Here is a 115,343-nt window from a genome sequence, read left to right as displayed (position 1 = left end):
TTGAATAAAGTCATCCCCGCCTACCTCTAAACAACGCTCAAAGCTGTTTTGATCCTCAAGCGAAGTAATAAAAATTATAGGTAGGTAAACGTCGTTATAGCGCTGCTTTATTCGCTTTGCGGCTTCAAAGCCATCCATTACCGGCATAAGCACATCGAGTAAAACAATATCAATGGCTTCTTTTTCTAGCACTTCTAGCGCTTCGAGACCGTTAAACGCTATTGATATTTTATAGTTTTCCTCAAGCAGCATTTTTTCCAGTAGGATGCGATTAAGTGCTTGATCGTCAACAATAAGTACGTGGGTCATTAGTTAATATCAAACTTTTTGTCAAAACGTGATATTTGCAGTATTTTTTTAAGCTGAGGCTGACAGTTACTAATCTCTATAGTTTGTACTTGGCTTTCAATGGTTTTTTTCATGTTAAGCAACATACCTAGTGCAGAACTATCCATGTAGTCGGTCTCTCTTAAATCGATAATCACTTTATTTGTTTTAGGCTCAATTTGCGCATAAGCTTGGCGAAATGATTGCACTAAATTAAAGTCAAATTTGCCTTTAATTTGTATCGTTAAAGTACTTTCATCAACCGATAAACTCTTTGTTAAACTCATTCTAAACTCCAATTATATTTCCTTTGATCTAAATATAACCTGTTAAAAGTATTTAGCAAAAATAAAAACACTCGCCAGTAAATTTGTTATTATTTAGTACATCAATAAAAACGTTTATTTAGGTAAATTATGAGTGATGACCGCTTAGTATATTCCACCGACATGGGCCGAATTAGCCAACCAAAGGTTGAGCAAGAACCCACTGCAAAACTATTTAAAGATGGCTTTATCCGCATAGAGCGCCAAACGAAGGGCCGTAAAGGAAAAGGTGTCATGTTGGTGGTAGGTATAGACCCAAAAGCACACGATCTAAAAAAGCTAGCTAAAACAATAAAAAGTAAAATGGGCCAAGGTGGCGCCGTAAAAGAAGGCATTATTGAAGTTCAAGGCGATGATCGCGAAAAATTAAAAGGGATTTTAGAAACCCTTAAATTTAAAGTAAAAATTGCGGGTGGTTAAACCCGCAACCTTTTATTTGCTACTAACACTATTAGGTTCATCATTTAATTTTTTGTACAACGCTGAGAGCTCTTTCTCAGCAACCGGTTTGCTGTAATAAAATCCCTGCACAATATAACAATTATTATTTTGCAAAAACTCTATTTGCTCTTTGGTTTCGACCCCTTCTGCAACTACGTCTAATTTAAGTTTTTGCGCCATGGCTATAATAGCGGCGGTTATTTCCATATCATTAGGGTCGGTTGGAATATCTTTTACAAACGAGCGGTCAATTTTTAATATGTCGACCGGGAATCGTTTTAAGTAACTTAGTGACGAATAACCTGTACCAAAATCATCAATAGAAATTGAAATACCTAACGCTTTAAGTTCGTGTAACTGCGTTATGGCCGCTTCAACATTACCCATTAACATACTTTCGGTCAGCTCTAAGTGAAGTCGTTTAGGGCTTACACCTGTTTGCTTAATAATATTGCTTAACATAGGGACTAAATTAGCGTCTTTAAACTGCCGTGCCGATAAATTAATCGATACGTTGTTATCACGACCCTCTTTAGCTAAACGCACGGCAAACTCGCAAGATTGTTGTAATACCCACTCACCAAGCTCAACAATAAGCCCTGTTGCCTCAGCAATAGGAATGAACTTAGTCGGTGAAATAAGTCCTTCTATTGGGTGGAACCAACGCAGTAGCGCTTCATAACCAACTACATGTTGAGTTAATGAATTAATTTGCGGCTGATAATAAACCTCAAAGTGTTTTTCTTTAATTGCATGGCGTAATTCATTTTCAATGAACAGCCTTTCATTGGCAGCTGCGTTAAGCTCTTGACTATAAAAATGGTAAGTATTACGCCCTTTTGCTTTTGCCTCGTACATTGCTAAATCAGCATGCTTTAAAAGCTGATCCTCTTCTAGGCTATCGTATGGGGCCATTGTAATACCAATACTGGCGCTGACTATCACTTCGTTATTGCCAAGCTTTATAGGCACGTTAAGTGTTTTTTGAATGGTGTTTGCCACATCGCTAGCATGCTCTTGGCTTTCAATACCGCTGAGTAAAACAGCAAATTCGTCGCCACCCAAACGGGCAATAGTATCTTCAGCGCGTAACCGTGCTTTAAGACGATTAGCCACTTCAATTAACAGCTGATCCCCCGCATCATGCCCTAACGTATCGTTAATGCGCTTAAATTCATCTAAATCAAAGTAAAAAAGGGCAAATGCATAATGGCCGCGCTCAGCCAAAGCCATTGATTTACGCAACTGCATTCTAAAAAAGGTTCGGTTTGCTAAGCCCGTTAACGTGTCAAAGTACGCAAGCTGCTCCATTTTTCGCTGGCTTTCTTTAACAAACGAAATATCTTGCGCGGAGGCTACGTAACTGGTGATCTCACCGCCGTCTTCGCGAATAGGAGAAACACTTAAAGACACCCAAATAGGCTGCTTATCATTACCTTGAATCAAGGTATCCCCCCGCCAGTAATTTCTACTGCGAAGGTCGATATTGATGTCTTCGACTAAAATAGCCATCTCTGATGCAATAATATTCAAAAGTGGGGCGCGATTAAAATGGCTTTCGGGGTAGCCTGTCATTTCAAGCATTTTGGGATTTACATATTCAATCACAAAATTTTCATCCGTTATCACTACCCCAGTCCCTGAGAAAGCAACAGCCTTTGAGAGTTTGTTAGCGGCTTTTTCAGCGATTTCTTTTTCTGTAATTCGCTGATTTAACCCATCTATAAGCTTACGAATTTCTACGGTCATATCTCTGAACGAGCCGTTCAGTGTACCTATCTCATCTTTATTCTCAGGCGGGAACTCAGTTAATAATTGCCCTTTACCAAACCCAGTAACCGCATGCACTAATGTGTGTATTCTGCGAAGCACTAGCTGATACAGCGCTTGATGTAACAATAAGGCAACCAGTACCGCATAAAGCACAAACAAGCCAAAAAATTTCAGTTTTAAATCTTGCAGAGCTGAGAGCGTTGATGAGCGTTTTTTGTACACCCCAATATACCAGTCTAACTTGTCAATTTTACGAATATTAATAATGTGTGCTTCATCGTTTTGTACAAACGAATTAGCATACTCTGGTAATTTCATGGTAATTGCTTCATTTATAATGGCTTGCAATTGCGGATTAACAAATTCGTTTGTGGTTATGGTTTTATCTTTACTGCCATAGCTTGCTTGTAGCGCAGGATTAAGACTCGGATGTGCAAGTAGCTGACCTTTTTTATCAAATACCAGTAAATGCTTTTCTTTATCTCCAACGGGTAAAAAAGAAATCAACGTATTTAAATCAATATCGCTGCCCGTCACACCTAAGAATTCATTGTCTACATACAAAGGAACGAGCAAACTAATGACCCATTTATGCCACACTTTATCGTAATAAACCTTAGACCAAACGGGCTCTCTGCTCGGATTTAAATCACTTTGAACATATTTAAATGTTGCACCATTAGAACCCCTTAGTTCAGGCGGTGCGTTTAACGCCCAATTTGGAGGCGAAACACGGATGAAATCATCTTTGGTGATCATATAAAAATTAAAAAAGTCGTGAATTAGGGTTGGTGAAATAATTTTCCATAACGACTCTGAGTTATTGAATAAGCGCTTGTAAAAAGGAGAGTAATGCTGCTGAGGAAGAAATGCAGCTGAGAGGCCATCACTTGATGCACTGCGAATAGTGCCGTCACTATTAAATTGTAATTGGGTTTTGTTAGATAAATTAATTGCTGAGCTTTCGCTAAATAGCTGCTCTTTGACAACATTATTGGCTTGCTTGGCAACAGCCGACTTTGTTTTAATTAATGCGTCAAATTGCCTGATGAGTAATTCAGTAGAGCTTTTGAGTACTTCATGCTCTTCAAAAACTAATTGTTTCTCTTCAGATTTAAGCATCAGCGCGGCAGCGCACACACCGGCAATTAAACAAATTGCAGATATAAGCAATGACAGCTTTACACTCAAAGAATTTAGTCCAAAACGCGATGGAGGGCGTCTATACACCACAGGCCAACCTTATTATTTTAGTTGTTGTTATTTTTAGCTAATACCTGAAATATACCAGATCCCTATTCATATTTATAAACTATTTGTGAATTTTATCTAAAAGTTAGCCTGGAGCTGATAATTCTTCATCATGTTTATTTAAACGGGCTTGCTGGTTGACTTTGCCAGTAACACCTCATACATTAACAGGATGAAAATTATCTTATCTTGCACGTTTTTTTCTTTTTTTAGCTTCTTTTTATAAAAGAGGCTGACCTGTTTGTGAGATAAAATCAATCGAATAGCAAAGCCTCCCACTAGGGAGGCTTTTTTGTTTTAGTTGCGCAGATGCAACTTATTTTTGGAATGAGGAAACCAAAATGACCAACGACGTTTTAAACGCGCTCAGACACGACATTAATGAAATAGATTCAGATTTATTAGTGTTATTAGCCAAACGCCGCCGCATAAGCCACGGTGTAGTAGAGTATAAAATTGCTAATAATAAACCCATTCGTGATGAAGCGCGTGAACTAGCCCTATTAGAAAAGTTAATAGGTTATGGTAAATCGCTTGGTCTTGACGCGTATTATGTAAATAACGTTTTTCAGACTATTTTAGAAGACTCTGTTTTACATCAGCAAGCAATGCTGCAAAAAAACCTTAACCCAGATGCGCTAAGTGAAACACATCGTGTTACTTATTTAGGTGGGCAAGGTACTTACAGTCAACTAGCATGTCATAAGTACTTTAGCCGTCGCCTTGGCAAGTTGATTGAAATTGGCTGTAGCTCATTTGACGAAATAACAGGCAAAGTAGAAAATGGCCAAGCAGATTTTGGATTACTGCCAATAGAAAACACCAGTTCGGGCAGTATTAACGAAGTATTTGATTTATTACAACACGCTCAAGTATCAATTGTTGGTGAAGTGACCCACAGTGTAGAGCACTGCCTACTTGCAACCCCAGATACTGAATTAAGCCAATTAACCAAAATTTATGCTCACCCTCAGCCATTTGCTCAGTGCAGTCGCTTTTTACAAGGGCTGGGGGACTTACAACATGAAACCTGTGATTCCACCTCAAGTGCCTTGCAGTCAGCATTAAACACGCCAAATAGTGCGGCTATTGGCTCAGCGCAGGCGGGTAAAAATGTGGGCCTTGAAGTGATAAAGTCAAACCTAGCTAATCAAAGCGAAAACCACAGCCGCTTTATAGTCGTTGCACGCAAGCCACTGCAGGTGTCTAAACAAATACCCACTAAAACCAGCCTCATTATGGCCACTAAACAGCAAGCAGGTTCATTGGCTGATGCGCTAATGGTGTTTAAACAACATCAAATAAACTTAGTTAAACTCGAGTCTCGTCCTGTACCGGGTAACCCGTGGGAAGAAGTGTTTTATGTGGACTTAGAGGCAAACCTTGCCGATAACCAAGTAAAACATGCCTTAGAAGAGCTTAAAGAACATACTCAATATGTACGTGTATTAGGTTGTTACCAAAGTGAATCTTTACAAGCAGTAAGTGTAAATACCTAACCTAATACGTTAATACCAAAAGGGCCTAAATAGGCCCTTTTTTAATCGCTCATTTAAAATGTTTTAAACGTATAGCCTAAGTAACTACACATTTTTAACCCTTTTATACCAATCCGCATAATTAAGTGATCTATTTTGAGGATGGATAAACGTGTTGATAGCAAGGCAAAAAATTCGCTATTTAGGTGTGCCCGGCAATTGCTCCTGCATTGCTCTACCTTCTGCATCCATGCAGTCGTAAATGAGAATTTTTTAACGTAGATAGCGACACGTTTAGCCCCTGAAAATGATTAAGTATTAATGCGAATTGGTATTAATCTAATACCTTGGCGTCATTTGCTTTATTTAGCAGACTACGGCTTTGTGTTAAAAAGTGCGCAGTAGAGTCTGAAAAATACGCTTTAGCATCAGCAAATGCATCGATGAGTGCCCCTTTATCTCCCGCTTTTAACTTTTCAAGAGTTTGTGCAAAGGTCTCTTGATACTGCGCTAATAAACTCTCAACATTATCAAACTGGGCCAACATTATATCTGAGTATAGCTCAGGAGATTGCGCAAATAAGCGCCCTACCATCATCAGCTCTAACTGGTAAATAGGAGATGAGCAACTTCTTAGCTCCTCAAGCGTATGGCTTTGCTTTGCTAAAAATTGCCCATAAACAAACGTCGTTAAGTGGCGCATTACTTGTATTATTTGCATTGCTTCATCATGCTTTTTAGCATCTAGCTCAACTAGTTGGCAACCCCATACTTGCAACTGCTGTAGTAAGCCTTTTGCCGCATCATGCGCGCGGCCTTCACACACAACAACGGTTTGTTTAACCCAGTGAGAAATATCAGGGCCAAACATAGGGTGTAAGCCAACAACGGGCCCAGAGTGTGCTGCCTTTAGTGCCTTAATGGGTGATTGCTTAACAGAGGTAATATCAACAAGCAAACAATCATCATCAAGTTTAGGTAGCTTAGCCACCACGGTCTCAAGTGCGTTAATAGGCACACTGATCATCACTAACTTTGCGCCAGCTATAATGGCTTTAGCCTCGCTTTGCTGATCTTTATCTAAAATTTTAACTTCATAACCTGAACGAATAAACTGCTGAGCAAATAACTGGCCCATAGCCCCTTGCCCACCGACAATCACAATAGGTGATAAATTAGGAGCTGCGCAAGCAAGTTTAGCTTGTTGGTTTTGATAGGCTTCGCGCATCATGCGCCTTAATATGTCTTCAACTAGTTCAGGGCTGACTCCTTGCTTAATCGCTTCATCACGACGAGCAGCTAACAAAGCAGCTTCTCTTTCAGGGGCATGCAGAGGAGCACCACTTTGCTGCTTAATAGCCCCAATTTTTTGGGTAATTGCATTTCGCTTTGCAAGTAAAGCAACTAATTGCGCATCGCATTCATCTATGCCATCTCGTAATTGTGATAAATCACTTAATTCAGCCACGTTTCTCATTCCACCTATAAATAACTCATTTCGTAAATTAAAGTTTACATTTAAGTAAACTAATCAATACGTTAAATACTAACAGGATCAAGTATGAGTGAAAAGGCTAATATAGTAATGCGGGTGAAATTTCCCCAAACCAATTCGTTTAATTAAGTGATTAATTTTGAGGCTGGAAAAACGTGTTCATAACTAGATAAAAAATCGCTATTTAGTTGTTCTAAGTCAGAATTTTTTTACGTAGGAAGCGATACGTTGAGCCCCACAAAATGATTAAGTATCGATGCGAATTTGTATTAATACAGAGGGATGCTTTTGTGAAGAAATAGTATGTTATTTAATACTTGAAACCAAAACGGGTTGCAATCCTAAGATTGCAACCCGTTTTCTTTGCGTTGATAAACAGCGCGTATTAGTTAAGTTTTTCTCTAATACGTGCAGATTTACCAGAACGCTCACGTAGGTAGTAAAGCTTAGCACGACGAACCGCACCGCGACGCTTAACTGTTACGCTATCAATAAGAGGGCTGTGCGTTTGGAATACACGCTCAACACCTTCACCGCTCGAAATTTTACGAACTGTGAATGCTGAGTGAAGACCACGATTACGCTTAGCGATTACAACACCTTCAAAGGCCTGTAGACGCTCTTTGTTACCTTCTTTTACACGTACCTGTACAACTACTGTATCACCAGCGCCGAATGCTGGTACGTCTGTTTTAAGCTGCTCTTCTTCAAGCGCTTTAATAATATTTTGGTTTACTTTTGCCATTATGTTTCTCACTTTCCTAGGTGTAACTGTCTTCTAGCCACAAGCTTTTTGGTACTCTTGCTGAAATTGTGCGAGTAATACCGCTTGCTCCTCAGTCAGAGCTAGGTTATGCAACAAGTCAGGACGTCGTAGCCAAGTTCTACCTAATGACTGCTTAAGCCGCCACTTTGCTATCTCTTGGTGGTTTCCACTGAGTAATACAGCGGGCACCTGTTTGTCGTCCAATGTTTCTGGCCGTGTATAGTGAGGGCAATCTAACAAGCCATCCGAAAATGAGTCTTGCTCTGCTGATTGGTTATGCCCTAGCACACCAGGCACTAATCGCGCTACTGCGTCAATTAATGTCATGGCAGGTAGTTCACCACCACTCAAAATAAAATCACCAATTGACCATTCTTCGTCAACGTATGACTCTATTATTCTCTCGTCTATACCTTCATAGCGACCGGCAATTAAAATCAGCTTTTCAGAGTTTGCGAGCTCGCTTGCCCCTTGCTGATCCAATTTGCGCCCTTGTGGGGACATATAAATTACTTTTGCGCCATCACCTGCCGCTTTTTTAGCGTCAAGAATGGCTTGTTTTAGTGGTTCAACCATCATTAACATACCTGGGCCGCCCCCGTAAGGACGATCATCTACGGTTCTATGCTTATCTAAAGCATAATCACGTGGATTCCAGCAGTTAAAGTCAATTAAGCCATTTTTCACTGCGCGACCGGTTACACCTTGGTGTGTAATTGCATCAAACATGTCAGGGAAAAGGCTTATCACCCCAACCCACAATGAACTAGTTTGAGTCATTAAAACCCAGGGTCCCAGTCTACGGTAATTTCTCTCGCTTCGTGTTTAATGTCTTTAATCACTGAATCAGTTAAAAAAGGAATCAAACGCTCAGCTTGACCAAATGCATCTTTCTTGTTTGCTTTCACAACCAAGACGTCATTTGATCCTGTCTCCATCAGGTCATCAACAATGCCCAAGTTATAACCTTTATCAGTTACAACCGTCATTCCGATGAGATCTCGCCAATAAAACTCACCTTGCGGGAGTTCTGGTAATTGCGCTGAATCAACAGATATTTCTGCATGGGTATAAGCCATTGCTTCGTCTCTGTCGTTTACTTGCGCAATCTTAGCGATAAAGCCTTTGTTGTGGCGACGCCAGTCGACCACTTCTAAGGTCTGCCATTTACCTTGTTGCCCTATCAACCACGGGCTGAAATCGAAGATCCCTTGGGGATCATCAGTAAATGAATGTACCTTAAGCCAGCCCTTTATACCATATGGGGCACCGAGCTTTCCTACGACAATAATTGATGAGGTGTTCTCTTGACTCATGGTTACACTTACGCCTATTAAGCCGCTTTACGAGCGTCTTTAACTAACTTAGCTACACGATCAGAAAGACCTGCGCCCTGACCTACCCAGTGATCAACACGAGGTAAATCTAAACGAAGTTTTTCTTCTTGACCTGAAGCAATTGGGTTAAAGAAACCAACTTTCTCGATGAAGCGACCGTCACGCGAGAAACGGCTATCCGCAACCACAATTTGATAGAAAGGGCGTTTTTTAGCGCCACCACGTTGCAAACGAATAGTTACCATACCGTCCTCTAAATAGATTGACTGTTTTCATTAATAAGATTTACTCCCCAGTATGGGGAGCTGGGGAATTGTACGAGTTTTTAGCAACAATGCAAGTAAGAAGTGAAGCAAAAAGCCACTTTAGTAGGTTAAACTATGATCTGAGCCACAATTAATAGATTAGCATGCACTACGCGCATAATTTATTCAACAAAAAAGGGCCGATTGGCCCTTTTGTTATACATTATATAGCGAGTATTAATAGCGCTTCATTAAAATTTAGGGCCACCGCCACCCATCATTCCAGGTGGTAACATGCCTTTCATGCCGCGCATCATTTTTTGCATGCCGCCTTTACCTTTCATTTTTTTCATCATTTTTTGCATTTGCGTAAACTGTTTTAGCAGTTTATTTATCTCTTGTACCTGTGTACCAGAGCCTGCTGCAATACGCTTTTTACGAGAGCCTTTAATAATCTCAGGGCGGGCACGCTCTTGTTTGGTCATAGAGCTGATGATGGCTTCCATTTGAATGAAGGTTTTGTCACCCATTTGGCCTTTTACAGCATCGGGTAAGTTTTGCATACCAGGCAGCTTATCTAGCATCGACATCATGCCACCCATATTTTTCATTTGCTTTAATTGCTCTGCAAAATCATCAAGGGTAAAGCCGTTGCCTTTAAATACTTTTTCAGCGACCTTAGCCGCTTTTTCTTTATCGACTTTCATTTCGACTTCTTCGATTAATGAAAGTACATCACCCATGCCTAAAATACGCGATGCGATACGATCTGGATGGAACGGCTCTAATGCATCTGTACGCTCGCCCACACCCATAAATTTAATGGGCTTGCCGGTAATATGACGAATAGATAAAGCAGCACCACCACGTGCATCACCATCTGTTTTAGTTAAAATAACACCGGTTAGAGGGAGCGCTTCGTCGAATGCTTTAGCGGTATTCGCCGCATCTTGACCCGTCATTGCGTCCACCACAAATAATGTTTCTATTGGGTTGATTGCTTTATGAAGGTCTTTAATTTCGCCCATCATTTCGTTATCTACGTGCAAACGGCCGGCGGTATCAACTAAAACAACGTCTATAAATTTCTTTTTAGCATATGAAATAGCTGCGCTGGCTATATCGACTGGCTTTTGCGAAATATCACTTGGGAAAAAATCTACATCAACTTCGCTGGCAAGTGTTTCAAGCTGCTTAATAGCCGCTGGGCGGTAAACATCAGCACTCACAACTAGTACTGACTTTTTCTTACGCTCTTTTAAAAATTTAGCAAGTTTACCGACACTGGTTGTTTTACCCGCACCTTGAAGACCCGCCATCATAACAACAGCTGGCGGCTGCGCATTTAGGCTAAGCTCTTCGTTAGCCTCACCCATCGCTTTTTCAAGCTCTTCGCGTACTATTTTTATAAATACTTGGCCAGGGCTTAAGCTTTTAGTTACTTCAACACCTACGGCACGTTCTTTGACTTGCTTTACAAACTCGCGAACAACAGGCAACGCAACGTCAGCTTCTAAAAACGCCATACGTACTTCACGCAGCGTATCTTTTATGTTGTCTTCTGTTAAACGGCCGCGGCCACTAATATTTTTTAAGGTTTTACCTAATCGTTCTTGGAGGTTCTCAAACATGTAACGGTTCCGATAAGACGTTTATATTGACCCAATAAGCTCATACTTATTCGCATTTTACTTATTAGATGGGCACAATAGTATTAAATTTCAATTAAAAACAGTATACCGTAAATGAGGGCGCACAATACAGTATTGAAGCATAGCTTATTGAGTTTCTTTTTTTAGGTCTATGCAATTGCATTGCTATAAAATACAATGTGTATATAACAACAAGAATTATTTGACTCTAATTATAAGTGGCCCAAGCATAATGCTAATTATTAGTTTAACTATTATTGCCAGTTTATTTTATGTGTTAGCAACGTCTCATGTGTTAACACGCCTGTTTCATCAACAAGGCCCTAGCCAAAAGGTAACGGTTATTTTAAGTACCGTTGCAATACTCGCGCACATGCTGTTGTTGGTTAATTCGGTGTTTCGCTCCGATGGGCAAGATTTGAGTATTGTGAATGTAGCGCTGCTAACCTGTTGGGTTATTGTGGTGTCGGTTACTGCGGTCTCGCTAAAGTTCCCTGCTACGTTGTTATTGCCGGTCGTTTATGGGTTTGCAGCCTTACTCACCATTGCGAGTTTGTTTATTCCGCATCACATTTTATTACAAAGCTTAAGTATTGAAATAGGGCTTATTGCACACATATCGCTGTCATTATTAGCGTACTGCGTTTTGATTATTGCCACTTTATATGGCGTGCAGTTTTACTTTATTGATAAACGTTTAAAGCGCAAAGATTTAGCAATTGTGCACAGCCATTTGCCGCCCTTAATGGTGGTGGAACGTCAGCTCTATCAACTATTAAATTTAGGCACGGTTATCCTTACCTTCGCACTGCTGACAGGATTTGTATTTTTAGATGGCATGTTCGCCAAAGAATTTATCCATAAAACAGTCTTATCACTTGTTGCATGGGTTATTTTTATCACTGTTGCGCTTGGTCACATTAAAAAAGGCTGGCGAGGTAAACCTGTGGTTATTACCATCATGGTCGCCGCATTTATCCTCACACTTGCTTATTTTGGCAGCCGTTTTGTACAAGAAGTAGTGTTAAATAAGTTTTAACTTGACTCTGTCAGCTCACTCTAGCTTAATACGCATTGGTTTATAAAAAAAGGATCCTTCTTTGGACAGCATATCTACGAGTGTCTTATTTATAATACTCGGTATTTTAATTTTATGTTCTGCATACTTTTCTGGTTCTGAAACGGGCATAATGTCAATTAACAGAATTCGTCTGCGCCACCTTGCTAAAGAAAACCATCGCGCTGCCAAACGCGTCAACAAACTTCTGAGTCGCCCTGATAGACTCATTGGCTTGATCCTCATAGGTAATAATCTTGTAAATATTGCTGCAGCTCAAGTTGCCACTATTATAGGTATTCGTTTATACGGTGATTTAGGTATCGCTATTGCCACAGGTGTACTTACACTCGTTGTGCTTATTTTTGCCGAAGTGACCCCTAAAACCCTTGCTGCCCTCTACCCTGAAAGAGTCGCTTTTCCAAGCTCAGTGGTATTAAAAGGGTTACTTAAAATTCTATTCCCTTTTGTGGTTGTTGTTAACTGGATGACCAATGGAATGTTACGTTTATTTGGCATTAGCGCTGAACAAATTGACGAACATAGCATGAGCAAAGAAGAGCTAAAATCGGTGTTGAATGAATCGGGGGCATTGATTCCAGCTCGCCACCAAAGCATGCTGACGTCTATTTTAGACTTAGAACAAGTGACCGTTGAAGATATTATGATCCCGCGTAACGAAATAGTAGCGATTGATATTAACGACGATTGGAAGATCATTAGCCGTCAATTGACTCATGCGCAGCACACCCGTGTATTACTTTATCGCGATAATATCGATGACGCCGTCGGTTTTATTCATTCGCGCGATGCTCTTCGTCTTTTGACCAAAGAGCAGTTTGATAAACCGTCATTATTACGTGCGGTCCGTGAGATTTACTTTATCCCCGAGGGAACATCTCTAAATACCCAGCTATTAAAGTTCCAACAATCGAAAGAGCGCATTGGTATAGTGGTTGATGAATATGGCGACATACAAGGTCTCGTAACCCTTGAAGATATTCTTGAAGAAGTGGTTGGCGATTTCACGACCACACAAACACGTACGCCCAGTGAAGAGGTAACCACACAAAGTGATGGCTCTTACCTTGTTGATGGCGGGGCTAACGTGCGCGACCTTAACAAAGAAATGGGCTGGGAATTTCCTCTTGATGGCCCTAAAACACTCAGCGGTTTAATTGTAGAATACTTAGAAGACATTCCAGATGCTAATTTAAGCCTTAAAATAGCCGGCTACCCTGTGGAAGTGTTAGAGGTAAAAGAGAATATGATTAAACAGGTAAAAATTAAGCCTAATCAACGTAAGTTATAAGTTTAAATAGCGCGTTAAAAAAGGAGCCTTGGCTCCTTTTTTGCTTTTAAGGTAAGTAGTTAGCCAAAAAGCAGTCGCTCAAACCAACCTTTATCTAGCTCGTCTTCACACCGTTTAAGCTGCGCACCATAACGACTTGCCCGATGCTTAACTTTATTGGCAACACTCATCAGCCACTTTTTCTTTTTATAAGTACCGCGTTTATAACCGCCCCACCCTTCGTGATAATTTAAGTATTGGGCATAAGCATCCCATTTAGAGATTTTATTTACTTTATGTGTTTTATAAACAAACCACGCCATAAAGTCGATTGCATCATCAAAGTCATCCCTATCAGCACCGCTATTACCCGTTTCACGAATATAATCAGACCATGTTGGGGTTTTTGCTTGTGAGTACCCGTAAGCATCACTGGCACGCCCTGTAGGGATAATCCACAAAAAATATTCCATGGGAGGGGCAGCATCATGACGAAACGAGCTTTCTTGGTACATCATACTCATAAGGACATGTTTAGGCGAACCCCACTTTTCTTGTGCGTCTTTTGCATCAAAGTACCAGTCCGGCTTTTCTTCAAAAATTTTACAAAGATCATTAGGTTGCTTTGGTGGCGCAGTGGCACACCCTGCTAAAGAGAGGGCAAAAGATAAAATAATTGCATTTTTTTTCATTTTTATACGATCTCACTGAACTTTTTAAAAAAGTGTGGGTCTGAGTATATGAATGCAGCAGTATAGCATTGTTTCATCCCTGAAGAATATTTACGCAGCCCACTTGGGCTGCGTTTTTTTTGCTTAAAAAAGCTTAAACAACAGCTTTAGCATTAAAATATTCATCTAAAAAGTCAGTAAAGCTTAGCGTATCGGCGCGCTCTATTTCTTCACGCGCTTTATTTGAAGAAACAACTTGTTGCTCAAGCCATTGCTTAGAAAATACGTTGTAGTTAGATTTTGCATGACTTTGCTTATATTTATTAGCTAATTGAATAGCAAACACACCATTATCTATACCTGCATTTTCCAGTTCAGATACATAACGTCCCGAAAAAGTCAGCATTGGGTTATCAACCCAGGTAGCCATTTTTGCTATGGTTTCTCTGTAATAGGTCACCCCATACGCCTTATCCATATACTTAGCTACTTCACTTAATTGATCAAAAATCTCTTTCCCCCAACTTTGCAAAGTACGCTGTTGGTTATTGTCATTAAGCATAACACCTAACTGACGTCCTTGATTAACCACTGTATCTAAGTTCTCTGTGCTGCGGGCTTGCTCTTTCCACAGCATTTCTGGCGAATCTTTTAATAAACAGTACGTCAAAAAGACATCTAAAAAGTGTATTTGATCTATATCAATACCGGTTTCACTAAACGGATTTACATCAAGTGCTCTAATTTCAACATATTCAATGCCGGCTCTTAATAAAGCATCCGTTGGTTTTTCACCACTTTTAGCATTACGTTTGGGGCGAATTGGCGAGTAAAATTCGTTTTCGATTTGAAGAATGTTTTTGTTAAGTTGCTTAGGCGTAGCCGTGGTGTAATCATCAATATCACCGTATAAATCAGAAGGCGTATTGATTGCCTCTTTAAGCCCAGCAACGTACTCATCTAGCGAATTATACATGACGCGTAATGAAGATTGTGCGCTATTGGTATAGCCTAAATCTCCCAAGCGAAGTGCCGTGCCTACCTCTAAATAAAGTGTACCTTTACCTAGTTTTTTAAATGGTAAGTCAGTTTTTCGCCCTTGTAAAAAAGAGTTACATAAGGCTGGTGAGGCACCAAACAGGTAGCTAATTAACCAAAGCTCACGCTTAAAATTACGGATAAGCGCCAGATAACCATCCGAAATAAATGCATCTAGGCTTTGCTCACTTTGCTTTAGGGTATGTAAAGACTGCCAAAAAGACTCTGGGAAAGAAATATTAAAATGCACACCTGCAATTGCTTGCATCATACTGCCGTAACGGTTTTTTAAGCCTTCACGGTATAACGTTTTCATGCGTGCGGTATTTGAGCTACCAAATTGAGCCAGTACTATATCATCTTGATCTTCAATAAAGCATGGCATACTGATAGGCCATAAAAGCTCATCGCCCATGTGTTCAAGTGTAAATTTTTGAAGGTCTTTTAATTGTGCTAAAGTTTCTGTCGCAGATTCACTAACAGGGGTAATAAACTCAAGTAATGACTCTGAAAAGTCAGTAGTAATGTGCCCGTTTGTTAATGCACTACCTACACCTTTAGGATGCCCTAAAGTGGAAATGGCACCATTACCTTTAATACGTAGCGACTCTCGCTCAATGCCACGTTTGATCCCTTTAATTGCCTGCTGATGCGGTGTGGTAGATAACGCGTTAAGCGCGCTAGATAAATCATGTATAGTCAAAAAATGCTTCCTCGGCCACGTGGCTTAATCTTACGGTTATGGGGGCTAATTGCCCATACTCAAGACTAAATTGTTAAGAACAATATAATTTTTCAAAATTGTTAACTATTTACCCTATTGAGCATGCGCTCGATACAATTAGCATCAACCAGCTAGCTAATCTTGCCACTGCTAACACTATTATACAATCGCTTTACTAAAGCCTAAAGACCGTTAATTACTAGATTAGACTTCACAAGCCTTAATATTTTAAGCGCAAAATTTGATATAGATCATAAAAAGTCGCAATTTTAGTAACATTATTATTCAGTGCGTTGCCTTTACTTCACCTCATTAAGTTTACCCAATACAATAACAAGTTAATTAAAAAGGATGATTAAAACTAACATGCGTCATAATCAAAGCTTAATAAATGAAGAAGTCCACTTTAGTGATTCTCAACAATTAGTCTCTACTACCGACTTACGGGGAGTTATTACCTATTCAAATAAAGCATTTTGCGATGTAGCAGGCTTTAGTGAGCAGGAACTCATTGGTAAAAATCATAATATTGTGCGCCACCCTGATATGCCCAAAGCAGCATTTAAAGAAATGTGGAGTACGTTAAAAAGTGGCCATTCATGGCGAGGGATAGTCAAAAATCGTTGTAAGGATGGCCGGTATTACTGGGTTGATGCTTTTGTAACACCTATTTTTGAAGGTAGTCAATTAGTTGGATATCAATCTGTACGTACAAAGCCAGATAAAAAACATGTTTTAACAGCCCATAAACTATACGAGAAATTAAATAACGGTAAAGCCACTTTTAATTTTAAAGAGCACACAAGCTTGCGCCAGATGCTTACATTAGCTGTTGTATTTAGTTGGGTAATTATGAGTGGATTTGCTTTTTCGATTTTGGCAGCAGTTATCAACGTATTAATTTGCGTGCTTATTTTAGCCTTAAATTATCAAGAGCTTGTGGCAACCCCTGCTAAATTAAACGCCTATAAACAGCATTCTGACTCTATCTCGCGCTATGTTTTTTGCGATAACTCGCCGCTAAGTGTGAGTGACTATAAAGAGCAAATGTTACTTGCTAAGCTCAGAACCGTATTGGGGCGCGTAAAAGATGCCACCTATGCCTTTAATAACATTGCTGAAAACCTCGATGATAAATCGACGCTCACCGAAAAGGGGATTGAGGCACAAAGTACACAACTTGAACAAATCGCTACCGCTATGGCGCAAATGACCGCTACGATTGGTGATATTTCAACTAGTACAACAAATACAGCCGATAAAGTTAACTCTACTCAACATAGTTGCGCAGATATAAAACAACATATTGTTGATAACAAAAAAATGGTCTCTGAGCTGGCTACTCATGTAGATCACGCCGCTAATACCGCAAATAACCTCGCGCAAGAAGCGGATAAAATAGGCCAAGTAATGAATGAGATTGAAGGCATTGCTGAGCAAACCAATTTATTAGCACTTAATGCAGCAATAGAAGCCGCAAGAGCTGCAGAGCATGGCCGTGGTTTCGCCGTGGTAGCCGATGAAGTACGTGCACTGTCGTCTCGTACGCAAACTGCTACAGGGCAAATTCACAGCTCGATTAAGGATATCCAAGATACGTTAGTTAATTGGTCTAAGGTAATGCAAAATACAAGACTTCAAGCAGAGAGCTGCGTTCAAACAACCGAGCAAACACACCATGAGCTCGATAGTATATTCAATCAAATTAGTGAAATAGCATTACTTACAAACAGTATATCAACGGCTGCAGAGGAGCAGCAGATGGTGAGCCATGATATTGCTAATAATGTAGATAATATAAAAGAGGTAAGTAACGACAACTTAGCGTTGAGCTTTGACGTTGCTAAAGATGCCGCAGAATTAGTTGCCGGCTCACAAAAAGTAAACAACTTGCTTTATACATTTAAAGTATAAAGCAATAAGCCGCCTGCTTGGCGGCTTATTGTGCGCCTATATTAGCGTTTTGAAAAAATCAGGCCTTGCTCGTTTGCATCTATCACAACAATATCGCCAGGGTTATAATCGCCCCCTAATAGTTGCTGCGCCAGTGGGTTTTCGATTGTTTGCTGAATAGCTCGTTTTAATGGCCGAGCACCGTAAACAGGGTCGAACCCGCTGGAGGCAATTTTTTCAAGCGCCGCATCACTGATCTCTAATAAGTAGCCCATTTCTGTTAAACGCTCACGCAATTTAACAAGCTGAATATCGGCAATTTCTTTAATATGCTCATTGGCAAGTGGATGAAATACGACGGTTTCATCAATACGGTTTATAAATTCTGGCCTAAATTCGTTAACGAGCACATTCATAACCTTGCTCTTAAGCGTTGCGTAGTCGTTTGTGCCCGCTTGCTCTTGAATAATGTCTGAGCCTAAATTTGAGGTCATAATAATAACCGTATTTTTAAAATCAACCGTGCGTCCTTGCCCATCAGTAAGGCGGCCATCATCGAGTACTTGCAATAAAATATTAAATACATCGGGATGCGCTTTTTCTATTTCGTCAAGCAAAATGACAGAGTAAGGCTTACGGCGAACGGCTTCGGTTAAATAGCCGCCTTCTTCGTAACCAACATAACCGGGAGGTGCGCCCACTAAACGTGCTACAGCGTGTTTTTCCATAAACTCAGACATATCGATACGCACCATGGCATCTTCTGTATCAAACATAAAACCTGCAAGCGCTTTAGTAAGCTCTGTTTTACCCACCCCAGTTGGCCCTAAGAATAAAAACGAACCTATGGGCCGATTAGGATCGGCCAGCCCTGCACGAGAGCGGCGTATCGCATTTGCTACTGCAACAACTGCCTCATCCTGCCCTATCACTTTGCTGTGTAGTTGCTCTTCCATTTTTAACAGCTTTTCTCGCTCACCTTGCAACATGCGCGATACTGGGATCCCAGTCCAACGAGAGAGTATTTCTGCAATTTCGTCTTCGCCTACTTGGTTTTTTAGTAAGCTCATTTCTTGCATTTCAGCTTGCGAGGCTAAATCAAGTTTTCGCTCAAGCTCTGGTATTCTTCCGTATTGCAGCTCCGACATGCGCTGTAAATCGCTTGCTCGGCGGGCAACCTCTAAATCAAGGCGCGCTTGTTCAAGCTCAGCTTTAATTACTTGCGTGCCTTGTAACGAAGCTTTTTCTGCATTCCATACTTCATCAAGCTCTCGATATTGCGCTTCTAAATCGGTAATAAGCTGCTGCATTTCGCTGCGCCGCTTTTGGCTTGCATCGTCTTTTTCTTTGGCTAAAGCGTTATCTTCAAGTTTTAATTGAATAATACGGCGCTCAAGCTTATCTAAAGACTCAGGCTTTGAATCTATTTGCAGACGAATTGACGAGCCAGCCTCATCAATTAAATCAATGGCTTTGTCGGGTAACTGTCGGTCGCTAATATAGCGATGCGATAAATGCGCAGCAGCAACAATGGCCGGGTCGGTAATATCCACCGAATGATGTAACTCATAGCGCTCTTTTAAGCCGCGTAAAATGGCAATCGTATCTTCAACTGAGGGCTCTTCAACCAATACTTTTTGAAAACGACGCTCAAGTGCAGCATCTTTTTCTATGTATTGACGGTACTCATCAAGCGTAGTGGCGCCCACACAGTGTAGCTCGCCTCGAGCCAGCGCTGGCTTTAACATGTTGCCAGCGTCCATAGCGCCGTCGGTTTTACCGGCGCCCACCATGGTATGAATTTCATCAATAAACAAAATCACTTGGCCTTCTTCTTTGGCCAGTTCGTTGAGCACCGATTTTAAACGCTCTTCAAATTCACCGCGGTATTTAGCACCCGCCACCAGCGCGCCTAAATCTAACGATAAAACACGCTTACTTTTTAGGCCCTCTGGCACTTCCCCATTTATAATGCGCTGGGCTAACCCCTCTGCAATGGCGGTTTTACCTACTCCAGGCTCACCAATAAGCACGGGGTTATTTTTGGTACGGCGCTGCAAAACTTGAATAGTGCGGCGAATTTCGTCATCGCGCCCAATAACGGGGTCGAGCTTACCTTGCTCTGCGCGCTCGGTTAAATCAATGGTGTATTTTTCAAGTGCTTGTCGGGTTTCTTCGGCGTTAGGGTCATCGACCTTTTGGCCACCGCGAATTGCTTTTATGGCGCTTTCTATTTTAGTTGCGGTAATATTAAGCGCTCTAAAAATATCACCTAAAGGGCCTTTGTCGTCACAGGCCGCTAATACAAATAATTCGCTCGAAATATACTTATCTTTGCGCTTTTGCGCGTACTTATCACATAAGTTAATAAGCGAAGCCATGTTATTAGAAAGCTGTACGTCGCCCCCTACTCCTTCAACTTTAAACAGCTTTTCTATTTCTTGAGAAAGCTTGGTGTTGAGCTCATCCGCACTCACGCCTGCTTGAGCAAGCAAAGCACGCACACTAGAGCCATTTTGCTGTAAAAGCGCATACATTAAATGTACAGGTTCAATAAATTGATGATCGCGCCCTAATGCTAGCGACTGAGCATCTGAAAGCGCAGATTGAAATTTACTTGTGAATCTATCTAGACGCATGAGGGTTTACCTATTTAATAAACTAATTGCTTAATAAATGGGTATGTTAATAGAATTGTTCAAGGTGTTAAGATGAATATTGTGGGGAAATAGTGTTTATTTGCGCCAGATCAAACTTGCCATGCGCCCTGTTTTGCCCTCTCGCCGATAAGAGAAAAACAGTGACCGCTGAGAAACAGTACAATAATCGCCTCCACTAATATTTATAACGCCTAATTGCTCAAGTTCAATGCGAGCGATTAAGTAAATGTCGCACAAATATTTTTTATTGCTTTGCAATTTAAACGCCTCTTTAAACAGCGGGGATTTTGCAATAAACCGCGAAGCGACCTCGTCGCCAACTTCAAATCGCTCAGCACCAATAGCAGGCCCAAGCCACGCATATATTTGCATACTAGGCGCGCTAAAACAGGCAAGCGTATTTTTTATGATCCCTTTTTCGAGACCACGCCAACCACCATGCACTGCTGCAACTTCGCGGCCATCATGGCTTGCAAGCAAAATAGGTAGGCAATCTGCACTCATAATAGCAAGAGGCTGATTTTTAACTTGGGTATACAACGCATCAGCAGTGTGTAATGTTTGAAAGTCAAAATCTGCATCAACACAGAGCACATCAGCACTGTGCACTTGATTAAGCCAAAGTGCCGGTTTTGGAAGGGATTGCTCTACCAAAGCACGGTTTTTTAGCACGTGCTCTGGAGTATCATCAACATGTAAGCCTAGATTTAAGCTGTTAAAAGGCGGCTTTGACACGCCGCCTTCTCGGGTGGTACTGCACGTACCTACCGAGGTTAAATTAGGCCATGGTGCTGACAAAAAAGTCATTAATACTCTATGTCAGGGTTAGCTTTTGTATCTTCTCTAAGCGCCTGAGTCATTGCCACCATGTCATCTGGAATAGGCGCTTGCCAGGTCATCATTTCTCCCGTAATAGGGTGCGCAATACTTAATTTTACTGCATGTAAAGCTTGGCGATTAAATGTACGTAACATTTCAAATAGCTCTGGCGTAGCACCTTTAGGTGGACGAGGACGGCCGCCGTAGGCTCTATCACCAATTAACGGGTGGTTTATATACGCCATATGAACACGAATTTGGTGTGTACGCCCGGTTTCTAGGCGGAGGCGTAAACGTGTATGAGCACGGAATTTTTCAGCAACACGGTAATGTGTAATGGCAGGCTTACCCATTTCGTGAACTGCCATGTGTGTACGCTGCGTAGGATGGCGGCCAATCGGCTTTTCAACCATGCCACCTGCTGTCATAGTGCCATTACATAGAGCTTCGTATTCACGCGTAAAGTTTTCACGTTTTTGCAGTGCTTTAACTAGATGTGTTTGCGCCTGAATAGTTTTAGCCACCACCATTAAGCCTGTGGTGTCTTTATCTAGACGGTGCACAATACCAGCACGCGGTACGTTAATAATATCCGGAAAATGATGTAACAATGCATTTAACACTGTGCCATCTGGGTTACCTGCACCAGGGTGAACGACTAGGCCCATGGGTTTGTTGATAACCAAAATATCGTCATCTTCATAAACAATGTTTAATTTGATATCTTGTGCTTCGTATTCGCGTGGTGCTTCAATGCTGGTTTCAACATTTACAACTTCACCTCCGAGTAGTTTTTCTCGCGGCGTGTTATAGATTTCACCGTCAACGGTGATTTTATCATCCAATATCCATGTTTTTATACGTGAACGTGAATAATCAGGGAACAATTGCGCTAATACTTGGTCTAGACGTTTACCACCTAACTCGGTAGGAACCTCGGCTTGAAGTGAAATTTGTTCTGACATTAGTAACTTTACCCAATTTACCAGTGCAAGCTGTGCCTGACTGGGTTAGAATCGCTTTTAATAAAAGCATAATATAATACGCATAGTTTACTCGGTTTTACCGCCGTGGCCTAGCCGAAGACATCGAAGGTAACAAATAAAATGATAAATAAAATAGGGAAACGTGCATTCGCCATTGTTTTTTCAGCTTCTGTACTTACTTTAGGGGCCTGTTCTTCTGCGCCTGACCAAGAAGATATCCAACGCGTTCCTAACAAATCTGCACACGCTTTGTATGAAGATGCAAAACAAACACTTGACTCTGGTTTATACGCCCGAGCAATTGAGTTATTAACCGCTATTGATTCACGCTACCCATTTGGGCCTTTCTCAAAGCAAGTACAAATGGATTTAGTGTATGCCCATTACCAATCAGGTAATACAGAACAAGCATTAGCGACTATCGACCGCTTTATTCGTTTAAACCCAAATCACAAAGATTTAGATTACATGTACTACATGCGTGGTTTGGTTAATATTAAAGCTGATAAAAATGCCTTCCAAGAGTATTTTGGCATAGACAGAGCTGACCGCGATGCCAACCGTACCCGTGTAGCATTTACCGATTTATCAACGCTTGTAAAACGCTTTCCAAAAAGTGATTACGCACCAGAGGCTAAACGTCGCTTAGTGTGGCTATTAAACCGCATGGCGCGCTACGAGCTAAAAGTAGCAAACTACTATTACGAACGTGAAGCTTACCTAGCGGCCGCTAATCGTGGTAAGTACGTTGTTGAGCATTACTCGCAAAGCAGCTATTTAGATCCAGCCCTTGAGATGATGGAAAAAAGCTACGAAAAGCTTGGCTTGAAAGACTTAAGTGAGCACGCAAGACTAACGCGTGAATACAATAAGTCGAATAAATAAGTTTGATAGCGGTTTTTAATCAAACCTAAATTGTTTAAAGCCCTCACTGAGGGCTTTTTTATTACCTAAAAACAAGGTTACCTGATGCTAATAGTGCTTTATATTACTTAGTGGTTACTTCGCACCACACAGGGTATATCAATAGCACAGCACTACACGCTTGTTACAAAGAGGTTCAGCATGTGGCCCCAAGCTTGACTTTTTACTGGCGCAAAAGAAAAAAAAGGTAAGCCTAAGCTTACCTTTTGTTTAACTCATTGTAGGTTATTAAAGTTCAAAGTCTTTTTTGAATTTTAAACCAAACTCGCTACGGTCATTACTGCGCATTACACCAACAAAACCTGACTGCTGCAAACGACCTACATCGTAAACCTCATTTAATACGTTTTCACCGTATAAGGTTACTTCCATATCGCCATACGGGTTAGTGTAAGAAATATTAAAACCAACTAACTCACGTGAATCGATAGTTTCACTTTCATTGTAAACTGACTGGCCTTGCATTTCGCTTCTGTAAGAATAGTTAGCATTAAATGCAACGGTTGCACCGCTATCTAAATCCATAAAGTAAGAAGGGGCTACCATTACAGTCCAACGTGGCGTTAATGCTGGCGAATCACCTTTACCAATACCTTGTACGCCTGCATCTACTTCTGTAATTTCAGAATCTAAGTAACCGACAGAGCTGCGAATTGTAAAATCGTCTGTAATGGCAACAGTGGTTTCAAGCTCAATACCTTGCGCTTTAGACTCACCGGCATTTTCAACAATCGTTACAAAACCACCGCCTGCAGTAGGGTCTGAAAATGGTAAAGCAAGGTCAGTATAATCTGTTACAAATACAGCCAACATCATAGACACATTTTCGTGTACTTGGCCTTTTAAGCCCATTTCGTAGTTAATCGCTTTGGTTTCATCAAACGATACAAACTGATCTGGGCCACCAAAAGGACGCGGAGGGAAGCCACCGGTTTGGTATCCTTTTTGAATTTGACCATATACATTCATGTTATTGCTGATTTGATACGATGCGTTTACATCCCACGTTACAGCGTCAAACTCTGCACTTACGTATTTACGTTCAGCAAATGTAGGGAAAATCGCATCGGCATCTTTCTCATCTTTTGAATAACGAAGTCCACCGCCAATACTTAAATCATCTGTTAAATCATAACTTGTATTAAAGTATACAGCGTATGAGTTTGTTTCTTGGTTAATTTCAAATTCGCCATAACCACCAAATGACGGTGTAACACCATCGTTTAATAAACTATTTGGTGTATTAAATGGGCTAAATACAAATGGACCTGAACGTGTAAAGCCATCCTCATTAAAGAAATAAAGGCCTGATACAAAGTCCATATTGTCATAGGTAGCATTTAGTTGAATTTCAAACGAGTATTGGTCTGCACCACCCTCTTCTGGGAACTCAGATAAATTAAGTGGTGACGCATCATCATCAAGTCCACCTTCGTATTCAGAAGTACGGTAACTTGAAATAAATTTAGCCGTGTACGTATCATCAATTGCCCAATCAGCGGTAAATGACGTCCCCCACCCTGAGTAAGAGGTAGACTCAATACCCGCAACAGTAGTGCCTAAATCATCTGGGTCAGAAGGAATTAGGTCCTGTGTTAATAGTGGGAAGTCACCATTAAATACATCGTTTGCATCAAGCGGCTCAGTTAACTCAATAGTGTAAGGTGATTGACCTGATTCGTTATCAACACCGTCAAGTGAAAAAGTTAACGCTAAATCACTAGTAGCCTGCCATTTAAGGGCTACGCGACCACTAAACTCTTCTTCTTCACCAATTTCTTTTTCTGGGTTAGCTAAATTAACTGCTTCACCCACACCGTCGCGTGTTTTGTAAGATGCACTTGCAGACATGCTCACGTCATCAGTCAACGAGTTATTAAAGTAAACATCGCCCGCAATACGTCCGCGGCTACCAATTTTAGCCGAGGTTGTAACAATCCCTTCGTCACCGGGCTGCTTAGTAATTACATTTACTGCGCCACCTAATGTATTACGACCATATAATGTACCTTGTGGACCACGAAGAACTTCAACACGCTCTACATTTGGTAACGATAAGTTTGACCCCATTTGACGGCCTAAGTAAACACCATCTAAATAAACACCGACACCCGGATCGGTTGTAATTATGTGATCTTGCAGACCAATACCTCGAATAAACACAGAGGCATGCGCCGCATTACCTACACCGTAGCGAGTAATATTTAAGTTTGGAACGTATTTACCAATATCTTCTAGGTTACTCATATTGGCTTTATCAATTAAGTTTGCACCAATAGATGTGATAGCGGTTGGAGATTCAAACAAGCTCTCTGTACGTTTACGAGCTGTAACTTCGATTTTTTCAAACGCGTCTTGTTTTGCTGTTGTTTTAACTTCTTCAGCATTTACAGAGGTAGTGAGTGCAGCAACAATTGCTAGGCTTAACTGTGAGAGTTTGCGTAGTTTCAAAATATTCTCCAAAGGATACCGTATAATTTAATTATGCGAACTTATTGGCTAAGGCAATAAGTTTTGGGCATAAAAAAAGACGCTTAATAGCATCTTTCCTCTGGAAGGGCATTATATTACATATTTGTGAAGAAATGTATAAAACTTTTCATTTAGTAAACATAAAAGTACTAATTAATTATAACTTTTGATTTTTATTGGATAACTTACGTGAAAAAACTCCCTCTATAAAATGTAGGCGCTGCTATTTTTTATATTAACTATGCTACCTCTGCTGTTCACATACAAAGCCTTCATTATTCCATAAAATACACCAATCTACGCTAGCTATAGCTTATCGGACTATGCACTATGATTGATATTAACCAAAAATAGCAATATAGTATTACTATTGCATCTATGGACAGAAATTATGGATATTAAAAATACTCCAATACACTATATAAAGTGCTTTAATAGTCCAGACTATACTTCACTTTTCTGTGTAGCAGCTAACTACAATATTTTATTAGTTAATTACCAAGCACTTAACGTAATAACGACCTATGAACTTATCAACAAGTTTATGCAGGACAACGGATATAAAAGTTTAGTTATATTTGATGTACCTAAAAATAGTGACGTATTAGCTTTAAAAGAATGGCCTAATTTAAAGGGCCTTTTCTATGAAAGTTCAGATGATTCACTTTTTCAACAAGGTCTTGAAGCCATTGAACAAGGTAAACTTTGGTTTCCACGTGATGTCACTGACAGCTGGATGAGGCAAATGTTAGCCTCTGAACAACAAACCACCTTGCAATCTAGTAATCTCACTTGTAAGGAAATTAAAGTATTAAATTTGCTTTTCTCCGGTTTACACTCTAGCGCCATTGCAGATAGTCTATTCATTAGTGAAGCCACTGTAAGAGTGCATTTACATAAAATTTATCAAAAAATATCTGTAAAAAATAAGCAACAAGCATTACTTTGGTGTCAAAAAAACCTAAGCAAAGTCAATAGTTAAGCGGGCTTATTTGAAAGCGTATTACATCTGAATACTCACCAGCAGCTTGACGTGTAAAGTCCTCCAACTGAATACTAAGCGGTATAAAAAACTCCGTCTGCCCAGAGTAAGAGAAGTTTAAACTTGCAGGCTTTGCTAAGTTAATTTCTTCTGCGCCTAACTGCAATGTATAGTTAATACCGTATTTAGTACTATAAATAGCATGTATTAAACGACTTTTATTTTCTGAAGCTACATTAAGTTGGACATCAGTGTTGGTTACTATTTGTAGACTGGGTAACATTGAATAGGTTTGTGCAGGCTTTAACTCCCCCAAATAAACTGTGTTAGAAAAAGTGTTATAGCCTAATAAAGATAAACTAGTGCGTGGTTGGATGTTCGTTTCAATTTCAATCTCTTTCTCATCCATAATTTGTTTACTTTCGTCATAGAGAATCAACTGAAGCCTATCATTGTAGTTCCCCGCTTTCACGGGGGTCCCTGCAGGTATTACCAAGCTAATATCAACTACGTTATTGCTTAATTTCACATGACTAATTGTCCTGCTTAATAACTGGTTTTCTAATAGAATTTGATAATCGATAACTTGAGAGTTACTTTTGAAGTAGCCTTGATTTTGAGAAGAAATACCAAAATACAAGGTGCAACCCGCTGTATTTACTGTACTTATACGAATTACTTTCTCAGCATCGACTCGTGATCTTATGTTGTAAAAAGACAAGTCATCAAACAAATATTCAACTTCACCAATACTTGCATCACACTGAGCATTAACTCTACAAGCTAAAGATAGTGTAAATATACTTATTGCTAAATACACAATTTTAATGAACATAAATAACCCCTTTTCTTTGAAGTTGTTCTGCATCACGAACGTCTATAAAAAATTTAGTATTGTCTTTATTTTGCAAGGTTACTTCATAGCGGCAAGGAGCAAGACCTGTTATAGCAAAGCGGCCTCGCTTATTTGTGAAAAAGGTATACTCTTTACCAGATGCATCACTTGAACAAGTGGCCTTTCCAACCATTAAAGCTAAGGGAGCCTCGTCCTTGCTTCGAAGAGTTGCAATAACAGAAATATTTGCTGCAGTGCCAATTATTGCTTTGTGCCCAGTTTTATACTGCGGGTAAAAACTGAGCATGCCAGAGCCTATGTCATAGCCAGGAGCTAAATCATCAATATCAACAGGAATGTTTATGCTGTCATATGAGCTCAAGTCATTAAGCAATATAGTTTTAAAGTCGCTGTTATCGGCTCTATACTCGTCCTCAACTCGGCCTAATGTAATTACTTTATTTTCTAAGCTTTTATGGGCGTTAACGAGTGCAAAACTATCGTATATAGGTTTTCCGAATGCCCACGTATCGTCTGCAAAAGCGACGCTCGATGCTACACTTAAACGACTTTGATGATAAGCAGAACGGGCATTTAAATCTTTGTAAAAACTTGCATGCTCTAGGTTAGCAGCAAAACGATTTGCGTTATATTGCATGTTTAGATCAAAGATAGTTTTATTTAAATCATTATTTTCGAGCCCTGCTCGTAAGTTCAACGCACCAACAAACCGTTGGTTACTATCTTGAGTAAACTCTAGTCTTGTTTTGTCACGTTTGGAGCGATGAGATAATTTAATCCTGTGCTGATTATTGAATTTATAGGTCAATGACAAGCTGAGCCCCCACTGCTTTTCACCTCTTAAGTCATCCCATTGCGCGCCAGCTGTATACCTCCACTGACTGTTAGCTAAGTCTCCTGAAATATTTAAACCCATAGATTGATCAAATTGTTCACCCTCATGATCACGAGAGATGTTTGCAAAGAAAGATGCTAATGTCCTACTGTTAACATAGTAGCTATAACTTGCTTGCGCATAATGCTCTGTGTAACGGTTATTGAACGCTTCCTGGGTCCTAAACCCCAAAGCTGTAAAGTATCTTGAAGTGTATTCATAACCAAACGTAAACTCACTTCCTAGGTTGCTCATATTATAGCTACTATAAATTGTACGATAGGCATAACCTTGGTGTTTAGCGAAGCTAAGTGCCCCCTCAAAAGCCAGCTGACCCACCTTAGCAGCATAAATTTGTTTAGTGCCTATTTGCTGAGCGTATTTATCTCCTTGGACTGTAAAGCCTGCAGTCCAACTTGGAGTGAGACCATAATCTAGGTAAGCACTAAGGAAGGGGGCATTTTCCTCATATTTGAGCCTATCGCCAGCTTGCGCAGGTACACCTAAGTGAATTTCATATTCAAGCTGTCCTTTAGCAAATAAATCTAAACCAGTTGCAACATCAAAGTTTACATAGCGAACAACGCCTGCTATATCAGTAATTTTTAGAAAAATATTATTACTACCTTCGCTTATAGGTATATCATCTAAAGAATAAATGCCCGCAACTAAATTAAGACGCTGAATAATACGGCCATCTACATATACCTCCACACTTGAAGGACTTTGCAGGGTAAAGCTTTGTGAAGCAGTCGGTCTTATAGGCCTATCTGATAATAGAGAAAAGTCATGTGCGAGTGAAAAGCCCAATAAACGAGAGGAATTTTGAAAATAGCCACCTGAACTAAAGTTATCTCCAATAGAAAGGCGCATACCTAAGTTTGGTAAATCATGAATTAACCGAGTGCCCCGGCGTTTAAAAATTGAAGAGGAAGGCTGAGATATTTTGTTATATTCAAGCTCATTTTCTACCACCCAGCCTTGCCAACTAGCCACGATTTCGGAGCGTAACGCGTATTGCTCTTGAATTTGCTGCTGTTCTTGATCATCTTGATGAACATAGCTTGCATAAGCGTTGACAAACCCACTGGCTTTTGCTGGTTCAATAGCCTTTAATTTTTTTCTACGTTTTTGCGCACTTAATTTTTGAGGACGAGTTAACTCTACTGGAACAATAATATCCAAGCTAAAATCACTCATATCAAATACAACACTAAAACCCAATTCTTTTAGTGAAGTTACCGCTAATGAACTACCTTTTAACACCTTGAACAGTTCCTCCTCTTTTTCTTCAAGTAATACTTGGCGAAAATGAGGCTCTAACTCATTCCACTTTAAAAAAAGTGCATCATCTTTATCGACTTTAAGTAAAACCTGACCGATTGGACTTTTATTCAGTTGAGCAGACACATTAAGCTCAATTGTCCTGTTAGAAGGATTAATTTTTGAAAACACAGTAAGTGGAAAAAAGAACATAGCGAATAAAAACGCAGCTGTAATTTTCATTGCACTAAATCTAAACTTAAATGCTCCACCTTGCCTCTTTCAATATTTTCTGGGAGCTTAATTTTTATGGTTTGTGTAGCATACGGCGCAAAAAAAACATCGTATCCATTTTCTAATAAAGCTTGCTTTTCAAACGTAGTCACAACTGATTTATTAGTAGTCACTTTAACTTCGTAATCCCTGAGACGAGTTGCGCCTCTTCCTTCATTTTTTACTTGAGTTAAAAGCTCCCCACTTTCAATTGTTGATGTGAGTATTTTTAATTTTGGTAAATACTCATCCATGTGCACGTGAACAACTAAATTTACATTCATTAATATTTTAAGTTGCGAGGTATCACTATCGATATTAGAAGCCAAAGGCTGCTCAACTAAACTTACTTGATAGCTTTTATCATATTTCGGAAAACTCTCGGCAATCCACCTAAATTGAATTTTCTGGCCTTGCCCCTCTTGTAAAAATAAAGAGGGAGGAAAGACCCATAACGGGGAGTCTTCCAGCTTTTTTAAAGATGGGTTGGTTGTGGAAAAATCAATTTCGTGTACTTCAATATCAAATGCAATTTCTCTGGGTAATTGATTATAAACCAGACTAGATGGTATTTTTGAAGGCTCCTGCGGGGATAGTGTAACCACCATAGGTGTTACTTCAAGTGCATCAACCGAAATAGTAATACTCCAAATTAATATTACTAAACATCGACTGAGCCACTGAATACTAGACATTAGAATACAACCTCTAGCTGACTATCATCAGCTTGAAATTCTTTAGGTATCGATATTGCAATATTACTTTTTGAATTGGGTAGTAGAATTTTCCCTGAAAGAGCTTTGCTTAGCTCCATACCTTCTAAAGTTAATACTTTACCTTTAGATTTAATATTCCATTGACCTTTAGAAAGACGTAAGTATTTATTCCCTCGATTCTCTAACGACACACTCCATTTATTTTCTGCTAATTGTTTTTTTTCTTTAACTATAAGGTTAGCTTTAGCATTTTCAGGCACAACATTAAATAGGGTTCTAAAACTAAGTGACATACCAACCCCAGACTGCGCATTATCATTTAGATCTACCGACACTTGTTCTACGGTAATTCTGTACGACTTGGAATGTTTAATAATAGGCTCCCCGATATATCTAACGATAATCGATTGACTATTTCCAGGTGGGATGATTGTTGTCATAGGAATAATTAAAAAATCGTCTTCATTTTCCTCTAAAGACTCGACTCCTGTATCACTTATACTCATATTATATGCAGAAACATCGATAGTTAACGGTTTATCTGACGGGTTAATAATGCGAAGCGTCTGCTGTGATTGACTACCCTGAGAGCTAAGATCAGCTACCATTGGCCTCACTTGAAAGGCGTTAGCCGAAAAAGAAAACAAACAGAATATTAATATAAGTAAAGCATGCATAGAATTCCCTCCTAAATAAAGGCAGTGGTTATTCACTGCCTTTTTAATTTAACTTTAGTTTGCTGTCACTGTTAGCATTAATGTATCTGCATACGTACCAGCATATACAGGTGCTTGAGTAACTTCTAAATCAATCATCCCTGCTACGCCTGTAGTTGCTAAAGTATTACTTCCGCCACTGCTTTGAAATGCACTTTGATCATTCGTTCCATTCTCGGCTGACAAAGTAAAGTCATATGGGCCTGCTGTTAAATGAGCAGTGTATCCTACACCTCTGTCTTCATGATCAGCGTTTTGAAGGTGCCCTTCAGAAGTAGTTAACGTAAGTGTTGCACCATCTACATCATTACATTTCAAATCAAAGTTAACTGTTTTTGTATTGCCTAGAGCAAGTGCTGGAAAGTAATGAGTTGTTGCGATATTGCTTACTTCACATATAGACTCAACTGCACCACCTACGTTTAAGTTTTCTGCTAATGCTGAACCTGAAGATAGTGCCGCGATTGCTGATATTGCGATTAGTTTATTCATTGTTATATTCCTTATCCATGTGACATATAGTTTGTTATGTTTAATAAATGTGCGCTTAAAGCACCCCACCTGATACTACTGATGGTGTCATTTCTATGCGGATCACATCCTGGTAACTTCCTGCATAGATTAAGGGGTCATCTAGAGTTAACTGAATCTGAGCAACACTATCAAAAATAATTTCATTAATATCAAAACTGTAGGTCGATTTGATTGCCTGTGCCGATACAGACACAACATTTTTGGCACCTTCCAGTGACCAGTTAATATTATATGAACTTATTTTATTGCTTTGCTCATGACTTAATCCGCCATTGAGAGATTGCATTGATATTCGCATTGGCGAATTACAGTTAATTACTAATGTTGTATTAGCAATGCCATTAGAAGAAAACGCTAGGTTATTACTTTGTGGAGTAAATTCACACACTGGAGCGATATAGCCCAGCAATGTAATACTTACCTCATCGTTACTATATGCATTGGATGCAAAGCAACATAATACTAACCATGTTAGCCTCTTCATCATTGCCACTTCCTTTGAACTACCTTGCTGATACAGGGGTAATGTTAAGCTAAAATTCAGGTTTAGGAAGTTGTTATTTGATTACAAAACAAGAAGGTGAACTAAATAAATAATGTGAATATATAGCGCCTATTATAAACATTTGAGTGGCTATGAACCTTTAGAGGTAATCATATTGTGACTATCTTTCTCTTTAAGTCCGCTGTAGCGCTATGTTTAGTGTTTATAAACTATTAAAATATAAAACAAATCAAGCATAAACAGCAAAATAAACAGTAATTACTATTTCCTAAATCATTAGCTAAACAAACTCAATAAATTTAAAAGTTTTTTAACTTTAATAAAATCAATAACTTCGTTCTAGTAAAAACCCATGAGTTAACAATTGTAAACTCGAAATAAACTAAATTCTCAGTTCTTTTTTAACTAACTAGCTAAAATTATTAGATAAATACTAAATTCACTTCTATAATCCCCCTGAAATCAACATCTAAATAACAAATAGGAAATACATATGAAAAAGCTATCTGTAGCAGTAGCAATATGTGCCGCACTTGCAACAAGCGCTGCAAGCGCTGAAGTTCGTATAAATGGTTTTGCATCTATAGTAGGTGGTAAAACCCTAGACAGTGATCAGACTTTATACGGATATGATGATGACATCTCTTTTAAAAACGAGAGCAAGTTCGCCTTACAACTCTCTGCTGATCTTCAAGAAAAACTGACTGCGACAGCGCAAATTATTGCGCGTGGAGAAGATGACTTTGACGCAACATTTGAATGGGCATATGTTACCTATGAATACAGCGATGAACTGCAATTAAGCGCGGGTAAAATGCGTGTTCCTTTTTACAAATACTCAGACTTTTTAGACGTTGGCTATGCTTATCGTTGGGTTCGTCCACCGCGTTCTGTATACGGTATTCCATTTTCTACGTATGAAGGACTTAGCGTAGTATATAACAGCCAATTAGGTGACTGGGATTCTACATTACAAGGGTTTTATGGCGCTTTTGATGGCGATATAGATGTATTTGGAAATGAGCTACCTGCAGAATTGAATAACTTAGGTGGTATTAACTGGAGCGTTTCTTACGACTGGTTTAGCGCAAGAGCTGCATACATTGTGGCCGACACTAGCATTTCTATAGATAACAGTGATTCAAGTAACTTAAGTGCCCTAAATGGTATTATTGATGTACTTAATGCAAGCGGTTTAAGCAGCACAGCGAACGACCTTATCACTGACGAAGATGAAACAACTTTTTTCGGGATTGGTTTCTCTGTTGACTATGATAACTTTTTATTTGATGCCGAATATACTCAGTTTGAAGTCGAGGGAAGTATTTTGGCTGAGCAATCACAATACTATGCCTCAGCTGGCTACCGTATAGATAATGTTATTGTTCATGTAACTTATGAAAAAAATGATGATGAACATGATTCATCACGCTTTAATACACTCGAATCAATTCCATTATTAAATACAAACGTAAACCTCGCCCTTGATAGCATGCGAGCAGAGAGTAACGTATACACCATTGGCGCGCGCTATGACTTCCACCCTTCAGCTGCATTTAAAATTGATTTTAGTCGATTTGACGATGACGTAACGAACCTTGAAACTGATGTAGTAGCTGTTGGCGTTGACTTAGTATTCTAATTGGAGCGAAATATGAAAAAATTAATCCTAGCAAGTGTACTGTCGCTATGTACGTTTAGCGCCTCAGCTGAAGTAGCGGTGATAGTAAACCCAGGCAATGCAAGTGCACTTGATGCCGATACAATTAAAAAGATTTACCTAGGAAAAGCAAAATCATTTGCTAACGGTAATAAAGTTAGCCCTGTTACTCAAAATGGTACCGCTGTGGCTGATGAATTCAATTCTAAAGTAGTTGGTAAATCAAGCAGCCAATTAAATGCCTATTGGTCAAAACTTGTTTTTACAGGTAAAGGTACACCACCAGAAAAATTTGATTCTGACCAGGCTGTTATTGATTTTGTTGCTAGTAATGGCGACTCAATTGGTTACATAGATAGCAGCAAGGCAACAGATAAAGTTAAGGTAGTTGCTACGTTTTAAGTGCGGTCGCTAGATATAAAAAACCACCGATTAGGTGGTTTTTTTATATCTAAATATTATGGCTATATACTAATATGCTTAAACAAATGAGCAGTTATGTGGCGGACAAGTGTGTAGATAGCGAGGCAAAAAAACGTTATTTAGTTGCTCTAAATAACGTTTTTTGAATGCAACTAGCGCTTGGCTTAGCCTCTAAAATGATTAAGTATTATTACAGATTAATATTACTCAATTTTAAACTTCGCAGTCGCATCTAATAGGTTATCTGAAAGGTAGTGCAGGTTTTTCGCTACATCCCTTACCGCCGCGAGTGAGTCCATTGTATCTTCAAACGATTCATGCATATTCGTCACATTTTCTACAACCATCGCAGCAACGGATGTTTGCTCCTCTGTAGCAGCGGCAATTTGTGAATTCATACCATTTATTTCTAGCATTTGCTCTGCAATTTTTTCTATCGACACACCAGTTTTCTCTGCGGCTGTTGCATTATCTGTGGCCATATCTCGCGCAGATGTCATCGCCGTTACCGACTCATTTGCAGCCTCAGTCAATGTGCTCAGTAACTCACGAATTTCATTTGTAGAGTGGGCAGTACGTGATGCAAGCTCTCTTACTTCATCTGCAACCACAGCAAAACCGCGACCATGCTCACCCGCACGGGCCGCTTCTATAGCAGCATTTAGAGCTAATAAATTAGTTTGCTCAGCAATAGATGTAATTACATTAAGGATTTGAGACACATTTTTTGTATCATCCGCTAGCTTATTAATTGTCGAAGCTGCTTGATTTATTTCATCACTCAACGTTCGTGAGGCGCTGACTGACATTTGAACTTGAGTTCTGCTTTGCTCTACCTCTTTTTCTGCGGTTTGCGCTGCATTTGATGCACTTGCCGCTGATTGAGAAATATCACCCACACTTTGCTTCATTTCTTCCATAGACTGTTTAACCACCTCAGCCTCAGTTGTTTGCTTTGTGGTTGCGCGCTCAGCCTGCTCCATACCTTGCACTAAGCGAGTTGAGTTTTCCATTAGTGGCTCACATACCGCAATTACCTCAAGGACTGTTTTTTTCAGCAGAGCGATAAATGAGTTAAAGTTAATCGATACTTGACCAATTTCATCCTCTGAATTTACGCTCAGATTAGTGCTCAGTGACCCTTTACCATTCGCCAGTAAACTCAGGTTATTAGCCGCATCACTCGCAGAAGCAGCAATACGTTTAGCAATCCAAATAGCCATAAATAGCAGTAAAATTAACGAAACAATAGATACCACTAACATAAGTGTAAGGGCGTGATCAGAACGTTCTTTTGTACTTGCAACTAGCTCAAAGAAACGAGCGTCTGCTTTAGCTTGCGCGGTTTTAAACTTTTCAAGTACATCATTATAAAGGGCTGTTTTTTTCTGCGCTTGTTGTTGGATTTTACTAAAATCGGCTGTCCCATTAACCATACCATTCGCAATGCTGGATGATATTTTTTCGTAATTGGCTAATTGTACTTTTGTATCGCTATGAATATACGACGCGTTTATTTGCTCAACCGCATGTATGTTGTTACTTAGTGCATTGTATGTATCTGCTGCTTTTTCTACTAACTCCTGCTCACCAAAAGTAACAGCTTGCGTATAAAGCTCATCGAGCTTTTCTAAAAGGCTTACATTTGCCGATGTTAATTTAACAACCTGATACGAAGACTTTTCCATTTCATCAAGTGCGATTCTATTATCATTCATTGCAAAGTAATTAATCAAAACGATCGCTAAAAATGCTAGAACCGCAATGCTGGTAATAGCATGAATTTTTTTACTTATGCTGAGGTTTTGAAAAGAGAAGCCTGAAGCCATTGTGTATACCTTATTTTGTTGTCTATATCTATTATCGGCTTATTACCTATAAGTGTTAACTAAATTTGTAATATTTCTAGTTTTTTTTACAAATACAGCGAGTATTCAACAACTGGTAAGCTCAAAAAGGACAAGGTGGTTAATAAGCAAGCAAAGTGAAATTTTTCCATAAAAAAACCAGTAGCATTACTGCTACTGGTTTTATAATTTGGTGCGGATGGGGGGACTTGAACCCCCACGCCCGAAAGCACTACCCCCTCAAGGTAGCGTGTCTACCAATTCCACCACATCCGCATTTTCAAGCTTTCGCTTAGGTGTTAAACTTATTGACTTATTTGAGGAGTATAAGTCGCTTAACGTTAGCTTTACGCTAAATTAGTTTGGTACGTCAGAGCTCTGCTGTTGAGTAACAGGTACATCTTCTTCTGCTGGCGCTACAGTTTCTACTGCAGGTGCCGCTTCAAGGTTTTCCCACTCATCGGTCTTTTTGATTTGACCGGCAGTTAAGTTACCTAACACAATACTTAAAACAAAAAACACTGTTGCTAAGCTTGTTGTTGTTTTGGTCATAAAGTTACCTGCACCTGATGAGCCAAAAACTGTGCCCGAAGCACCGGCGCCAAATGAAGAACCCATGTCCGCGCCTTTACCTTGCTGGATTAAAACCATACCAACTAAAGCTAAAGCAACAACTAAATAAACTACTAATAAAATTTCGTACATCTTATACGGTCCCTTTTGCACTGTTACAGATTGCAGTGAACGAATCTGCTTTTAGACTAGCACCGCCAATAAGGCCGCCGTCTATATCTGGTTGTGCAAATAATAATTCGCTATTTTTTTCGTTAACGCTACCACCATATAAGATGGTAAGCCCTTGTGCTAAATCGCTGTCTAAAGAAGCAATTTTACCACGGATAAATTTATGAACAGCTTGTGCCTGTTCTGGCGATGCAGTCTTACCTGTGCCTATGGCCCAAACGGGCTCGTATGCTATCACAGAATCTTTCAGTGCTGCTACACCTAATTTCTCAATTACCGCATCAATTTGTGCAGCAACTACGTGTTCGGTTTGACCGTTTTCTTGCTCGCTCTCGCTTTCCCCAATACACAAGATTGGTGTTAGTCCTACTTGCTGTGCACGGGCAAATTTTGCGGCTACGGTTGCGTTACTCTCTTTGTAGATACTGCGTCGCTCTGAGTGGCCTACGAGTACGTACTTAGCTCCTAAATCTTTAATAAGCTGAGCATCCACTTCACCGGTAAAGGCGCCTGGGGTATTTTCGCTTAGCGTTTGAGTCCCCGTGGTTACACCGCTTTCAACCAGTGCTGGTACTAATGGGAATGGAGGAAATAAAACAATGTCTATCTCATTTGATTTAACACTGTTAATGGCATCAGACAGTTGAGTAACAAGTTCTAAAGAGCCATTCATTTTCCAGTTGCCTGCGACCATTGCCTTACGTATTGCCATTTTCCACTCCAGATTAGAAAGCGGGCGAGATATTAACTTTTCTCGCCCTAAGTTACAAGAGGTTATTGTTATCAACCAGTTTATTTGCTCATAGATTCGACAACTGCTGCAATTTTTTGCGCACTGTCTATGACTATTTTTTCTTGTTCGGCTTCAACCATAACACGTACTACCGGTTCAGTGCCTGATTTACGAAGTAAAACACGGCCTTTGTCGCCTAAAGCTTGCTCTACTTGCGCAACCGTATCTTGTACTTCTGGTGCTTGTGTGGGATCTGTGCCAGGTGTGTAGCGTACATTAATCATTTTCATTGGGTACTTTGTGAAACCTGCCCCTAAATCTTGTAATGTACGATTTTGAGCCACCATTGCAGCCAATACCTGAAGGCTCGAAATGATACCATCGCCTGTGGTGATTAAATCAAGATTTAATACATGCCCTGAGCTTTCACCACCAATTTTCCAGCCTTTTTGCTGCAGCATTTCCATAACATAACGGTCGCCAACTTTACTGCGTGCAAATTCAATGCCTTTTGCTTTTAATGCATTTTCAAGCCCCATGTTCGACATAACCGTGCCAACAACACCACCACCTAGCATGTGATCTTCAGCCGCTTGGCAGGCAATAATGTAAACTAAATCATCACCGTCAAATACACGACCGTTATGATCAACCATCATTACGCGGTCGCCGTCACCATCGTAAGCAATACCTACATCGGCTTTGTGCTCTAGCACTTTGCGCTTTAACGTATCAACGTGTGTAGCACCACATTCATGGTTTATATTCACCCCATTAGGCTCGCAAGCATGAGTAATCACTTCAGCGCCTAGCTCACGCATCACCGACGGTGCAATATGGTAGGTTGCGCCATTGGCACAATCTAGTACAACTTTTATACCTTCAAGTGATAAACCTTGAGGGAATTGGCTTTTACAAAACTCAATATAGCGCCCATCAGCACTTACTAAGCGCGAGGCTTTACCAAGCTTATCGGAGGCAACACATGTCATTGGTTCATCAAGCATCGCTTCAATTTGTAGCTCAACGTCGTCGTCCAGTTTTAAGCCTTGGCCATTAAAAAACTTAATTCCGTTGTCGTAATAAGGGTTATGCGATGCACTAATTACGATACCCGCTTCGGCCCTAAACGTCTGCGCTAGATAGGCAACTGCAGGCGTCGGCATTGGCCCAAGCAATACAACATCTATTCCTGCGGCGATTAAACCAGCTTCAAGCGCGGTTTCTAACATGTAACCTGAAATACGGGTATCTTTACCTATAATTACTTTTTTTGTTCCACTAAGTGACAAAACTCGGCCAGCGGCCCAGCCTAATTTCATTGCAAACTCAGGGTTAATTGGCGCTGTGCCCACTAAACCACGTACCCCATCGGTACCAAAATATTTTCTTTCGCTCATTATAAAGCTCCTTTTTCGCATGCCTGGAGGACACCAAGCACATCTGCCGTTTCTTTTACATCGTGTACACGAATAATTTTTGCGCCATTTTGCGCGGCAATTAGCGCACCGGCTAAGCTGCCCGCTAATCGCTCATCTGTTTTTCTGTTTAGCAAATTACCTATCATCGACTTGCGTGAAAGACCCGCTAAAAGTGGTAGTTCAAACTTATTAAATGCATTAAATTTAGCCAGTATTTCAAAATTATGCTCAAGGGTTTTACCAAAGCCAAAACCCGGGTCGAGGATAAGTTGCTCTACCTTAATACCCGCTGTTTCGCATGCCTTTATACGCTGCTCAAAAAAATGGTTAATTTGCGCTAATAAGTCAGTATAAGTGGGCGAATTTTGCATTGTGCGGGGCTGCCCTTGCATGTGCATCAAGCACACTGCAACATCAGGGTATTTAGCGAGTGTACTTAGTGCACCTGGTTCTTGCAATGCACGCACATCATTAACTATATCTGCACCTGCTAAAATGCCCTGCTCCATAACCTGCGCTTTACTGGTATCTACCGATATAACACAGTCACTTTTAGCTCTAATGGCTTTTATTGCAGGTATCACACGTTTAAGTTCATCGTCTAAACTAACATCTGGTGCGCCTGGGCGTGTAGATTCACCGCCAATATCAATAATAGTTGCACCCTCATCTAACAACTGCATTGCCTGCCTTACCGCGTGCGCTGTATCTAAAAACTTTCCGCCATCAGAAAATGAATCCGGAGTCACATTTAAAATACCCATCACACATGGTTTTTCTAAATTTAATTTACGCCCGCGGGGAAGGTTTATTGTGTTAGTCATCGCCAACCTTTGAGTTATTTGATACAAAAAAGCCCCGAAGTACGGGGCTTTTAAAACATTATTTTAACGATTATTCAGCTTTATCATCAAGGTTTGTTTCATCTTTTTTCGATGAATCATCCGGTTTTTGGCTTTCATCAACCGGCTTTTCTTGAGGTGCAACTGTTTTAGTTGGCTTATCGTCTAAACGATCATGTGCATCTCGTGGTTCACGCACAGGCTGACGCGCCATTAAATCATCAATTTGTTTAGCATCAATTGTTTCGTATTTCATTAATGCATCTTTCATCGCATGAAGAATATCAATATTTTCTTTTAATATATCTTCTGCTCTTTGATAATTGCGGTCAGAGAATAAGCGTACTTCAGCATCAATGGCTTTAGCTGTTTCATCAGACATGCTCATTGCGCGACCACCGCCGCCGCCCATGTACATCTCGTTTTGATCTTCAGCGTACAGTAACGGACCTAGTTTTTCACTCAAGCCCCACTGCGTTACCATTTTACGTGCAATATCTGTTGCACGCTCAATGTCATTACTCGCACCCGTGGTTACTTTGTCTTCGCCATAAATAAGTGCTTCAGCAATTCGGCCACCGTAAAGGCTAGAAATCATTGACTCTAAAAGCTCTTTAGAATGGCTAACACGGTCCTGTTCAGGTAAGTACATGGTTACACCAAGGGCACGGCCACGTGGAATAATCGACACTTTATAAACTGGGTCGTGCTCTGGCACCATACGGCCAACAATAGCATGCCCTGCTTCATGGTAAGCCGTCATTTCTTTCTCTTGCTCACTCATCACCATGGTCTTGCGCTCTGCACCCATCATGATTTTGTCTTTAGCAGCATCGAATTCAGCCATACTTACAACACGCTTATTACCACGTGCGGCATAAAGTGCAGCTTCGTTTACAAGGTTTGCTAAATCAGCACCAGAGAAACCAGGTGTACCACGTGCAATAACTGCCGCTTCTACGTTATCGCCTAATGGCACTTTACGCATATGTACTTTAAGGATTTGCTCACGGCCACGAATATCAGGTAAGCCAACCACTACTTGACGGTCAAAACGACCAGGACGAAGTAATGCAGGGTCTAGTACGTCAGGGCGGTTAGTTGCCGCTATAACGATAATACCTTCGTTACCTTCAAAACCATCCATTTCGACTAGCATTTGGTTTAGTGTTTGTTCACGTTCGTCGTGTCCACCGCCCATGCCAGCGCCACGCTTACGCCCTACAGCATCAATCTCATCTATAAAGATAATACAAGGTGCAGCCTTTTTAGCTTGTTCAAACATGTCACGTACACGCGATGCACCAACACCAACAAACATTTCAACAAAGTCAGAACCTGAAATCGTGAAAAACGGTACTTTTGCTTCACCGGCTACGGCTTTAGCAAGTAATGTTTTACCCGTACCAGGAGGACCTACCATTAGTACACCCTTAGGAATACTACCACCAAGTTTTTGGAACTTAGAAGGGTCACGTAAAAAGTCTACTAACTCTGTTACGTCGTCTTTTGCTTCATCGCACCCTGCTACATCAGCAAAAGTTGTTTTAACTTGGTCTTCGCTCATCAGGCGAGCTTTGCTTTTACCAAACGACATTGCGCCTTTACCGCCACCGCCTTGCATTTGACGCATGAAGAATATCCACACCCCTATAAGCAGCAACATTGGGAACCAAGAAATAAAAATACTTGCTAAAAACGATTGTTCTTCAGGCTGAACGCCTTTCACGTTTACATCATTTTTAAGTAAATCATTAATTAAGTCTTCATCGTACATTGGCATTGTGGTTTGAAAACGCTCACCACTGCTTTTAGTACCGGTTATATTACCCGTTCCACGGTCAATAATAACTTCTTGTAAAGAGCCGCTACGCACGTCTTTTACAAATTGAGTGTAACTTGTTTGACGATCAACTTGATCGCCACCATTAAAGCTCTGAAATACTGACATTAGCACAACTGCAATAACCAGCCAGAGTATTAGATTTTTCGCCATATCGCTCAAGGGGTTAACCTCTTGTATCCAATTAATTTAAATTCAACTAAACGCCAAGCAACTGTACTACAGTTTGTAGCCGGTCGCTACTATATATACTTCCCGAGAACGGGCACGTGAGGCATCAGGTTTGCGTATTTTCACTGCTTTAAAACTATTACGAACGTCTTGCAAGTATTGATCAAAGCCTTCACCTTGAAACACTTTAACAACAAATGCACCGTTTTTCTTTAATACTTGATGACACATATCAAGTGCTAATTCTACCAAATACATGCTACCCGCTTGATCTACCGAGTTATTCCCACTCATATTTGGTGCCATGTCAGAGAGTACCACATCAACATTTTTACCATCAATGCGTTTTAACAATGCATCAAGTACGGCTTCTTCACGAAAATCGCCTTGTAAAAAGTCGACCCCCGCAAGTGAGTCCATGGGTAATATGTCACACGCAACAACCTGACCTTTATCAGATACTTTCTCGGCTAAGTATTGTGACCAGCTGCCAGGTGCAGCACCTAAATCAACAACGGTCATACCAGGGCGAAGCAGTTTATCTTTATTTTGGATCTCATCTAATTTGAAAACAGCTCGAGAACGCCAGCCTTTTTTTTGCGCTTGCTGAACATATTGATCATCAAAATGTTCTTTCAGCCATCGCTTTGAACTGGCTGAATGTTTTTTATTTGTCATAAATTAACACGCAACTAATTAGTAATATTCTTTAGATGGCGTTAGAATACCCTTAATTCAAGCCATATTCAGCAAAATTTGTATAAACATGACATTATCAAACAAACAAAAGCAGTTTTTAAAAGGCCAGGCGCATAGCCTTAAGCCTGTAGTTTTACTAGGTTCTAACGGTTTAACCGAGGGCGTAGTCGTTGAAATTCAAAGTGCATTAGAGATTCACGAATTGATTAAAGTAAAAGTACCTACTGACGATCGTGAAACAAAAGCACTTATTTTTGATGCAATTGTTCGTGAAACCGGCGCTACTAAGCTACAAACAATAGGTCACACTGTTGTATTGTATCGTCAAAGTGCAGAAAAAAAGATTCAATTACCACGTGCATAAGTTAATTGTGCAGTGAGCTTTTTATAAAAAAACCAGCATTAAGCTGGTTTTTTTATTATAGGTGCTTAATTATACTTTTTACTTTTAAAAAATAAATTTAAAAGTACGGCTCTGTTTAAGCAATTTTAGGCCTGTGTTATTTAGTGCGTTTGTATTTTAATAAACGGTCTAAAAATTCAGTGGTTAATTCATTTATAACGCCGGTTTCCGCGTTTACAATCAAGCTAAACCCCACATTTAAATGCGGTATAACAACCAAATCACTACGATAACCTTGCACCCAACCACTATGATAGTACAGCGTTTCATCATTATAGTTATAAATACGCCAGCCTAAACCATAATAAGCTTGTTCTAATTTCCTTTTCCATACGCGTCTATAACGTTCTTTTTTTGTAAGTGTAAAAGGGCGTGCTTGTGTAGCAAGTGCTTCTAAAGAAAGTACATCTAGGTTTTGCCCTAATTGCGCTTTCAACCATTTTGCCATATCGGTTGCGCTTGCATTTACGCCCGCAGCAGGGCCAACTTTATAATAGTTTTTTTTCAACTTGGCTGTGTACCAACGTTTTTTTCCTCTAACGTGCGGCAATGCATAATTTTTATCCTGCACCATTGCATCATAGCCTAAGCTGGTGTCGTTCATTTTTAATGGTGTAAAAATCCCCTCTTCCAGCCACTGATCATATTTTTTATTGGTACTGCGATAAATTACATCATCAATTAAACTAAACATCACATTCTGATACCCATAGCATTGGCCGGGTTCGCAAATGGGCTTTACTGTTAATAGCTTTTCGACAATATCGGGGTAACTCATTCTTGATTCGATTAAATTGTCATATGCATTAGGGACCAAACCGCTGGAGTGGCTTAATAAGTGAAACACTTTTAAATTGTCTTTATAAACAGTGTCTTTAAAGGCAGGTATATACTCGCTTACCGGTTTAAATAAATCGATTACCCCTTCACTTGCAAGCTTTGCAGTTAAGGACCCAGCAAAGGTTTTTGACACCGAAGCCAACCTAAAGCGGGTGTGGCGATTAACCTGAGTACCACTTCCTGCCTTAGTGCGGCCCATGGTGTGAATATAATCAGCGTTACCAATACTCACTATAGAGAGCGCAGCGCCAGGTATACCTTTACTGTTAAGTTTTTTTTCTGCGTAGCGTCCATACTGTTTTACGAATCCATCCCAGTTTGAGTCTGCTTTAGCTATTGCCTTAAGCGGAAGAGATAGACAAATAGCGACCCAAACATACATAAAATTAGTGAGATACTTCATTCGTTACAAATTTATTCTTTTTTAACTACATCTATGAGCATAATATCATGAAGTTTTAGTGGGACTAACGTACAATGTTGCGATTATTGGCTTTTTAAGTGGATGTTAAGTAGTTATGCGTTTTATAGTTGTATCACTTTTTATATTATTATCAGCAGGTTGTGCAATTACCAAACAGCCGGCCGAGCCTTTGGCTTTACCGTTAAAGCCAACATTAAAGAGCGAAACTTACCAGCTTGAGTATAAAACAGAGCACGCATCGCCAAAAGTTAAGTCTGTACAGTTACCGGCGCACAAAGTAACACGCGGCCAAACAGTGCGTATTACAACAGATAAAGCAAGCGTAACAGACACACTATTAAAACAAATAACACAAGCCTTAAACGATAAAGGCTTAGAGGTGACTAATAATAAAAGCAGTGATTACACGCTCGCTATTCATCAGTTAGACCTAGCATTTACTGACGATACCAAATATGCGTTAACCCAGCCTGAAAACCCTTACCCTTTATTTGCAAAAGTAGCGCAGCAATACCCTACTCAGCAATGCGCCACCATACTCGCGCAAGTAAGTATGCGCATTACGCACCGTGCTTCAGGCGATGTGGTATGGTTTGCAAAATCATCAATAGACAGCGCAAGCTTCCACCGTGAGCCTTTATTGTTTAGCTTTGCCCAAGAGCAAAAAATTACTAATGAGTTAGAAGTCGCAACATTTGTACATCAGCAAAATACCGAGCAAGCCCGTATAGCGCGCGCAGGTAAAGAAGTAACTGTACCGCCTTTTAAAACCATTACTAAATTAAGCAGCTTAACTAAATTACAAGGTCCATGTACGCGTACCGAAGTGAGCGCCTTAACACCTATGATGCAATATTACTTAAGCAGTATTTTAATTGACAAAATAAAAGTGCAATAACGTAAAAAACTACATTTTTTTACAGATTCAAGGATTCACTTACTAATATACTACGTTTAATAACACATAATAATTAGGTCCCCAGGGATGAAAATCGCTTTCTTACAGCATACTTTAATTAATAGCGTATTGCTTTGCGCCAGTTTTTTGAGCTTTCAAAGCCAGGCAAGCAATCGATACTATGCTGATAACACGCTAGAGCCTACCCAAGGTTTTGCGTGGGATTGGAGCGCTGGGGCTGGTTATTATGTAGAAGACTCTTACCTAATTGGCCTTGACTCATACGACGATGGTATTGAACTCGATTTAAGCCTGGCTATTTCCTACGAAAACTTTTACCTCGACTTTGATCATAACCAGTTAAGCGGCGGTTTAGTCGTCGGTTACAGCCTTATAGATAAATTTGATTGGGGCCTAGATATATTGGGCACTAATACACAAGCCGGATTTGACGAAAAAGGCTTAGGTTTTTACAACCACGGTGTCATAGAAGAGCTTGCGGGTATAAAATCGCGTAATTACGATTTTGATGCCGGACTTAGATTAACGCGCCGCTTTGAAAACTCGCAAATTTCGTTTGAGTTTTTACATGACATTACAGGTACACATAACGGTTGGGTATTAAACACCTTTTTTAGCCACATTTTGCCATGGCGTAATTGGGAGTTTAGATCAGGGGTGGGTATAAGCGCTTACTCGGGCAGTTTTACAAACTATTATTTTGGTATAGACGCCGACGAAACCACCGCTAATCGCCCTATTTACACCCCGAATGGCAGCACCAGCATTATGTTTGAATTTCATGCTGAGTACCCTATATCTCAAGATTGGGTATTTTTGTCTGGCTGGTTAACAACGTGGTTTTCAAAAGAAATAGACGATAGCCCTATTATTTCACAAGGGTATCAGCATAAAGCCAAGGTAGGCCTGCGTTATGTATTTTAAATGGATCTGTTTATTATTGATCTTCCCTGCTATTTCATCTGCAAAAACGACAGATAAAACAGCCCCTTTAACCGCGCTTCCAGACACCTGTGTAGCACTGCGTGAGGGCCGCAATTGCTATGCTGATATTACACTTAGTTGGCAACAGCCGACTATTGGAAACTACTGCTTACGAGACGCAACATCAAAATATATTATGCAATGTTGGTTAAAACAACAACAAGGCGTATTTGAATATACATTTGACTCCCAGCAAAGTATTTCTTTTGAACTGTTTGATAGTAATACAGCCCAAATTATTGCCACCACTGAAGTTAAACTTCAGTGGGTTTATCAAAATAGACAAAAAAAACGCCGTTGGCGCCTATTCTAATCTACTAAGGAAGCTTTATGGATAATTACGGCACTATTTTATTAGTCGAAGATGACACCTCTCTAGCTCAGTGGGTGGCAGAGTACTTAACCGAACAAGGCTATACGACCCATGTTTGCCACCGCGGTGATGAAGTTATAAGCCAGGTAAAAAACTTAAACCCTAACATTGTGCTACTCGACATTATGCTGCCAGGCCAAGACGGTATAAGTGTGTGCAGAGAGCTACGTAGTTTTTACACTGCCCCCATTATTATGTTGACCGCCCGCGATGATGAAATGGATGAAGTTATTGGCTTAGAAGTAGGGGCAAGTGATTACATCATGAAACCGGTGCGCCCTCGCGCATTATTAGCCCGTATTAAAGCAGCGCTGCGCCTGAGCAGTGAACCAACTAAAGTGCCCAATGACAGTGTGATAAAAGTCGGCGAACTCAGTATCGATACTCAATCTCGCAGTGTAACATTTAACAAGCAAGATATTACTATTTCCAGTGCTGAGTACCTGTTACTACACTATTTAGCAAATAATGCAGGCCAAGTGGTTTCAAGGGATGCAGTGTTTAAAGCAACGAAAGGCCGTGAGTATGATGGACTTGATAGAAGTGTGGATGTATTAATCTCCGCGCTTCGCAAAAAGTTTCATGATGACCCTCAAAACCCAGAAAAAATAAAAACAATTTGGGGGCGTGGTTATTTACTTGTTGCCACTGCGTGGGAAGAGTGACCGTGGCGCTTTAAATGAAAAAATTTTACATTTCACTACTCGGTAGTGCGCTACTATCTATTGTTGTATTGGGCTGGCTAATTGATGCATTTAGCCAACAAACACAAACACCCCATGATGAATTTAGCGTACAAAGCCAAATGATCAACGGCTTTAGTAAGCATTTAGCTAATGTAGCTACCTCTGAACGCGCAGCTTATGTAAAGCAACTGGCAAGCGACTTTAATGTAAAACTCGATTATAAAAGTAATGAATCTCTTGCATTAACCCCGCCCTTAATACTACAGATGCATGCCCAAAGCGGGCTTATTTTAGAAGACCAACAAGGTTTTTATATGCTCTACAGCAGTGAAGTGTTGTCGCCTTATCATCTTTCTATGCGTCTAGATAAAGGGGTTGAGGCAGATCAACGCAACGATATAATACTTACTTTGCTGTTTTATGCAGGGCTATGCGTTTTTATGGGCTTTATTATTGCCCCACTTGCCAAACGCTTAACAGTGTTAAACGAAGCGGCTAAAAAATTTGCCGCAGGTGATGTGCAAGCGAGAATAAAGGTCTCACACTTTACCTATATAAGAGACGTTGAACTTACATTTAACCGCATGGCGAGCCAAATAGAAAAGCTCGTGGCGGAGAATAAGTTAATGGCATCGAGCTTATCGCACGATATCAGAACCCCTATCGCTTGTTTACGCTTTGGCTTAGATGCCGCTTTAGAGACGGAAGACTTGCCTAAAATTCAGCAGTACCTTGGGCGTATGGAAAACGACCTTGACCATATGGAGTCGATGCTTAAAAGCTATTTAGCCTTTGCAACACTTGAGCAAAATGCCAATCAACTTACCTACTCGCAAACTCATTTATCGCACTATCTTGAGGACTTACTCACCCAGCTTTCGCCAAAAATTGAAACCAGCCACCTCAAAGTACAATTAAATAGCAGTGACGATATAGTTTTTGCTGACTTACATTGGCTTGCTCGGGCTATTAGTAATTTAATTGGCAATGCCTGCGACTTTGCAAAAGACACTATTTATGTCAGTGCAAAACGTGATGAGCATTATTTATATATTACGGTTGAAGATGATGGACCAGGCATTGCACCAGAGAACTTTAATAACGTTTTTAGCCCATTTTTTAGAGAAGAGAGCCACCGTAACCGTGCTGATAAAAGTTATGGTTTAGGCTTAGCAATCGTTGCTAAAGTGGCAGATTGGCATCACGGCAGTGTAAGTGTTAGTAAAAGTACGCGACTTAACGGGGCCTGTTTTACCCTTAAAATTGGTCAGCACCACGATACGTAAAAAAATATTTACACAACTGTATTTAGGGCTAGTTGGCCTTTTAGGGTTATAATTTGTTCTATCTAGGGGCTGTTTAATCGCGGCGCGAGGTTTGTAACCTAGTGGGCTACGTAAAAACCGAGTAACAAAGAGTAAATAGCCCCTAGGCAGAACCCTTAGGGCAGCGCCTGTTTGGCATTTATACGTCGTTATCGCCTATTTATGGGGAACAACCACACTACATAGGCTCTGCCTTGCCTAAACACCAAACAGACTGCTGCAAATTTAACCTCGAAAGGTAAACAGGCCCTAAAATTTATTACACAAAATCAACTCCTTATTCTAAACCTGTTGATAACATTAATTAAATGCATCGCGCGACAGACACATCAGACGATAATTATTGTCACAATTGGGTAAATAAGTGCTTTTTATTTATTTGCAATTCCAGTAGATTGTCAGCGCCGTCAAAAAATAGAGAAGTATAACAATATGAGCGCAGTTAGAGGTGAGTTTAGCTCTCGCTTTGGATTTATAATGGCCGCCGCAGGCTCTGCAGTAGGTTTAGGTAATATTTGGGGGTTTCCGACCCAAACAGCAAGCAATGGTGGTGCAGCTTTTTTAGTCGCTTATTTGATACTAGCGTTTTTTTTAGCATACCCCGCACTTATGGCTGAGCTTATAATTGGCCGACACGGACAAGCTAATGCGGTATCCTCTTTAACAAAAATAACATCACACACGTGGCAAAAGCGCTTTGCTTTTATTGTTGGTTTTGGCGGAATTTTATGTGCGGGCTTTATTTTAAGTTTTTATGCTATTGTGGCAGGCTGGATGCTCAGCGCTACAGTCGAGCCTATCACTACGTTGGCTGGCGCAAACGGTGCTTCAACGTGGTTAAGTGAGCAGTCACTCTCACGAAATATCTTATTTACAGTTACATTTATTATACTCACCGTGGCGATTATTAGCCGTGGCGTAGAAAACGGCATAGAAAAATGGTCTAAGCGCCTAATGCCCGCTCTTTTAGGTATTTTATTTGCCCTAATTGCCTACGTTATGACTCAAGAAGGTGCTATGCAAGGGCTAAAAGCCTATTTAGTACCTGATTTCTCATCGATATTTGATGCAAACTTACTCGTAAGTGCACTCGGTCAAGCGTTTTTCTCATTGTCGCTAGGCACCAGCGTGATGATTATTTATGGCTCGTACATTAGTCAAAAAGAAAACCTTGTTACACTGGGCGCTTATGTAACGTTAATAGATGTGTTTATCGCGTTTGTAGCGGGCCTTTTAATTATACCCGCCATGTATGTAGCACAAGCACAAGGCGTAGAAATTTTTTCATCTACTGGCACACTTCTTTCTGAAGACACATTAGTATTTCAGGTATTGCCAGCTTTATTTGATGGTATGGGCTCAGTAGGTTTATTTATTGGTTTTGCATTTTTTGCCCTAATGAGCATAGCCGCACTTACCTCTTCTATTTCAATGTTAGAGGCGCCGGTGTCGTATACTGTGGAGCGCTTTGCAATGAGCCGCCTGCAGGCAACATGGTTAATTGGTGCGCTAATAAGTGCAGTGAGCATTACCATAGTATGTAACTTAGGCAGCTTATTTGGTTTAGTGATCACCTTAACAACTAAAGTCGCTCAGCCTTTACTTGGCTTAATGTGTTGTATTTTTGTTGGCTGGATTTGGTACCGTGGCTCACTACTAAAAGCAATACAACAAGGTAACCCTGAGGTTCATAACACGCTCTTTTGGAAAATATGGCCTGTATACACAAAGTTTGTGTGCCCTATAGCTATTGGTGCTGTGTTTTTACATTCGGTGTTAAGTTAAAACGTTATTTTTAACTAACCCGAGTTCAGGTTAAGTTCTAAATTAAGTAAAGCCCACGCGTTAAGTGGGCTTTTTAATAGCTTAAATTTACTCGTAATAAATTAGCTTAGTGTATTTAACACCATATCTTGATGAGGGATGCCATCTTCTAGGTATTGCTCCCCAACTTCTGCAAACCCAAAAGAGCGATAAAATGCTAATAAATAGGTTTGTGCACCTATATAAATAGGACGCTGTGGCCACTGCTTTTTACAACATGCTATGGCCGCATTTACAAGCTCAGTAGCCCGCCCTTTACCTCGCTCACTTTTACTTACCAGTACACGGCCTATTGCACTGTACTGCTCGTTTTTTTCATAGCACCGGGCATAAGCTAATAAACTATTATCTGCAATTGCATATAAATGCTGAGTACTAAGGTTAATGTCTACGTCATCAAGCTCAGGGTAAGGACATGTTTGCTCTACTACAAATACATCAACGCGACCGCGCATTATCGTAAATAAAGTACGCGAATCAAGCGCATCAAAATGCGCACATTTAAACGACATATAAAATCCTAAAATAAAAAACCCAGCCTGAGCTGGGTTTAATTAAACTACGGCATCACTTAGGCAAACAAACGCTCTAATTGGTCACACAACTGCGATAAATTAACATGGTCGTGCTCTATGGTTAAATCAACATAACCATCGCCTCTAAATGCTCTATCCAGCTCAATTAAAACATGTGTTTTGTGTGCTTCTGGTACAAACGATAATTCAATTTCTTGAATACCAAATAAGCTGCGGCTATTGGGCTTATACTCTAACTCTTGATAACACCCCGATACCGACTGAAAAGTAGGCGCGCGTAAATGGCCTTTTTCAACATCAGCTTTTAATAAACTAAACCCTAATTTATCCATTGCTTGCATACAGGTTTTAACGGCTTCGTTAGGGTAAATATGCAAATGGTCTTTATCTGTTGGATCTAGTGCTAAATCAATATCAAGGCCCGTTTCAATCCATACATGTGATTGGTTGTAGCCGGCATTAATTTCGGTAATTGGCGTTTCTGGATGAAGGCGCGCTTCAAATGGAATACTTTTAACTTCGCCTGGCTCAACAGTGCCTATGTCGGTTATACGCCACTGATCAATCACGTGGTTAGTAAAGTATTCACCATCTTCGCCATCAACTTTAACGCGTGTCATTAAAAACAAATCAAGACCCGCGATTTCTTGAGCCACATCGCCTGCAGTTATAACGATATTAGCGTTAAAAAGTTGCCCCGGCTGAAGATGCTCAGTTTCTAAAATTGTATCTACTTTTGCAGCGCCAATACCAACCGACGCTAAAATCTTTTTAAACATATCTATCTCCTTAAGCTGAGCGGCTCAGTTTGTTGCTCAAGCTTAAACTCCTTCGTTAAGGCATCTTAACCATATTTAAAAGCCAATGTCAGTGAAAAAATGTTATTTACATGCTATTTACTATTAAATACACGCTTAATGTGCATTTTTTATACATGGCTAGACAAGTAATTGATTAAAGGCGCTCAATTTTAGGGCTATTTTTATTTTCAATGGTATAAAATTTTCGCTACACTGCAATCCCAAATGAAGTGATATTAAGAATTATGGAACTAATCTATTTTGCCGCCGCATTTGTGTGTGGATTTGGTGTTTATCAATTAAAACTTCCCCCTCTTATTGGCTTTTTACTTGCTGGTTTTGCATTAAATTTATCTGGCTATAAAAGCACCGAGCTACTCGATACCATTGCCGCCTTGGGCGTAACACTTCTTTTATTTAGTATTGGTTTAAAACTTAAAGTAAACAGCTTAATAAAGCCCCAAGTTTGGGCACCTGCAACCCTGCACATTATTTTTAGCAGTGCTTTATTTAGTGGTTTTATGTTACTCCTCGGTATTTTTGCTGTGCCTATGTTTGTTGATTTAAGCTGGCAAAGTGCGTTATTAGTTGGTTTTGCACTAAGTTTCTCGAGCACTGTATTTGCCGTAAAAGTACTTGAAGAGCGAGGCGAAATGGCAAGCCTGCACGGAAAAATAGCCATTGGCATCTTAGTTATGCAGGATATTTTTGCGGTTATATTTTTAGCCATTAGCACCGGCAAAGTACCTAATATGTGGGCACTTGTTATAATTATCTCACTTCCTTTAATACGCCCGCTTATGTATGCCGTGCTTAACCGCTCTAAACATGGAGAGCTATTACCCTTATTTGGCTTTTTCTTTGCATTGGTAGCCGGTTATAACGCATTTGATTTTGCAGGTTTAAAAGGTGATTTAGGCGCACTTATTATGGGGATGATGTTTGCACCACATAAAAAGGCGGGAGAGCTTTCTAAATCACTACTTAATTTAAAAGATATTTTGCTCGTCGGTTTTTTCTTAAGTATTGGTTTGAACGCAGAGCTTACAGCTAATTCATTAATTGTCGCGTTAATCCTTATACTTGTGCTGCCAGTTAAAACCTTACTTTATTATGTGTTTACGAATACCTTTAAGCTCAGAGCGCGCACCTCGTTACTCACTGCGTTTAGCCTTGCCAATTTTAGTGAGTTTGGCCTTATTGTGTGTGCTGTGGCAGCTTCTACGGGTATGATCACCTCAGAGTGGCTGGCCGTAATGGCTATTGCGGTGTCTATTACGTTTGTTATTGCATCGCCACTTAATAAACGCTCAAACGAGTTATACGTTAAAATTGAGCGCTGGCTATTAAAGTTTGAAAGCAAAACTCGCTTAGCTGAAGAGCTACCCGTTAATTTAAACGACACTAAAATCGTTATATTCGGTATGGGGCGTATAGGTACAGGTGCATACGAAACAATAAATGCGACTCACCCTAATGTAGTGGCGGGCATTGATATAAAACCAGAGGTGGTCGAAAAACATATTAAACGCAATCGAAAGGTACTCCTTGCTGATGCCACCGACCCTGACTTTTGGCAGCGCGTTAACCACTCCCATGTAGAAATGGTGATGTTAGCTATGCCAAAACATATGCAAAATATTTTTGCATTAGAACAATTACAAGCCTCAGGCTATAACGGTCAAGTAACAGCTATCGCCAATTACCCAGATCAGCAAAAAGAGCTCGAACAAATGGGCGTTAACTCCACCTATAACTTTTACCTAGAAGCAGGCAGTGGTTTTGCTGAGCATGTTAAGCAAGAGCTATTTGAAAAATAATACTTTAAAACTAAAAAATAGAGTAAGCAAAATAAAAAAGCCTTATTATTAATAAGGCTTTTTTATTAGTTTTTGTTTAAAAAACCATTTTATTTACATTCCTTTACATTACTTCTCTCTATCAACAAGAAAAACAGATAAACTACCGGTGTTGCTTAAATAAACGCCTTCGCACCTCTGTCAGTTAATTAGACTCCAGCTAGTTAATGTAAGGTAAGCATTTATTTATCAACATAAATTTATTCAATTAGAGGGCCTACTCCCTCATTCAATAGGCTGTTTCTTGCCCGTCACAGCCTATTTTATTTATTTTTTCTCGCCCATTTTAAAACCCAGTATTTAATGCGTTTTTAGCCAAAAAGCAGTAGTATTCCCTCCTACTTTTTATCAATGACTGACTCATTATGGATACAGCAGAACTCAAGCTCGCCATTAATACAATCATGCCCTTCGGGAAGTATGCTGGCAGGCCACTGCTTCTTTTGCCGGAGCCTTACCTAGTGTGGTTTAAACAACAAGGGTTTCCAGAAAGTAAACTCGGGGCGCAGCTGGCGATGATGTACGAGGTTAAATTAAATGGGCTTGAGCAAATGCTGATGCCTTTACTTAAAAAAATGAAAAATAATTGAGAACTTTTTTCGCGTAGCCGGGTCTATTATTTTGCTACTTGTTGATTTTGGTTTTTAACCACAAAAAGCGCCTTAGGCGCTTTTTTTATGTCTGGTATTTTTAGGTGAGTTGCTTTTATACCAATCCGTATAACTAAGTCATCTATCTTGTGGATAGACAAACGTGTTGATAGCTAGGCAAAAAATTTGCTATTTAGTTGTTCTCGGCAATTGCTTCTGCATTGCTCTACCTTCTGCATCCATGCAGTCGTAAATGAGGATTTTTTAACGTAGGTAGCGACACATCTGCCCCCACAAAATGATTAAGTATTATTGTGGGTAGGTATTAGGTAAGGTAACTATAAACTTAGCGCCACCAAGCGATGAGTCAGTGATTGAATAGTGCCCTTTATGCCACGATACAATTTTTGCCACTATTGCTAAGCCTAAACCAAAGCCCCCTGTGCTTTTATCACGGCTTTTATCTAAACGAGTAAAAGGTTTAAATACGCTTTCTCTGTCGCTTTTTAAAATTCCTTCACCGTCATCTTCCACAATAAAGTAAATTGCATCAGCCTGCGCTTTGAGTGTCACATCAACACGACTAACAGCGTACTTTAACGCATTGCCCACCAGATTTTGCATTACACGCGCAATAAAGTGTGCGTCACACTTGTACACTAGAGCCGGTGGTAACACCGCATTAAATTCTATGCCGCTTGCAAAATTTAGCTTATCAATGACCGATTTTGTTAAGGTAGCCAAGTCAACGTCGCTTGTCGCTAAACTTGGTTGCTGCGAATCAAGCCGAGCATATTCAAGCATTTCACACACAAGCGCCTCAAGTTCGCTTATATCTGCCTGCATATTAGTTAGGTAATGCTGCCCTTTTTCTGATTGCAGTGTTTCTTCTAGCATAGCTATGCCAAATTTTAATCGTGCAAGTGGCGTTCTAAACTCATGAGATACAGAGGAAGTCAGTTCTTGCTGTGCACTAAGAAGATGCTCTATGCGCTGCTGCATTACTTTTAAAGTATCAGTAACAGGTAAGAAAAACGACTTAGAAGGAGTACTTACAGTAAAGTCTTGCGAGCCATCTACCGCTTCGCACGCATGGCGTAACTTAGAAAAATCACGCCATAGTAAAAAGCTCCAAAGCCCCACAGGTAACCCTACAATAGCCAGTAACATTAAATACGGGATAACAGAGCTTTCAGGTGCTTTTAAAACGCCTACAGGGCCAATTTGAAGTAGCTTGTTATCACCAAGCTCAACATACCACACTATGCGCTGCTTTTTATCATACAGGTACAGGTAATGATTTTTATCTAATGAGGCTTGCTGCTTAAGGGGTAAAATAAGATCTTTACGGGCAATAACATGGCTTTCAAAACTGTGTTTGAGCTTATCTAATCCATCATCAGTTTGCGATAATAACCAAAGAGCTTGGCCAAACTCATCATCTAGCAGCACTTGCTGCTGCGTCTCTTCGTAAGGCCAAATTTGTTCTATAACACCACTAACAATAAATAAAGAAACAATGATATAAACATATAAACTTATAAATAGTTTGCCCATTATTCCTTGTTTACCTTCATATATTATTTTTCCCAAGCATCAGATACAAACAAGTAACCTTGTCCCCACACGGTTTTTATACGGTAAGGTTTATCACTATTATCACCTAACTTTTTGCGAATGCGTGATACACGTACATCAACAGTGCGGTCAAGCCCATCGTATTGGCGACCAATCATATGCTGATGAACCTGTTCACGGCTTAGCACTTCGCCTGCATTTGAGGCAAGTAACCATAATAGCTCAAACTCATGGGATGTAAGTACTATTTCGTTTTCATTTAACTTAACAATTCGGCTAGTTTTATCAATGACTAAATCACCAAATTGAATCTCTTCGGCCGCTTTAACTTCTGGTTGCCCGCGACGCAGTAAAGCATTTACACGCGCCAGTAAAACACGCGGCTCAGCAGGCTTTACAACATAATCATCTGCACCTAGTTCTAATCCAATCACTTGGTCAAAATCTTCACCTTTTGCAGTAAGCATTAAAATTGGCAACGAAAATTTATCACGGACTTGACGACATACGCTAAAACCGTCTTTACCTGGCAACATAATATCTAAAATCATTAAATCAGCAGCGTTATTCTCAAGATAACTAAATACTTCATCACCACGGCTCAATACATCTACTTCTAAGCCATTATGTTCAAGATAATCTTTTGTTAATTGTTGTAATCCTAGGTCATCTTCAACAAGTAAAATTTTTGGCATGAGTTGCTCCTAAATTAAAAATAGCTCCATGGAGAGCGAAGTCTGCGCCTACTTTTTTTAGCATCAGCACTTTGCACTTCAACGTGTGTTTTAGCAATTAACACACCGGTATGAGGATTGATTAAGGAGTATATGGTCTCTACCTGAACACGCGCTTTATACTTAAACTCACCAATAGCCTGCTGTTGCCAGCATTTAATAAGTTTACTTTGTTGGTACAGACATACATCGCTTGGCGATGGCTGCTGCCAATCAAACGTTAAATCGAGATCGCAAAATGCTTGCTGCTTAGACACAACGCACACTTTAGGGGAAACCTTTAAAAACGCATTTTGCGCTACAACGGGAGGGCTAAACAGAAAAACTGTAAGCACAATCAACATTAAATACTTCATATCAAAAAGTATGATCGAATCCTATAAAAGCAGTCATTGAATAGTTACGTTCAAAAAGCGGACTGCTATCCATAGCTGAATAGTCATAATATGCTACATGAAAACGAAGACTGTTAGCCTCACTTAATGGCCAACTGGCGTCGATTTTAGCATAAGGTTGCCAGCTACTACCAACGTCAATTTTACCTAATGAAGTTTCGTGTGCTTTTAAACCATAAAAGTGGCTATTTAATTCAGCCGATTTGTAGTTAACACCCAGTGTTGGTTTTAACTTTAAACGCCCTATTCTACTGTGGTACTGCCATTGTACGGCGCCACGAATACCATTATAAACATTACTTACATCGTGCAATAACTGTATCGATAGCACATGGTTTTGCTGCACATAATGATAGCTACCCCCAGCATCTAAGGCTAAATGGCGTTTATCAATATTATCGACATGTATTTTTTTAGGCTGGGGCTTGTTTTGCGCTTGCGCGAAGGCTGCCCCTCCCGTGGAAGTCGGTAAAACAAAAAGGTTATTAGGATGCCAATTAATAAAAAACCGAGACTCTGCGTTGAGTTCTGAAACAATATTAAAATGATGTTGTTGATTTTCTTTAAGTGTATAGCCTAGGCGGCCATTATCAAAAAACCAACGTTCACCATAAAAAGCAATTCGCGGTATCAAAGGAAGTGGGACATTTTTGCCGCCATGCAGTGGGTTGGTAATAACACCCACGCCAGCGCTAAGACTTACATGCCATTGCTTAACAGTAATATGTTGCTGCGCATATTTTTGCTCACTATTAGCCTGTGACGCTTGGCTGGGCAAACAAACGAAGCAAACAACAAAGTAAAAAATATAAACTAAAGGTTTTAGCCGCATTAAACTAATCTGAGTGAGTAAAAATAAGTAAGTGACTCATACTAGCAAGGTAAGCACAAATGTGCGCCACCTGATTACAATCATTCACAAATTTTACACACCTAAATAACATTTAAATATCAGGCGCTATTTCAATACGGTTACGTCCATGGGTTTTAGCAATATACAAAGCACGGTCGGCACGCTCAATAAGCACCGAACCTTTGGTAAAGGGCCGTAAAATTGCAAGCCCAAAACTTGCAGAAATTGCACGTTTAGAATTTATATCGTCTTTTTTACGGATAGTTAATGAGGCAATATCTAGGCGAATTTTATCAGCAAACACCATAATGTCGTTGATGCTGTCAAAATACCCGGTAATACAAAATTCCTCTCCGCCATAGCGGTAAACATTTAGGCTATCACTGATATTTTGCGACACTTTTTTGGCAACCAATTTAAGTACTTCATCGCCCTTTTGATGACCAAAATCGTCGTTAAAACGCTTAAAGTGATCAATATCAAACATGATGAGTACCGCCAAAACGCTGTCATCAGCTTGCTCTGAATAGTTTTGACAGAACTTCTGAATATCATCATCAAACTTTCTTCGATTAAAAAAGCCTGTAAGAGGGTCTGTATCTGCCGCTTCTTGAGAAAGGTTTAAAGCTTCTTTTAAATCTTTAATTTCATTATAAGCTAGAGCAAGCTTAGTCTGGAACTCACGCGCATACTCTTGCATAGCCACTGACTCATCTGTCAAGCGCTCAACACAACCAAGTATCTCATTAAATGAATTTACATTAACTAAACTTGCCAGCTCATTTTGAGAATCTACCAACGAGGTGGTAAAGCTTTTAGAATGATCGAGGGTTACGCTTATATCATGTTGTACTTGCTGCATAGTGCCATGGAAGCGATCAGCCATCTCTTGAAAAAACACTAAGTCATCTTCGCTTAAATGCTTATCAAAAATTTCTTTCGCCCTATTTTGAGTACATGTTTGTTGCTCAGCAATGACGTGATCGAGCTCAGCATTTAATGCCGGCTTACTCCCTTGCACATAGCAATACCAAATTGCGTAGTTGATAGGCGTTACCGGCATCCGGTACTTTACCATCAAAGGAATTGCTTTTTTTAAACATTGAGCAGAATGAGCGAGCGATACAGCATGATCCATAATTATTATAAACTCTCGTGCGTCATTATTTTTTATTATTAAGCTTTCATGTTAAGTAATAGTAAACTCATACGCAACTGTTAATCATACTATTTACTGAATTATATTAACCGTTAAAATATTAAATAACATTTGCGCCTAAAGTTTGCGCAATATTCCATAATGCACTGATTGCAGGGTCGTTGAGCTCTTTTTTAAGTACCGCTAAACCAATATCAAACCCTTCTGGTTGGTAATTTTTGCTCGGCAGTACGTGTACCTTATCTTGCAGTGGACTATTATCTAGCACTATTTTAGGAACCATGGCGACACCCAATCCCAAACTCACCATAGACACCATTGCTTCGTGCCCAGCCACCTGCGCATAAATTTTTCCATGTACATTGTTTTTTCGCCACCATTGCTCTAATCGCTGCCTAGAAAACCCTTGCTCTGGAACAATGAACTCCAATTCTGACCAATCAATATCAGGGGCATTTTTAGCTATGTTTTCACTGATTGGACAATGAATTTTAGGGCCTATAAGAACTAATGGAGAGTGGCCTATATTCACAAATGCAATTTGGGCAGGGAGTTTACTAGGCCGTGCAGCAATCGCCATTGACTCATGAGCATCCAGCACTCGGTTTATTGCCAGCGCTGGATCGCCTGTATTTAGCGTTATTTCAATATGCTGATGCTGCGCGCGGAGTTGCTCTAATATTTGGTGTAAAAAACTATACGAGGCAGTGACAGAGCAATAAATACTCACATTGCCGTAAATATGCTGAGTGGGATCTTTAACATTCGCTTTAAAGCGCTGCCAATTGGCTAACGTAGAGGTGGCGTAATCAATAAATGACTCCCCTTCTTTAGTTAACTTTACACTTCTGTTATCGCGTATGAATAATGCAACACCCACTTCATCTTCAAGCTGCTTAATATTTCGACTTAATGTAGGGGCGCTTATATGACAGAGCTCGCTCGCGCGGGCAAAATGGAGCGTTTTAGCTAACGCTAAAAAGTAATTTAAATGCTTATGATCCATAACCGCTTCCATGTTTCATTTTTTGAAATACTTTAGTGCAAATATATCATTTTACGCAAGCAAAGTTTTTTTTTATGGTGTGTTTAAGCAAAGCAAATAGGCTTTGCATCTAACAAACACGAATTATAGGACACTAACATGGCGAATTATTTTAACACTTTACCTTTACGCGAGCAGTTAGCGCAGTTAGCTCAATGTGAGTTTATGGACCCAAGTGAATTTACCGACGGTGTAGATGCACTAAAAGGTAAAAAGCTAGTTATTGTTGGGTGTGGCGCACAAGGTCTTAACCAAGGTTTAAACTTACGCGATTCAGGTCTAGATGTATCATACACGTTGCGCCAATCAGCAATTGATGAACGTCGTCAGTCATACTTAAATGCATCTGAAAACGGCTTTACTGTTGGTACATACGAAGAGCTAATTCCTAGTGCTGACGTAGTATTAAACCTAACTCCTGATAAGCAACATACGGCCGTTGTTACTGCCATTATGCCTTTAATGAAACAAGGCTCTACACTTGCTTACTCGCACGGTTTTAATATTGTTGAAGAAGGCATGCAAATTCGTGAAGACATTACTGTTATCATGGTTGCACCAAAGTGCCCAGGCTCTGAAGTACGCGAAGAATACAAACGTGGCTTTGGTGTACCTACGCTTATTGCAGTACATCCTGAAAACGACCCACAAGGTCATGGTTTAGCGCAGGCTAAAGCCTATGCCGCGGGTACTGGTGGTCACCGTGCAGGCGTACTTAAATCATCATTCATTGCTGAAGTTAAATCAGACTTAATGGGTGAGCAAACAATTCTTTGTGGCATGTTACAAACGGGTTCTATTTTATGTTTTGATAAGATGGTTGAAAAAGGCATTGATGCAGGTTATGCATCAAAACTAATTCAATACGGGTGGGAAGTAATTACCGAAGCCCTTAAATACGGTGGCGTAACGAACATGCTTGACCGTTTATCAAACCCAGCAAAAGTAAAAGCATTTGAACTAAGTGAAGAACTTAAAGTTATTATGCGCCGGCTTTATAACAAGCACCAAGATGACATTATCGACGGTACTTTCTCGCGCGTAATGATGGAAGATTGGGCAAACGATGATGCAAACCTACTAAAGTGGCGCGCTGAAACAGCCGAAACTAACTTTGAGAAAACCCCTGCTGGTGATGTAGAAATCTCTGAGCAAGAGTTTTTCGATAACGGTATTTTAATGGTTGCTATGGTTAAAGCGGGCGTTGAGCTTGCATTTGAAACCATGACTGCAGCGGGCATTATTGACGAGTCGGCTTATTATGAGTCGTTACACGAAACACCGTTAATTGCCAACACAATAGCACGTAAAAAGTTATTCGAAATGAACCGTACTATTTCTGATACTGCAGAATACGGCTGTTACTTATACAACCATGCGTGTTTACCATTATTGGCCGATTTTATGAAAAACATCGACACCGATGTTATTGGTAAAGGCTTAAATGAGCAAAGTAACCAAGTAGATAACCAAACATTGATTCAAATTAACACGGCACTACGTGAGCACCCTGTTGAAATTGTTGGCGCAAGACTGCGCGGCTACATGTCAGCAATGAAGAAAATTGTATAACTAGTTTCGCTTGTTAGAAACCAAGCCCACATGCATATGCTGTGGGCTTTTTCGTGCTAGTAATAATAAAAAGCGAGTATACCCTTTTAGATATATTGCAATAATTAGCGCTTAATTAATAATGTGCTAACATGGCTATCTACCTAGTTGTAAAGTTAAATAATATGACGATAAAAAACCTAACTATCACTCAAAAAATCACCATTTTAGGCAGTACCATTGCAATATGTGTCGCTGCATTAATTGGTTTGACGTCTTTATATAGCTCTGAAGATATTATAGAGCAACGTATGATTGAATCGGAGCTACCCAGCAAATTACATAGCATTAGTAATCAAATTGGTGGCGAAATAAACGAACTACTAGGCGCTGCACAGCAACTATCATCAAATGAATTTATCTTAGCGTGGGCACGCTCAAATAACCAAGACGACACACTACTGCTCCAAGAATTAAACCGCGTAGCAAAGCAGTTTGATTTAGCAACGGCGTCGTGGGCCAACCGTGATACAGCACAATATTGGAACCAAGACGGTTTTTTACGCGTACTTAAAAACGATGCGGCAGATGGTTGGTTTTTTGGCTTTACCAATTCAAATAATCCGTACTCAATCAGTATTTATCAAGAATCCCCGACTGATGTAAAAATGTTTGTAAATCATCAACAAACAAATGGCCTTGGATTAGCGGGGCTTGCAAAAAGCATCACCGACATGCAAAAGCTATTACAACAATTTAAAATTGAGCAAACAGGTTTTGTATTTATCGCAGATAAAAGCGGCCTAATTCAGTTACATAAAGATGCAAATAAAGTGGCTAAAGTAAACATAGACACACTTTATGGCCGTAATGTACATAGCAATTTGTTCAACCCCTCTGGCTTTGCAATTACAGAATTGACACTAAATAACGAAGCCACATTCTTAGCTGCAATGCCAATAGCCAATACCGACTTATACGTATTAGCTCAAGTACCAAAAAGTGAAGTTTTTGCAACTGTAAGTACATTGGAGTGGCAAATTTTTACCTTTACGCTCGTTATTGCACTTGTGGCTAGTATTCTAAGCTACTTGTTAGCTCGCTCTTTAGCGTCGCCGCTTTCTGATATGGCTGAACTGTTCTCACGTTTAGGATCAGGCGATGCTAATTTAGCCTACCGTTTGCCAGAGTCTAATCAGCCCGAACTAAATAATTTAAGCCATGGCTTTAATCAATTTATTGATAAAATTGAAACTGCCATCAAGCAAGTGGCTAACGAAAGTACCGAAATACGCCAAAGCTCTAACCATGTATTTGAACAAGCAAAAAACAACTCGCAGTCTATTGATAATCAAAAAGAGCAAACCATTTCGGTGGCTGCAGCCATCAACGAAATGGGCGCCACCGTACAAGAAATAGCACAAAGCGCAGCTAATGCAGCCAAGCTCACTCAAAGCAGTCAAGAAAACACCAGTCAAAGCCATCAGCAAGTACTGCAAAGTCAAGCCACTATTTCAGCGCTTGCCACTGACATTGATGGTATTACCGAGCAAGTTACACTGCTTTCTAAAAAAACAATTGATATAGCAAGTATTGTTGATTCTATTCGCGGTATTTCAGAGCAAACTAATTTACTGGCCTTAAACGCAGCCATTGAATCGGCTCGTGCTGGTGAGCACGGTAGAGGTTTTGCCGTAGTGGCCGATGAAGTACGCGCACTTGCTAATCGTACCTCGCAATCAACCACCGAAATTCAGTCTATGATTGAAGAGTTAACCACTATTTCTGAAGATGTGGTTAGCGATATTAGTCAATCAAAACAAAAGGCCCAACAAAGTGTAGGCGCAATGCAGAGCTCTGTTGAGCTGCTTGATGCGATAAGCGAAACAGCAAATCAAATAAACGATATGGCTACTTTAATTGCCACCGCTACTGAGCAACAAAGTAACGTGGTTGCCGATGTAGGACGTAATATTGAGCAAATAAGTGAAATTAGCGACCGTGCTATGAATGAGCAAATAAACACAGAGCAAGCAATTCGCGATTTAGCAAATAGCGCTCAAGCGCTCGATGCACTCGTGGCCACCTTTGAAAAGCACCACTAAACACGTTTTGTAACACTTTAATAAACTACCTTCGCATATTGCATCTACACTTATAGATGTAATATGTTGGAGGTGGTTTATGAGCATATCTTGTTTTAACGCATTATTACTCAGTAGTTGCTTATACTTAAGCGCATGTAACAGCACAGTGCGTGAACCGCCTCCGCTGACCCTTGCAAACCATCCAAGCTTTAACCGTATTAACGTTGAAACCGAGCAAGACATATTTAAGCTCGATAAAACAATCACCTCCCAACTTGATGCCCACCTAACCAGTAAGCGAAGCGCGCATTACTTAGCAAACAGTATTTTAAGTTTTTTATTAAAAAACGGTGATAGCTCGTTAACTTATCAAAGTGGCGCCACGCTGAGTGCATCGCAAACCTACGCTAATTTAAACGCTAATTGCCTGTCGTTATCGATATTAGCGTATAGCTTAGCCGATTATTTAGGCATAAAAGCGCGCTTTCAAAAAGTTCATATTCCTGAATATTGGGCAATGAATAAAGGGGTTAATTTACTAACAGGACATATTAACTTATCAATTGACAATGCGCTTATGCAAACAATACCAGCCACAATGGTTTATCAACGTGATAAACAGTTAACCATAGATTTTGACCCGAATATAAGAAAACAACGATTTAAAACCAGCCCATTAAGCAAAGAGTTTGTTACGGCTATGTTTTATAACAATAAAGGCGCTCTAGCTTTAGTAAATAAAAATTATAATTTAGCTTATAGCTACTTTAGTGCCGCAGTTGAAGCCGCCCCATTATACAGCGGTGGCTGGGGGAATTTAGGCATTGTATTTAGGCAGCTTAATTATTTAAAAGAAGCCGAACAGGCTTATAACTATGCTTTATTGCTTGATAAAAATAACCACACTGCCATAGGTAATCTCGCAGTGCTGTACACCTTAAGTAACCGCGCTAAACAGGGCCAACAAATGCTAAAACAGCTCAATAAAAAGCGCCAAGCTAACCCGTATTACCATATATCACTGGGTAATAGTGAGCTGGCACTTAAAAACTACTCTCAAGCGATTAAGCATTTTAAAAGCGCTTATAAAATTGACGCTAAACTACACGAAAGCCACTTTGGCCTTGCGCGAGCGTATTATTTTACCGGCAATATAAAGCAGGCAACACATTATATGCGCTTGGCGGGTATAAATGCCGAATTTAATTATGACAAAGCCCGCTATCGTAATAAATTAAATGCATTAAAAAATGCCACAGCCCTACTTAATCATTAGATGCTGGACGTAATGCTCTTTTTGAGTCCTACTTAATTTTTTAATTTGCCACTCTAACTTACTGGCTTCACTCTTTGTGCCTACCTTTTGTTGATGAATTAGAACCAAAGGGCCTTTGCCTTTTAGGTTTTTTGCACCTTTACCTGCTTGATGTGCAGCTATGCGCTTATCAACATTTGTTGTTATACCTGTATACCAGTGGCCTAAACGCGTTTGCACTATATACAAATACCACGTTGAGGGTACTTTGTGTTCTTTGCTTATATTTATACTTAAACTTTTGTGTGTGTTTGTGGTCAAAACCTTGCCCTAACCCTCGTAACTAAAAACAATTTCTTAAAAGGGTTTTACCTTCAGTGACTAATCGGTATTATGCAGATTATAAAAAATAAGGATCACAACTAACAATGCAGTCGTTAAAAACTTTTTCTCTTTGGCTTATCGTTGCTCTCACATTCAGCTCTTTAGCAGGTTGTTCTAGCTGGGTATATAGAATCAATATCCCACAGGGTAACTTTTTAGAGCAATCAGATGTAGATAAGCTTCGTGTAAATATGACGCGAGAGCAAGTTATTTATGTACTAGGTCGCCCCATTGCAGAGGATGCCTTTGATAATAGCACCTGGCGTTATGTGTATAGCTTTAACAAAGGCCGCGATAATGAGCAGCATAAAGAATTGGTGATTAAATTTGAAAATGAAAAACTGGTTGCTGTTTCGGGTGATTATGATCAACCCGAAAACTTTGATACTCCTCTAGAGCAGTAAACGCTTTAGGTATTAAAAAGGTGAGCATGGCTCACCTTTTTAATACCTATACTGGTTACTTTTATAAAGGACGACCACCGGTAATTTTATTTGCTCGACCTTCCTCTTTTGCTTTTTCTGCACGCTTTCTTCGAGCATCTTTAGGGTCTGCGATAAGTGGGCGATAGATTTCAACTCTGTCACCATCTTTTAATTCGTAATGCGCTTTTACTGTTCTATTCCATACCCCTAGTGTAAGCGCAGTTGGATCTATTTCAGGGCACTTATCAATGATCCCCGATTGAATAACAGCTTGTTCGGCTGTGGTTCCTTGCGCTACTTCCACCGTTAATGTGGTTGCTTTAGTCGGTAATGCAAAAACTATCTCAACGCTAATCATTATCTTGCTCCGTATACATCTTTTGCACGTTGCGTGAATGCACTAACCATATTTTTGGCTACATCATTAAATATTTTACCAAACGCCAATTCGATAAGCTTGCTAGAGAATTCAAATTCAAGCTTAAGCTCAACTTTACATGCCTTATTATCTAACGCTTGAAAATGCCAACGCCCCTTTAATGTTTTAAACGGGCCATCAACAAGCCTTAATTGAACAGTTTGTTCATCTATAAAGGTGTTTTCAGTGGTAAACCACTTTTTTATACCGGCCTTAGATATTTCTAAACTCGCGGTCATGTTATTATTGTGCTGCGAAACGATTTTAGAGTCTGAGCAATTAGGTAAAAACTGCGGATAAGCTTCTACATCATTAACTAGGTCAAACATCTCTTTAGTGCTGTACATAACCAGCGCACTTTTTTCTATTTGTGGCATACTCACTCCCAACTGTGTGGGCGAATTTTAGCAAGCTTTGCGCGTTTCCCCAAATTTTCATGGTCTTAAGTTCACTTGATTATTTTAAAGGCGCATGTAAAAAATCGATGTAAAACATCTCTTAATACGTATATTATAGGGCACTATGGCTAAGAAAAAATCATCAAAATCGAACAGTAATACCATCGCGCTTAACAAAAAAGCGCGTCATGAGTATTTTTTACACGATAAGTTTGAAGCAGGTGTTGAACTACAGGGCTGGGAAGTAAAAAGTATCCGAGCTGGTAAGGTAAATATCTCAGAAACTTATATTCATCTTAAAAATGGCGAAGCTTTTTTGTTAGGCAGTCAAATCCAGCCTTTAAATAGCGCTTCAACCCACGTTATCTGCGATCCTATGCGTTATCGTAAGCTACTATTAAGCCGCAAAGAGCTTGATAGATTAGTCGGTGCCACTGAGCGAGAGGGCTACTCACTTGTTGCCACCGCCATGTATTGGAAAAAATGTTGGGTGAAACTTGAGTTTCACTTAGCTAAAGGTAAAAAAATGCATGACAAACGTGAAGATGGCAAAAATAAAGATTGGTCGCGTGAGAAAGAACGCCTCATGAAACACAAAGTATAAGCACAACGCCTAATTTATTTAGGCGTTTTTTTAAGTTCTCATCGGTTGAATTTAAAACAACCTGATCAAATTACCCTCAGCTTTATTTAATTCATCCCCGTGCGTAGTATAAATAAATTATTACATTTTATTTATATTTTTAACTTCTTTAGATACACGCCCATTTTAGTGTGCAAAATTTATAGTGCAAAGCGAGTAATTTAGCCTTGTCTACCCTTTTTCTTTGTTTCTATTATTGAATATTTTTCCCTCAATACTCTTCAAAAACTCATACTAAAATCGCAAAGGGTGAAGATTGATAACACTTAAGTTACATGATATTAATATCAGCGCTTGTAATACCAATTCGCTTAATTAATTGTTCTATTTTGAGGTTGGAAAAACGTGTTGATAGCTAGGCAAAAATTTCGTTATTTAGTTGTTCTAAAAGAGAATTTTTTAACACAGATAGCGACACGTTTAGCCCCGCAAAATGATTAAGTATTATCGCGAATTGGTATTAAGCAACTAAATTTATAACATATCAACAAGGACTTAAGGATGAAGCAATCAATTGCATTTACACCTAGCATAATTGCAGGTGCTACAATCGCACTCTCAGCAGGTTTTACAACAACAGCTTATGCTGCTGAAGAAGCAAAAAAAGTAGAACGCATTGAAGTAACAGGTTCGCGCATAAAACGCACCGATATCGAAGGACCTTCGCCTGTACAATCTATTGGCAAAGCAGATATCGAAAACATGGGTTACGATAACCTTCAACAGCTCCTCGAAAGAATGCCAGTGGCAGGCAGCGGTACTTTCTCTACTCGCGGCAACAATCAAGATTCAACTGCAAATGGATCTGCGGCGGTCAGCCTACGCGGTTTAGGTGCTGATGCTACCTTAGTATTGATCAACGGCCGTCGTGTGGCTATTAGTGCCTTTGCCGAAGGTATTACAAACTCATTTGTCGATATTAATAGTATTCCGGTATCTGCGATTGAACGCATTGATATTTTAAAAGATGGCGCATCAGCAATTTATGGCTCTGATGCAGTAGCGGGCGTTGTCAACGTTATTTTGAAAAAAGACATAGATGGCGTTGAACTAAACTTAGGCTACGGCGGTACCGATGGCCCTAATTACGAAGAAACAACAGCAAGTTTAGTATGGGGTACGACTAGCGAAAAAAGTAGCGCCTCAATTATTATTGACTACTTTAAAAACACTTCGCTTTCATCAGACGAAATGGGCAGTTTAGGCACCGCTAATCAATCGCCTTATGGCGGCGAAGACTTTCGCTCTTCTCGTGGCTTTCCTGGCTACTTTTATGTTGATGGTGTAAAAACAATTGACCCTGATTGTCCCGCAGAAAACGCAACAGCAAGCGGCAGTTGTTTATTTGATTACGGCCCATTTGGTTATATTGCCCCTGAGTCTGAGCGCGTAGGTGCTATTTCTCAATTTGAATACAATTTTGATAACGGCATTACTGGCTTTTTAGAAATGGCAGTACAGCATAATACCTCTGTGGCAGCCGGCGCCCCTACGCCACTTGATGAAGACGCAGGTTTAACTGTACCCGCTAGCCACCCAAATAATCCGTTTGGTGAAGATATCCAAATTGGCCGCTACCGCACAGTGGATGCAGGCGCTCGCCAATGGGATATTGAGTCAGACACACTACGATTTGTGGCCGGTCTAAGAGGTGAAATAAACGAATGGAGCTGGGAAGCTGCTGTTCAAAAAGGCCGTAGTAAGTCAATGCAAACGGGCGATCGCTCACAAGGCTGGGTACGCACCGACTTTTTACAACAAGAGATTGATGCCGGTAACTACAACCCATTTGGTGGCACCTATAACAGCCCTGAAGTCATTGACAGAATTACCACAAGCCTAGTACGCCGCGGTGAGTCTCATATGACCTCATTCGACGCTAACATCTCTGGTGAAGCATTTAGCTTTGGTGATGATGTGGTTATGATGGCCGCAGGTATTGAATACCGTGAAGAAGATGTAACCGATACACCGGATGACCAATTTCAGCGCGGTTTAATTTTTGGTACTGAGTCTGTGTCTGCTGCAGCAGAGCGCGACCAATACGCAGCCTATGTGGAATTCTCAATCCCACTTGCTGAAAACCTAGAGCTACAACTAGCTGGTCGTTACGATGATTACAGCGACTTTGGTAATACAACAAACCCTAAAGTCGCTTTACGTTGGGCACCGACTGACGAAATAACCATTCGTGGTTCGTGGGCACAAGGGTTTAGAGCGCCATCGCTTGCACAAGTAGGTTTAGGTCCATCACAGGAGAGTCAGTTTTTTGTAGATACATACCGCTGTGAAGCAACCGGCCTTGATTGTGACGCGCTAGATTACAACATTGAATTTGCTGGTAACCCTGACCTAGAAGCTGAAGAGTCAGAATCGTGGAATGTTGGCTTTATTTGGGCCCCTTCTGCTGAGTTTGGTTTAAGCGTAGATGTGTGGAGTATTACTCAAGATAATAAAATTGATGAGCAAGAATTTGGCCCAATTTATAACTCTGAGTGTAATAACCAAAATAGCACTGTATGTGTACGCTTAGCCCCTAGTGGCGGTAATAGCTTAGGGACTATTCAAAAAATATACAGCACCTTTGAAAACGTCTCTTCGCAAGAAGTGTCTGGTGTTGATTTATCAGCAAATTACAACCACTCATTGGATGATTTAGGCTTACTTAAATTTAACTTAGAATGGGCATACCAGAACAAGTTTGAAAAAGATGGTCGTGATTACACGGGTGAATACTATTATCCAGAGCACCGTTGGATTTTCTCTACTAACTGGGAAATTGGCCAATTTAATACCAACGTAAATATTAGCTATGTAGGCGAGTTTGAAGATACCCCAGATATAGACTTTGACGGTAACTTAGACTTTGATAGTAATACATCACGAATGGTTGACTCGCAAGCACTGGTAGATTTACAAACATCTTACCGTGTAAGTGATGCAACGAAAGTGTCGCTGGGTGTAAATAACGTGTTTGACGAAGAGCCACCATTTGCCATTGGTGATGGCGATTCGGATCTCTACGGTTATGCGTCGGGAGTACACAACCCACGTGGTCGTTACTTCTACACTAAAGTAACCTTCTCGTTTTAATTTAATATAGCCCATTATTAAATGGGCATACTAAAAACAAAAAAACCGCCAATTGGCGGTTTTTTATTAAAAACGTAGGGCTAGATTATAGCTCGCCTTCGTTTTCAGATAGGAATTTAGCAACACCTTCAGGGCTTGCGTCCATACCTTTTTTACCTTCTTCCCAACCAGCTGGGCATACTTCGCCGTTTTCGCTGTGGAATGCTAGTGCGTCAACCATACGAATCATTTCGTCAATGTTACGGCCAAGTGGTAAGTCGTTCACTACTTGGTGACGTACGTTACCTTCTTCATCGATTAGGAAAGAGCCACGAAATGCAACGCCCGCTTCTGGGTGCTCAACGTCGTACGCTTTACAAATTTCGTGCTTAACGTCTGCAACTAGTGCGTATTTAACTTTACCAATACCGCCGTCTGCTACAGGCGTGTTACGCCATGCGTTGTGTGAGAACTGTGAATCGATAGAAACACCAATTACTTCTACGCCACGCTTTTGGAATTCTTCATAACGCTTATCAAATGCGATAAGTTCTGAAGGACATACAAACGTGAAATCTAGTGGGTAAAAGAAGATTACTGCTTTTTTACCTTTAATTGTTTCATGAAGGTTATAGCTATCTACAATTTCACCATTACCTAGAACAGCTGCAGCGGTAAAGTCTGGTGCCTGGCGGCCTACTAATACACCCATTTTATTCTCCAAATATTTTGAGTTTGTTGTCGATTGCATACGCAATGCTGATACTTATATGGGCGCTAAAAATTAAAAAACAATAGCGCCAACACATAATTACATGGCATTTTAAATTTAATAAGGAAAAAAGAACAATCGTATTTAGCGATGTATACAATCGAAAATACCGAACAGATATTAAAACTTTATTACGGCTATAAAAAAACCTGCATCTGCAGGTTTTAAAAAGTATTTAATCCATGATATCGGAAGGCATATCGCCCTTAATATTTTGCCAAATTTCACCCGTTTGATGGCCAAACTTACGCATCATCGAAATCGCACCATCGTGCTCACGTTTTTCAGCCAATACGGTTAGGTCTTTATAAAATTGGCGTGCTAACTGGCGAGTGCCTGCGTCTGAAAAATAATGACAACCAATTTTAAAGTAAAACCCTCTAAAACCGTTAAGTATAAGTACGTAAATGCGGTTATTACCCGCAACAGCTAATTCGTGGTGAACTTTATAATCGTAATCAGCAAAAGCTTGTGCTGTGTCTTCGAGCTCATCGCTTTTAGATAAAATTTCAATAACACGCTCAGGGTTATATTTAATAGCTGCACGAGTATAAATAGCACTAATATTGGTGCGTGCAGATAGTAACTGATCTGTTAGCTCAGGCATTTTGTCTTCATCTAAACGCGCTAGAGTCTCAAGTATATTCAGCCCTGATGTTTCCCAAAAGTTATTTACTCTTGTAGGCTTACCGTGCTGAATCGTTAACCAACCGTCACGGGCTAAGCGTTGCAGTACTTCACGTAAGGTTGTTCTGGTTACACCAATTAACTCAGAAAGCTCACGCTCTGCAGGTAGAATTGAACCTGGAGGGAAATCGCCGTTCCAGATAGATTCAACTATATACTCTTCAGCAAATCCTGCTGGGCTTTTAGCTTTAAAAATTCTCATTCAATTCCCACTCGAATTAATCACAACACATCGTTTTATACGAATAACTGACAGATTGTACCAGATGAAATATAACTAACAAGTAAACTCGTTGATATAAGTGTCAACCATCAGCTGAAAATTTCGTAATAATAAATTGTAAAATTCAACATGCTTAAATTTGGCCAAATTTGCTATATAAATTTACCCTATTCATAGTAGGTACATTAAAGCGTGTTGATCTTTTTGAATTGAATTTGTTCAATCTAGGGGGGATTAAATCGCGCCGGGAGGTTTGTAACTTAATGGGCTCTATAACTGCTGCGTTAATCTCATCACTTGCATCTATGTAATACTATTACTGTAATACTTCACCATTACGTTACTACAAAAGCTCAAGTGCGCAGCACCTTGTATGCAAGTACATTCAAGCATGCATACAGCAGAGCATGTAAACTGTAACGTTTAAATAAGCCTTTTACTTTTCTTAGATGTTTTATTTAGCAAAATAACCTTTATCTCAATAGAATTGGCAATAACTTCTTATTAATTTCATCTTAAAAAATGCCCTTTCGGTAGCTTTTTTACCCTTTTTGTTGCTCGTTACTTTATCCTAGTACATAATTCAACGTCTTAATTCAATGCGGATTTTTTATGAACTGGCTAGCACACCTCCCTACTAAACGCACTCCATGGCTACTATTTACAGGTATTGTATTTTTATTAGAAGTCACCGCACTGTTTTTTCAATATCAAATGGGCCTGGCACCATGCATTATGTGTATTTACCAGCGAACTGCGGTATTAGGGTTATTAGGAGCGGGTATTATTGGCGCAACTAAACCGCAGAGTAAACTAGTACGTACTATTGCTTATTTAGTGTGGGGTATATCTAGCGTATGGGGCTACTTTATTGCGCGGGAACACATAGAAATGCAAACAACCACCGATCCCTTTGCGTTTAGCTGTGAATTTGAGCCTAACTTCCCAGCTTTTATGCCACTGCATGAATGGATCCCTAGTTTTTTTCAAGCCACTGGGGATTGCGGAAATATTGATTGGCAATTTGCAGGATTAAGTATGCCAGCGTGGATGGAAATTCTTTTTGCGTTATTTACTATCACGCTTTTTGTACTTGTTATCACTCGCTTACTTACTAAAAAGTCTATTTAATATGTTTACATTTTTTTCCAGTCAGCTGCCTGAATTAAAGCACCTTAAAGTGAGACAGCGACAAGCCGTTGTTGCGATTGCACTAAGTATGCTCCCCGCAACCGATAGAGTGTTATTGAGAATAGTAAAGCTGCTATTGCTCAGCCCATTATTTTTATTATTTACTGTTTTTAAAGGATGGGAACTCCTCCCTTTCTTAATTTTAGGTGGACTGTGTTACCCGCTTTTAACAACACCGATTGAAATAAACTTTGCTAAAAAGTATTTAACAAAAGCACTTGAGCAATATTCACAGGGCGCTTAGCGCCCTGCCTAACCTATAGAGATACTTTTCCTTCTAATTTAGCTACCAACTTTTTGCCTATTCCTTTTACGTTAGCTAAATCACTTAGCTCAGTAAACTCACCATTTTCGGCTCTGTAATCAACAATAGCCTGCGCTTTTTTCTTACCAATACCGGGAAGCGTTGATAGCATTTCTGAATCGGCACTATTAATGTTAATAACGGGGGGTTGTTGCATTTCGGCCATAGGCTTATCAACCACAGGGTTAGCGTAGGTGAGCGCGCTAAAACCTAGAAAGCTAATAATAAGTAGCGTTAAAAGATTTTTCATTTGTTATTCCTTATTTTTGTTTATGCCAAAGCGTTATGGTTAAACGGCTAATTTGGCTTTAAGCAAGGGCTTAATTTTTATTAGAGGAAATAATCTAAAATAAGGATCGACTTGCATCACTTATATTATTTCCAGTGCATAATCACCTAAATCCGAAAACCTAAAATGCAGCTGGTACAACAAAGTGATTATCTAAATAAAGTAAAGTTACGCTTTTTTGTCAAATCTATGACAATCTAAAATGTCGTGAATACTTGCAATTTATTTCGCAAACATTTACTGTATATAAAAACAGTGACCTACAAGTCAGTAACCACATTACCACGCAATCAAGCAGGAGAGATCATGGCTGTTGTTGTTAAATATGTTGTAGAACGAAACGGAGTTGAGCGAATGACGTTTACTACTAAAAAAGAAGCGGATGCCTATGACAAAATGCTCGATATAGCAGAATCGCTTGAAGTAATGCTGGAAAAAGTAGATGTGCCTTTAAGCGAGCAACAAGTAGAATCGCTCGCGCTTGAAATTGCAAAGAGTAAAGATGACTTTATGGCAGTGCTAAAAGGTGCAAAAGAGCCCTCAACAAAAGGCGCAGCTAAAGCTAAAAAAGCCGACAACGTAGCATCAATAAAAAATAACGATGAGCAACAAGCTAGCTAATTTGCGTCAAATTATAAAAAGGGCTGCTATTAATAGCAGCCCTTTTTTATTAATTTTTGAACAGTTACAAATTTTTTCTGGCTTTTTAAACTGAAATTGATACATTAATCCGGTTAATAGCGAGTATTTATGTGTCATGTCAGTATTTATTAAGTCTTTTTACCAAAAAATTTTTCCAGCCCGTCAGTTACTTATTCGTCAAAATGGCGAAGTTAAGCATGTTGTTTTGGCGCCTTGGTTTCAGCTTTTTACAGTACTACTTATTTTAGGCACTATTATTTGGGTGGGTATATCTAGTTTTCGTGTTTATAGCCAAACAAATAAAATAACACACATTGAACAAAGCCAAATTGATAAGCAACAAGTTTGGCAAAAACAGGTTCGTGAACAAAAGGCGCTGCACGCTAAGCAGTTAGAGCAACTTGCCGTCCTTGAGCAAAAGCAAGCGCTTTTACAAGGTATGATTGAATCTCTCCCCGCATCTATAAGCAAAGATACTATAAAACTAGAAGAGCAACTTGAATCGCCTATAAATGAAGACAAAGGCGAGTTTCATGAGCCGCTTGTTGATGAAGAACAAAAAAACAAACACGCAAACCTATTAACGCCAATAACTTTTGCTGCACGATATGAGCGCTTAAATAAACACTATGAGCATAATTTTGCGCGTATCGATGCACAAATAAATAAGCGCCATGATGCAATTTTAGCGATGTTAAAAGGGGCTGGGTTAGAATCCGCTCTTGAACAACATTTAGCGCTGGCCTCCCAAAACAGCGCACAAGGTGGGCCGTTAGATGTATTTGATGAAACTAAAATACCAAAGCCGTTTTTAGTCATTGTTGATAAGCTTTTATTACTCAACAACCTTGAAAACTTTTTAACCGAGCTGCCTAACTCGCTGCCCTTACCTGCGGCTAAATACTATATTTCGAGCAACTTTGGTCTTCGAAAAGATCCAATGAACAACCGCCGAGCTTTTCACAAAGGTGTTGATTTAGCCGGCTGGCACAAAACCGAAATTTTTGCCCCTGCCGATGCTGTTGTGCTTCGCGCTGGCAGAAACGGCGGCTATGGTAACTTTATCGAGCTAGAGCATAAAAATGGCTTGATAACTCGTTTTGGCCACTTAAATAAGATTAAAGTAAAAAAAGGCCAAACAATCGCTAAAAATGAGGTAATTGGATTAATGGGTAGCACTGGCAGAAGTACCAGCACCCACTTACACTATGAAGTGTTACTCGATGGCAAACATGTCAATCCTCTAAAAATAACAAAGGCGCTTTCTCGTGTTCGGTAAAAAAAAGCAATCAAGTAGCCAGGCTACTTTAAAAAGAGTAAATCACACCCCTTCTATTATTTCTGAAGATGTGCGCTTAACTGGCACACTTACCAGCCAAGGCGAAGTACAGCTAGATGGCCGCATTGATGGCGATATAAAAGCAGAGCACCTGGTAATTGGCTCTACCGGCATTGTTGAAGGTGTGGTTGAGGCTAAAAGCGTCGTTGTAAAGGGCAAAATTATTGGCTCTCTTAATGCCAGTGAAGTGAATATTCAAAGCAGTGCTCACGTGCATGGCGATGTTTTTCACGACACCCTCAGTATTGACGCAGGAGCCATTATTGAAGGCAGCTTAAAACAACGCTTTGAAAAAGAAGAACCGGAACTTATTAGCGAAGAGTTAAAGCCCGCAAAAGAAGTAAAAACTTTGCTTGATGGGGCTGATAGCGACTTATCGTTTGTAAATAAACAAGCCGCTGATAAAGCTAAATCTAATTAAGCACTCATTGCTTTTTTTCGGTTATGTACATTGTAATATCGGCAGTGAACACCAGTTCATTGCGGGTATTAAAAAGCTTGACCGGCACCACTAAATCCTCTTTATCTAACCATTGGCGTGGCAAGTCAATTTCTGCAATAGCCGTTACATCGGTATCAACTTTAGCTAAATATTGCACCGTCATTCCTTTAGGGATCCAGCGATGCGTTTTATAAGGCACGGTCGCATCTACCATTACACCAGCGCACAGCTCTGCTAAGTTACATTGTGCAATAGCATGAATAGTCCCAATATGGTTATGTACGCTTCGTCGATTTTTTACCACAGCACTGCAGTGCCCTTCTCTTAAATCGAGCACATACGGTTTCATTGAGCCAAAATAAGGGGCTTTAATACAAACAGCTTTACTAAACAACCAATTGCCAAAAGGTAAGCGTTTAAATTTATGCCACGTTTTTAAAAGGGCAGATTTATTACTCATTGTTATTTCCCATCTTGTGTTTATAAATCCAAACTAACACATCAGACCAGTTAAAAAAAGTGCAATTCATCGTGCTGTTAATCCTTATGTCATGAAATATTTATCACAATGAAGTGTGGCTCACTCATAAGTCCTTTCTTTTTTATAAGCGGACCCCTAAAATAGCCAGCAAAAGGAGACCTAATGCAAACACAGCCCGCTAAACCTAACTTAATTTTATTACTCATCTTAGCGTTACTCGTAATCTTTTGCCCTATGGCTATTGATATATATCTGCCCGCTTTTCCAACTATTGCCAAGCAATTTAATGTAACTGAACAACAAGTTCAGCAAACGGTAGCTATTTTTATGCTTACTGTGGGTTTAGGGCAATTAATTGCGGGGCCACTTGCCGATAAGTTTGGCCGAAAACCAGTAGCGGTTGTTGGTGTTAGTTTATATGCAGGCTCAGCTTTACTCGCCTATATGGCGCCCTCTTTTGCTGTATTAATGTGTGCACGCGCTCTACAAGGCTTAGGTGCATGTGCTACGTTTGTTGTTGCCTTTGCTATCGTACGTGATAAGTATGGCAGCGAACGTAGTGGGCAAATGATCACCTATTTAAATGGAATTGTGTGCTTTATTCCTGCGCTTGCACCTATTTTAGGTGCTTGGCTTACCGTGCAATTTGGCTGGCGTATGAACTTTATGTTTTTAACTTTATTTGCCTTAACGGGGTTGGTAATTACGCTCACTCTATTTCGAGAAACTCGCCCAGCAGATAGTCACTATCAAGGGCACATTTTAGACCTACGTCGCTTTGTTCCAATAATAACCACTCCCATATTTTTATTTAATAGCTTGCTGTGTATGGTTGCGATGTCCGCAATCCTTGTGTTTGTTACCTTAGCACCGGGGTGGATTATTACACACCTAGGTGGCACTGTGGCCGACTTTACTTTTTGGTTTACGCTCAATGCAATTTTAAGCATCGTAGCCAGCTTTACTACCCCCATTTACATTAAGCGCAATAGTCAAAAAGCCCTGCGTGTAGGTGTTACTGTGTTAGTAGGCTCAGGTATATTAATGATTGCGCTTAGCCATATCGAGTCGGCCATTGCGCTTATGCTGCCTATTTTAATAGCCGCACTTGGTTTTGCTTTGAGCTTAGGCTCTGCAGCTGGTATGGCATTATCGCGCTTCCCTAAGCAAGCGGGTACTGCCTCAGCATTAATTGGAGCTATGCAAATGAGTGGCGCTAGCTTACTTGTATTTTTGACGCAATATTTAGGCCTTAGCACACCTTGGCTAATTGCATTTCACTTATTATTACTGACGCCACTTTGGCTAATTTTAATGAGTAAAAAAGCCCATACATTGCACCCGGTTAATACATGATCAACCCTGATTTTTTAGCATCATTTTTATTGGCGAGCTTTTTAATGGCGGTGGCCCCTGGGCCATCAAACGCATTTTTAATGGCGCAAACATTTGCCAATGGCAGAACAGCAGGCATGCAAAGCGCATTTGGCTTTGCTTTAGGTGGGGTAATACATACCTTTTTTGCCGTAATTGGCCTAAGCGCGGTACTAAAAGCCTCCCCTACCGCTTATAGTGCAGTGCAATATGCAGGGGCCGCCTATTTATGTTACTTAGGGCTTATGATGATAAAGGGCACATTAAAGACCCCCGACACTTCAGAGGACAGTACAAGCGAAGACAAACCGCACATTAGTACGAGTAAAAAATCAAATGTAATGTTTCAAGCCATGATGACCGAGGTGCTAAACCCTAAAGTGGCGTTGTTTTTTATTGCGTTTATACCACAATTTGTAGATCCAACTTTATCATCAGCGACTTTTCAGCTGGCTTTTTTTGGTTTGCTCTACCCTATTTTTGCTTTTCCGATTGACTGCACGTATATTTATTTTGGCGATAAAATTGCCCAGTTTTTTAGAAGTAATCCACACAGTCAGCTGTGGATTGATAGAGTCACCGGTATAGTGTTTATTGCGCTTGCCATAAATTTATTATACTAGTTACAAGTAAGTAGTATTTATTCACAAATAATAAGACGCAGCATGGAACAAAAAAAACAGTCGTTACCAGCCAATAAAAATATTGCCTTAGTTGCTCATGATGGAAAAAAAGCCGCGCTAAAACTATGGTGTGAAAAACACAAAAATACGCTTAGCAAACACACGCTTTATGGCACAGGCACTACAGGGCATCTGATTGAAAAAACAACAGGGCTTGAAGTTGTTCAATTATTAAGTGGCCCGATGGGAGGCGATCAGCAGTTAGGCGCAAAAATTGCCGAACATGAAATTCATGTATTGGTGTTTTTCTGGGACCCATTGGCCTCGCAGCCACATGATCCGGACGTGAAGGCACTTCTTCGTTTAGCCGCTGTTTGGAATATTCCCGTGGCCTGTAATGAAGTCAGTGCCGATATGCTTTTGAGCTCACCACTTATGGATACAGAGCTGGAACGTACTTTGCCGGATTACGAAAAGTATCTCGCAACCCGGCAAATCAATCTTTAAAGTTTTTTAGGTTACTTATAAAGCATGCTGGCCCATTTTGTTAGGCCAGCTGTAACACTACCAAAGTGATCTCCGTTCACCATTTTTATATCACCTAAATGCTCACTTAACGCCGCTTTAATAAGCGGTGACTGCGCACTTCCGCCCGTTAAATAAATAACGTCTGGGGTGGTGGCTGCATCGGTAATTGCTTGTTTGGCAAGCGTAACTATTTGACTAATACTGCTTTCTACTGCAACCGCTAAATCACTAACCGATAGGTTTTTATTAAGATCACTATCTAAAAAATGTAGGTTGCAATCAAATGTACTTGCAGTTGAAAGTGCTATTTTAGCCGCCTCACCTTGTTGAACTAGTTGATGACCTTGCTTATTTTGCTGTAATTGTATTAAGCGTTTGTAAAGCGCAGGCGCACTTACATCGCGTAATTGTGCGGTGAGTTCTCTGTAGTGGCTTTCACTGTAAAACTGGCTTTGTAAATTTACATCGTTAATTTTACACGCTTGCCAAAAGGGTTGGTTTGGTAAAGGTAAGCCCGATTTAAAGGTACTGCCCAAACCAAGCAAAGGCATTAAGCCATGAAAACTAAGGGCTATATCTAAGTCATTTCCGCCAACACGTTTACCGCTGTGCGCTAAAAAGTCATTATCGCGTTCACTTTTACCTTTAAAGCTTGGCCCCATTTGTACAAACGAGCAGTCGCTGGTACCACCGCCAATATCTATAACTAATACTTTTTGATCTTCAGTCAAACCACTTTCGTAATCAACTCCGGCTGCAAGCGGCTCATATAAAAAATCAACATATTTAAAGCCTGCGCGTTTTGCAGCTCGCTCTAAAATACCAAGCGCTTGCTGGTTTGACTGCTCACCGCCAACGGCCTGAAAGTTAACAGGACGCCCAATAACTGTTTGGGTAAGTGCTTTATCAAGCGAAAGCTCGGCGCGTTGCTTTATTTTTAAAATCATTGCGGTTGCAATGTCTTCAAAAAAATTAATTTGCCCTTGCTTTAATCCTGTGGCACCAAAAAATGATTTAGGAGATTTAACAAAATAGCCTTCTTCAGGAAACTGCACATATTCACTAATAGCTTCACGGCCAATAAAAAGCGTTTCATCTGTAGGTTGTAAATCCAGGTCTGACTTAATACGCGGGAGTGTATTTAATAAAGCTTGGCGCTGCGTTAAAAAGTCATGCTCGTGTGCTGTGCCTTTTACATGCTTTGCCACAAAGTCGACAACTAATGCGCTATGGTGCGTATAAAGAGTAGAAGGTAAATAATGTTTTCCTTGCTCAAGTGGCACTAACTGTACTTCCTTTTGCTCCATAACTCCCATGGCACAATTAGAACTACCGTAATCAAAACCTACAAACATACTTCACCATACATTAGAAAAAGGCCGCGCAATTTAGCATACTTTGCCAAAGTTATAAACGCTAATGACCCTCCCTTACCCTTAAAAAGCTCGCAAAACGTGGTAAACCATGTTTTGTTAAACCGTGGTACCGATATGTTACCGTGCTACCTATAGCCGGCGGTGTTTGGCGCTGTTTGTTACTAAAGCCCGTGCCTATTTTAAATATTTGCCCGTGGGGCGTTTTTACTTTTAATGCACCTAACATACCGGTGTATTTTCCTTTACCGGGTAAATGTGCAATAACAACTGCTTCAGCATCTAGGTAGGGCTTTAATTTTAATAATGTATTACTGCGTCCGCTTTTATATTTAGCATTGGCTAAATGCAGCATCACCCCTTCAGCCCCTTGCTTAGTTAAATCTTCAAAGTACTCTGTTAGTTGGGCTGTGCTGGTAAAGCGGTGTTGCTTAACTGCAGTTATATGCTGCTTATTGATTTGTTTTACCAAGGCTTGGTAGTTTTTATAACGCGTACTAAAAGGAAGGGTTGCATCTGGCATATCAAATATTTGAAAGCGTATAGCCTGCCAATCTGAATTACGGGGATGCTTAGTTCTTACAACCCCACTGACCAAAGAAAATTGAGCCCGTGCTATCCACAACTCTCCATCTAACCAAACATCGGGTAAAGGCGCCGTAAACCAACTCGGGGCATTAATCGCATTTCCTCTGCGGGTAATAAACTTATCACCCGTCCATATTGCTCTTACACCATCGAATTTTTCACTAACGAGGTATTCACTAATATCACCATGCTTAGATTCATCATATACTTTTGCCAATAACACTTGAGGCTGCGCCGCAAACGTAAGCGATGAACCTATTAAAATAACAATTAAAAGTAAGTACTTTAGCTGAGCCATTACTGCATCCCTGCAAATAAAATAAGGCTTTAACTATAGTTGAGATTCTACCCACTGCCAAAACTCACCTAGGTCAGCCATTTTATAGGTCGCCTTAGTAAAGTCATGGTCAACTGTGTGATGATTTGCAATGGCAACAACACTAACCTGTGCATTACTTGCAGCGCAAACGCCCGTATAGGTGTCTTCTACTGCAATTGCATGCTCTGGGGCTACATGTATGTGTTCAAGCGCTAAAAGGTAAGGATCGCCTGCAGGCTTTGGATTTGCTACATCATCTTTTGTCACTACCGTATCAAATAACTCATAAAAACCTAGCCCTTTTAAAATAGGTATGGCTTCGCTGCGAGCACTACCGGTAACTAATCCCATTTTTAGCCCACAGTTTTTAACAGCGTGTAAAGTTTGCTCAGTAAAAGGCATAACAGGCGGTAAATTAGTTTTTACGTATTCACCAAATAATCGATATTTTTCATCTGCTAAAAACTGTGCGCTGACGTTTAAATTATGCTCATTTTTAATATCAATTGCAGCTTCTAACGTTGGGCGCCCTGAAAAGCGCTGACAAAACTCCACTTCGTTATAACTTACATTGTAGGGTGCAAGCAGCTGGCTCCAACACGCAAAGTGCATGCTTTCAGAGTCAACTAACGTGCCGTCCATATCAAACAATACTGCGTTTAAACTCATCCTCATTCCTTAAATTTTAACGTTAAAAAAGGCGCCTAAGCGCCTTTATAATATTATGCTGTTAAGCCAGCAGGTGGCTCCGCAAATGCTTCTTCACCGGTTTCAACGTCAACCAATTCGTAGCCTCGGGCTTTGCGAACAACCTTAAGTACAGGTTTTTCTAGCGCCGTTTTTAAACGTTCGGCATCAGCGGCTAATTCATCAAGTGTGGTACCAAAAGGCGCTGCGCCTGTTTCTGACCAATTAGTTACTTTGCCATTTAAGTTATATTCTACTTCGTGTATTTGGTATTGCGCTGCTTCGTCTTTCGTTGCTTCACAAAAAATTACACGGTAGTTCCAAAATCCAGCCATTTGTTTATCTCATTCAATTTAATTAACGCTACTTTACCAGCTTTATAAAAACATAAAAGCCTGCACAAGGCAGGCTTTTAAAATTAATCTAATTTAAGTTAGCTTTAGAAAAAGTTAACTTTAAATTCAGCGCCAATGTAGCGCTCTTCATTAACAATACCTGTATTGTTATTGAAGTCTACCGCACCAATTGCTTGTTGCTCATCAAATAAGTTACGAACAAATGCAGATACTTGGTACTCGTAGTCACCTTCAGCCCACTCATAACCTGCACGTAAACCTACTTCTGTTAATGCTTTACCTTCAAACTCTACTGAATCATAAAGAAACATGTTAATTTCGCTACGGTAAGAAATATCACCTAATGCGAAGAAGTTGCCATCTTCAAGCTCTTTGTTATAACGAAGGGTAAAGTTAGAGATCCACTCCGGCGCATGCGGTAAGCTGTTGCCATCAAGTACCGCTAAGCCTGCATCGTTAATAGGGTCATTTACGATACATTGAGCACACACCGCTACAGCTAACTCATCGTCTTTAATTTCAGTTTTGTTGTAGCTTAAGTTAAATGTTGCATTAAACTCATCGCTTAATACCCATTCTGTATCTAGCTCAAAACCGTAGCCTGTTGTTTTATCAGCGTTAACTAGGCGGTTAAAGTTAGCACCACCACCTACAGCAGTAAGCTGTTGGTCGTCCATTGTGTAGTAAAATACCGTTGCATTTACACGGCCTTGACCGTCAAGAACGTCTGATTTAATACCAGTTTCGAATGAAGTGACGGTTTCTGATTCAGCCGTTGTTACGTCATCACCAAATAAAATACGGCCTTGTAAGCTAGGCGCGCGGAACGTGTTTGCTACACGGCTGTACCAGTTCACATCGTCATTAACTTTGTAATTTGCTGATAAATCCCAGCTTACGTGGCTGTCGCTAACACTACGCTCTACGTATAAAGCACCACCGCCAATTGGGCTAATTGTACGGTCTGCAACAAAATCTTTTTCGTCATCAGAGTAACGAAGACCCGCAGTTACTTTTAACTTATCTGAGAAGATGTAATCTACTGAGCCAAAAATAGCCCATGCTGTTGTGTCTTGTTGTTGCTGAACATAACCGTTTAAAGCGCCAGCAGGTGAAGAGAACGTATCGTAACTAAAGTTTTCGATTGTAAGCTCTTCATCAAAGTAAAAAAGACCAACTTGGTAGTTGAAATCTTCGCTAAAGTTACTAGCAAGGCGAAGCTCTTGCGTTAACTGGTCTTGCTCAGGAATACCATCCGCACTTTCTGAAGAAAATGGAATAAAACCTGGACCCATGTAATCTGGGATATAAGAAGCACCGTAACCACCATCAATGTCGGCACGTGAGTATATTTCTGCACTTTCCCAACCTGAAATAGAGGTTAGCGTGTATTCATCGCTAATATCCCACTCAAGCTTTAAGCTTGCGCCTTCAGATTCAACTTGCTGTGTGTTGCGTACAGCAGCATCTTGATAAACAACATCATGCTCGTAGTTGTCTACTAAATCATTTGAGCCAGCTTCAATAACATTTGCACGAAACGCAATTGGTGAGCCGTCTAAGTCACGCGTGTGGTAGTTTAGTAAAGCAGTAAAGTCATCGCCTTCGTATAAAAACTGAATACGCGCTGCTTTTTCTGTGTAGCCGCCCTGCTCGTCTTTCGCTTCAAAGCCAGGCGCTTGGTTATCGATGTAATCATCTTTATCTTGCCATAGCAAAGAAACACGTGCAGATAAACGGTCAGTTAGTGCACCACCTACAGCGCCCTCAGTATCTACAGCGCCACGGCTACCGTAAGAAACAGCACCGTAACCTTCAAATTCTTGACTTGGTTTAACAGTGTCAAATTTAACTAGGCCAGCCGGCGTATTACGGCCAAACAAAGTACCTTGTGGGCCACGTAGTACTTCTACACGCTCCACATCAAATACAGGAAAGCCTTTTAAAATAGCATTTTCTTGAACTACTTCATCAACAACTAATGAAACAGGTTGTGAAGCATTAAGATCGAAATCGGTATTACCCAGACCACGAACATAAAAACGAGGGAAAGAACGTCCAAACGATGATTCGATTGAAAGGCTTGGAATTTTCGCACTCATAAAGCGAATATCCATACCAGCAGAACTATAAGCATCAAGGTTATCACCTTGTAATGCAGATACAGCAACAGGCACTTCTTGTGCATTTTCTACACGTTTACGAGCAGTAACTTGAATAACTTCTAATTGGTTATTTTTTTTTGCTGTTTCTTCTTCAGCAGCAAGAGTAGAAACAGAGGTACCAGCTGCAGATAATAAAGCAGCATTAATAATGGTCGCTATTGCAGTTTTTTTGATTGCTTTCATGTCGGGTATTAACCTTTTGTATGCACTCTTGTTCAACGGTTTTTTGTGTTGCGCAATGTATTCATTGCGGGTTCGGCCAATTTTTCGCGACTAAAAAGTTGCGCGGACCTCATCACCGAGAGTACAAAAACGGAGTAATGAGGCTGAACGAACGATGCAGATTATACCATTGTATTACAAATTTACTGCATAAATATGTACAAAAAAGTAAACTTTTTTGCAACATTTAACCACATTTTCTTGCTTTTTTACCCTTATTTAGATGCAAAAGGCTAATAATGCGGACATATGTCCTTATCATCAAAACCCACTTTAAAGTAGCAAAATATATAACCTGACAAATAAACCCAATACAGAAACACGCAATTAAAACCCACCAATGCCACTAAATTTTAAAAGCTACATTTATTGAGTACGCTTTAGCGCTATTTCTCCATCAATGTGAATATCGCGCTGTGGGAATGCAATCACCACATCGTGTTTTTCAAAAACGGCATAAATACTAAAGCGGATATCGCTACGTACTTTTCTGAGCATGGTTTCTGACTCTGCACAAACCCAAAAAACCGCATTGAATACAAGAGAGCTATCAGCAAAGTCATCAAATAAAACAGAAGCTGTTGGATTTGCTAATATAGCATCATGCTCATCAAGCACTTGTTGAATTAACTTTTTAACAAGCACAACATCTGAACCATAGGCTACGCTCACGCTTACCGACGAACGTGCATTACCATCTATTAGCGTCCAGTTCGTCACGGTGTTTTCTAAAAGCTGGGAATTAGGTATCAGCATATGTACACCATCGTTTCGGCGGATACGGGTAGAGCGTGTATTAATAGTTTCAACAACGCCTTTTGCGTTACCCACTTCTAAAAAATCATCAATGCGGATTGGGCGCTCCCACATTAATATCCAACCGCTGATAAAGTTATTAATAATATTTTGCGCGCCAAAACCTACCCCTATGGCTATGGCTCCTGATACAAAAGCAAAGGCAGTAAGTGGAATATTTAAGACCTCTAACGAGGTGAAAATAAGTATCGCAATACTCAAAATAAAGTAAATGCGCGTAAACAGATGGACCGCATCTTGGCTTATTTTTTTAGCCAGCAGTGTTTTTTTAATAAGTTTGCCAATCCGCGTTACTACAAACCACATAGCAAATAAAATTAAAGGGACCTGTATAACCTTAGCTACGGTGATGTGCACGTCGTTGTAGGTAAAAATGACAAAGCTAAGATAATGTTGAATATGTTCGAGCGTCATATGTTTTCCAAAGTCTTATTCATTGTTTGTTGTTTGTTCAGTAAAAATTTAGTGTGGTTCAGTCTTCGCTAAGCTTAGCACGGCATAATAGGGTTAAGTCGCTAAGTTAATAGGTTTAACGTTTTTGTTTAAACAATTTATTAACTCTTTATTGCACCGAGTGCTATATAAATAGTGTACACGCACTGGAGATTACATATGTCACAACTTACTTTAAATCAAAGACTCGCCACTTTGCAGCCGCAGGTAGACTTAAATTTGTTTGAAAGCAGCCTAGATTATCGCAATAAAATTTTGTGTCTTCTTGCTGAACAAGAACAAACACTGGCGACAATTAATAAAGAATTTGGCCAGCAATCAAATAGCTTTGGTTCTGAAAAACGCTTTGTGCTTGGCTATAACTAACCTTTTAAAACACACACAATACAATATTTAAGTAGCCTTACGCTTATTTTTAAGGCTACTTTTACCTCCAAAACGCATTTTTAGTAGCTAATTTGCGTTTAAATCCCGCTTAATACCGATAAACTTTATTGTATAAACGCCAAAATTTGATAAGTTAACTGGGTTTTCGACTCGAAAAGCCTATTTCGGCTCATCTTTTTATGGAGTTATTATGCGTAAAACACTGATCGCCACTACTATTGCTAGTGCCCTAATCCTATCTGCTTGTTCATCTAACGAAACTCAGAACACAGCTAAAGAGAGCGCAGCACAAGTGCAAGATATGAACGCAAACAATGTATTATTCAAACCAAGCCCATTACAATACATGGCGCCAGAGTTTGATAAATTTGGTACAAAAGACTACGAAGCAGGCTTTGATGCAGGTATTGCTCAGCACACTGCACAAGTTCAAGCAATTGCAAACAACCCAGAACCAGCAACATTTGAAAATACACTTGTTGAGATGGAAAAGTCTGGCGAATTGTTAAACCGCGTATCTGCTGCTTTTTATAATCTATCGGGTTTAATTTCAGATGACGAATACCAACGTATAAGTAAAAAAATGGCGCCGGTATTATCTGCTCACTCTGATGACATTTACCTAAATGGTGCGTTATTTAAGCGTGTACAAACTATTTACGATAATAAAGATGCACTTAACGCTGAAGATCAACGCTTAGTTGATTACTACTACAAGCAGTTTGTAAAAGCTGGTGCTAAGTTAAGCGATGCTGAAAAAGCAAAAATGCGTGAAATAAACGCTCAGCTTGCAAAACTATCTACCGCGTTCTCTCAAAACATTTTAAAATCGTTTAAAGAAGACGTAATTGTAGTGACTGACAAATCTAAACTTGCCGGCCTATCTGAAGGTGAAATTGCAGGCCTTGCAGCCGCTGCTAAAAAAGCAGGTAAAGAGGGCTACATGATAACTTTGGTTAATACTACTCAGCAGCCAATTTTATCAAGCCTTGAAAACCGTGAGCTACGCGAGCAAATTTTTAAAGCCTCTACAAACCGTGCTGCTAAAACTAACGGTCCTATCATTATTGAAGAAACAAACCTGCGTGCACAAAAAGCAGAGCTATTAGGCTTTAAAGATTGGGCATCGTATGTAATGACATCGCGCATGGCACAAACAACCGATAACGTGTACGGCATTTTAGATGACCTAGCACCAAAAGCAGTTGAAAAAGCCAAAGCAGAAGCGGCCGCTATCCAAAAAGTAATTAACGATTCAGGCGAGAGCTTTGAGCTTAAGCCCTGGGACTGGGCGTTTTACGCAGAAAAAGTACGTGCTGAAAAGTACGACCTAGACCCAGCGCTAGTTAAGCCATACTTTGAAATGAACTCTGTGATCCATGATGGTTTATTCTTCGCAATGAACAAGCTGTACGGAATCACTTTTAAAGAGCGTAAAGACCTACCTGTTTACCATGAAGATGTAACTGCATACGAAGTATTTAACGCTGATGGCAGCGCTATTGGTTTATTTTACATGGACCCATACGCACGTGAAGGTAAGCGTGGCGGTGCATGGATGAGTGCATATGTAAGCCAAAGCGGCTTAAAAGGCACTAAACCGGTTATTTATAACGCACAAAACATTCCAAAACCAGCTGAGGGCGAGCCTACGCTAATGACCTTCGACGAAGTATCGACTATGTTCCATGAATTTGGTCATGCTGCGCACGGTTTATTCTCAAATGTTAAATACCCAAGCCTAGCAGGTACGGCTACAGCACGTGACTTTGTTGAGTTTCCATCACAAGCCCACGAAGACTGGATGATTGAACCTACAGTACTTGCTAACTACGCTAAGCATTACAAAACGGGTGAGCCAATTCCACAAGCATTACTTGATAAAGTACTAGCATCGCAAAAATTCAACCAAGGCTTTGGTACTACTGAATACTTAGCAGCTGCTTTACTTGATATGGAATGGCACTCATTTGGTTCTGATAAAAAAATCAGTGATGTTCAAAAGTTTGAAAGCGATGCGCTAAAAGCACACGGTATTGATTACTACCCAGTGCCACCGCGTTATAAATCAAACTACTTTAGCCATACGTTTGCCGGTGGTTACTCAGCAGGTTACTACGCCTACCTATGGACAGAAGTATTTGCAGCAGATGCCTTTGCACATATGGAAAATAACGGTGGCCTAACCCGCGAAAACGGTGACAAGTTCCGTGAAGAAATCCTATCTAAAGGTAACAGCCGCGACTTAATGCAAAGCTACATTGAGTTTAGAGGCCAAAAACCAACAACAGATGCACTTCTTAAGCGTCGTGGTTTAGTTGATTAATAACCTCGTTTATTAATTTTTGCTTTATAAAAGCCCGCTTGCGGGCTTTTATTGTTTATAACAGATAAACTAGCCACATTATAAATTATAAAAAACGACAATTATGGGCTATTTATTTGCTGTTACCTTACTGTGGGCTTTTTCATTTAGTTTAATTGGTGTGTACCTAGCAGGCCAAGTAGACGCATGGTTTAGCGTATTAATACGCGTTGCATTAGCCACATTGGTTTTTTTACCCTTTTTAAAACCTAAACTTACCTCAAAACCACTCGCACTAAAGCTTATGCTGATAGGCGCTGTGCAGCTGGGTGTTATGTACAGCTTTTACTATCATTCCTTTTTATTTTTAAGCGTGCCCGAAGTGTTGCTTTTTACTGTTATGACGCCGCTTTATATAACGCTTTTAAACGATGCGCTTAACAAACATTTTAACCCGCGCTTTTTTGTAGTGGCGCTTATCGCTGTGTTGGGCGCGGTGGCTATCCGCTGGGAAAACCTCAATAATCACTATATGTTAGGTTTATTACTGGTTCAGGGTGCCAATATTAGTTTTGCAACAGGACAAGTAACTTATAAACGTTTAATGGCCTCTAATCAGCTAGATGACAAAACCGTATTTGGCTGGTTTTTTATTGGCGCCTTGGTGGTGGCAAGTGCTTGCTACGTATTATTTGGCGATACAAGCAAGTTACCGAGTACACCTACCCAGTGGGGTATTTTAATATATTTAGGTATTGTTGCCTCGGGCCTTGGTTACTTTTTATGGAATAAAGGCGCAACCAAAGTAAATGTAGGCGTGTTAGCCGTTATGAACAACGTACTTATTCCTGCCGGCATTATTGTTAACGTGCTTATATGGAATAAAGATGCAGATATTATGCGCTTAAGTATCGGTGGGGTAATTATGTTAGCAGCACTGGCAGTCAATAAAGTAGGCACAAATAAACAGAACGTCACACCCTTGTAGTTAATTTGTCATTAAATACGATTAGGGTTAAGGAAAATAATATGAAGGATTAAACATGAAACACCTTACCCTAATAACAAGCTCTGTAATGCTGGCACTACTTAGCGGGTGCGATGACGATGTCGAAGTGGTAGAAAAAGAGGTGGTGGTTACCAATACCACTGTTGAAGTTGTTGAAGTACCTACGCCAGTGATTGTTGAAGTGGCAAAAGGCGATGCGCCAGATATTCAGTTAGGTACTCGTGCTGATTACCTAATTAACGATATGACTCAGAGCGATTTAAAAACAAAATTAGAATCGTGTAAAGATGGGCCATTTTATCGTACAGATTTTTCTATTGGCCATCGTGGTGCGCCTATGCAATACCCTGAGCATACGAAAGAGTCTTATATAGCTGCGGCGCGAATGGGAGCAGGTATTGTAGAGTGCGATGTCACTTTTACAAGCGACAAAGAGTTAGTGTGTCGCCACTCTCAGTGCGATTTGCACACCACCACCAATATATTAGCCATTGATGAACTTGCCGCTAAATGCAGTGTGCCTTTTACGCCAGCTAACACGGCAAGTGGCACGCCTGCCACCGCTAAATGCTGCACAAGCGATATAACCTTAAGCGAATTTTTAACACTTGAAGGTAAAATGGATGGCGCCAATACCCAAGCCAGCACCGTCGATGAATACATCAAAGGTACGCCTAGCTGGCGTACAGACCTATACGCTACTAGTGGCACGTTATTAACGCATAAACAAAGTATTGAGTTATTTAAAAGCCTTGGGGTAAAAATGACCCCAGAGCTAAAGTCGCCGCAAGTTAGCATGCCTTTTGAGGGGATGACACAACAGCAATACGCACAAAAAATGCTTGATGAGTACACGCTATTAGACGTACCAAGCAGTGATGTGTACCCGCAATCGTTTAATCTTGATGATGTAAAGTATTGGATAAATAACAATCCTGACTTTGCAAATCAAAGCGTATATTTAGATGGCCGCGACAGCGAAGCGGGCTTTGACCCAAGTAACCCTGATACATGGCAACCAAGTATGGAAGCGCTGGTAGCCGATGGTGTTAAAATCTTAGCGCCTCCTATTTGGATGATGCTTACTATCGATAACGAAAGTAATATAGCCCCCTCACAATACGCTATTGATGCAAAAGCAGCGGGGCTTGAACTAATTGCATGGAGCCTAGAGCGTTCGGGGCCTCTTAACGAGGGCGGTGGCTATTACTATCAATCGATCGCTGATGTTATTGATAACGATGGCGACATGATGAAGGTCGTTGATGTACTCGCGCAGGATGTAGGCGTTATAGGAATATTTTCGGATTGGCCTGCGACCGTAAGCTACTACGCAAGTTGCAATAAAATGCCTGCAAGTATTTAAAAAACGTATTATAGCGGTCGTTTATTTTTTTGCGCTCAGTTACCATAACCTTATTAATTATTTAACTGAGCGCTTTTATGATAATCCAACACCATAATACCGACCTACCCACCCCAACAGGCTTGATGCGAACTACCGTTTACCGTCCTCATGCTCCTGGCCAATACCCAAGTATTATTTTTTACTCTGAGATTTTTCAGCAAACAGCCCCGATTGCGCGCAGCGCCGCAATTTTAGCAAGCCATGGTTTTGTTGTGTTAGTGCCTGAGGTATTTCATGAGCTAAACCCGATTGGTACTGTACTTGCCTACGATGAGGCGGGTAAAGATAAAGGCAATGCCGATAAATGGCAAAAGCCACTTGAGCAACACGACAGCGATACCCAAGCACTCATCGACTTTATACAAAACCAAGATTACTGCACTGGTACCGTAGGAGCTATGGGTGTGTGCATCGGTGGGCATTTAGCTTACAGAGCCGCATTAAATCCACATATACAAGCGGCATTTTGTTTATACGCCACCGATATTCATAGTGATACCTTACCCGCTAATGCAGGTAACAATTCGTTTGAACGCATGGCTGATATTAAAGGCGAAGTACACTTTATTTGGGGTAAACAAGACCCACATGTACCGCAACAAGGGCGTAGTAAAATTTATCAGCAATGTGTCGCTACAGGTATTAACTACCACTGGCAAGAAGTAAACGCACAGCATGCGTTTATGCGTGATGAGGGCGACCGCTACGATGCAGCGCTTGCAATCACTATGTATCAGCAAGCTGTTGCATTATTTAGCCGCACGCTTCAACACAAGGCTTTTTAAACGTTTTTCAGCATGCCCAACGCGGTGTGCTGTTTTACAAAATACGCTTTTAAGTAATCAATAAATAACCTAAGCTTTTTAGAGCCAGCGGCCCCAGGCGGAAACACACCATAAAGCTCTATATCTTTTGTTTTATAGTCATCAAGTATTATTTCTAGCAGCCCAGCTTGTACTTTAGGCCACGCGTCATACAAAGGAATACGACCAAGCCCATGCCCAGCTTCCACAAACGCGGTACGCGCGGCGGCATTGTTGGTGCTTATGCCACCTTGTAGTATTACATCGTATTTTTTGCCCTCTTTGCTAAGGGTTAATGTTTTACTGCTAAGTTGGTACACCACCCATTTATGTGAGGCTAATTCAGCTGGCGTGTGCGGTTTGCCAAAGTGCTCAAAGTACGTTGCAGAACCACAAATACAGGTACTCATGGTTGTTAATTTAGTAGCCTGTAAATTAGAGTCTCTTAAAGCGACGCCACGGATAGCTATATCAAAGCCATTTTTTATTATATCAACCACATCATCGGTGAGCTGTAAGTCTATTTCAATTTTAGGGTATTGGCGTTTAAACGTATTAATTGCGGGCACAATTAATTGCATGCCAACATTAACAGGGCAACTTATTTTTAATATTCCTTGTGGCTCACTTTTAATGTTTTCTATTTGCTGATTAGCCGCGTTTGCTTGCTCGGTGATCACTCTACAGCGTTCGTAATAAGCAATACCGGCTTCGGTTAGCGCCATTGTGCGGGTAGAGCGGTTAAGCAATGTTACTTCTAATTGCGTTTCTAGTTTCTTAAGGTGATAACTTACCACCGCTCGCGTTAACCCTAATTGCTTCGAAGCCGCGGTTAGACTGCCCTGCTCTACTATTTGCGCAAATACCACCATGCTTTTAAGTTGCTCAAACGACACTTTCATCACACACCCACCTTTGGTTATTAACTCAATCATTGTATCAATAATTAAACCAATAAAGTTAACTTTATCATCGTTGTTTAAATCCTTGTGAGTGCATATAGTTATTACAACACCTTGGTTAACACCAAGCTTTAATTTACTCACTAATCGAAGGAATATTGTTATGGCTAAAAAAATACTTATGGTACTTACCTCGCATTCAGAGCTTGGTAACACAGGCGAAAAAACAGGTTTTTGGGTAGAAGAATTCGCAGCCCCCTACTACGCGTTTGTAGATGCCGGTGCAGAGGTAACACTTGCTTCCCCTGCGGGTGGCCAGCCACCGATTGACCCAACGAGTACACTTTCTGATTTTGAAACTGCTGCAACAAAGCGCTATGACAATGACAGCGCAGCACAAACACTTATGGCAAACACAAAAAAATTAAGCGAAGTAAACGCCAGCGACTTTGACGCTGTATTTTACCCAGGCGGCCACGGCCCACTATGGGATTTAGTAGATAACAGCGATTCAATCTCACTTATCGAAAAGTTTGTAAAAGAACAAAAACCTGTGGCGGCTGTTTGTCACGCTAGTGCTGCTTTTTTAAATGTTAAAGACGAGCAAGGTAATACGCTTGTAGCCAGTAAAAAAGTGACAGGCTTTAGTAACTCAGAAGAAGCCGCCGTGCAATTAACAGATGTAGTGCCATTTTTAGTTGAAGATGAACTTATTAAAAAAGGCGGTGATTATCAAAAAACCGACGACTGGGGCGTATTAGCTGTAGAAGATGGTTTAGTGATTACAGGCCAAAACCCAGCAAGTTCAGAGCTTGCGGCGAAAAAGCTATTAACCAAACTTGGTTAAACAACCATTAAGCGCGGTGTATATCGCCGCGCTTTTTAAATTGCTTTTAATAGCGAAAACATACTCCTATACTGGTACAAAATAATCCTACAAAGGCGTTTATATGCCAACTAACTCATCATCTTCTTCAGTTATAACCAGTACTCGATTTGCAATATTTAGCGTTGTTTTTTTGTGCTTAGTACTGCAAATTATCAATAGCTTACCAGGCATTACCCTTAATGGTTTAGGAATTTATCCGCGAAGTGTACACGGGTTAATTGGCATTTTATGCGCTCCATTTTTGCACGGAAGCTGGTGGCACTTTGCTAGCAACATGTTGTCTTTTACTGTACTTAGCTGGCTTATTTGCCAATACAGTGTAAAACGCTTTTATACTGTGTTCATTTTTACTGCATTAATGGGTGGGCTATTAGTGTGGGCCTTTGGTCGTAGTAGTTTTCATGTAGGCTTAAGCGGTGTTATTTATGGTTTGTGGGGGTTTATACTGTGCTATGGAGTGGTTAGGCGCTCACTCAAATCGATTGTTATTGCCGTAGTAGTTGCGGTGCTTTACAGCGGCTTTATTTGGGGCGTTTTGCCACAGCGCTTTCATGTCTCATTTGAAAGTCATCTATTTGGTGCGTTAAGTGGGTTCTTTTTAGGATATAAACTTGCCAAATCAGATAAATTAAAAGCACGATAATTTTTTGCATTGTCTTTAAATAATTATTTACACCCCCAGCTTTTTATTTGTCAGTATAGAAATTAATACATTTTAAATTGAGGTTATTTATGAGTAATGAAAACGAACACACTGTGCCTAGAGTGTGGACGTGGGACAGTGAAAGTGGTGGTAAATTTGCCAACATCAACCGCCCTATTGCAGGCCCCACACATGATAAAAACTTGACCATTGGCGAACATCCATTTCAACTTTATTCATTAGCCACGCCTAATGGCCAAAAAGCGACCATTATGTTTGAAGAGCTATTAGAGCTTGGTCTAACCGATGCCGACTACGATGCCTACTTAATTGACATTGGCGAAGGCGACCAATTTGGCTCGGACTTTGTTGATATTAATCCAAACTCTAAAATCCCCGCGCTTATGGATCACTCAACCACACCACCAACACGCATTTTTGAGTCGGGTTCAATTTTACAATACTTGGCAGAAAAATTTGATGTACTAATACCAAAAGATTTTAAAGCCAAGACAGAATGCCGTAATTGGCTGTTTTGGCAAATGGGATCTGCACCTTATTTAGGGGGTGGATTTGGCCATTTTTATAGCTACGCACCAACAAAAATGAAATACCCAATAGACCGCTTTACTATGGAAACTAAGCGACAGCTCGATGTATTAAATCGTCACTTGAGTGAAAACGAATACATGGCGGGTAGTGAATACTCTATTGCCGACATTGCTATTTGGCCTTGGTATGGCTCATTGGTGCTTGGAAAACTATACGACGCTGCCGAGTTTTTAGATGTAGCCTCTTACACTCATGTAATGCGCTGGGCAGAACAAATAGCGAAGCGCCCCGCTGTTAAACGTGGTCAGCGAGTTAATCGTACTTGGGGCCCAGAAGAAGAACAACTCAGCGAGCGTCATAGCGCTAACGATTTTTAACTTAAAGCCCATAACAAGACATTGTGTTATGGGCATTTTTTTATTTAAAGTCTGCATTTTCCTATCATTAAACTATATTTATTATTGTATTTTTATAAATGTAACCCGCATTACTTTAATAAGGCTTTGATGAGTGCAATATAAAAACCTAAATAGTAATGAACGCATAGAAGCCGTAAAACTTTTATATTCTAATGCTTTATCTGGCATTGGCGTTTCTGCATTGGTAAGCTTTGTGCTTGTATTTGCTTTTGACTTAACGAATAAGACAACCAAACAAGAAAAAATAATTTGGCTTTTTTTCATGCTGGTCATTTTAGCAATTAGGCTAATTGATGTTATTTACTTCAACTACACTAAAGGCGTTAACCACCGATTTAATGCAAATAACTTTTTAAAACGCTTTTCAGTGGGCTGCATTGCAACTGCTATTTCATGGTCATGTTACGCACTGTGGTTTCATAAAAGCTCATCCATCGTTGAAATTACCACCACTATAGCTATTTTGTCTGCCTTTGCTGGAGGCTCTGCCAATTTACTCTCTGGCAGTCGTTTTACCTCAGTGTGCTACAGCATTATTTTATTAATGCCTTACTCTTTAGTGCTTAGCTTATCTGATAACTATTACCAGTATATACTTGGGTTCTTAGGCATTACTTTTTCAGCCATTATGGTTGCCTCTTCCTATAAATCTGCCACATTTACCCAAACAGCAATAAAATTACGAAATCAAAACCGCAAACTACTTAACGAGATGGAAAGCAAAGTAGAAAAGCGCACTGAAGAAATTTACCGCTTATCTAATACTGACCCACTAACAAATTTATTAAACCGCACCGCTTTTTTAAAGGTAGCTAATAAACAACTTGCAGATCACCCTAATGAAAAACTCGCTTTACTTTTTGTAGATCTAGATGGATTTAAGCAAATTAATGACACTATGGGACATAAAATAGGTGATCAAGTGCTTAAGGAAATAGCCGAGCGCCTCAGTACGGTGTGCACTCGACATCTATACAAATGTCGCTGGGGCGGAGATGAATTTTTAATTTTAACAACCTACGAAGATCAACAAGATTTATTTAATTTTGCCAAAAAGGTGATTAAAAGTATTAGTGCCGAGCATGAACGATATAAATATCAAAGTTGGGTATCAGCCACTATTGGCATCGCTTTATTTCCTGAACATGAGGCTGATTTGGGCGCATTAATCCGCTCAGCAGATTTAGCCATGTACCATCAAAAGCGAACTGCAAAAGGCTGCGTTAATATTTACAACAACGACTTAAAGCGTCAGCAAGAGCGCGAACAGTTACTCAGCCAACAATTAGCAATGGCAATAAAAAATAACGGCTTGCGATTAGTGTTTCAGCCTATAGTTGATAGTAAAACAACAAAGGTAACCTCGTTTGAATCGCTTTTAAGGTGGCAGTTAAATGGCGAAGCGATATTTCCCGATGAGTTTATTGCCATTGCCGAGCAATACAACCTCATAACCGAACTTGGCTTATGGGTGATTGAACAAGCGTGTGCGCAAGCTTGCACGTTTAAAAACGTACAACCCCCTATTGCTGTGAGCGTTAATGTATCGGTAATACAACTTCAAGACCCTGATTTTGTCACTAAAGTTGTAAATATAGTGAATCAATACCATGTAAAGCCCGAAAACCTGCACCTTGAAATCACTGAATCTGTGTTTGCAGAGGATAAGCTCACCTTTTTAGCCGCAGTAAAAGAGCTGCAAAAACAAGGATTTTGTATTTCTATAGATGACTTTGGTACGGGGTATTCATCCTTATCGAGCATGTTAGATATTGGTGTAGACATAGTAAAAATAGATAAAAGCTTTATTCAGAATATGGATAAGCGAGGCTTAAGTATTATTCATGCAATTGTGCAAATGGCCTCTACACTTGATTTTATAGTAGTTGCCGAAGGCGTCGAAACCCTAGAGCAAGCCAATGTGCTAAAAGAAATTGGCGTGTCTCACCTGCAAGGTTATTATTTTTCTAAACCTATGGAACAACACTTTGTAGAATCATACCTTAACGAGCAAAACAAATTGTGTAGCTAGCAATATGAAAAAACTCACTAAAGAGCAAGTCTATAAACGCCTTAATAACGATGAAGACGCACGTGCCTGTAAAGACATAAACGATGAAGACTGCAAAGAAGTTGCTGGTAACTTTATTCTTTTATTAGCAAGCCAGCTTTTTAGTAAATTTGCCGATGCCCTCCTCAATCCTAAAGTAACCCTACCTTGGTTAATGCAAAGCTTAAACGTACCAAGCGCGTTTATAGCCTGGCTTGTGCCTATTAGAGAATCAGGCTCTTTATTACCCCAATTAGCGATAGCCAATATTATCCGCCAACGCCCTGTGAGAAAGTGGGTATGGGTTTGTGGTGCATTTGCCCAAGCTTTATGTATTGGCGCTATGGTGGGTGTTTCATTTGTGCTAGAAGGCGCTCAAGCTGGCTATGCAATTTTAGCTCTGTTGGTGCTCTTTAGCCTCGCCCGCGGGTTTAACTCTATTGCTGCTAAAGATGTATTAGGTAAAGTGATCCCTAAAAAAAAGCGAGGTAATATTAGTGGCCTGGCAGCAAGTATTGCCGGACTTGCAACACTTACTTTTGGTTTAATGATGTGGTTTTTTTCGGGGCAAAAAGAGCAAAATACGGTATTAATTGCGCTAAGTTTAGGCGCCGTTTTGTGGGTTGCTGCTGCACTTTTTTATAGCCGCATAAACGAATACAAAGGCGCGACCCAAGGCGGTAAAAATGGCTTTTTAAATGCGCTAAGTAAATTACAGCTGCTTTATCAAGATAAACAATTTGCACACTTTGTCATTACCCGCGCCTTTTTACTTTGCTCAGCCCTAAGCGCGCCTTTTTATATTATTTTAGCAAGCTCTCAACAGTTTGAATTTTCATTATTGGCAATATTTTTAGCCGTGTCTGGCTTAGCAAGTTTAATTTCTGGGCCAATATGGGGAAGACTTAGCGATTTTTCTAGCCAAAAGGTGCTTGTGATCAGTGCGTTACTTGTCACCATAAATGGCGTAAGCGTGTTTGTAATAGCCTCATGGTATAGCCAACTGTTTGAATATGCTTGGGTAATACCTAGTTTTTATTTTTTGCTTTGTATTGCTCATCAAGGGGTGCGGCTCGGGCGTAAAACCTATTTAGTGGATATGGCACAAGGCAATAAACGCACCGATTACGTGTCGGTTAGCAATACTATAATTGGTATTTTGCTTCTAATGTTAGGCAGTATAGGGCTTTTAGATGCATTTTTATCAACCGCACAGCTTATTTTGTTGTATAGCCTACTCGGTTTATTAGGTGCTATTAGCGCGATTTTTTTGCCTCAAGCAGAGTAAACCCAATCCGCACTAATACGTAATCAATTAAGCGAATGGGTATAATAAAAAAGCCCAACAAAATAATTGCCGGGCTTTGGACTTAAGACCTAAGGATAAACGCTCAGCTTTACCTCAAGTTATAACACCTAAGCTGTTACATTTAGCAGTGAATCGCCTTCACTTAAGCCAAATTTTTCTTGTACCGATGAAAGAATTGATTCTTTATCTTCATCTGATAGCTGGCTTGAATACTCAGTTAATAACTCATCTAAGTAGCTAACCACTTCGTCAGTATCAACAGATTCTAGCGCGTTTTGTGGCGGCGGTGGCGGACGCTGCCCTTCAGGACGTCCTGCATCGCCAATACTTTTAGCGTCAAAATCAAGTTCGCTCATTAAATCCGCTAACTCTTTTGTAGGCGAGATCCCCTGCTCTTCAAATGCGGCTTGAATACTTTGCGCATCTTCTGTGCTTAGGTTTTGTGCATCAAATTCTGCCAGTGTTTCTTTAACAAACTCAGTTTGCTCTGTGGTTAAAGCACTTACTTGACTCGATTGTTGAGCCATAAAACTCGCTGAGCTACCAATACTGTTGATCATTTTTTTCTTCCTTAACGTGCGCGGCGTGGTGGCTTGTGTTCACTTAATTCTTGTTCGCTAATTTCGCCATTCCCATCGGCATCTATAGCATCAAAAATAGTTTGCGCATCGCCTTGCGGTGGCGCACTTTCACTAAATTCTGCAAGGCTAATCACACCGTCACCATTTGCATCTATGCTCGAAAAGTCAGGTTTAGGTGGTGGGTTATCACCGCCTCGGGCTGCAACATTGGCTGAAAAAGCCATAGATAATAATGCAGCAACGGCAAAAGTAGAGAAATGCTTCATCGTGGTCACCTTGGGTTAGCTATTAATAAAGGGTATGAATATAAAGTACGCCTAAAAAGCGCAAACATTGTGCAAAAAATAAGGAAATAAAAATAAAGCTGATTTTTATCATGTTATTTTTACCTTATTCGGTATTTCGGTTATTGTGATAACTAATTACCTAAAACCACTTTCAACACGTTTTTGAGAGCTAACATACTAAGGGCTTATAAACATACATGTTTAATCTTCCAATTTTACTAGTTGTATCGCAGTGAAAATACCTAAACGCCTCCAGCCACTCGTTGATGATGGCCTAATTGATGAAGTGATAAGCCGCTTAATGAGCGGCAAAGAAGCGGATGTATTTGTGGTACGCAGCGGTGGCGAAATTCGCTGTGCTAAAGTCTACAAAGAAGCCGTTAAACGCAGCTTTAAAAAAGCCGCACAGTATCAAGAAGGTCGAAAAGTGAGAGGCGGACGCCAAGCCCGTGCCATGGGTAAACGCTCTAGTTATGGGCGGCAACTAGAAGAGGAAATTTGGCAAAATGCAGAGGTAGACGCGCTTAGCCGTTTATCACGTGCTGGCGTCAGAGTTCCCGACACTTATTACTGTATTGATGGCGTATTGTTAATGGAGCTTGTGTGCGATGAAGACGGTGATGTTGCTCCTCAGTTAGGGCATGTGAGCCTTACGCAGCAACACGCTATTGAGCAGTACAGTATGATGATTCATTATATTAAATTAATGCTGTGCGCGGGTATTATCCACGGTGACTTATCGGAATTTAACGTACTTGTTGATAATAAAGGGCCTGTCATTATTGACCTTCCGCAAGCTGTAAACGCCGCGGCTAATAACAGTGCGCAAGCAATGTTTACGCGCGATGTAAACAACATACGCCGTTATTATGCGCAGTTTGCACCTAGCCTTTTAAAAACCCAATACGCAAAAGAAATGTGGGCACTGTTTGAAGAGGCCAGCTTAACGCCAAACACGGTGCTCAGCGGGGAATTTGAAGACAGTAGCGAAGTTGCAGATGTAGATGCTGTGCTAGATGAAATACAAGCGGCCGAATACGAAGAGTTCGACCGTTTAGAACGTATTAAAAATGCAGATGATGAGTAAAGCTGCGCTCACTTTTAGCTATTGAGGATGAACAAACCGATAGCCCACCCCGTAAACCGACTGAATAACGCTTTCGGTTTGCGTTACTTCATCCAGCTTTTTACGTAATTTTTTTATGTGGCTGTCTATAGTGCGGTGGCTAACTATACGTTGGTCTGCGTACATGGTGTCCATTAAGCTATCGCGTGAGTAAATTCGGTTAGGATTTGAATACAAAGGCTTAAATAGCTGAAATTCAAAATTAGTTAGTTCTATACTGCTATTTTTATAGTTAACACTGTAAGTACTTTCATCCAGTGTCATGGCATTATTTACAGGCTCTTTTGTGCTATTCACACGCCTTAAAATTGCTTTTACACGCGCCACCAACTCAGCATAGCTAAACGGTTTACAAATATAATCATCGGCGCCCAATTCTAGCCCAAGCAATCGGTCAATCTCCTCTACCTTTGCCGAAACCATAATAATGGGCACATTAGAGAACTTTCTTATCGCTTTGCACAGCTCTATACCGCTTTGCCCTGGCAGCATAATATCCAATAAAATAACACTTGGCTTGTTACTTTCAAGCCAGCTAAGTACCTCATCACCATGATGAATAAGGTGCGTTTGATAATGATGACTTGTTAAAAAGTCGCTCATTAAATTGGCAAGTTTTATTTCATCTTCAACAATGAGTATTTGCTCACTCATATTTATCCTCTACTGAACTAATAAGGGTAATTTAATAACAATGCCAAGCCCACCAATACTGGCTTTTTCAGCCGCTATTTCGCCATTATGACCTTTAACGATATGCTGACAAATGGACAAACCTAAACCAGAGCCTCCCTCTTGGCGGTTGCGAGAGCTGTCTACACGGTATAAATATTCAAACAAATGCGATAAATGCGTTTGCTCAACACCTATCCCATTATCTTCTATTATAAGCTCTAAATAGGCTTGGTCTTTTATATTTACGTTATTGGCACTTAAAGAAATAGTTGTACACTGCGCGTAATGAACCGCATTCATTAATATATTATCTAATAATTGCAGTATACGTGTTTTATCTGCGTTTACTGTGGTGTTGTTAGCGCTATTAAGAAGGTAAAAATTAATAGCGTGCTGCTTAAAAATAACATGGTATTTTTGCTCTATGGAGTTAAGTAAGTAGCCTACATCGGTTGCTTCCATGGTGTAATGCATGCCACCTAACTCGGCACTGTTTAGCATGTGTAAGTCGTCTATCAAGCGCTTTAAATGCAGCGCTTCATCGTTAGCAGAACTAATATTTTTATTATTTGGTTCACGTATCCCAAGCAACATAGCTTCAAGCTCACCGAGTAAAATGCTCATGGGCGTTCTTAGTTCATGAGAAATATTTGCAAGCCAACGTTTACGTACTTGCTCATCCTTAGCAAGCGTAAAGGCCAAGGTGTTAAAATCTTCACTAAGCTGGCCCAGCTCGTCTTTTCTATCTAATAAAAGCTTTGTGCTGTACTGCCCTTTAGTAAGCTTGTGCATACCGCTGGCTATTTGCTTTACAGGGCCAACTAAGTGCCTTGCTAATAAAAAAGACAACATTAAGGTAAGTAGCCCTGCGGTTAACGCAATAAGCCATAAATAGTTAGTTTGCTGCTTTAAAAAATCAAGCTCGTACCCATCTGCTAGGCTTTTTCTTTTTGAAACAGCAAGATAAGCAATTGTTTTACCTTCAAGCTCTATGGGCGTTTTAATGTACTTTAAATCATCAAATAATTTACCAAAAATACGCTGCTGGTTTTCATCAAGTAGTGCATAGTGCGCGGCATGCTCAGGCGGTGGGCGACGATCGCGCTGCGCCAAATGCTGTGGGGGCCTGGGTCTGCGTTCGCCGCGAATTTCTGGGCGCTGTGGCATATCGCGTAAACTAGGTAAAAACTGACTTGATTGCAATTGCGATTCAACCAACCTTAAAAAGCGCTGATCGTTACCTATAATTTTATCCCACGAGGGAGTTTGCGCATACTTATTAGCGAGTTGTACTGCCAATGGCTCTAATGCTTTTACTTCTTTAGCGTTAACAAAATCAATAACACCTTGGCCAATACTGTACTGAATAAGCACAGCTAACCCCGCAATAATGCTAAAAGTAAAACTAAATAATATTAAAAAAAGTTTATTATGAATTTTCATTTATTTTCTATAAACCTGACTCTAAAGCATTTGAGCTATTATTTATTACGTATTTTTTTACCGCTAAAACGTATTCTTAAAAGCTCTAAGCACTTTTAAGAATAGCCTGTAATACCAATTGTATTAACTGTGTGTTCTATTATAGCGACTTATAAATAGCGCCTTTAATAACAACGTACAATGTTAACAAGTAAAAGTGCAAACAATGTGCATTATTTAGAAATTTAAGATCAAAAAAGGCGACCTAAGTCGCCTTTGTTATCAATCGTTTTTTAAATGCTTATCAAAAAAATCGAGAAACGCTTGTAATGTTTTAATTCTATGCGGCTGATAGGACAAGTAATGATCACCCTCTTCTAGCTCAATGTAAGTAACATCTTTATCTTCGTCATCTAATTCATCTTCCATTTCTCGGCTGTGATAAATAGGTACTACGCTGTCGTCGCTGCCATGAATAAGTAAAATTGGTTTGTTAATCGATTTTGCAAAGTTAACAGGAGAATTAGCCTCTAACTTATCGCTATTTGTTCCAAACTGTTTTCTTACTATGTCTTTGTTTGTAAAGTATCGAGCTTTACTCACAATATGCTCAAGGTCAGTTACCCCTGCAAAACTTGCCGCACATTTAAATGTTTCAGGGTGTTTAATAACAGCCATTAGGGCGGCATACCCACCGTAGCTTGCGCCACCAATACAAATTTTATCTGGCTGAGCAATCCCCTGGTCTATTAACCAGTTAGCTCCATCTTGTAAGTCATCTTGCATGGCTAAACCAAAACCTTGGATCGACTGCATTAAAAAGTCATAACCATAACCACTTGAGCCACGAAAGTTAGGCTGTAACACGGCGTAACCATTGTATGCCAGTAGCGCCGTCCAATAGTCAAAGCCTGCATAATCTCGCGCCATAGGCCCACCATGTGGAAATATAATAGTGGGTAACTTATCGCCCTTCTCATAGCCAACAGGCAGCGTTAAGTAGCCTTCTATAACAAGCCCATCACGTGCTTTATAGCTAATGAGCTCTTTACCGGCGAATACGCTTTCATTAATGTGTGGGTAAACGTCTGCAAAAAATGTTAAGTCTCCTCGCTTTCTGTCACCTAACATGTAGGCGCCTGAAGTTTTATCTGAGCTGACATAAAGTACATATTTTTGTTGATCGTCGCTGGTGCTAACAATATCCATTTCAAATGAATCTTTAGGTAATGAAGCTCGTAAAGAACGATGTAACTTATCTAAGTCTTCATCCCAATACGCAATACCATCTTCTAACTGAGAATGCGTAAAGCCTGCAACTTCACCAGTTTTACGGGAGTAAAAAATATCGCCATCTACATCGTACTTATCATCGCTAAAAATGAGCTCACGTTTGTTAGTTGTTAAATTAAGCTTAAATAATGCTTCACGTCCCTCATGTAGCGCAGTGATGTATAAAAAATTAGGGTCTTTATCAAAGCCAAGTATCGAAATACTTTGCTCACTAAATACTTCGTAGCTAAATAGTGTTTGCCACGACTCTTTTTGCTCGTTGTACAGCTCGTAAGTAAATTGTGTTTCATCCATTTTTTTAGCAATACGAACTTTGCCTTGCCTATCAGCAAACCAACTGGTTACATCTGCACGAGCACGTTGTATTTGTTTTTTACGTAAAGTAGTTAGGTCAAGCTCATACACAGCAGGGGTATTGGCAATTTTAAAATCCCCCTGCACAAGTATTTTATTTTCTTGCTCCGGTAAAAAACTAATAATTTGGTCAGAAAACTGGGGCTGCTTTTCATCACGTGTTTTGTTTGCCCTAAAAGCCAGTTTTATTCCTTTATCATCACTTAAATTATACGAATACATTAAAGTAGATGTATACTTAACCCCACCAAATTGATATTTAATGTATCGTGCACCCAATAACAACACATTATTGTTTGCCCAGCTAAACCAGTCAAAAAATACAGTATGATTATCCGATTTAATAATCGGCTTGCCCTTGCCCGTTGTAAGGCTCTGCACCATTAAAACTAAATCGCCATCAAGGTTTTTTACATACGCAATGTTATTTCCATCAGGTGAGAGCTTAACTTGGCTTATGCTTTTTAAGCCAGCAAACGCTTCTATGGGTAACTTTTTATCAGGCGCTGAGAGACAACTAAAACTAAGTAGGGCAAGTACTAAAGTGAGGTAAAATTTAGACATTCAATATCCATTTGTTTTTATAAGTAACGCTTAATGAGTTAACAGTAAGTGTATAAAGTTAATCTGTTATTTTACAATTGTGGCCGCTTTAGTACAAATTTATCTTTGGTAGAGCTAAAGTAGTCTCCACCCATTTTGCCTACGCTGTTTAAACGCGTGGGGTCTATATAGCCATTCACTAACACCTTATCATCAATATAAATTCCTACCACGTTGAGCAGCATAACTTTGCCGCCACCGGGTTCGTCGCTTATTTGAATAATTTCTCTTAAAGTACATTCGTATCTTACTTTAGCCGTTGCAACGCCTAGGGCTGCAACCTGTGTACTAGCAACTGATTCAATATTCGCCGCCTCAAATTCACTCACATTATGCGGATAGTTAGCGCAACTTTGATTCATTTTCTCGACTAGCTCTTCACTAACAATATTAACCACGCAGCTGTTAGTGGCTTGAAGGTTTAAAAGCGTGTCTTTATTGGCTTTGTCGCGTGGGTTTACTTGAGTCACGCTCAACACTGGGGGGTTACAGCTGGCCACTGTAAAGAAAGAATACGGGGCAATATTAGCAATTCCCTCCTTACTAAGTGTGCTTACCCAAGCAATCGGCCGTGGGCTAATACCCCCAACTAAATAAGAGTAAACATTGTGCTGCGTGTTTTGTGTTAAATCTAAAAACATAATTCTCCTTTATACGTCGTACTGCAAATCGTAAAAACGCTTTATTGCGTACAGTATTTCATAACTGCAGCCACTTTTTTAAATATGCGCGAAAAGATAAACATAGTGTGGTTTAAACGCGATTTACGCCTTAGCGATCATCAACCACTTAAACATGCTTTTAATAACGGTTTACCCACGTTACTGCTTTACAACTTTGAGCCACTAATGCTTGAGGATGCACATTATAATGTGCGCCATTGGCGATTTGTTTATCAATCAATATGTGAAATAAATCAGCAGCTAAATCGCTATAAAGCAACGCTTTATATTTTTAGCCAAGACATGCTGACACTGTTAAACACGCTTAATCAAACTTACCAAATAGCAAACATATTTAGCCATCAAGAAATTGGCTTAAACAATACCTTTGAGCGAGATAAAGCCGTTGCCATGTGGTGTAAAGAGCAACAAGTACACTGGCATGAATCACAAACGGGCGCCGTTATTCGTGGCAAAAAAAACCGTAAAGATTGGAACGCACGCTGGCAACAAACAATGCAGGCTCCTATTGCTATTCCTAATTGGCAAAATATAAAAACCATTTCCCTTGATAACCACAAAACACCTAAATTACCCAAAAGCTACACGCAAAATGATGATAACTTTCAGGTAGGTGGGCCTTTAACTGCGCGCACAATACTGCAAAGCTTTTTTGCTGAGCGCGGTAAGGGATATCAAAAAGGCATATCTAGCCCCAGTTTAAGCCGTATTCATTGCTCTAGGCTTTCACCTTATTTAGCGTGGGGTAATATTAGCCTTAAGCAAGTGTACCAAATGGCAATTGATGAATACCATTCTAAACACCCCAGCAAAAAAGGCTGGAAGCGCCCGCTTGCTGCATTTGTATCGCGCCTGCACTGGCATTGCCACTTTATGCAAAAGTTTGAAAGTGAATGCACTATGGAATTTAAAGCATTAAACCCAGGTTATCATGTATTTCCGTATCGTACCGATGAGCATGTAGAACGCGATATTGAGCGTTGGGCGCAAGGCCAAACGGGCATACCCATTATCGATGCCTGTATGCGCTGTTTAAAAACTACAGGCTATATTAATTTTAGAATGCGCGCTATGTTGGTTAGCTTTGTAACGCACCATTTAAATATAAGCTGGCAGCAGGCAAGCTTACCTCTGGCAAATTACTTTTTAGACTTTGAACCGGGTATTCATTACCCGCAAATACAAATGCAGGCCTCAGTTACGGGTATTAACACCATTAGGCATTACAACCCAATTAAACAATCTGAAGATCAAGACCCAACCGGCGTCTTTATTAAAAAGTGGTGCCCCGAACTTGAAAAGCTACCAATAGAATATTTACACGAACCGTGGCAACAAACACCCATGGAAGCGCTGTTTAACGACTTTAAATTAGGAGAAGATTACCCCGAGCCCATGCTTGATTTAACCGATGCCTCTAAACAAGCGCGCGAACGTTTATGGCAATATCGAGAGCGCGCCGATGTTAAACGTGCAATTCCTAACATATTAAAAAAGCATGTAGGACTTACTCGCACACAAAAACACACCGCAAAAAGCAATTAATATGGCACACAAAAAAAGTCACTTACCACAAAAAACATGCCCTGTTTGCAATAGGCCTTTTACATGGCGCAAAAAGTGGCTGCGTGATTGGGATAACGTTATTTACTGCTCAGAGCGCTGTAAACGTAATAAAAATAAAAAGTATTAATCCTTCATGCTACGTGTGAGCTATCTGGCGTCTATTTTGCAAAGGTATGGATAATTCGGCTTTTAAGGCTGTATTTAGCTGCTTTATGTAAATAGCACTTATTTAGTCTGAAAAGCTTACATGCAACGCAAGGAGAAGATAATGACGATTAAAAAAACGGCAAGCTCAACCTGGTCTGGCGATATTAAAACAGGTAAAGGCAGTATTTCTACGCAAAGCGGCGCACTTGATAAACAACCTTTTGGCTTTAATACTCGCTTTGAAGACGAGCATGGTTCAAACCCAGAAGAATTGGTAGGTGCGGCGCACAGTGCCTGTTTTAGTATGGCGTTGTCACTTACATTAGGTGATGCAGGCTTTACAGCCGATAAAATTGATACCAAAGCAACGGTAAGTCTCGATGAAGTTGATGATGGCTTTGCAGTCACCCATATAGCACTTGACGTAAACGCACGGATTAAAGATATTGCTAACGAGCAATTTCAGGCATTGTGTGAGCAAACTAAAAAAGGGTGCCCTATTTCAAAGCTGCTCAATACCGAAATATCTCTTAATGCAACACTCAAGAGCGCCTCATAAACGGCTATCTCTTTTACATTAAGTAATTTAAGCCAAGTAAATATTCACTTGGCTTCACTTTCATTACCCTACCCTTTTTGAACGATTTAAATCTAATAAGTCGTTAAGAAGCGCAATACCCATCCCTAGCGCAGGCCACACAACCCACAAATAATTGGGTGATGTAATTAGGTTAACTACAGTAAAAAAAGTTAAAACCACTAAGTAACGTTTTAAGTTATCAAAAAATGCTGGTGTATTCATGTTTGCTCTCCTCTTAAAATGTAAGGTTATTATTGCCTTAATTTTTAAGCCTGAAAGGTGCCATTTGTCATCAGTTAATATGACATTAGTCATAAATTTATAGCAGCCCCTTCAAGCGCATTCCTACAAATACTTATACAAACATACAGTTACTTACAATTTTTTAAATGTATTTTAACGAGCGTTAAATATAATACCTTTTTCAGATACACCTATTTAATTATAAGAAAGGATACTTATGCGCTACTTAATACCACTCTCTTTGCTTGCACTTAGCTGTGCAGCGTCAGTAAACGCTGAACAATCAGCATCAAAGCAATGGTTTAATACAATTAACTACGCAAAAATTGATTCACGCTATTACAGCGATAATGTGTACGGGTTATCTACGCATTATTACTTTGAAGAGCAACAAAGCTCGGGAGTGTGGGATGATTATGGCTACCTAGATACAGATAGTAATATAGGCTTAAATTACTTTAATTCAGATGGTTATAGCAAAAAAGGGATTTTTGGAGAAGGCTTTTACGGTAATGCTTTTGCAACTTTTGAATTACCCAACATTGGCGATACAGATACCTATTCGCTTGGTATAGGTTACTTATTTGCAGATTCGTTAAAAGTATCTGCACGTATGGTAGATTACGAATATGGTGATACGGTTTATTTATTTAAAGCGCAATATAACCATCAAATTAATGACACCGACTACCTAGGTTTTACTGTCGAGACTGATGATGAAATAGACTCGTGGGACTTATCATCACGTTACTTTGCTCACCTTTACGATGAAAGCTACGTTTCTATAAATGTTGACTATCTCGATGCTGGTGATGACCCTTTTTTTGATGTACTGGCAAATTACTACTTCAATAAGCACGTTGCAGTGGGTATCGGCGTAAGCGACTCAGATTTAGTTGTTGAGGGTAAATACTTTATTAACGATAGCTACTATTTCAGCGCCAACTACACTGATAAAAATAACTATGATATATACAATCTCAGTTTTGTAGCCCAGTTTTAATAAATACAAAAAAGCCGCCTTGCTGAAGTCACTTTAGTTAAACAAGGCGGCTTTTAAATTAAAACAGCTATAGCTTACATATTTCCTAGCTCTATCATCATTGCCGTATACATACGTAAATTTAGCGCCAATTGCTCAAGCGTTATAAATTCATGCTCAGAGTGGCCTGTGTAACGTTTACCCGGCATTGAAGGGCCAAATGACACTGCATTATCAAATAGTTTTGCGTTAGTGCCGCCACCTATTGATACAAAGTCAGCTTTTTTGTCGCCGGTAAAATGCTTAAATATATCGAGTAGCTTTTGTGCGTGCGGTGCGTTATCTAACAGCATGGGTGTACCAATAACCGTATCTACTTTACTAAGCATTACGTTATTTGCTGTTTCCCATTCCTTTATCGCACTGTTAATTTGCGCTTTAAGTAGTTTTTCCTCTTTGCCTACTGGGCGGCGCGCGTTAATGGCTAACGTTAGTGCATTACCATCGCGCTCGATAAGGGTAGGCGCCACTGTCATTGGGCCCATAAAATTATGCTTATAAGCAATATTACCAAATTGCTTACCATGAATATCTAAGCCAATTAATTGGTTTACAAATTTAATAAGCTGGCCATCGCTATTATTTTCAAGCGCTACATCTTTAAATAACTCACCCAGGTGTGCGATGGCATTAACGCCCGACTCAGGCTCAGATGAGTGCGCAGATACCCCTTTTAAAGTTATTTTTAAGCCTTTACCTTGCTCTTCAAAATTAAACTCAACGTCACTAAGCGTTTTAGCTTTTGTTTTTAATGAGTTAATAATTGCAGCGCTTGCGTTATGCAGCACTAAGCTTGCATCTTCCGGTATTTGGCTTCTAAACGCGCCACCAGCAACATCACTTACATAAACCCCAGTTTGCTTTGAGGTAGCATTAAACGTAGGGGCAATTAAGCTCCAGCCTTTTTCGGCAACAACTACAGGGTATGATGCATCAATGGTTACTGCATATTTTGGTTGCTCATAGGTTTTCATAAATTCAGTAAGTGGGTCCCAGTCTGACTCTTCGGCAAGGTAAATCATCAACTCTATACGGTTATCAAGCTTTATGCCTTTATCTTTAATCGCTTTCATAGCGTAAAGCGCAGTAGCTATAGCGCCTTTGTCATCTTCTGTGCCGCGCCCTACTAATTTTCCAGGCTCAGAGGTATCAATGATAAATGGGCTTTGTTTCCACTTACTTGCATTGGCAGGTTGTACATCTCCGTGAGTAACAACGGTAACCTTTTCGTTTTGATCGCCCATACCTATAAGCACGGTATAGCCTAAGTCTTGGTAATCAAAGCCAAGCTCTGCGGCTTTCATTTTTAATACCGACTTAAAATTAATAAAGTCAGGATTTTGTGGCGCGGGTATTGAATCTTTATTTACTGTAGGAAAAGCCACTAAATTAGTTAGTGTGTGAATTTGTGATTGTTGATAAGTATTTACAGCGTAATCAGCTACACTATCAATGTTTTCATGTAATTGCGCATGAGTATTAAAAGCAAATAAAGCACTGCAGAGCAAAACTAACTTTTTCAAAACGTATCCCGTTGTATGACTAAATAAAGGCCAAATTATAGCGCTGCAGCATAATATTAAATAGCGCTTTGCGACAGGATTACAATGATCGTGTTTTAAATTTATATGGCGGCTTTAATCGCATTGGTTGTATAATGCGCGACCTAAATTTATCAGAGTATTAGTACTAATGAATCGCCGTAAAAAAATCGTCACTAAATTTCAGAAAAAAGATAAACGTGCTAATGCTAAATTACACAAAAGTAATAAACCAGCGTATGTATCTAAAGCCGAGCGCGAAAAACAAGCTTTAGAAGCAGAGCAATCTCTTTGTGCCGACGATGAGCAAAGTGCGACTACTGATTAATAATTAGCGTTAAGCCACAACACAATGGTGACTTAACTATTAATAACGTCTAAAAAGCATAACTTGCGCTTATATTAAATGAGCGCCCCTGCCCCGACAATTGGGTAAAGCCCGCGCTATTATTTTGTTTTAGTGCAGCAATACTTACTCCCCCTAATGGCAACTCGTAAAACACATCAAATAAGTTAGTTACCTCAGCACTTAGCGTTAATGCATTAAAGGTGGTTTTAGAGGACAAGTTCACTAAATTATAGCTGCTTGTTTGGTTTTCAAGGCGGTTAACATCAACGCGTGATTTTGAATCAACCCACTCCCACGACAGCGTATTTTCAAATACCCCTATTTGCTGGCTTAATGTTAACTCTGTATGTAATGGCTTAATTTGATATAGCGGTTGGTTTGTGTCGTCGCGCTTGCCACGGGTACTTGTAACGTTTGCTTTTAACAGCCATTTGCCAAACTGCTTTGATTGATAAAGCGACTTACTTATATCAAGCTTTGCACCATACAATGTGGCGTCAACATTAGTGAACTGTAAAATATTACGCGTTGTGTTTGCTAAGCCATAACTATTAAAATTACGAACAATATTTGCATCAATGTAGTCGTTTATATCGGTATACCACACATTAGCACTTACACGCCACGCATCATCTTTAGCTGTTTTTGAATACGTTGCACTAATGGTATGGGCGGTTTCGGCGTTAAGGTTTGGGTTGCCTATATAACCATTAGCATCGCCGTACCAGCCAATCATAGTACTTGCCATATTACTTACACCCCAGCTGTAGCGCTCATATAAATTGGGTGCGCGATTTTTGCGAGCAAGGCCTAATTGGAGCTCGTCATAAAGTGTAATTTGGTAATTAGCGAGTACATTTACATCAACTAAAGTGTCGGTTTTGTCTCTATCGGCATTATTAAAGTCATTTGCAGCTAGCGCATTATTAGCAGTGGTCATCGTGCTCATACTGCCCATATCCATCATACTCATGCCATCGTTATAGGCCTGCACTTCATCAACTTGCGTATTAACACGCTCAACCCTCACTCCCGTATTTAACCAAAGCTTATTATTAATTTGGCTTTCATACTCTGCAAATAAGGCAATACGCTCACGCTTCCCATTATTAATATTTATATAATCATTTGGCCCCATCATGGTTGAGCCTTCAATCGCCGGCCACCAATCATCAATGCGGTAGTTATAATATTCCTGCCCGAGCAGTAATGAGCTATTTTTATCAAGTGTAAGACGCCATTTAAGCTGCGTGCTTATATCTTTTGCATCTGTTTTCATGGGCATCATGCCGGTTTTTTCTTTACTAAAAAAGCCCATTTCGTGCTTTACACTATGCCAATTGACCTGCCCTTGCAGCTCACTGCTTTCAAAGCTGCGCTTATATTGGGCAATAGCGCCATAGCTGGTATTGTCAGTCATATCCATGTACTGGTTAGCAAAACCTTGGAACGGTATTTTTTGATGCGTAAGCTTTACGACCAGTTGTTGTTTTTCATCGCGTATCGCGCCCGTTAAACTGTGATTTTGAGCGCGGTATAGTGTATCAAGTACTTTGTTACCCTTGCCATCTTCGTAGCTGTTGGCATCACTAAACGCGCCCTGGTAATCAAAGCTTAATGTATCACTGGCTATACGAGCGCCAACACCTAACTTTCGGCCATTATCGACACTACTGTATTTAGCCGACACATAACCGGAGTGCCATGCTAACTCGCTCGTTTCGCTGTATTGTGGTGAAATAGAATTAACACTTATTACACCTGCAATGTTATCGCCACCTGCACTTACTGGCGAGACACCAGCAACAACCTTATAAGCCGCAACTTGATTGGCAGAAATATAAGAAAGCGGCGGATTCATTTGATTAGCACAGGCAGCTGTTAAATCCGCTCCATCTACAAATACTTTTACTCTATCGCCCATTAAACCATTTAAAATAGGTAAGTTAGACACTCCGCCCGCAGCCGAAAAATCAACACCTAAATGACCAAGCATTGCCTCTGATGAGCCAAGTGATAAATGCTTATTTTGTGTATGTCCGTGAACTTCAATAACTTCTAAGTCATTATCATCAGCGAGCACCACAGGCGATAAAAAGCCGCTAATTAATAGTGCTAAAGGAGAGAGTAAATAAGTGTGTTGTATACGTTTGATATAAGCCATTTATAATTTATGCCACTGTTATATATGGCATAAATTATATAATGTACTTATAGGATTATAGCGCGACAAAATGTCGCAGTTTAACAAATTACTGCAACTTAACTCACGTTAAGTCTAGACACTGTGGCAGAGACAGCATCAGCGCCTCGTTCTATTTCTTGTATTACTTCAGAGACTTTTGCTACAAGCTCACGACCCTGCTCTGAGGAGTCAGACACCGAGGTAATTTGTTTTGAAATATCGTTAGTCAATTCTTGGTTATTTTTAACCACAGTAGCAATTTCGTTGGTAGAACTACTGGTGCTTGCAGCAAGCTGCCTAACCTCGTCGGCCACAACGGCAAAGCCGCGGCCGTACTCACCCGCTCGTGCGGCCTCAATAGCGGCATTGAGCGCCAATAGATTAGTTTGATCGGCAATACTGCTTATGGTCGAAACAATAGACCCGATAACCGCCGATTGTTCATTCAGATTTTTAATTAAATCAACCGATTTAAGCACTTGGCTTACAATTGCATCGGAGTTTGCAATTGCATCGTGTAATATCTCTGACCCTCTTTTGGCCGTTTGCGCACTCGACACGGCTGACTCGTGTGCAATTTTTGCAGCGTCACTTACAGCTTCGTTTTCTTTTATCCGTTCAGTTATATTAGAGGCAAACTTCACGACTTTTATTACGTTGCCTTTGTTATCTAAAATAGGATTGTAGGTTGCCTCTAACCAAATTTCATCCCCGTTAGAGGTTATGCGTTTAAACTTACCCGATTTAAACTGTCCCTCGCTTAGCTCCTCCCAAAACCGAGGATTATTTTGATAAAAAGAGTCAGTACAAAACATTTTGTGATGCTTACCCACTATTTCTGCAAGTGAATAACCCACTGTAGATAAAAAGTTTTGATTTGCTTTAATAATGGTGCCATCGGGGTTAAATTCAATTGTGGCCAGTGCCTTATCAAGTGCTTCGGTGAGCGCTTCTTGAGATTTTCGCTGTACATAATCTTTTGTAATATCAGAGGCTATTTTAATCACCTTACTCACCACACCATTAACTTCCACAGGAAAGTAAGTAGCCTCTAGCCATAGTTTTTCACCATTAGCGTTAAAGCGCATAAAAGTACCGCTCGCTGAGTTTGCACCTTGCAACGATTGCCAAAATTGGCTGTACTCATTTGAATTAGCATAATCAGAGTCGCAAAACATACGGTGATGCTTGCCAATTATTTCTTCTCTTTTGTAACCTATGGTGTCTAAAAAAAGTTCGTTAGCATCTAAAATTTTTCCTTCAGGTGTAAATTCAATATACGCTACATGCTTATAAATAGCTGATAGTACTGATTTACTTTCATTGAGTTGACGTTCCAATTCATCAACTTTAGCGTTATCTTTTCGTAGACCAAACATATGTTAAAACCTTTAGAGACTAATATTAGAGCGACAATAACAAGCAAATATAAAAATAATATGTTAGCTAGCAATAAATGTAACAACTTTGTAAATATAAGTGTTTTTTAGCTATTCTGCGAGCAAATAATAGCTTACTAATTTACTGCTCTTCATTATCTTTTTATAAATTAACACTATAGCTATCATTTTTTAGTAGTTAACAAAAGTAAAACAAGCCAAAAATACTATTTTTATACATGACGCAGTACACTTTTTAACTTAAAATAGCCATCTCACTGACACACTCCACACCTAATATATGTTTACTCCCCACACAGTTAACGTGTGGCTATTCGTTATTTTAAAATCAAAGTTAAAGGATCTTCTATGAGTGCAGATGTTGCGTCGGCATCTAATCAGTTAAACAAAGCGGCTATTTTATTAGTGTTAGCGCTAGGTACATTTAT

At 40.0% G+C, this 115,343-nt stretch carries 109 protein-coding genes and 1 tRNA gene (1 of these 110 running past the window's edge); 48 read left to right on the top strand and 62 right to left on the bottom strand.

The annotated features are described in order from the left end of the window. On the bottom strand, window positions 1–309 hold the start of the coding sequence (locus AN393_RS02115; RefSeq protein WP_055017183.1) for a SpoIIE family protein phosphatase. The gene continues 1,341 nt to the left of window position 1, outside the view; only the first 309 of its 1,650 coding nucleotides appear in the window; its start codon is at window positions 307–309; its stop codon lies beyond the left edge, outside the window. After that, window positions 309–614, bottom strand: coding sequence for an STAS domain-containing protein (locus AN393_RS02110; RefSeq protein ID WP_004587319.1), 306 nt, complete (start codon window positions 612–614; stop codon window positions 309–311). Before AN393_RS02110 ends, AN393_RS02115 begins: the two co-directional genes overlap by 1 nt. Window positions 615–743: 129 nt before the next feature. Between AN393_RS02110 and AN393_RS02105 the strand changes: the two genes are divergently transcribed. After that, window positions 744–1,073 (top strand): translation initiation factor, encoded by a 330-nt coding sequence (locus AN393_RS02105; protein ID WP_055014033.1) that lies wholly within the window; start codon window positions 744–746, stop codon window positions 1,071–1,073. Window positions 1,074–1,085: 12 nt separating this feature from the next. On the opposite strand, the gene AN393_RS02100 is transcribed toward AN393_RS02105, so the two are convergent. After that, window positions 1,086–4,100: an EAL domain-containing protein gene (locus AN393_RS02100; RefSeq protein ID WP_200909019.1), complete on the bottom strand. Its 3,015-nt coding sequence runs from the start codon at window positions 4,098–4,100 to the stop codon at window positions 1,086–1,088. 359 nt (window positions 4,101–4,459) lie between these two features. Between AN393_RS02100 and AN393_RS02095 the strand changes: the two genes are divergently transcribed. Next, complete coding sequence (locus AN393_RS02095) at window positions 4,460–5,617, top strand: chorismate mutase (RefSeq protein ID WP_055017182.1); 1,158 nt, start codon at window positions 4,460–4,462, stop codon at window positions 5,615–5,617. Between the two features lie 313 nt (window positions 5,618–5,930). On the opposite strand, the gene tyrA is transcribed toward AN393_RS02095, so the two are convergent. The 6 genes from tyrA to ffh all read right to left on the bottom strand — a co-directional run bounded on the left by tyrA (window position 5,931) and on the right by ffh (window position 11,070). After that, window positions 5,931–7,064 carry a bifunctional chorismate mutase/prephenate dehydrogenase gene (gene tyrA, locus AN393_RS02090; protein ID WP_055017287.1) on the bottom strand — a complete coding sequence of 378 codons (1,134 nt, stop codon included), beginning with the start codon at window positions 7,062–7,064 and terminating at the stop codon, window positions 5,931–5,933. Between the two features lie 412 nt (window positions 7,065–7,476). Beyond that, window positions 7,477–7,836, bottom strand: coding sequence for a 50S ribosomal protein L19 (rplS, locus tag AN393_RS02085; RefSeq protein WP_004587324.1), 360 nt, complete (start codon window positions 7,834–7,836; stop codon window positions 7,477–7,479). Window positions 7,837–7,869: 33 nt separating this feature from the next. After that, window positions 7,870–8,637 carry a tRNA (guanosine(37)-N1)-methyltransferase TrmD gene (trmD, locus tag AN393_RS02080; protein WP_004587325.1) on the bottom strand — a complete coding sequence of 256 codons (768 nt, stop codon included), beginning with the start codon at window positions 8,635–8,637 and terminating at the stop codon, window positions 7,870–7,872. After that, window positions 8,637–9,173, bottom strand: coding sequence for a ribosome maturation factor RimM (gene rimM / locus AN393_RS02075; protein ID WP_055014035.1), 537 nt, complete (start codon window positions 9,171–9,173; stop codon window positions 8,637–8,639). The genes trmD and rimM overlap by 1 nt, the downstream gene beginning before the upstream one ends. A gap of 17 nt (window positions 9,174–9,190) precedes the next feature. Then, on the bottom strand, window positions 9,191–9,439 hold the full coding sequence (gene rpsP, locus AN393_RS02070; RefSeq protein ID WP_055014036.1) for a 30S ribosomal protein S16: 249 nt from the start codon (window positions 9,437–9,439) through the stop codon (window positions 9,191–9,193). A gap of 251 nt (window positions 9,440–9,690) precedes the next feature. Continuing rightward, window positions 9,691–11,070, bottom strand: coding sequence for a signal recognition particle protein (ffh, locus tag AN393_RS02065; protein WP_055017181.1), 1,380 nt, complete (start codon window positions 11,068–11,070; stop codon window positions 9,691–9,693). 253 nt (window positions 11,071–11,323) lie between these two features. Here ffh and AN393_RS02060 point away from each other — a divergent pair, with 253 nt between their 5' ends. Both AN393_RS02060 and AN393_RS02055 read left to right on the top strand, forming a co-directional pair. Next, complete coding sequence (locus tag AN393_RS02060; RefSeq protein WP_055014038.1) at window positions 11,324–12,130, top strand: inner membrane protein YpjD; 807 nt, start codon at window positions 11,324–11,326, stop codon at window positions 12,128–12,130. Window positions 12,131–12,191: 61 nt separating this feature from the next. Then, on the top strand, window positions 12,192–13,460 hold the full coding sequence (locus tag AN393_RS02055; protein WP_138540798.1) for an HlyC/CorC family transporter: 1,269 nt from the start codon (window positions 12,192–12,194) through the stop codon (window positions 13,458–13,460). A 59-nt stretch (window positions 13,461–13,519) separates the two neighbouring features. Here AN393_RS02055 and AN393_RS02050 read toward each other — a convergent pair whose 3' ends face one another. Together AN393_RS02050 and gshA are read right to left on the bottom strand one after the other, a co-directional pair. Further along, complete coding sequence (locus tag AN393_RS02050) at window positions 13,520–14,131, bottom strand: transglycosylase SLT domain-containing protein (protein WP_055014039.1); 612 nt, start codon at window positions 14,129–14,131, stop codon at window positions 13,520–13,522. 133 nt (window positions 14,132–14,264) lie between these two features. After that, window positions 14,265–15,851, bottom strand: coding sequence for a glutamate--cysteine ligase (gshA, locus tag AN393_RS02045; protein WP_055017180.1), 1,587 nt, complete (start codon window positions 15,849–15,851; stop codon window positions 14,265–14,267). A 387-nt stretch (window positions 15,852–16,238) separates the two neighbouring features. On the opposite strand from gshA, the gene AN393_RS02040 reads away from it, so the two are divergent. Beyond that, a complete protein-coding gene (locus AN393_RS02040) occupies window positions 16,239–17,786 on the top strand; it encodes a methyl-accepting chemotaxis protein (RefSeq protein ID WP_055017179.1) in 1,548 nt (515 codons plus the stop codon). Between the two features lie 41 nt (window positions 17,787–17,827). Here the strand turns inward: AN393_RS02040 and clpB are convergent, their stop codons facing one another. The 3 genes from clpB to rluD all read right to left on the bottom strand — a co-directional run bounded on the left by clpB (window position 17,828) and on the right by rluD (window position 22,209). Continuing rightward, window positions 17,828–20,404, bottom strand: a complete 2,577-nt coding sequence (gene clpB / locus AN393_RS02035; RefSeq protein ID WP_055017178.1) for an ATP-dependent chaperone ClpB — start codon at window positions 20,402–20,404, stop codon at window positions 17,828–17,830. 96 nt (window positions 20,405–20,500) lie between these two features. Continuing rightward, window positions 20,501–21,232, bottom strand: a complete 732-nt coding sequence (pgeF, locus tag AN393_RS02030) for a peptidoglycan editing factor PgeF (RefSeq protein WP_055014043.1) — start codon at window positions 21,230–21,232, stop codon at window positions 20,501–20,503. Continuing rightward, entirely contained in the window at window positions 21,232–22,209 is a 978-nt protein-coding gene (rluD, locus tag AN393_RS02025) for a 23S rRNA pseudouridine(1911/1915/1917) synthase RluD (RefSeq protein WP_055014044.1), read from the bottom strand. The genes pgeF and rluD overlap by 1 nt, the downstream gene beginning before the upstream one ends. Window positions 22,210–22,350: 141 nt before the next feature. Here rluD and AN393_RS02020 point away from each other — a divergent pair, with 141 nt between their 5' ends. Next, window positions 22,351–23,115, top strand: coding sequence for an outer membrane protein assembly factor BamD (locus AN393_RS02020; RefSeq protein WP_055017177.1), 765 nt, complete (start codon window positions 22,351–22,353; stop codon window positions 23,113–23,115). A 267-nt stretch (window positions 23,116–23,382) separates the two neighbouring features. On the opposite strand, the gene AN393_RS02015 is transcribed toward AN393_RS02020, so the two are convergent. Further along, window positions 23,383–25,605, bottom strand: coding sequence for a TonB-dependent receptor (locus tag AN393_RS02015; RefSeq protein ID WP_055014046.1), 2,223 nt, complete (start codon window positions 25,603–25,605; stop codon window positions 23,383–23,385). A 412-nt stretch (window positions 25,606–26,017) separates the two neighbouring features. Here AN393_RS02015 and AN393_RS02010 point away from each other — a divergent pair, with 412 nt between their 5' ends. Then, a complete protein-coding gene (locus AN393_RS02010; RefSeq protein WP_055017176.1) occupies window positions 26,018–26,608 on the top strand; it encodes a LuxR C-terminal-related transcriptional regulator in 591 nt (196 codons plus the stop codon). On the opposite strand, the gene AN393_RS02005 is transcribed toward AN393_RS02010, so the two are convergent. Genes AN393_RS02005 through AN393_RS01980 form a run of 6 tightly spaced genes read right to left on the bottom strand, consistent with a single transcriptional unit; the run spans window position 26,598 to window position 32,324 of the window. After that, on the bottom strand, window positions 26,598–27,443 hold the full coding sequence (locus tag AN393_RS02005) for a hypothetical protein (RefSeq protein WP_055017175.1): 846 nt from the start codon (window positions 27,441–27,443) through the stop codon (window positions 26,598–26,600). The two genes, AN393_RS02010 and AN393_RS02005, sit on opposite strands and share 11 nt — an antisense overlap. After that, the gene (locus AN393_RS02000) at window positions 27,433–29,844 is read right to left on the bottom strand and encodes a fimbria/pilus outer membrane usher protein (protein ID WP_055017174.1); all 2,412 of its coding nucleotides are present in this window, start codon (window positions 29,842–29,844) and stop codon (window positions 27,433–27,435) included. The genes AN393_RS02005 and AN393_RS02000 overlap by 11 nt, the downstream gene beginning before the upstream one ends. Then, window positions 29,841–30,569, bottom strand: coding sequence for a hypothetical protein (locus AN393_RS01995; protein ID WP_235576181.1), 729 nt, complete (start codon window positions 30,567–30,569; stop codon window positions 29,841–29,843). Before AN393_RS01995 ends, AN393_RS02000 begins: the two co-directional genes overlap by 4 nt. Then, window positions 30,569–31,267, bottom strand: coding sequence for a molecular chaperone (locus AN393_RS01990; RefSeq protein WP_055017173.1), 699 nt, complete (start codon window positions 31,265–31,267; stop codon window positions 30,569–30,571). Before AN393_RS01990 ends, AN393_RS01995 begins: the two co-directional genes overlap by 1 nt. A gap of 54 nt (window positions 31,268–31,321) precedes the next feature. Continuing rightward, window positions 31,322–31,798: a hypothetical protein gene (locus AN393_RS01985; protein WP_055017172.1), complete on the bottom strand. Its 477-nt coding sequence runs from the start codon at window positions 31,796–31,798 to the stop codon at window positions 31,322–31,324. 55 nt (window positions 31,799–31,853) lie between these two features. Continuing rightward, window positions 31,854–32,324 (bottom strand): hypothetical protein, encoded by a 471-nt coding sequence (locus AN393_RS01980; RefSeq protein WP_055014132.1) that lies wholly within the window; start codon window positions 32,322–32,324, stop codon window positions 31,854–31,856. 514 nt (window positions 32,325–32,838) lie between these two features. Between AN393_RS01980 and AN393_RS01975 the strand changes: the two genes are divergently transcribed. Both AN393_RS01975 and AN393_RS01970 read left to right on the top strand, forming a co-directional pair. Beyond that, window positions 32,839–33,987: a porin gene (locus tag AN393_RS01975; protein WP_055017171.1), complete on the top strand. Its 1,149-nt coding sequence runs from the start codon at window positions 32,839–32,841 to the stop codon at window positions 33,985–33,987. A gap of 12 nt (window positions 33,988–33,999) precedes the next feature. Then, window positions 34,000–34,407, top strand: a complete 408-nt coding sequence (locus AN393_RS01970) for a hypothetical protein (RefSeq protein ID WP_055014053.1) — start codon at window positions 34,000–34,002, stop codon at window positions 34,405–34,407. 224 nt (window positions 34,408–34,631) lie between these two features. On the opposite strand, the gene AN393_RS01965 is transcribed toward AN393_RS01970, so the two are convergent. The 8 genes from AN393_RS01965 to rlmE form a co-directional block, all read right to left on the bottom strand. After that, window positions 34,632–36,257, bottom strand: a complete 1,626-nt coding sequence (locus AN393_RS01965) for a methyl-accepting chemotaxis protein (RefSeq protein WP_055017170.1) — start codon at window positions 36,255–36,257, stop codon at window positions 34,632–34,634. Between the two features lie 209 nt (window positions 36,258–36,466). Continuing rightward, a tRNA-Leu gene (locus tag AN393_RS01960) sits at window positions 36,467–36,551 on the bottom strand. 81 nt (window positions 36,552–36,632) lie between these two features. Next, window positions 36,633–36,980, bottom strand: coding sequence for a preprotein translocase subunit SecG (secG, locus tag AN393_RS01955; protein WP_004587340.1), 348 nt, complete (start codon window positions 36,978–36,980; stop codon window positions 36,633–36,635). A 1-nt stretch (window position 36,981) separates the two neighbouring features. Beyond that, on the bottom strand, window positions 36,982–37,731 hold the full coding sequence (gene tpiA / locus AN393_RS01950) for a triose-phosphate isomerase (protein ID WP_055017169.1): 750 nt from the start codon (window positions 37,729–37,731) through the stop codon (window positions 36,982–36,984). Between the two features lie 80 nt (window positions 37,732–37,811). Beyond that, complete coding sequence (glmM, locus tag AN393_RS01945) at window positions 37,812–39,152, bottom strand: phosphoglucosamine mutase (protein WP_055017168.1); 1,341 nt, start codon at window positions 39,150–39,152, stop codon at window positions 37,812–37,814. Continuing rightward, window positions 39,152–39,997 carry a dihydropteroate synthase gene (folP, locus tag AN393_RS01940; RefSeq protein WP_055017167.1) on the bottom strand — a complete coding sequence of 282 codons (846 nt, stop codon included), beginning with the start codon at window positions 39,995–39,997 and terminating at the stop codon, window positions 39,152–39,154. Before folP ends, glmM begins: the two co-directional genes overlap by 1 nt. A gap of 70 nt (window positions 39,998–40,067) precedes the next feature. Continuing rightward, entirely contained in the window at window positions 40,068–42,011 is a 1,944-nt protein-coding gene (gene ftsH / locus AN393_RS01935; RefSeq protein WP_055017285.1) for an ATP-dependent zinc metalloprotease FtsH, read from the bottom strand. 66 nt (window positions 42,012–42,077) lie between these two features. After that, window positions 42,078–42,707 carry a 23S rRNA (uridine(2552)-2'-O)-methyltransferase RlmE gene (gene rlmE, locus AN393_RS01930; RefSeq protein ID WP_004587345.1) on the bottom strand — a complete coding sequence of 210 codons (630 nt, stop codon included), beginning with the start codon at window positions 42,705–42,707 and terminating at the stop codon, window positions 42,078–42,080. Between the two features lie 88 nt (window positions 42,708–42,795). Here rlmE and yhbY point away from each other — a divergent pair, with 88 nt between their 5' ends. Next, the gene (gene yhbY / locus AN393_RS01925) at window positions 42,796–43,092 is read left to right on the top strand and encodes a ribosome assembly RNA-binding protein YhbY (protein ID WP_004587346.1); all 297 of its coding nucleotides are present in this window, start codon (window positions 42,796–42,798) and stop codon (window positions 43,090–43,092) included. A gap of 136 nt (window positions 43,093–43,228) precedes the next feature. Here the strand turns inward: yhbY and AN393_RS01920 are convergent, their stop codons facing one another. Beyond that, entirely contained in the window at window positions 43,229–44,374 is a 1,146-nt protein-coding gene (locus AN393_RS01920; protein ID WP_055014058.1) for a serine hydrolase, read from the bottom strand. A gap of 115 nt (window positions 44,375–44,489) precedes the next feature. On the opposite strand from AN393_RS01920, the gene AN393_RS01915 reads away from it, so the two are divergent. From AN393_RS01915 to AN393_RS01890, 6 genes are all read left to right on the top strand, one after another. Beyond that, the gene (locus tag AN393_RS01915; protein ID WP_055014059.1) at window positions 44,490–45,293 is read left to right on the top strand and encodes a hypothetical protein; all 804 of its coding nucleotides are present in this window, start codon (window positions 44,490–44,492) and stop codon (window positions 45,291–45,293) included. Window positions 45,294–45,380: 87 nt separating this feature from the next. Continuing rightward, complete coding sequence (locus AN393_RS01910; RefSeq protein WP_055014060.1) at window positions 45,381–46,238, top strand: MipA/OmpV family protein; 858 nt, start codon at window positions 45,381–45,383, stop codon at window positions 46,236–46,238. Beyond that, window positions 46,228–46,611: a DUF3019 domain-containing protein gene (locus AN393_RS01905; protein WP_055014061.1), complete on the top strand. Its 384-nt coding sequence runs from the start codon at window positions 46,228–46,230 to the stop codon at window positions 46,609–46,611. The genes AN393_RS01910 and AN393_RS01905 overlap by 11 nt, the downstream gene beginning before the upstream one ends. 17 nt (window positions 46,612–46,628) lie before the next feature. Continuing rightward, on the top strand, window positions 46,629–47,336 hold the full coding sequence (locus tag AN393_RS01900; RefSeq protein ID WP_055014062.1) for a response regulator transcription factor: 708 nt from the start codon (window positions 46,629–46,631) through the stop codon (window positions 47,334–47,336). A 14-nt stretch (window positions 47,337–47,350) separates the two neighbouring features. Continuing rightward, complete coding sequence (locus AN393_RS01895) at window positions 47,351–48,643, top strand: HAMP domain-containing sensor histidine kinase (protein WP_055017166.1); 1,293 nt, start codon at window positions 47,351–47,353, stop codon at window positions 48,641–48,643. A gap of 471 nt (window positions 48,644–49,114) precedes the next feature. Then, the gene (locus AN393_RS01890; RefSeq protein WP_055014064.1) at window positions 49,115–50,467 is read left to right on the top strand and encodes a sodium-dependent transporter; all 1,353 of its coding nucleotides are present in this window, start codon (window positions 49,115–49,117) and stop codon (window positions 50,465–50,467) included. Between the two features lie 101 nt (window positions 50,468–50,568). On the opposite strand, the gene AN393_RS01885 is transcribed toward AN393_RS01890, so the two are convergent. Continuing rightward, window positions 50,569–51,018 (bottom strand): GNAT family N-acetyltransferase, encoded by a 450-nt coding sequence (locus tag AN393_RS01885; RefSeq protein ID WP_055017165.1) that lies wholly within the window; start codon window positions 51,016–51,018, stop codon window positions 50,569–50,571. A 59-nt stretch (window positions 51,019–51,077) separates the two neighbouring features. Further along, on the bottom strand, window positions 51,078–51,821 hold the full coding sequence (locus tag AN393_RS01880; protein WP_055014066.1) for a sporulation protein: 744 nt from the start codon (window positions 51,819–51,821) through the stop codon (window positions 51,078–51,080). Between the two features lie 266 nt (window positions 51,822–52,087). On the opposite strand from AN393_RS01880, the gene AN393_RS01875 reads away from it, so the two are divergent. Together AN393_RS01875 and AN393_RS01870 are read left to right on the top strand one after the other, a co-directional pair. Next, on the top strand, window positions 52,088–53,662 hold the full coding sequence (locus AN393_RS01875) for a cation:proton antiporter family protein (RefSeq protein WP_055014067.1): 1,575 nt from the start codon (window positions 52,088–52,090) through the stop codon (window positions 53,660–53,662). Window positions 53,663–54,066: 404 nt separating this feature from the next. Then, window positions 54,067–54,291 (top strand): DUF3820 family protein, encoded by a 225-nt coding sequence (locus AN393_RS01870; RefSeq protein WP_055017164.1) that lies wholly within the window; start codon window positions 54,067–54,069, stop codon window positions 54,289–54,291. 309 nt (window positions 54,292–54,600) lie between these two features. Here AN393_RS01870 and AN393_RS01865 read toward each other — a convergent pair whose 3' ends face one another. From AN393_RS01865 to ilvY, 6 genes are all read right to left on the bottom strand, one after another. Beyond that, entirely contained in the window at window positions 54,601–55,848 is a 1,248-nt protein-coding gene (locus AN393_RS01865) for an ATP-binding protein (protein WP_055014069.1), read from the bottom strand. A gap of 23 nt (window positions 55,849–55,871) precedes the next feature. Further along, complete coding sequence (locus tag AN393_RS01860; RefSeq protein ID WP_055014070.1) at window positions 55,872–56,564, bottom strand: response regulator transcription factor; 693 nt, start codon at window positions 56,562–56,564, stop codon at window positions 55,872–55,874. Between the two features lie 14 nt (window positions 56,565–56,578). Next, window positions 56,579–56,959, bottom strand: a complete 381-nt coding sequence (locus AN393_RS01855; protein WP_171042066.1) for a DUF3019 domain-containing protein — start codon at window positions 56,957–56,959, stop codon at window positions 56,579–56,581. Window position 56,960: 1 nt separating this feature from the next. Further along, window positions 56,961–57,776, bottom strand: coding sequence for a MipA/OmpV family protein (locus AN393_RS01850; protein ID WP_055014071.1), 816 nt, complete (start codon window positions 57,774–57,776; stop codon window positions 56,961–56,963). Window positions 57,777–57,942: 166 nt separating this feature from the next. Continuing rightward, entirely contained in the window at window positions 57,943–58,989 is a 1,047-nt protein-coding gene (locus tag AN393_RS01845; protein WP_171037626.1) for a GGDEF domain-containing protein, read from the bottom strand. Between the two features lie 121 nt (window positions 58,990–59,110). Beyond that, window positions 59,111–60,016 (bottom strand): HTH-type transcriptional activator IlvY, encoded by a 906-nt coding sequence (ilvY, locus tag AN393_RS01840; protein WP_055014073.1) that lies wholly within the window; start codon window positions 60,014–60,016, stop codon window positions 59,111–59,113. Between the two features lie 138 nt (window positions 60,017–60,154). Here ilvY and ilvC point away from each other — a divergent pair, with 138 nt between their 5' ends. From ilvC to AN393_RS01825, 3 genes are all read left to right on the top strand, one after another. Then, a complete protein-coding gene (gene ilvC / locus AN393_RS01835) occupies window positions 60,155–61,627 on the top strand; it encodes a ketol-acid reductoisomerase (RefSeq protein ID WP_055017163.1) in 1,473 nt (490 codons plus the stop codon). Window positions 61,628–61,791: 164 nt separating this feature from the next. Continuing rightward, window positions 61,792–63,711, top strand: a complete 1,920-nt coding sequence (locus AN393_RS01830; protein WP_055017284.1) for a methyl-accepting chemotaxis protein — start codon at window positions 61,792–61,794, stop codon at window positions 63,709–63,711. A gap of 79 nt (window positions 63,712–63,790) precedes the next feature. Continuing rightward, complete coding sequence (locus tag AN393_RS01825) at window positions 63,791–64,969, top strand: tetratricopeptide repeat protein (protein WP_055017162.1); 1,179 nt, start codon at window positions 63,791–63,793, stop codon at window positions 64,967–64,969. Here AN393_RS01825 and AN393_RS01820 read toward each other — a convergent pair. Next, on the bottom strand, window positions 64,955–65,269 hold the full coding sequence (locus AN393_RS01820; protein WP_055014076.1) for a GIY-YIG nuclease family protein: 315 nt from the start codon (window positions 65,267–65,269) through the stop codon (window positions 64,955–64,957). The genes AN393_RS01825 and AN393_RS01820 overlap by 15 nt on opposite strands. 107 nt (window positions 65,270–65,376) lie before the next feature. On the opposite strand from AN393_RS01820, the gene AN393_RS01815 reads away from it, so the two are divergent. Beyond that, complete coding sequence (locus tag AN393_RS01815) at window positions 65,377–65,736, top strand: outer membrane protein assembly factor BamE (RefSeq protein WP_055014077.1); 360 nt, start codon at window positions 65,377–65,379, stop codon at window positions 65,734–65,736. Between the two features lie 61 nt (window positions 65,737–65,797). Here AN393_RS01815 and AN393_RS01810 read toward each other — a convergent pair whose 3' ends face one another. Next, window positions 65,798–66,115: an RnfH family protein gene (locus tag AN393_RS01810; protein ID WP_055014078.1), complete on the bottom strand. Its 318-nt coding sequence runs from the start codon at window positions 66,113–66,115 to the stop codon at window positions 65,798–65,800. Continuing rightward, a complete protein-coding gene (locus tag AN393_RS01805; protein ID WP_055014079.1) occupies window positions 66,115–66,552 on the bottom strand; it encodes a type II toxin-antitoxin system RatA family toxin in 438 nt (145 codons plus the stop codon). The genes AN393_RS01810 and AN393_RS01805 overlap by 1 nt, the downstream gene beginning before the upstream one ends. Before the next feature lie 145 nt (window positions 66,553–66,697). Between AN393_RS01805 and smpB the strand changes: the two genes are divergently transcribed. Together smpB and AN393_RS01795 are read left to right on the top strand one after the other, a co-directional pair. Continuing rightward, on the top strand, window positions 66,698–67,177 hold the full coding sequence (gene smpB / locus AN393_RS01800; protein WP_055014080.1) for an SsrA-binding protein SmpB: 480 nt from the start codon (window positions 66,698–66,700) through the stop codon (window positions 67,175–67,177). A 540-nt stretch (window positions 67,178–67,717) separates the two neighbouring features. After that, window positions 67,718–70,309, top strand: coding sequence for a TonB-dependent receptor (locus AN393_RS01795; protein ID WP_055014081.1), 2,592 nt, complete (start codon window positions 67,718–67,720; stop codon window positions 70,307–70,309). Between the two features lie 85 nt (window positions 70,310–70,394). On the opposite strand, the gene AN393_RS01790 is transcribed toward AN393_RS01795, so the two are convergent. Continuing rightward, a complete protein-coding gene (locus AN393_RS01790; RefSeq protein WP_055014082.1) occupies window positions 70,395–71,000 on the bottom strand; it encodes a peroxiredoxin in 606 nt (201 codons plus the stop codon). 235 nt (window positions 71,001–71,235) lie between these two features. Beyond that, complete coding sequence (fadR, locus tag AN393_RS01785; protein ID WP_055014083.1) at window positions 71,236–71,949, bottom strand: fatty acid metabolism transcriptional regulator FadR; 714 nt, start codon at window positions 71,947–71,949, stop codon at window positions 71,236–71,238. A 633-nt stretch (window positions 71,950–72,582) separates the two neighbouring features. Between fadR and dsbB the strand changes: the two genes are divergently transcribed. Continuing rightward, window positions 72,583–73,101, top strand: a complete 519-nt coding sequence (gene dsbB, locus AN393_RS01780) for a disulfide bond formation protein DsbB (RefSeq protein ID WP_055014084.1) — start codon at window positions 72,583–72,585, stop codon at window positions 73,099–73,101. Between the two features lies 1 nt (window position 73,102). Further along, complete coding sequence (locus tag AN393_RS01775) at window positions 73,103–73,405, top strand: DUF6170 family protein (RefSeq protein ID WP_055014085.1); 303 nt, start codon at window positions 73,103–73,105, stop codon at window positions 73,403–73,405. A gap of 13 nt (window positions 73,406–73,418) precedes the next feature. On the opposite strand, the gene AN393_RS01770 is transcribed toward AN393_RS01775, so the two are convergent. Continuing rightward, window positions 73,419–73,715: a ComEA family DNA-binding protein gene (locus AN393_RS01770; RefSeq protein WP_055014086.1), complete on the bottom strand. Its 297-nt coding sequence runs from the start codon at window positions 73,713–73,715 to the stop codon at window positions 73,419–73,421. A 345-nt stretch (window positions 73,716–74,060) separates the two neighbouring features. On the opposite strand from AN393_RS01770, the gene AN393_RS01765 reads away from it, so the two are divergent. The 3 genes from AN393_RS01765 (at window position 74,061) to AN393_RS01755 (ending at window position 76,156) form a co-directional block, all read left to right on the top strand. Further along, the gene (locus AN393_RS01765) at window positions 74,061–74,375 is read left to right on the top strand and encodes a YebG family protein (protein WP_055014087.1); all 315 of its coding nucleotides are present in this window, start codon (window positions 74,061–74,063) and stop codon (window positions 74,373–74,375) included. A 136-nt stretch (window positions 74,376–74,511) separates the two neighbouring features. After that, window positions 74,512–75,675 (top strand): M23 family metallopeptidase, encoded by a 1,164-nt coding sequence (locus tag AN393_RS01760; protein ID WP_055017161.1) that lies wholly within the window; start codon window positions 74,512–74,514, stop codon window positions 75,673–75,675. Further along, a complete protein-coding gene (locus AN393_RS01755) occupies window positions 75,665–76,156 on the top strand; it encodes a polymer-forming cytoskeletal protein (protein ID WP_055014089.1) in 492 nt (163 codons plus the stop codon). Before AN393_RS01760 ends, AN393_RS01755 begins: the two co-directional genes overlap by 11 nt. A gap of 4 nt (window positions 76,157–76,160) precedes the next feature. Here the strand turns inward: AN393_RS01755 and AN393_RS01750 are convergent, their stop codons facing one another. Further along, window positions 76,161–76,637 carry a hotdog fold domain-containing protein gene (locus AN393_RS01750; protein WP_055017160.1) on the bottom strand — a complete coding sequence of 159 codons (477 nt, stop codon included), beginning with the start codon at window positions 76,635–76,637 and terminating at the stop codon, window positions 76,161–76,163. A 183-nt stretch (window positions 76,638–76,820) separates the two neighbouring features. On the opposite strand from AN393_RS01750, the gene AN393_RS01745 reads away from it, so the two are divergent. Genes AN393_RS01745 through AN393_RS01735 form a run of 3 tightly spaced genes read left to right on the top strand, consistent with a single transcriptional unit; the run spans window position 76,821 to window position 79,162 of the window. After that, complete coding sequence (locus tag AN393_RS01745; RefSeq protein WP_055014091.1) at window positions 76,821–78,014, top strand: multidrug effflux MFS transporter; 1,194 nt, start codon at window positions 76,821–76,823, stop codon at window positions 78,012–78,014. After that, entirely contained in the window at window positions 78,011–78,655 is a 645-nt protein-coding gene (locus AN393_RS01740) for a LysE family translocator (RefSeq protein WP_055014092.1), read from the top strand. Before AN393_RS01745 ends, AN393_RS01740 begins: the two co-directional genes overlap by 4 nt. A 42-nt stretch (window positions 78,656–78,697) precedes the next feature. Then, on the top strand, window positions 78,698–79,162 hold the full coding sequence (locus tag AN393_RS01735) for a methylglyoxal synthase (RefSeq protein ID WP_055014093.1): 465 nt from the start codon (window positions 78,698–78,700) through the stop codon (window positions 79,160–79,162). An 11-nt stretch (window positions 79,163–79,173) separates the two neighbouring features. Here AN393_RS01735 and yegD read toward each other — a convergent pair whose 3' ends face one another. The 6 genes from yegD to AN393_RS01705 form a co-directional block, all read right to left on the bottom strand. Continuing rightward, complete coding sequence (gene yegD / locus AN393_RS01730; RefSeq protein WP_055017159.1) at window positions 79,174–80,538, bottom strand: molecular chaperone; 1,365 nt, start codon at window positions 80,536–80,538, stop codon at window positions 79,174–79,176. A 61-nt stretch (window positions 80,539–80,599) separates the two neighbouring features. After that, window positions 80,600–81,442, bottom strand: a complete 843-nt coding sequence (locus tag AN393_RS01725) for a DNA ligase (protein WP_055014095.1) — start codon at window positions 81,440–81,442, stop codon at window positions 80,600–80,602. Window positions 81,443–81,475: 33 nt separating this feature from the next. Continuing rightward, window positions 81,476–82,132, bottom strand: coding sequence for an HAD family phosphatase (locus AN393_RS01720; protein ID WP_055014096.1), 657 nt, complete (start codon window positions 82,130–82,132; stop codon window positions 81,476–81,478). A 53-nt stretch (window positions 82,133–82,185) separates the two neighbouring features. Continuing rightward, window positions 82,186–82,485, bottom strand: a complete 300-nt coding sequence (locus tag AN393_RS01715; RefSeq protein WP_055017158.1) for a hypothetical protein — start codon at window positions 82,483–82,485, stop codon at window positions 82,186–82,188. A 104-nt stretch (window positions 82,486–82,589) separates the two neighbouring features. Beyond that, window positions 82,590–84,854 (bottom strand): TonB-dependent receptor, encoded by a 2,265-nt coding sequence (locus AN393_RS01710; protein WP_055017157.1) that lies wholly within the window; start codon window positions 84,852–84,854, stop codon window positions 82,590–82,592. Window positions 84,855–85,259: 405 nt separating this feature from the next. Next, window positions 85,260–86,123: a mechanosensitive ion channel family protein gene (locus AN393_RS01705; protein WP_055017156.1), complete on the bottom strand. Its 864-nt coding sequence runs from the start codon at window positions 86,121–86,123 to the stop codon at window positions 85,260–85,262. A gap of 198 nt (window positions 86,124–86,321) precedes the next feature. Here AN393_RS01705 and AN393_RS01700 point away from each other — a divergent pair, with 198 nt between their 5' ends. From AN393_RS01700 to AN393_RS01680, 5 genes are all read left to right on the top strand, one after another. Further along, window positions 86,322–86,528 (top strand): hypothetical protein, encoded by a 207-nt coding sequence (locus tag AN393_RS01700; RefSeq protein WP_004587392.1) that lies wholly within the window; start codon window positions 86,322–86,324, stop codon window positions 86,526–86,528. Window positions 86,529–86,739: 211 nt separating this feature from the next. Further along, a complete protein-coding gene (locus tag AN393_RS01695; protein ID WP_055014099.1) occupies window positions 86,740–88,875 on the top strand; it encodes a M3 family metallopeptidase in 2,136 nt (711 codons plus the stop codon). Between the two features lie 103 nt (window positions 88,876–88,978). After that, complete coding sequence (locus AN393_RS01690) at window positions 88,979–89,842, top strand: carboxylate/amino acid/amine transporter (protein ID WP_055017155.1); 864 nt, start codon at window positions 88,979–88,981, stop codon at window positions 89,840–89,842. Window positions 89,843–89,897: 55 nt separating this feature from the next. Continuing rightward, the gene (locus AN393_RS01685; protein ID WP_055017154.1) at window positions 89,898–91,229 is read left to right on the top strand and encodes a glycerophosphodiester phosphodiesterase family protein; all 1,332 of its coding nucleotides are present in this window, start codon (window positions 89,898–89,900) and stop codon (window positions 91,227–91,229) included. A gap of 77 nt (window positions 91,230–91,306) precedes the next feature. Then, window positions 91,307–92,056 carry a dienelactone hydrolase family protein gene (locus AN393_RS01680; protein ID WP_055014102.1) on the top strand — a complete coding sequence of 250 codons (750 nt, stop codon included), beginning with the start codon at window positions 91,307–91,309 and terminating at the stop codon, window positions 92,054–92,056. Here AN393_RS01680 and AN393_RS01675 read toward each other — a convergent pair. Continuing rightward, a complete protein-coding gene (locus tag AN393_RS01675) occupies window positions 92,053–92,976 on the bottom strand; it encodes a LysR family transcriptional regulator (RefSeq protein ID WP_055017283.1) in 924 nt (307 codons plus the stop codon). The genes AN393_RS01680 and AN393_RS01675 overlap by 4 nt on opposite strands. Window positions 92,977–93,139: 163 nt before the next feature. On the opposite strand from AN393_RS01675, the gene AN393_RS01670 reads away from it, so the two are divergent. From AN393_RS01670 to AN393_RS01650, 5 genes are all read left to right on the top strand, one after another. After that, window positions 93,140–93,823 carry a type 1 glutamine amidotransferase domain-containing protein gene (locus AN393_RS01670; RefSeq protein WP_055017153.1) on the top strand — a complete coding sequence of 228 codons (684 nt, stop codon included), beginning with the start codon at window positions 93,140–93,142 and terminating at the stop codon, window positions 93,821–93,823. A 103-nt stretch (window positions 93,824–93,926) separates the two neighbouring features. Continuing rightward, window positions 93,927–94,508 carry a rhomboid family intramembrane serine protease gene (locus AN393_RS01665; RefSeq protein WP_055017152.1) on the top strand — a complete coding sequence of 194 codons (582 nt, stop codon included), beginning with the start codon at window positions 93,927–93,929 and terminating at the stop codon, window positions 94,506–94,508. An 89-nt stretch (window positions 94,509–94,597) separates the two neighbouring features. Beyond that, complete coding sequence (gene yghU / locus AN393_RS01660) at window positions 94,598–95,437, top strand: glutathione-dependent disulfide-bond oxidoreductase (RefSeq protein ID WP_055017151.1); 840 nt, start codon at window positions 94,598–94,600, stop codon at window positions 95,435–95,437. A gap of 133 nt (window positions 95,438–95,570) precedes the next feature. After that, window positions 95,571–97,511 (top strand): bifunctional diguanylate cyclase/phosphodiesterase, encoded by a 1,941-nt coding sequence (locus tag AN393_RS01655; RefSeq protein ID WP_055014106.1) that lies wholly within the window; start codon window positions 95,571–95,573, stop codon window positions 97,509–97,511. A 4-nt stretch (window positions 97,512–97,515) separates the two neighbouring features. Then, a complete protein-coding gene (locus tag AN393_RS01650) occupies window positions 97,516–98,817 on the top strand; it encodes an MFS transporter (RefSeq protein WP_055017150.1) in 1,302 nt (433 codons plus the stop codon). A gap of 128 nt (window positions 98,818–98,945) precedes the next feature. Here the strand turns inward: AN393_RS01650 and AN393_RS01645 are convergent, their stop codons facing one another. Next, window positions 98,946–99,398 (bottom strand): hypothetical protein, encoded by a 453-nt coding sequence (locus AN393_RS01645; RefSeq protein WP_055017149.1) that lies wholly within the window; start codon window positions 99,396–99,398, stop codon window positions 98,946–98,948. Window positions 99,399–99,409: 11 nt separating this feature from the next. Continuing rightward, window positions 99,410–99,685, bottom strand: coding sequence for an EF-hand domain-containing protein (locus AN393_RS01640; RefSeq protein ID WP_055017148.1), 276 nt, complete (start codon window positions 99,683–99,685; stop codon window positions 99,410–99,412). Between the two features lie 253 nt (window positions 99,686–99,938). Between AN393_RS01640 and AN393_RS01635 the strand changes: the two genes are divergently transcribed. Continuing rightward, window positions 99,939–100,793, top strand: a complete 855-nt coding sequence (locus AN393_RS01635; protein WP_055014110.1) for a PA4780 family RIO1-like protein kinase — start codon at window positions 99,939–99,941, stop codon at window positions 100,791–100,793. 18 nt (window positions 100,794–100,811) lie between these two features. Here the strand turns inward: AN393_RS01635 and AN393_RS01630 are convergent, their stop codons facing one another. The 4 genes from AN393_RS01630 to AN393_RS01615 all read right to left on the bottom strand — a co-directional run bounded on the left by AN393_RS01630 (window position 100,812) and on the right by AN393_RS01615 (window position 105,820). Beyond that, a complete protein-coding gene (locus AN393_RS01630; RefSeq protein ID WP_055017147.1) occupies window positions 100,812–101,486 on the bottom strand; it encodes a response regulator in 675 nt (224 codons plus the stop codon). A 9-nt stretch (window positions 101,487–101,495) separates the two neighbouring features. Continuing rightward, on the bottom strand, window positions 101,496–102,950 hold the full coding sequence (locus AN393_RS01625; protein WP_055017146.1) for an ATP-binding protein: 1,455 nt from the start codon (window positions 102,948–102,950) through the stop codon (window positions 101,496–101,498). A 261-nt stretch (window positions 102,951–103,211) separates the two neighbouring features. Beyond that, window positions 103,212–105,140 (bottom strand): S9 family peptidase, encoded by a 1,929-nt coding sequence (locus AN393_RS01620; RefSeq protein ID WP_055017145.1) that lies wholly within the window; start codon window positions 105,138–105,140, stop codon window positions 103,212–103,214. Window positions 105,141–105,211: 71 nt separating this feature from the next. Continuing rightward, window positions 105,212–105,820, bottom strand: a complete 609-nt coding sequence (locus AN393_RS01615) for a flavin reductase family protein (protein ID WP_055017144.1) — start codon at window positions 105,818–105,820, stop codon at window positions 105,212–105,214. 84 nt (window positions 105,821–105,904) lie between these two features. Here AN393_RS01615 and AN393_RS01610 point away from each other — a divergent pair, with 84 nt between their 5' ends. The 3 genes from AN393_RS01610 to AN393_RS01605 all read left to right on the top strand — a co-directional run bounded on the left by AN393_RS01610 (window position 105,905) and on the right by AN393_RS01605 (window position 108,134). Then, window positions 105,905–107,407, top strand: a complete 1,503-nt coding sequence (locus tag AN393_RS01610) for a cryptochrome/deoxyribodipyrimidine photo-lyase family protein (RefSeq protein ID WP_055017143.1) — start codon at window positions 105,905–105,907, stop codon at window positions 107,405–107,407. Window position 107,408: 1 nt separating this feature from the next. After that, window positions 107,409–107,555: a DUF2256 domain-containing protein gene (locus AN393_RS20010; protein ID WP_082422656.1), complete on the top strand. Its 147-nt coding sequence runs from the start codon at window positions 107,409–107,411 to the stop codon at window positions 107,553–107,555. Between the two features lie 141 nt (window positions 107,556–107,696). Continuing rightward, window positions 107,697–108,134: an OsmC family protein gene (locus AN393_RS01605; RefSeq protein WP_055017142.1), complete on the top strand. Its 438-nt coding sequence runs from the start codon at window positions 107,697–107,699 to the stop codon at window positions 108,132–108,134. A 63-nt stretch (window positions 108,135–108,197) separates the two neighbouring features. Here the strand turns inward: AN393_RS01605 and AN393_RS01600 are convergent, their stop codons facing one another. Then, window positions 108,198–108,377, bottom strand: coding sequence for a 2TM domain-containing protein (locus tag AN393_RS01600; RefSeq protein WP_055014116.1), 180 nt, complete (start codon window positions 108,375–108,377; stop codon window positions 108,198–108,200). A 238-nt stretch (window positions 108,378–108,615) separates the two neighbouring features. Between AN393_RS01600 and AN393_RS01595 the strand changes: the two genes are divergently transcribed. After that, window positions 108,616–109,401: a putative porin gene (locus tag AN393_RS01595; protein WP_055014117.1), complete on the top strand. Its 786-nt coding sequence runs from the start codon at window positions 108,616–108,618 to the stop codon at window positions 109,399–109,401. A gap of 74 nt (window positions 109,402–109,475) precedes the next feature. Here AN393_RS01595 and AN393_RS01590 read toward each other — a convergent pair whose 3' ends face one another. Beyond that, complete coding sequence (locus AN393_RS01590) at window positions 109,476–110,963, bottom strand: dipeptidase (RefSeq protein ID WP_055017141.1); 1,488 nt, start codon at window positions 110,961–110,963, stop codon at window positions 109,476–109,478. Window positions 110,964–111,132: 169 nt separating this feature from the next. On the opposite strand from AN393_RS01590, the gene AN393_RS20005 reads away from it, so the two are divergent. Continuing rightward, on the top strand, window positions 111,133–111,309 hold the full coding sequence (locus tag AN393_RS20005) for a DUF2986 domain-containing protein (RefSeq protein ID WP_082422655.1): 177 nt from the start codon (window positions 111,133–111,135) through the stop codon (window positions 111,307–111,309). A 49-nt stretch (window positions 111,310–111,358) separates the two neighbouring features. On the opposite strand, the gene AN393_RS01585 is transcribed toward AN393_RS20005, so the two are convergent. After that, complete coding sequence (locus AN393_RS01585; RefSeq protein WP_055014119.1) at window positions 111,359–113,494, bottom strand: TonB-dependent receptor; 2,136 nt, start codon at window positions 113,492–113,494, stop codon at window positions 111,359–111,361. Window positions 113,495–113,592: 98 nt separating this feature from the next. Then, the gene (locus AN393_RS20690) at window positions 113,593–114,894 is read right to left on the bottom strand and encodes a PAS domain-containing methyl-accepting chemotaxis protein (protein ID WP_055014120.1); all 1,302 of its coding nucleotides are present in this window, start codon (window positions 114,892–114,894) and stop codon (window positions 113,593–113,595) included. Window positions 114,895–115,343 lie beyond the last annotated feature (449 nt).

This window comes from Pseudoalteromonas sp. P1-25 (assembly GCF_001401805.1).
In the GTDB taxonomy this organism is placed as follows: Bacteria; Pseudomonadota; Gammaproteobacteria; order Enterobacterales; family Alteromonadaceae; genus Pseudoalteromonas.
Note: the sequence above shows the minus strand (reverse complement) of the source record. Positions and strands in the feature narration are given on the sequence as shown.

What these genes read in the sequence shown, in the direction of transcription:
- AN393_RS02110 (WP_004587319.1), bottom strand. Translation starts at nt 614, where the DNA reads ATGAGTTTAACAAAGAGTTTATCGGTTGATGAAAGTACTTTAACGATA.
- AN393_RS02105 (WP_055014033.1), top strand. Translation starts at nt 744, where the DNA reads ATGAGTGATGACCGCTTAGTATATTCCACCGACATGGGCCGAATTAGC.
- AN393_RS02095 (WP_055017182.1), top strand. Translation starts at nt 4,460, where the DNA reads ATGACCAACGACGTTTTAAACGCGCTCAGACACGACATTAATGAAATA.
- rplS (WP_004587324.1), bottom strand. Translation starts at nt 7,836, where the DNA reads ATGGCAAAAGTAAACCAAAATATTATTAAAGCGCTTGAAGAAGAGCAG.
- trmD (WP_004587325.1), bottom strand. Translation starts at nt 8,637, where the DNA reads ATGACTCAAACTAGTTCATTGTGGGTTGGGGTGATAAGCCTTTTCCCT.
- rimM (WP_055014035.1), bottom strand. Translation starts at nt 9,173, where the DNA reads ATGAGTCAAGAGAACACCTCATCAATTATTGTCGTAGGAAAGCTCGGT.
- rpsP (WP_055014036.1), bottom strand. Translation starts at nt 9,439, where the DNA reads ATGGTAACTATTCGTTTGCAACGTGGTGGCGCTAAAAAACGCCCTTTC.
- ffh (WP_055017181.1), bottom strand. Translation starts at nt 11,070, where the DNA reads ATGTTTGAGAACCTCCAAGAACGATTAGGTAAAACCTTAAAAAATATT.
- AN393_RS02060 (WP_055014038.1), top strand. Translation starts at nt 11,324, where the DNA reads ATGCTAATTATTAGTTTAACTATTATTGCCAGTTTATTTTATGTGTTA.
- AN393_RS02050 (WP_055014039.1), bottom strand. Translation starts at nt 14,131, where the DNA reads ATGAAAAAAAATGCAATTATTTTATCTTTTGCCCTCTCTTTAGCAGGG.
- AN393_RS02040 (WP_055017179.1), top strand. Translation starts at nt 16,239, where the DNA reads ATGCGTCATAATCAAAGCTTAATAAATGAAGAAGTCCACTTTAGTGAT.
- clpB (WP_055017178.1), bottom strand. Translation starts at nt 20,404, where the DNA reads ATGCGTCTAGATAGATTCACAAGTAAATTTCAATCTGCGCTTTCAGAT.
- pgeF (WP_055014043.1), bottom strand. Translation starts at nt 21,232, where the DNA reads ATGACTTTTTTGTCAGCACCATGGCCTAATTTAACCTCGGTAGGTACG.
- rluD (WP_055014044.1), bottom strand. Translation starts at nt 22,209, where the DNA reads ATGTCAGAACAAATTTCACTTCAAGCCGAGGTTCCTACCGAGTTAGGT.
- AN393_RS02020 (WP_055017177.1), top strand. Translation starts at nt 22,351, where the DNA reads ATGATAAATAAAATAGGGAAACGTGCATTCGCCATTGTTTTTTCAGCT.
- AN393_RS02010 (WP_055017176.1), top strand. Translation starts at nt 26,018, where the DNA reads ATGGATATTAAAAATACTCCAATACACTATATAAAGTGCTTTAATAGT.
- AN393_RS02005 (WP_055017175.1), bottom strand. Translation starts at nt 27,443, where the DNA reads ATGTTCATTAAAATTGTGTATTTAGCAATAAGTATATTTACACTATCT.
- AN393_RS02000 (WP_055017174.1), bottom strand. Translation starts at nt 29,844, where the DNA reads ATGAAAATTACAGCTGCGTTTTTATTCGCTATGTTCTTTTTTCCACTT.
- AN393_RS01995 (WP_235576181.1), bottom strand. Translation starts at nt 30,569, where the DNA reads ATGTCTAGTATTCAGTGGCTCAGTCGATGTTTAGTAATATTAATTTGG.
- AN393_RS01990 (WP_055017173.1), bottom strand. Translation starts at nt 31,267, where the DNA reads ATGCATGCTTTACTTATATTAATATTCTGTTTGTTTTCTTTTTCGGCT.
- AN393_RS01985 (WP_055017172.1), bottom strand. Translation starts at nt 31,798, where the DNA reads ATGAATAAACTAATCGCAATATCAGCAATCGCGGCACTATCTTCAGGT.
- AN393_RS01980 (WP_055014132.1), bottom strand. Translation starts at nt 32,324, where the DNA reads ATGAAGAGGCTAACATGGTTAGTATTATGTTGCTTTGCATCCAATGCA.
- AN393_RS01975 (WP_055017171.1), top strand. Translation starts at nt 32,839, where the DNA reads ATGAAAAAGCTATCTGTAGCAGTAGCAATATGTGCCGCACTTGCAACA.
- AN393_RS01970 (WP_055014053.1), top strand. Translation starts at nt 34,000, where the DNA reads ATGAAAAAATTAATCCTAGCAAGTGTACTGTCGCTATGTACGTTTAGC.
- AN393_RS01965 (WP_055017170.1), bottom strand. Translation starts at nt 36,257, where the DNA reads ATGGCTTCAGGCTTCTCTTTTCAAAACCTCAGCATAAGTAAAAAAATT.
- secG (WP_004587340.1), bottom strand. Translation starts at nt 36,980, where the DNA reads ATGTACGAAATTTTATTAGTAGTTTATTTAGTTGTTGCTTTAGCTTTA.
- tpiA (WP_055017169.1), bottom strand. Translation starts at nt 37,731, where the DNA reads ATGGCAATACGTAAGGCAATGGTCGCAGGCAACTGGAAAATGAATGGC.
- glmM (WP_055017168.1), bottom strand. Translation starts at nt 39,152, where the DNA reads ATGAGCGAAAGAAAATATTTTGGTACCGATGGGGTACGTGGTTTAGTG.
- folP (WP_055017167.1), bottom strand. Translation starts at nt 39,997, where the DNA reads ATGACTAACACAATAAACCTTCCCCGCGGGCGTAAATTAAATTTAGAA.
- ftsH (WP_055017285.1), bottom strand. Translation starts at nt 42,011, where the DNA reads ATGGCGAAAAATCTAATACTCTGGCTGGTTATTGCAGTTGTGCTAATG.
- rlmE (WP_004587345.1), bottom strand. Translation starts at nt 42,707, where the DNA reads ATGACAAATAAAAAACATTCAGCCAGTTCAAAGCGATGGCTGAAAGAA.
- yhbY (WP_004587346.1), top strand. Translation starts at nt 42,796, where the DNA reads ATGACATTATCAAACAAACAAAAGCAGTTTTTAAAAGGCCAGGCGCAT.
- AN393_RS01920 (WP_055014058.1), bottom strand. Translation starts at nt 44,374, where the DNA reads ATGAAGTATCTCACTAATTTTATGTATGTTTGGGTCGCTATTTGTCTA.
- AN393_RS01915 (WP_055014059.1), top strand. Translation starts at nt 44,490, where the DNA reads ATGCGTTTTATAGTTGTATCACTTTTTATATTATTATCAGCAGGTTGT.
- AN393_RS01910 (WP_055014060.1), top strand. Translation starts at nt 45,381, where the DNA reads ATGAAAATCGCTTTCTTACAGCATACTTTAATTAATAGCGTATTGCTT.
- AN393_RS01905 (WP_055014061.1), top strand. Translation starts at nt 46,228, where the DNA reads ATGTATTTTAAATGGATCTGTTTATTATTGATCTTCCCTGCTATTTCA.
- AN393_RS01900 (WP_055014062.1), top strand. Translation starts at nt 46,629, where the DNA reads ATGGATAATTACGGCACTATTTTATTAGTCGAAGATGACACCTCTCTA.
- AN393_RS01895 (WP_055017166.1), top strand. Translation starts at nt 47,351, where the DNA reads ATGAAAAAATTTTACATTTCACTACTCGGTAGTGCGCTACTATCTATT.
- AN393_RS01890 (WP_055014064.1), top strand. Translation starts at nt 49,115, where the DNA reads ATGAGCGCAGTTAGAGGTGAGTTTAGCTCTCGCTTTGGATTTATAATG.
- AN393_RS01885 (WP_055017165.1), bottom strand. Translation starts at nt 51,018, where the DNA reads ATGTCGTTTAAATGTGCGCATTTTGATGCGCTTGATTCGCGTACTTTA.
- AN393_RS01880 (WP_055014066.1), bottom strand. Translation starts at nt 51,821, where the DNA reads ATGTTTAAAAAGATTTTAGCGTCGGTTGGTATTGGCGCTGCAAAAGTA.
- AN393_RS01875 (WP_055014067.1), top strand. Translation starts at nt 52,088, where the DNA reads ATGGAACTAATCTATTTTGCCGCCGCATTTGTGTGTGGATTTGGTGTT.
- AN393_RS01870 (WP_055017164.1), top strand. Translation starts at nt 54,067, where the DNA reads ATGGATACAGCAGAACTCAAGCTCGCCATTAATACAATCATGCCCTTC.
- AN393_RS01865 (WP_055014069.1), bottom strand. Translation starts at nt 55,848, where the DNA reads ATGGGCAAACTATTTATAAGTTTATATGTTTATATCATTGTTTCTTTA.
- AN393_RS01860 (WP_055014070.1), bottom strand. Translation starts at nt 56,564, where the DNA reads ATGCCAAAAATTTTACTTGTTGAAGATGACCTAGGATTACAACAATTA.
- AN393_RS01855 (WP_171042066.1), bottom strand. Translation starts at nt 56,959, where the DNA reads ATGAAGTATTTAATGTTGATTGTGCTTACAGTTTTTCTGTTTAGCCCT.
- AN393_RS01845 (WP_171037626.1), bottom strand. Translation starts at nt 58,989, where the DNA reads ATGGATCATGCTGTATCGCTCGCTCATTCTGCTCAATGTTTAAAAAAA.
- ilvY (WP_055014073.1), bottom strand. Translation starts at nt 60,016, where the DNA reads ATGGATCATAAGCATTTAAATTACTTTTTAGCGTTAGCTAAAACGCTC.
- ilvC (WP_055017163.1), top strand. Translation starts at nt 60,155, where the DNA reads ATGGCGAATTATTTTAACACTTTACCTTTACGCGAGCAGTTAGCGCAG.
- AN393_RS01830 (WP_055017284.1), top strand. Translation starts at nt 61,792, where the DNA reads ATGACGATAAAAAACCTAACTATCACTCAAAAAATCACCATTTTAGGC.
- AN393_RS01825 (WP_055017162.1), top strand. Translation starts at nt 63,791, where the DNA reads ATGAGCATATCTTGTTTTAACGCATTATTACTCAGTAGTTGCTTATAC.
- AN393_RS01815 (WP_055014077.1), top strand. Translation starts at nt 65,377, where the DNA reads ATGCAGTCGTTAAAAACTTTTTCTCTTTGGCTTATCGTTGCTCTCACA.
- AN393_RS01810 (WP_055014078.1), bottom strand. Translation starts at nt 66,115, where the DNA reads ATGATTAGCGTTGAGATAGTTTTTGCATTACCGACTAAAGCAACCACA.
- AN393_RS01805 (WP_055014079.1), bottom strand. Translation starts at nt 66,552, where the DNA reads ATGCCACAAATAGAAAAAAGTGCGCTGGTTATGTACAGCACTAAAGAG.
- smpB (WP_055014080.1), top strand. Translation starts at nt 66,698, where the DNA reads ATGGCTAAGAAAAAATCATCAAAATCGAACAGTAATACCATCGCGCTT.
- AN393_RS01795 (WP_055014081.1), top strand. Translation starts at nt 67,718, where the DNA reads ATGAAGCAATCAATTGCATTTACACCTAGCATAATTGCAGGTGCTACA.
- AN393_RS01790 (WP_055014082.1), bottom strand. Translation starts at nt 71,000, where the DNA reads ATGGGTGTATTAGTAGGCCGCCAGGCACCAGACTTTACCGCTGCAGCT.
- fadR (WP_055014083.1), bottom strand. Translation starts at nt 71,949, where the DNA reads ATGAGAATTTTTAAAGCTAAAAGCCCAGCAGGATTTGCTGAAGAGTAT.
- dsbB (WP_055014084.1), top strand. Translation starts at nt 72,583, where the DNA reads ATGAACTGGCTAGCACACCTCCCTACTAAACGCACTCCATGGCTACTA.
- AN393_RS01775 (WP_055014085.1), top strand. Translation starts at nt 73,103, where the DNA reads ATGTTTACATTTTTTTCCAGTCAGCTGCCTGAATTAAAGCACCTTAAA.
- AN393_RS01770 (WP_055014086.1), bottom strand. Translation starts at nt 73,715, where the DNA reads ATGAAAAATCTTTTAACGCTACTTATTATTAGCTTTCTAGGTTTTAGC.
- AN393_RS01765 (WP_055014087.1), top strand. Translation starts at nt 74,061, where the DNA reads ATGGCTGTTGTTGTTAAATATGTTGTAGAACGAAACGGAGTTGAGCGA.
- AN393_RS01760 (WP_055017161.1), top strand. Translation starts at nt 74,512, where the DNA reads ATGTCAGTATTTATTAAGTCTTTTTACCAAAAAATTTTTCCAGCCCGT.
- AN393_RS01750 (WP_055017160.1), bottom strand. Translation starts at nt 76,637, where the DNA reads ATGAGTAATAAATCTGCCCTTTTAAAAACGTGGCATAAATTTAAACGC.
- AN393_RS01745 (WP_055014091.1), top strand. Translation starts at nt 76,821, where the DNA reads ATGCAAACACAGCCCGCTAAACCTAACTTAATTTTATTACTCATCTTA.
- AN393_RS01740 (WP_055014092.1), top strand. Translation starts at nt 78,011, where the DNA reads ATGATCAACCCTGATTTTTTAGCATCATTTTTATTGGCGAGCTTTTTA.
- AN393_RS01735 (WP_055014093.1), top strand. Translation starts at nt 78,698, where the DNA reads ATGGAACAAAAAAAACAGTCGTTACCAGCCAATAAAAATATTGCCTTA.
- yegD (WP_055017159.1), bottom strand. Translation starts at nt 80,538, where the DNA reads ATGTTTGTAGGTTTTGATTACGGTAGTTCTAATTGTGCCATGGGAGTT.
- AN393_RS01725 (WP_055014095.1), bottom strand. Translation starts at nt 81,442, where the DNA reads ATGGCTCAGCTAAAGTACTTACTTTTAATTGTTATTTTAATAGGTTCA.
- AN393_RS01720 (WP_055014096.1), bottom strand. Translation starts at nt 82,132, where the DNA reads ATGAGTTTAAACGCAGTATTGTTTGATATGGACGGCACGTTAGTTGAC.
- AN393_RS01715 (WP_055017158.1), bottom strand. Translation starts at nt 82,485, where the DNA reads ATGGCTGGATTTTGGAACTACCGTGTAATTTTTTGTGAAGCAACGAAA.
- AN393_RS01710 (WP_055017157.1), bottom strand. Translation starts at nt 84,854, where the DNA reads ATGAAAGCAATCAAAAAAACTGCAATAGCGACCATTATTAATGCTGCT.
- AN393_RS01705 (WP_055017156.1), bottom strand. Translation starts at nt 86,123, where the DNA reads ATGACGCTCGAACATATTCAACATTATCTTAGCTTTGTCATTTTTACC.
- AN393_RS01700 (WP_004587392.1), top strand. Translation starts at nt 86,322, where the DNA reads ATGTCACAACTTACTTTAAATCAAAGACTCGCCACTTTGCAGCCGCAG.
- AN393_RS01695 (WP_055014099.1), top strand. Translation starts at nt 86,740, where the DNA reads ATGCGTAAAACACTGATCGCCACTACTATTGCTAGTGCCCTAATCCTA.
- AN393_RS01690 (WP_055017155.1), top strand. Translation starts at nt 88,979, where the DNA reads ATGGGCTATTTATTTGCTGTTACCTTACTGTGGGCTTTTTCATTTAGT.
- AN393_RS01685 (WP_055017154.1), top strand. Translation starts at nt 89,898, where the DNA reads ATGAAACACCTTACCCTAATAACAAGCTCTGTAATGCTGGCACTACTT.
- AN393_RS01680 (WP_055014102.1), top strand. Translation starts at nt 91,307, where the DNA reads ATGATAATCCAACACCATAATACCGACCTACCCACCCCAACAGGCTTG.
- AN393_RS01675 (WP_055017283.1), bottom strand. Translation starts at nt 92,976, where the DNA reads ATGAAAGTGTCGTTTGAGCAACTTAAAAGCATGGTGGTATTTGCGCAA.
- AN393_RS01670 (WP_055017153.1), top strand. Translation starts at nt 93,140, where the DNA reads ATGGCTAAAAAAATACTTATGGTACTTACCTCGCATTCAGAGCTTGGT.
- AN393_RS01665 (WP_055017152.1), top strand. Translation starts at nt 93,927, where the DNA reads ATGCCAACTAACTCATCATCTTCTTCAGTTATAACCAGTACTCGATTT.
- yghU (WP_055017151.1), top strand. Translation starts at nt 94,598, where the DNA reads ATGAGTAATGAAAACGAACACACTGTGCCTAGAGTGTGGACGTGGGAC.
- AN393_RS01650 (WP_055017150.1), top strand. Translation starts at nt 97,516, where the DNA reads ATGAAAAAACTCACTAAAGAGCAAGTCTATAAACGCCTTAATAACGAT.
- AN393_RS01645 (WP_055017149.1), bottom strand. Translation starts at nt 99,398, where the DNA reads ATGATCAACAGTATTGGTAGCTCAGCGAGTTTTATGGCTCAACAATCG.
- AN393_RS01640 (WP_055017148.1), bottom strand. Translation starts at nt 99,685, where the DNA reads ATGAAGCATTTCTCTACTTTTGCCGTTGCTGCATTATTATCTATGGCT.
- AN393_RS01630 (WP_055017147.1), bottom strand. Translation starts at nt 101,486, where the DNA reads ATGAGTGAGCAAATACTCATTGTTGAAGATGAAATAAAACTTGCCAAT.
- AN393_RS01625 (WP_055017146.1), bottom strand. Translation starts at nt 102,950, where the DNA reads ATGAAAATTCATAATAAACTTTTTTTAATATTATTTAGTTTTACTTTT.
- AN393_RS01620 (WP_055017145.1), bottom strand. Translation starts at nt 105,140, where the DNA reads ATGTCTAAATTTTACCTCACTTTAGTACTTGCCCTACTTAGTTTTAGT.
- AN393_RS01615 (WP_055017144.1), bottom strand. Translation starts at nt 105,820, where the DNA reads ATGTTTTTAGATTTAACACAAAACACGCAGCACAATGTTTACTCTTAT.
- AN393_RS01610 (WP_055017143.1), top strand. Translation starts at nt 105,905, where the DNA reads ATGCGCGAAAAGATAAACATAGTGTGGTTTAAACGCGATTTACGCCTT.
- AN393_RS20010 (WP_082422656.1), top strand. Translation starts at nt 107,409, where the DNA reads ATGGCACACAAAAAAAGTCACTTACCACAAAAAACATGCCCTGTTTGC.
- AN393_RS01605 (WP_055017142.1), top strand. Translation starts at nt 107,697, where the DNA reads ATGACGATTAAAAAAACGGCAAGCTCAACCTGGTCTGGCGATATTAAA.
- AN393_RS01600 (WP_055014116.1), bottom strand. Translation starts at nt 108,377, where the DNA reads ATGAATACACCAGCATTTTTTGATAACTTAAAACGTTACTTAGTGGTT.
- AN393_RS01595 (WP_055014117.1), top strand. Translation starts at nt 108,616, where the DNA reads ATGCGCTACTTAATACCACTCTCTTTGCTTGCACTTAGCTGTGCAGCG.
- AN393_RS20005 (WP_082422655.1), top strand. Translation starts at nt 111,133, where the DNA reads ATGAATCGCCGTAAAAAAATCGTCACTAAATTTCAGAAAAAAGATAAA.
- AN393_RS01585 (WP_055014119.1), bottom strand. Translation starts at nt 113,494, where the DNA reads ATGGCTTATATCAAACGTATACAACACACTTATTTACTCTCTCCTTTA.
- AN393_RS20690 (WP_055014120.1), bottom strand. Translation starts at nt 114,894, where the DNA reads ATGTTTGGTCTACGAAAAGATAACGCTAAAGTTGATGAATTGGAACGT.